This window comes from Bartonella clarridgeiae ATCC 51734 (genome assembly GCF_000518185.1).
Classification (GTDB): domain Bacteria; phylum Pseudomonadota; class Alphaproteobacteria; order Rhizobiales; family Rhizobiaceae; genus Bartonella; species Bartonella clarridgeiae.
This window is the reverse complement of sequence record NZ_JADC01000009.1, coordinates 230,687-346,029: the sequence shown is the minus strand read 5'-3', so window position 1 is coordinate 346,029 and position 115,343 is coordinate 230,687. Positions and strand designations below refer to the sequence as shown.

General features: G+C 34.9%; 85 protein-coding genes, 2 tRNA genes and 4 pseudogenes (2 of these 91 running past the window's edge). 45 read left to right on the top strand and 46 right to left on the bottom strand.

Translation table 11 applies throughout. The features are described from left to right. Positions 1–1,850, top strand: the 3' portion of a protein-coding gene (locus tag T420_RS0101925; protein ID WP_013544745.1) for a PAS domain-containing sensor histidine kinase. 460 nt of this gene lie to the left of the window's left edge; only the last 1,850 of its 2,310 coding nucleotides appear in the window; its start codon lies beyond the left edge, outside the window; it ends in the stop codon at positions 1,848–1,850. Between the two features lie 4 nt (positions 1,851–1,854). On the opposite strand, the gene T420_RS0101920 is transcribed toward T420_RS0101925, so the two are convergent. The 12 genes from T420_RS0101920 to T420_RS0101855 form a co-directional block, all read right to left on the bottom strand. Beyond that, positions 1,855–2,385, bottom strand: a complete 531-nt coding sequence (locus T420_RS0101920) for a methylated-DNA--[protein]-cysteine S-methyltransferase (protein ID WP_049785201.1) — start codon at positions 2,383–2,385, stop codon at positions 1,855–1,857. A 960-nt stretch (positions 2,386–3,345) separates the two neighbouring features. After that, positions 3,346–6,273 carry a bifunctional [glutamine synthetase] adenylyltransferase/[glutamine synthetase]-adenylyl-L-tyrosine phosphorylase gene (locus tag T420_RS0101915; RefSeq protein ID WP_013544742.1) on the bottom strand — a complete coding sequence of 976 codons (2,928 nt, stop codon included), beginning with the start codon at positions 6,271–6,273 and terminating at the stop codon, positions 3,346–3,348. A gap of 101 nt (positions 6,274–6,374) precedes the next feature. Beyond that, positions 6,375–7,766 (bottom strand): sensor histidine kinase, encoded by a 1,392-nt coding sequence (locus tag T420_RS0101910; protein WP_013544741.1) that lies wholly within the window; start codon positions 7,764–7,766, stop codon positions 6,375–6,377. Beyond that, positions 7,763–8,449, bottom strand: coding sequence for a response regulator transcription factor (locus T420_RS0101905; RefSeq protein ID WP_013544740.1), 687 nt, complete (start codon positions 8,447–8,449; stop codon positions 7,763–7,765). Before T420_RS0101905 ends, T420_RS0101910 begins: the two co-directional genes overlap by 4 nt. Positions 8,450–8,527: 78 nt before the next feature. Then, positions 8,528–10,009 carry a Do family serine endopeptidase gene (locus tag T420_RS0101900; protein WP_423775981.1) on the bottom strand — a complete coding sequence of 494 codons (1,482 nt, stop codon included), beginning with the start codon at positions 10,007–10,009 and terminating at the stop codon, positions 8,528–8,530. A gap of 237 nt (positions 10,010–10,246) precedes the next feature. After that, a complete protein-coding gene (locus T420_RS0101895; protein ID WP_013544737.1) occupies positions 10,247–10,678 on the bottom strand; it encodes a cytochrome c-type biogenesis protein in 432 nt (143 codons plus the stop codon). Further along, positions 10,675–12,660, bottom strand: coding sequence for a heme lyase CcmF/NrfE family subunit (locus T420_RS0101890; RefSeq protein WP_026501092.1), 1,986 nt, complete (start codon positions 12,658–12,660; stop codon positions 10,675–10,677). The genes T420_RS0101895 and T420_RS0101890 overlap by 4 nt, the downstream gene beginning before the upstream one ends. Beyond that, positions 12,650–13,147 (bottom strand): cytochrome c maturation protein CcmE, encoded by a 498-nt coding sequence (gene ccmE / locus T420_RS0101885; RefSeq protein WP_013544735.1) that lies wholly within the window; start codon positions 13,145–13,147, stop codon positions 12,650–12,652. Before ccmE ends, T420_RS0101890 begins: the two co-directional genes overlap by 11 nt. 143 nt (positions 13,148–13,290) lie before the next feature. After that, positions 13,291–14,070, bottom strand: coding sequence for a cytochrome C biogenesis protein CycH (locus T420_RS0101880; RefSeq protein ID WP_026501091.1), 780 nt, complete (start codon positions 14,068–14,070; stop codon positions 13,291–13,293). A gap of 708 nt (positions 14,071–14,778) precedes the next feature. After that, positions 14,779–16,188 (bottom strand): sensor histidine kinase, encoded by a 1,410-nt coding sequence (locus tag T420_RS0101865; RefSeq protein WP_013544732.1) that lies wholly within the window; start codon positions 16,186–16,188, stop codon positions 14,779–14,781. After that, on the bottom strand, positions 16,185–16,853 hold the full coding sequence (locus T420_RS0101860; RefSeq protein WP_013544731.1) for a response regulator transcription factor: 669 nt from the start codon (positions 16,851–16,853) through the stop codon (positions 16,185–16,187). Before T420_RS0101860 ends, T420_RS0101865 begins: the two co-directional genes overlap by 4 nt. Positions 16,854–16,871: 18 nt before the next feature. Further along, positions 16,872–17,108 (bottom strand): hypothetical protein, encoded by a 237-nt coding sequence (locus T420_RS0101855; RefSeq protein ID WP_026501090.1) that lies wholly within the window; start codon positions 17,106–17,108, stop codon positions 16,872–16,874. 331 nt (positions 17,109–17,439) lie between these two features. Here T420_RS0101855 and T420_RS06850 point away from each other — a divergent pair, with 331 nt between their 5' ends. Genes T420_RS06850 through T420_RS0101840 form a run of 3 tightly spaced genes read left to right on the top strand, consistent with a single transcriptional unit; the run spans position 17,440 to position 20,735 of the window. Beyond that, complete coding sequence (locus T420_RS06850) at positions 17,440–19,599, top strand: transglycosylase domain-containing protein (RefSeq protein WP_013544729.1); 2,160 nt, start codon at positions 17,440–17,442, stop codon at positions 19,597–19,599. Positions 19,600–19,609: 10 nt separating this feature from the next. Beyond that, positions 19,610–20,203 (top strand): DUF1214 domain-containing protein, encoded by a 594-nt coding sequence (locus tag T420_RS0101845; protein WP_026501089.1) that lies wholly within the window; start codon positions 19,610–19,612, stop codon positions 20,201–20,203. Beyond that, on the top strand, positions 20,196–20,735 hold the full coding sequence (locus T420_RS0101840; RefSeq protein ID WP_026501088.1) for a DUF1254 domain-containing protein: 540 nt from the start codon (positions 20,196–20,198) through the stop codon (positions 20,733–20,735). The genes T420_RS0101845 and T420_RS0101840 overlap by 8 nt, the downstream gene beginning before the upstream one ends. 373 nt (positions 20,736–21,108) lie before the next feature. Here the strand turns inward: T420_RS0101840 and T420_RS0101835 are convergent, their stop codons facing one another. Then, positions 21,109–21,594, bottom strand: coding sequence for a hypothetical protein (locus T420_RS0101835; protein ID WP_035450868.1), 486 nt, complete (start codon positions 21,592–21,594; stop codon positions 21,109–21,111). 883 nt (positions 21,595–22,477) lie between these two features. On the opposite strand from T420_RS0101835, the gene T420_RS0101830 reads away from it, so the two are divergent. Both T420_RS0101830 and T420_RS0101825 read left to right on the top strand, forming a co-directional pair. Then, the gene (locus tag T420_RS0101830) at positions 22,478–22,834 is read left to right on the top strand and encodes a DUF5330 domain-containing protein (protein ID WP_013544725.1); all 357 of its coding nucleotides are present in this window, start codon (positions 22,478–22,480) and stop codon (positions 22,832–22,834) included. A gap of 134 nt (positions 22,835–22,968) precedes the next feature. Next, entirely contained in the window at positions 22,969–23,379 is a 411-nt protein-coding gene (locus T420_RS0101825; protein WP_013544724.1) for a SufE family protein, read from the top strand. Between the two features lie 107 nt (positions 23,380–23,486). On the opposite strand, the gene T420_RS0101820 is transcribed toward T420_RS0101825, so the two are convergent. Further along, on the bottom strand, positions 23,487–23,924 hold the full coding sequence (locus tag T420_RS0101820) for a Ros/MucR family transcriptional regulator (RefSeq protein WP_013544723.1): 438 nt from the start codon (positions 23,922–23,924) through the stop codon (positions 23,487–23,489). Between the two features lie 527 nt (positions 23,925–24,451). Between T420_RS0101820 and T420_RS0101815 the strand changes: the two genes are divergently transcribed. After that, positions 24,452–26,545 carry a S9 family peptidase gene (locus tag T420_RS0101815; RefSeq protein ID WP_013544722.1) on the top strand — a complete coding sequence of 698 codons (2,094 nt, stop codon included), beginning with the start codon at positions 24,452–24,454 and terminating at the stop codon, positions 26,543–26,545. Between the two features lie 85 nt (positions 26,546–26,630). On the opposite strand, the gene T420_RS0101810 is transcribed toward T420_RS0101815, so the two are convergent. The 3 genes from T420_RS0101810 to T420_RS0101800 form a co-directional block, all read right to left on the bottom strand. Continuing rightward, positions 26,631–27,233: a superoxide dismutase gene (locus T420_RS0101810; RefSeq protein ID WP_013544721.1), complete on the bottom strand. Its 603-nt coding sequence runs from the start codon at positions 27,231–27,233 to the stop codon at positions 26,631–26,633. 248 nt (positions 27,234–27,481) lie between these two features. Next, a complete protein-coding gene (locus T420_RS0101805; RefSeq protein WP_013544720.1) occupies positions 27,482–28,960 on the bottom strand; it encodes a helicase HerA-like domain-containing protein in 1,479 nt (492 codons plus the stop codon). 668 nt (positions 28,961–29,628) lie between these two features. After that, the gene (locus tag T420_RS0101800; protein ID WP_013544719.1) at positions 29,629–31,458 is read right to left on the bottom strand and encodes an outer membrane protein; all 1,830 of its coding nucleotides are present in this window, start codon (positions 31,456–31,458) and stop codon (positions 29,629–29,631) included. A gap of 409 nt (positions 31,459–31,867) precedes the next feature. Here T420_RS0101800 and T420_RS0101795 point away from each other — a divergent pair, with 409 nt between their 5' ends. Both T420_RS0101795 and T420_RS0101790 read left to right on the top strand, forming a co-directional pair. Then, entirely contained in the window at positions 31,868–32,647 is a 780-nt protein-coding gene (locus T420_RS0101795; protein WP_013544718.1) for a DUF1499 domain-containing protein, read from the top strand. Between the two features lie 546 nt (positions 32,648–33,193). Continuing rightward, positions 33,194–33,268 (top strand) — tRNA-Gln (locus T420_RS0101790). A gap of 582 nt (positions 33,269–33,850) precedes the next feature. Here T420_RS0101790 and ppdK read toward each other — a convergent pair. The 3 genes from ppdK to T420_RS0101775 form a co-directional block, all read right to left on the bottom strand. Beyond that, complete coding sequence (gene ppdK / locus T420_RS0101785) at positions 33,851–36,523, bottom strand: pyruvate, phosphate dikinase (protein ID WP_026501087.1); 2,673 nt, start codon at positions 36,521–36,523, stop codon at positions 33,851–33,853. Between the two features lie 193 nt (positions 36,524–36,716). Continuing rightward, positions 36,717–37,367: a DsbA family protein gene (locus T420_RS0101780; protein ID WP_013544715.1), complete on the bottom strand. Its 651-nt coding sequence runs from the start codon at positions 37,365–37,367 to the stop codon at positions 36,717–36,719. A gap of 113 nt (positions 37,368–37,480) precedes the next feature. Then, the gene (locus tag T420_RS0101775; protein ID WP_026501086.1) at positions 37,481–37,978 is read right to left on the bottom strand and encodes a DUF721 domain-containing protein; all 498 of its coding nucleotides are present in this window, start codon (positions 37,976–37,978) and stop codon (positions 37,481–37,483) included. 204 nt (positions 37,979–38,182) lie between these two features. On the opposite strand from T420_RS0101775, the gene mutY reads away from it, so the two are divergent. Then, the gene (mutY, locus tag T420_RS0101770) at positions 38,183–39,241 is read left to right on the top strand and encodes an A/G-specific adenine glycosylase (protein ID WP_013544713.1); all 1,059 of its coding nucleotides are present in this window, start codon (positions 38,183–38,185) and stop codon (positions 39,239–39,241) included. A gap of 67 nt (positions 39,242–39,308) precedes the next feature. Here mutY and T420_RS0101765 read toward each other — a convergent pair whose 3' ends face one another. Continuing rightward, the gene (locus tag T420_RS0101765) at positions 39,309–40,445 is read right to left on the bottom strand and encodes a site-specific DNA-methyltransferase (protein WP_026501085.1); all 1,137 of its coding nucleotides are present in this window, start codon (positions 40,443–40,445) and stop codon (positions 39,309–39,311) included. Between the two features lie 307 nt (positions 40,446–40,752). Here T420_RS0101765 and T420_RS0101760 point away from each other — a divergent pair, with 307 nt between their 5' ends. The 3 genes from T420_RS0101760 to T420_RS0101750 all read left to right on the top strand — a co-directional run bounded on the left by T420_RS0101760 (position 40,753) and on the right by T420_RS0101750 (position 46,942). Continuing rightward, positions 40,753–41,448 (top strand): HAD family hydrolase, encoded by a 696-nt coding sequence (locus T420_RS0101760; RefSeq protein ID WP_013544711.1) that lies wholly within the window; start codon positions 40,753–40,755, stop codon positions 41,446–41,448. 870 nt (positions 41,449–42,318) lie between these two features. Beyond that, positions 42,319–43,602 carry a M16 family metallopeptidase gene (locus tag T420_RS0101755; protein ID WP_013544710.1) on the top strand — a complete coding sequence of 428 codons (1,284 nt, stop codon included), beginning with the start codon at positions 42,319–42,321 and terminating at the stop codon, positions 43,600–43,602. 454 nt (positions 43,603–44,056) lie between these two features. Continuing rightward, entirely contained in the window at positions 44,057–46,942 is a 2,886-nt protein-coding gene (locus tag T420_RS0101750; RefSeq protein WP_013544709.1) for an EAL domain-containing protein, read from the top strand. Between the two features lie 33 nt (positions 46,943–46,975). On the opposite strand, the gene T420_RS0101745 is transcribed toward T420_RS0101750, so the two are convergent. Further along, a complete protein-coding gene (locus T420_RS0101745; RefSeq protein ID WP_013544708.1) occupies positions 46,976–47,560 on the bottom strand; it encodes a YqgE/AlgH family protein in 585 nt (194 codons plus the stop codon). A gap of 70 nt (positions 47,561–47,630) precedes the next feature. Here T420_RS0101745 and T420_RS0101740 point away from each other — a divergent pair, with 70 nt between their 5' ends. Continuing rightward, positions 47,631–48,509, top strand: a complete 879-nt coding sequence (locus tag T420_RS0101740) for a protein-disulfide reductase DsbD domain-containing protein (protein WP_026501084.1) — start codon at positions 47,631–47,633, stop codon at positions 48,507–48,509. Between the two features lie 8 nt (positions 48,510–48,517). Here the strand turns inward: T420_RS0101740 and rnhA are convergent, their stop codons facing one another. From rnhA to T420_RS0101725, 3 genes are all read right to left on the bottom strand, one after another. After that, the gene (gene rnhA / locus T420_RS0101735) at positions 48,518–48,985 is read right to left on the bottom strand and encodes a ribonuclease HI (protein WP_013544706.1); all 468 of its coding nucleotides are present in this window, start codon (positions 48,983–48,985) and stop codon (positions 48,518–48,520) included. Positions 48,986–49,444: 459 nt separating this feature from the next. Beyond that, on the bottom strand, positions 49,445–50,500 hold the full coding sequence (gene ispH, locus T420_RS0101730; RefSeq protein WP_013544705.1) for a 4-hydroxy-3-methylbut-2-enyl diphosphate reductase: 1,056 nt from the start codon (positions 50,498–50,500) through the stop codon (positions 49,445–49,447). Positions 50,501–51,826: 1,326 nt separating this feature from the next. Next, a tRNA-Ile gene (locus tag T420_RS0101725) sits at positions 51,827–51,900 on the bottom strand. Between the two features lie 172 nt (positions 51,901–52,072). On the opposite strand from T420_RS0101725, the gene T420_RS0101720 reads away from it, so the two are divergent. Beyond that, complete coding sequence (locus T420_RS0101720) at positions 52,073–52,819, top strand: SIMPL domain-containing protein (RefSeq protein ID WP_013544702.1); 747 nt, start codon at positions 52,073–52,075, stop codon at positions 52,817–52,819. A gap of 605 nt (positions 52,820–53,424) precedes the next feature. Here T420_RS0101720 and rpoD read toward each other — a convergent pair. Together rpoD and dnaG are read right to left on the bottom strand one after the other, a co-directional pair. Continuing rightward, complete coding sequence (gene rpoD / locus T420_RS0101710; protein ID WP_013544701.1) at positions 53,425–55,434, bottom strand: RNA polymerase sigma factor RpoD; 2,010 nt, start codon at positions 55,432–55,434, stop codon at positions 53,425–53,427. 356 nt (positions 55,435–55,790) lie between these two features. Beyond that, positions 55,791–57,719: a DNA primase gene (gene dnaG / locus T420_RS0101705; protein ID WP_013544700.1), complete on the bottom strand. Its 1,929-nt coding sequence runs from the start codon at positions 57,717–57,719 to the stop codon at positions 55,791–55,793. Between the two features lie 135 nt (positions 57,720–57,854). On the opposite strand from dnaG, the gene T420_RS0101700 reads away from it, so the two are divergent. From T420_RS0101700 to T420_RS0101665, 7 genes are all read left to right on the top strand, one after another. Continuing rightward, positions 57,855–59,102 carry a mechanosensitive ion channel family protein gene (locus tag T420_RS0101700; protein WP_013544699.1) on the top strand — a complete coding sequence of 416 codons (1,248 nt, stop codon included), beginning with the start codon at positions 57,855–57,857 and terminating at the stop codon, positions 59,100–59,102. A 330-nt stretch (positions 59,103–59,432) separates the two neighbouring features. Beyond that, complete coding sequence (locus T420_RS0101695) at positions 59,433–59,684, top strand: GlsB/YeaQ/YmgE family stress response membrane protein (protein ID WP_013544698.1); 252 nt, start codon at positions 59,433–59,435, stop codon at positions 59,682–59,684. 292 nt (positions 59,685–59,976) lie between these two features. Beyond that, positions 59,977–60,453: a chorismate lyase gene (gene ubiC, locus T420_RS0101690; protein ID WP_013544696.1), complete on the top strand. Its 477-nt coding sequence runs from the start codon at positions 59,977–59,979 to the stop codon at positions 60,451–60,453. Positions 60,454–61,321: 868 nt separating this feature from the next. Next, the gene (carA, locus tag T420_RS0101680) at positions 61,322–62,518 is read left to right on the top strand and encodes a glutamine-hydrolyzing carbamoyl-phosphate synthase small subunit (protein ID WP_013544694.1); all 1,197 of its coding nucleotides are present in this window, start codon (positions 61,322–61,324) and stop codon (positions 62,516–62,518) included. Positions 62,519–63,149: 631 nt separating this feature from the next. After that, a complete protein-coding gene (carB, locus tag T420_RS0101675; RefSeq protein WP_013544693.1) occupies positions 63,150–66,632 on the top strand; it encodes a carbamoyl-phosphate synthase large subunit in 3,483 nt (1,160 codons plus the stop codon). A 259-nt stretch (positions 66,633–66,891) separates the two neighbouring features. After that, the gene (locus T420_RS0101670) at positions 66,892–67,101 is read left to right on the top strand and encodes a cold-shock protein (RefSeq protein WP_013544692.1); all 210 of its coding nucleotides are present in this window, start codon (positions 66,892–66,894) and stop codon (positions 67,099–67,101) included. A 590-nt stretch (positions 67,102–67,691) separates the two neighbouring features. Next, positions 67,692–68,894, top strand: coding sequence for a pyridoxal phosphate-dependent aminotransferase (locus T420_RS0101665; protein ID WP_026501082.1), 1,203 nt, complete (start codon positions 67,692–67,694; stop codon positions 68,892–68,894). 900 nt (positions 68,895–69,794) lie between these two features. Here T420_RS0101665 and T420_RS0101660 read toward each other — a convergent pair. Next, positions 69,795–70,700 carry a LysR family transcriptional regulator gene (locus T420_RS0101660; RefSeq protein ID WP_013544689.1) on the bottom strand — a complete coding sequence of 302 codons (906 nt, stop codon included), beginning with the start codon at positions 70,698–70,700 and terminating at the stop codon, positions 69,795–69,797. 56 nt (positions 70,701–70,756) lie between these two features. Then, positions 70,757–71,704 carry a thioredoxin-disulfide reductase gene (gene trxB, locus T420_RS0101655; RefSeq protein ID WP_013544688.1) on the bottom strand — a complete coding sequence of 316 codons (948 nt, stop codon included), beginning with the start codon at positions 71,702–71,704 and terminating at the stop codon, positions 70,757–70,759. A gap of 282 nt (positions 71,705–71,986) precedes the next feature. Here trxB and T420_RS0101650 point away from each other — a divergent pair, with 282 nt between their 5' ends. After that, positions 71,987–73,381, top strand: a complete 1,395-nt coding sequence (locus tag T420_RS0101650) for a TrkH family potassium uptake protein (RefSeq protein WP_013544687.1) — start codon at positions 71,987–71,989, stop codon at positions 73,379–73,381. A 241-nt stretch (positions 73,382–73,622) separates the two neighbouring features. Here T420_RS0101650 and T420_RS0101645 read toward each other — a convergent pair whose 3' ends face one another. After that, on the bottom strand, positions 73,623–74,681 hold the full coding sequence (locus T420_RS0101645) for a glycosyltransferase family 4 protein (protein ID WP_013544686.1): 1,059 nt from the start codon (positions 74,679–74,681) through the stop codon (positions 73,623–73,625). Between the two features lie 5 nt (positions 74,682–74,686). Beyond that, a complete protein-coding gene (gene greA, locus T420_RS0101640) occupies positions 74,687–75,160 on the bottom strand; it encodes a transcription elongation factor GreA (protein WP_013544685.1) in 474 nt (157 codons plus the stop codon). 327 nt (positions 75,161–75,487) lie between these two features. Between greA and T420_RS0101630 the strand changes: the two genes are divergently transcribed. The 4 genes and pseudogenes from T420_RS0101630 (at position 75,488) to T420_RS0101615 (ending at position 79,890) form a co-directional block, all read left to right on the top strand. After that, positions 75,488–75,853: an SH3 domain-containing protein gene (locus tag T420_RS0101630; protein ID WP_013544683.1), complete on the top strand. Its 366-nt coding sequence runs from the start codon at positions 75,488–75,490 to the stop codon at positions 75,851–75,853. Positions 75,854–76,261: 408 nt separating this feature from the next. Then, a pseudogene (gene uvrB / locus T420_RS06840) lies at positions 76,262–78,608 on the top strand (excinuclease ABC subunit UvrB). Positions 78,609–78,914: 306 nt separating this feature from the next. Further along, positions 78,915–79,034, top strand: a pseudogene (locus T420_RS07180) (cold-shock protein); the annotation flags it as partial. Between the two features lie 271 nt (positions 79,035–79,305). Next, positions 79,306–79,890, top strand: coding sequence for a BA14K family protein (locus tag T420_RS0101615; RefSeq protein ID WP_026501081.1), 585 nt, complete (start codon positions 79,306–79,308; stop codon positions 79,888–79,890). A gap of 58 nt (positions 79,891–79,948) precedes the next feature. Here the strand turns inward: T420_RS0101615 and T420_RS0101610 are convergent, their stop codons facing one another. After that, on the bottom strand, positions 79,949–80,593 hold the full coding sequence (locus T420_RS0101610; protein WP_013544678.1) for an MBL fold metallo-hydrolase: 645 nt from the start codon (positions 80,591–80,593) through the stop codon (positions 79,949–79,951). A 158-nt stretch (positions 80,594–80,751) separates the two neighbouring features. Here T420_RS0101610 and T420_RS0101605 point away from each other — a divergent pair, with 158 nt between their 5' ends. Both T420_RS0101605 and T420_RS0101600 read left to right on the top strand, forming a co-directional pair. Next, a complete protein-coding gene (locus tag T420_RS0101605) occupies positions 80,752–81,453 on the top strand; it encodes a response regulator (protein WP_013544677.1) in 702 nt (233 codons plus the stop codon). Between the two features lie 7 nt (positions 81,454–81,460). Further along, on the top strand, positions 81,461–82,801 hold the full coding sequence (locus T420_RS0101600; RefSeq protein ID WP_013544676.1) for an ATP-binding protein: 1,341 nt from the start codon (positions 81,461–81,463) through the stop codon (positions 82,799–82,801). 39 nt (positions 82,802–82,840) lie between these two features. On the opposite strand, the gene T420_RS0101595 is transcribed toward T420_RS0101600, so the two are convergent. Continuing rightward, positions 82,841–83,341: a type III secretion system chaperone family protein gene (locus T420_RS0101595; RefSeq protein ID WP_013544675.1), complete on the bottom strand. Its 501-nt coding sequence runs from the start codon at positions 83,339–83,341 to the stop codon at positions 82,841–82,843. A gap of 382 nt (positions 83,342–83,723) precedes the next feature. Next, entirely contained in the window at positions 83,724–83,996 is a 273-nt protein-coding gene (locus T420_RS0101590; RefSeq protein WP_013544674.1) for an accessory factor UbiK family protein, read from the bottom strand. Positions 83,997–84,212: 216 nt separating this feature from the next. Here T420_RS0101590 and lgt point away from each other — a divergent pair, with 216 nt between their 5' ends. From lgt to pgeF, 3 genes are read left to right on the top strand one after another with little or no spacing between them, the layout of a single operon-like run. Continuing rightward, a complete protein-coding gene (gene lgt, locus T420_RS0101585) occupies positions 84,213–85,070 on the top strand; it encodes a prolipoprotein diacylglyceryl transferase (protein ID WP_013544673.1) in 858 nt (285 codons plus the stop codon). Beyond that, positions 85,070–86,155 carry a class I SAM-dependent methyltransferase gene (locus tag T420_RS0101580; RefSeq protein ID WP_013544672.1) on the top strand — a complete coding sequence of 362 codons (1,086 nt, stop codon included), beginning with the start codon at positions 85,070–85,072 and terminating at the stop codon, positions 86,153–86,155. The genes lgt and T420_RS0101580 overlap by 1 nt, the downstream gene beginning before the upstream one ends. Positions 86,156–86,214: 59 nt before the next feature. Next, positions 86,215–86,991 carry a peptidoglycan editing factor PgeF gene (gene pgeF / locus T420_RS0101575; protein WP_013544671.1) on the top strand — a complete coding sequence of 259 codons (777 nt, stop codon included), beginning with the start codon at positions 86,215–86,217 and terminating at the stop codon, positions 86,989–86,991. Between the two features lie 293 nt (positions 86,992–87,284). On the opposite strand, the gene T420_RS06830 is transcribed toward pgeF, so the two are convergent. After that, positions 87,285–87,806 (bottom strand): hypothetical protein, encoded by a 522-nt coding sequence (locus T420_RS06830; RefSeq protein WP_013544670.1) that lies wholly within the window; start codon positions 87,804–87,806, stop codon positions 87,285–87,287. 717 nt (positions 87,807–88,523) lie between these two features. Here T420_RS06830 and T420_RS0101565 point away from each other — a divergent pair. Then, entirely contained in the window at positions 88,524–89,456 is a 933-nt protein-coding gene (locus T420_RS0101565) for a ribose-phosphate pyrophosphokinase (protein WP_013544669.1), read from the top strand. On the opposite strand, the pseudogene T420_RS07480 reads toward T420_RS0101565, so the two are convergent. Then, positions 89,453–90,892, bottom strand: a pseudogene (locus tag T420_RS07480) (ATP-binding protein). The gene T420_RS0101565 and the pseudogene T420_RS07480 sit on opposite strands and share 4 nt — an antisense overlap. 322 nt (positions 90,893–91,214) lie before the next feature. Here T420_RS07480 and T420_RS0101545 point away from each other — a divergent pair. Further along, on the top strand, positions 91,215–91,841 hold the full coding sequence (locus T420_RS0101545; RefSeq protein WP_013544665.1) for a 50S ribosomal protein L25/general stress protein Ctc: 627 nt from the start codon (positions 91,215–91,217) through the stop codon (positions 91,839–91,841). Between the two features lie 74 nt (positions 91,842–91,915). After that, on the top strand, positions 91,916–92,494 hold the full coding sequence (pth, locus tag T420_RS0101540; RefSeq protein ID WP_013544664.1) for an aminoacyl-tRNA hydrolase: 579 nt from the start codon (positions 91,916–91,918) through the stop codon (positions 92,492–92,494). 124 nt (positions 92,495–92,618) lie between these two features. On the opposite strand, the gene T420_RS0101535 is transcribed toward pth, so the two are convergent. Next, on the bottom strand, positions 92,619–93,308 hold the full coding sequence (locus tag T420_RS0101535) for a L,D-transpeptidase (protein ID WP_013544663.1): 690 nt from the start codon (positions 93,306–93,308) through the stop codon (positions 92,619–92,621). A 274-nt stretch (positions 93,309–93,582) separates the two neighbouring features. On the opposite strand from T420_RS0101535, the gene ychF reads away from it, so the two are divergent. After that, positions 93,583–94,686, top strand: coding sequence for a redox-regulated ATPase YchF (ychF, locus tag T420_RS0101530; RefSeq protein WP_013544662.1), 1,104 nt, complete (start codon positions 93,583–93,585; stop codon positions 94,684–94,686). A 138-nt stretch (positions 94,687–94,824) separates the two neighbouring features. Here ychF and T420_RS0101525 read toward each other — a convergent pair whose 3' ends face one another. The 4 genes and pseudogenes from T420_RS0101525 to T420_RS07600 all read right to left on the bottom strand — a co-directional run. Beyond that, complete coding sequence (locus tag T420_RS0101525; protein WP_013544661.1) at positions 94,825–95,271, bottom strand: PRC-barrel domain-containing protein; 447 nt, start codon at positions 95,269–95,271, stop codon at positions 94,825–94,827. A 355-nt stretch (positions 95,272–95,626) separates the two neighbouring features. Beyond that, a complete protein-coding gene (locus T420_RS07570; RefSeq protein WP_275039073.1) occupies positions 95,627–95,830 on the bottom strand; it encodes a hypothetical protein in 204 nt (67 codons plus the stop codon). 113 nt (positions 95,831–95,943) lie between these two features. Then, positions 95,944–96,060, bottom strand: a complete 117-nt coding sequence (locus tag T420_RS07565) for a cytochrome c1 (RefSeq protein WP_275039072.1) — start codon at positions 96,058–96,060, stop codon at positions 95,944–95,946. A 163-nt stretch (positions 96,061–96,223) separates the two neighbouring features. After that, positions 96,224–96,909 (bottom strand): annotated as a pseudogene (locus T420_RS07600) (cytochrome b N-terminal domain-containing protein); the annotation flags it as partial. A gap of 25 nt (positions 96,910–96,934) precedes the next feature. On the opposite strand from T420_RS07600, the gene T420_RS0101510 reads away from it, so the two are divergent. Further along, positions 96,935–97,411: a tRNA (cytidine(34)-2'-O)-methyltransferase gene (locus T420_RS0101510; RefSeq protein WP_013544658.1), complete on the top strand. Its 477-nt coding sequence runs from the start codon at positions 96,935–96,937 to the stop codon at positions 97,409–97,411. Positions 97,412–98,221: 810 nt separating this feature from the next. Here T420_RS0101510 and T420_RS0101505 read toward each other — a convergent pair. Further along, the gene (locus T420_RS0101505) at positions 98,222–99,475 is read right to left on the bottom strand and encodes a CCA tRNA nucleotidyltransferase (protein WP_013544656.1); all 1,254 of its coding nucleotides are present in this window, start codon (positions 99,473–99,475) and stop codon (positions 98,222–98,224) included. A 248-nt stretch (positions 99,476–99,723) separates the two neighbouring features. Here T420_RS0101505 and T420_RS0101500 point away from each other — a divergent pair, with 248 nt between their 5' ends. The 5 genes from T420_RS0101500 (at position 99,724) to T420_RS0101480 (ending at position 108,314) form a co-directional block, all read left to right on the top strand. Next, a complete protein-coding gene (locus T420_RS0101500) occupies positions 99,724–100,755 on the top strand; it encodes an AAA family ATPase (RefSeq protein ID WP_013544655.1) in 1,032 nt (343 codons plus the stop codon). Next, entirely contained in the window at positions 100,755–101,666 is a 912-nt protein-coding gene (locus T420_RS0101495) for a DUF58 domain-containing protein (RefSeq protein ID WP_013544654.1), read from the top strand. Before T420_RS0101500 ends, T420_RS0101495 begins: the two co-directional genes overlap by 1 nt. After that, the gene (locus tag T420_RS0101490; protein ID WP_013544653.1) at positions 101,663–104,461 is read left to right on the top strand and encodes a DUF4159 domain-containing protein; all 2,799 of its coding nucleotides are present in this window, start codon (positions 101,663–101,665) and stop codon (positions 104,459–104,461) included. The genes T420_RS0101495 and T420_RS0101490 overlap by 4 nt, the downstream gene beginning before the upstream one ends. Further along, a complete protein-coding gene (locus T420_RS0101485; RefSeq protein ID WP_013544652.1) occupies positions 104,458–106,554 on the top strand; it encodes a membrane protein in 2,097 nt (698 codons plus the stop codon). Before T420_RS0101490 ends, T420_RS0101485 begins: the two co-directional genes overlap by 4 nt. 863 nt (positions 106,555–107,417) lie before the next feature. Beyond that, positions 107,418–108,314, top strand: a complete 897-nt coding sequence (locus T420_RS0101480; protein ID WP_013544651.1) for a metallophosphoesterase family protein — start codon at positions 107,418–107,420, stop codon at positions 108,312–108,314. 657 nt (positions 108,315–108,971) lie between these two features. Here the strand turns inward: T420_RS0101480 and T420_RS0101475 are convergent. Further along, the gene (locus T420_RS0101475) at positions 108,972–109,880 is read right to left on the bottom strand and encodes a cation diffusion facilitator family transporter (RefSeq protein WP_013544650.1); all 909 of its coding nucleotides are present in this window, start codon (positions 109,878–109,880) and stop codon (positions 108,972–108,974) included. Between the two features lie 736 nt (positions 109,881–110,616). Here T420_RS0101475 and T420_RS0101465 point away from each other — a divergent pair. Then, positions 110,617–111,432 carry a TrmH family RNA methyltransferase gene (locus tag T420_RS0101465; RefSeq protein ID WP_013544648.1) on the top strand — a complete coding sequence of 272 codons (816 nt, stop codon included), beginning with the start codon at positions 110,617–110,619 and terminating at the stop codon, positions 111,430–111,432. A gap of 47 nt (positions 111,433–111,479) precedes the next feature. Here T420_RS0101465 and mnmA read toward each other — a convergent pair whose 3' ends face one another. Beyond that, on the bottom strand, positions 111,480–112,709 hold the full coding sequence (mnmA, locus tag T420_RS0101460; protein ID WP_013544647.1) for a tRNA 2-thiouridine(34) synthase MnmA: 1,230 nt from the start codon (positions 112,707–112,709) through the stop codon (positions 111,480–111,482). 260 nt (positions 112,710–112,969) lie between these two features. Here mnmA and sciP point away from each other — a divergent pair, with 260 nt between their 5' ends. Next, on the top strand, positions 112,970–113,245 hold the full coding sequence (sciP, locus tag T420_RS0101455) for a CtrA inhibitor SciP (RefSeq protein WP_013544646.1): 276 nt from the start codon (positions 112,970–112,972) through the stop codon (positions 113,243–113,245). A gap of 128 nt (positions 113,246–113,373) precedes the next feature. Here the strand turns inward: sciP and T420_RS0101450 are convergent, their stop codons facing one another. Further along, positions 113,374–113,760 (bottom strand): hypothetical protein, encoded by a 387-nt coding sequence (locus tag T420_RS0101450; protein WP_013544645.1) that lies wholly within the window; start codon positions 113,758–113,760, stop codon positions 113,374–113,376. A gap of 542 nt (positions 113,761–114,302) precedes the next feature. Here T420_RS0101450 and ctrA point away from each other — a divergent pair. Further along, positions 114,303–115,004: a response regulator transcription factor CtrA gene (ctrA, locus tag T420_RS0101445; RefSeq protein ID WP_013544644.1), complete on the top strand. Its 702-nt coding sequence runs from the start codon at positions 114,303–114,305 to the stop codon at positions 115,002–115,004. Between the two features lie 149 nt (positions 115,005–115,153). On the opposite strand, the gene chpT is transcribed toward ctrA, so the two are convergent. Further along, on the bottom strand, positions 115,154–115,343 hold the 3' end of the coding sequence (chpT, locus tag T420_RS0101440; RefSeq protein WP_013544643.1) for a histidine phosphotransferase ChpT. 449 nt of this gene lie beyond the right edge of the window; 190 of the gene's 639 nt are visible here — the last part of the coding sequence; its start codon lies beyond the right edge, outside the window; the stop codon is at positions 115,154–115,156.

Below are 115,343 nucleotides of genomic sequence, written 5' to 3'. Positions count from 1 at the left end.
TAGAAAAACCTTTACAAGATTTTATTGCTGAAAATATCGATTTATGGTCTCTCAAAAAAAATACTGGAATTATAAAAATTACAATAGGAAAAGAGCCTGCTCTTGCTTCATTCAGCCAAATAGACAATAGTCAATACAGAGTATTCATTAGTGCAACTAAAAAAAATATCTATATGGAATGGCAAAAAAAATTTTCATTAAATATAACTTTATTGATAGGAACAGCCAGTATTATTCTAGTTCTTCTCTATGCTTATTATAATCAAATCATACGAGCACGTAACACAGATCTGACTTCAGAAAAAATCCAAAATCGCACTGATATGGCAATGATGCGCGGACGTTGTGGACTATGGGATTGGAATATGGCAAATGGACGCGTCTATTGGTCACGAGCAATGTACGAAATGCTTGGCTATGCACCTCAAAATGCACTCTTATCAATTTCTCAAATTACTGCTATCATTGACCCAAAAGATGCCAATTTTTTTGAGATCGCTCAAGAATTAATGAGTGGCGCAAAAAAACATATTGACATTAATGTCCCTATGCGTCACGCTGAAGGTTATTATGTATGGATGCGCATTCGTGCCGAAGTGACTGATGAAGAAGAGCCTCATTTGGTTGGTATTTCTTTTGATATTAGTGAACAACGTCAATTTGCTGAACAAACTGCACAAGCTGATCTTCGTATCCGTGATGCGATTGAAAATATTTCTGAATCTTTTGTATTGTGGGATTCAGCAGGCCGTCTGGTTATGTCTAACAGCAAATTTTGTGAATATGCTGCTATCCCTAAACAGATGCTACAATCAGGAATCGAACGTGCAACTGTTGAAGCCATGTCACGTCCTGCTATCAGTGAATATCCCCTCAAAGTGGATGAAGCTGGTAACTTAACTAGTATTCGCCAAACTGCAGATGGCTACTGGCTTAAAATTAACGAGCGACGCACACAAGATGGAGGACTTGTTTGTATTGGTACTGACATCTCTGAGCTTAAACAACAACAAGAAAAATTTGAAGATAGCGAAAGGCGTCTTTTTTCATTCATTCAAGAACTGAAACGTGCCCGAGGCAATGCTCAACAACGTGCTACAGAAGTTGAAAAACTTAACAAAAGCCTGCAAGAAGAAAAAGAGAAAGCTGAAAGTGCTAACAAAGCTAAATCAGAATTTTTAGCCAATATGTCCCATGAATTGCGTACCCCTCTTAATGCTATTCTTGGTTTTTCAGAAATCATGTTGCAATCTACCTTTGGTCCTCTCGGTTCGCAACGCTACAAAGAATATATGCATGATATTCATAATTCAGGAACTCATCTTCTAACTCTTATCAATGATATCCTTGATATGTCAAAAATCGAAGCTGGCAGATTTACTCTTGACTGTAAAAATATCAACCTTGAGCCAATTATCAGCGAAACAATTCGTACACTAACGCCACAAGCACAAGCAAAAAAGATTTCTCTTACAACAAATATTGAACCAAAACTTCATGCTGATGTTGATTGTCGTGCTATGAAACAAATTTTTCTTAATCTCATCTCTAATGCTGTTAAATTTACACCTTCTGGCGGCAGCATTGATATCCGCGCTTTTCAGAAAAATAATAACCTTATTTTTAGTATTAAAGACACAGGTGTTGGTATTCCCAAAGAAGCAATCAAAAAACTTGGAAAGCCTTTTGAACAAGTTGAAAATCAATTTACCAAAACCCATCCTGGCTCAGGCCTTGGATTAGCTATATCTCGCTCTTTATTAGAATTACATAAAGGGAAGCTTGAAATCACTTCTAAAGAAGCCAAAGGCACAATTGTAACGATTACAATGCCAATTCAACAAAATTAAATCTTTAATATTGTTCACGTTGTAGCAAAATTTGTTTGCGTTGAGTGCCCCAACGATAACCAGAAAGAGTACTATTCTTCCGTATTACACGATGGCAAGGGATTACTAACGCTAATTCATTACTTGCGCATGCATTAGCAACCGCACGATATGCTTTTGGCATATCGATCCTTTTTGCTAACTCTTCATAAGAAACTGTTTCGCCACATTGTATTTCACATAATACAGCCCAAATTTTTTTTTGAAAAGCTGTACCATTTATATCTAATGGCAAATTGTGATGTTTCATCAACTTAGGAGTTTCAACCATTGCTATGATACATGCCATTTCTTGATTCAACACACTGTTATTAATATTTTGTTTTATATTGGTAAAGCGCATCCTCAATTCCTGTAACAATTGCCCAATTTCATCGCCTAAAGCAATATAACAAATACCCTTATGAGATTTCGCTACCAAAAGACTTCCTATAGATGTCTCTCTTACCGTCACAACAACTGCATCCTGCCTGCTCTTATTTTTAGGTCTTTTCATTATGTCTACATCTTGTAACATCGTTAAATCCAAAGAAATTCCCTAAAAAACTAAATCTGGACCTATAAAAAAATGATCTTTATTTCAATATTTCAATGAAACCAACCTTTCTCACATGAAAATCTGATATAGTCTATAGAATATTCTAATCCTAGAAATGAAGCTTATAATAACATCTTGTAAACATTAAACTCTCTCTACCTTAGTAAGGTGCGTCAAACCTCACCTCAGTCTTATCGAATACAGATATGGATGTAAGATGTAATAATTGAAAAGAAAGCACTGAAAATAATGATACTACTTAATTACATATAATAAGCGTTGTATGTTAAAATAATAAATGTACCTAATATACTGAACATACATCATCAAAGATGTAAATGCTGGGATAGCATATAATGTGGTAACATTCACTTTTTCTATCTTACCTCCTATAATAAATTTATTTTCTTTTGAAAAAATTTGAATGCACATAACACATACATCCATAGTCTTAACAATTTCAGTTTTTCTTGTGCCATGATAGAGACAGAAGAGCTACCTAGAAATTTGCTTCTTTCAGCATTTGCATGGACTTTTATAATTTATGAAATAAATAACATAGTTATTGTAAAATATATAATTATTACATAGCTTACTTATATCTTATATTGTATAAATTTTTATCATACGTGAAGTATTATTTCTCTTTGAAATACAATTTTTACATATAAAATGCAAAACGCGCATATTGGAGAATTGAACATAGAAATAAATTATAAGCAGTTTTATTAATAATTACCTTTAGTCAGTAGAAAAGGGAATAATTGCTTAAGAGGAAGATTATATATCCGATGAGTCTATCTGATTTATTAATCAAAGAAAAGAATAAATAGTATTATAATATTCACGATTTATTTTAACATACATTAAATTTTTTTATACTCAAAAATTAATTTATAACTACTAAGAGTATTACATCTAAATTTCCATTACTTTTGTAAAAATTGTACGTACTGATTGTCCTATTTCTTCAATTAATTTTTCGACACGTGGTAAATCAGGCTCACCAATACTGCGCAACAAAAGATCGCTCAGTCCAGGTGGCATATCATCAGAATTAAGGGAATCATTTAAACAAAGACGTATAATTTGACTCAAATTCGTATAAATACAATAAGCGTAATGTAAATCAGAAATGAATGATTGTCTTAGAAATTTTGGTGGTAGATGGGAAAGAATATCAGCTGTAGTCGTTCCAATTTGAAAATCAATGACATGAGTTATAAGGGCAAATTGAGCAATAAATTCAATATCCATAATACCACCAGGTACAGTTTTCAAATCCCATCGATTTGCCGGTGGCTTTTCTTTTTCAATTAAAGCACGCATTTCACGCACTTCTTTTGCAACCCTCTTTTTATCACAAGGAAGTGCAATAATTGCCCGTATTTCATTTTCTAACTTTTGCAAAAAATCAGTATCTCCGGCTACACCCCTCGCACGGGTTAAGGCAAGATGTTCCCATATCCAAGCTTCCTGGCGCTGATATTTTGTAAAAACCTGGAAGGGAACAGCTATAGGCCCCTTATTGCCTAATGGCCGTAATCTTAAATCAACAGTATAAAGAACTCCTTGATTTGTAGAAGCAGATAAAGCAGAAACAAAACGCTGTGTTAGACGCGTATAATATTGAGAAACATGGAGCGGCTTTTCTCCATCAGACATTTCTATATCTTCATCATACTCATAAAGTAAAATAAGATCGACATCCGATCCTGCAGTTAATTCATAGCTTCCAAGCTTACCCATACCCAATATGCCAATACGTCCCCCTTTAATATGGCCATGGTGGCGAAAAAATTCTTCTTGAACAGCAGTAAGCGTTTTTGCAATCATGAGATCAGCAAGCGCAGTAAAAGCAAAACCTGCTCTATCTCCCTTAATTGTACCATTCAAAAGTCGAATACCAATCAAAAAACGCTGTTCACCAGCAAAAATCCTTAAATGATCAAGAATTTCTTCATAAGTAGTTACATCTTCAAGAAAATATTTCAGACGATTTTCTAAGTAATTCTTTGTTGGCAATTCTGAAAAAATTGCTGGATCCAGCATCCCATCAAAAACATGCGGTGTACGTGTAATAATCTCCGCAAGCCGCGGTGCAGCACCCATAATACAAACCAACATATCTAAAAGGGGTGGATTAGATTGTAATAAACTAAAAAGCTGTATCCCCGAAGGCAAACCTTGCAAAAAACTATCAAAACGCAACATTGCCTCATCTGCTCTTTTGGTAGCACCAAAAGCTTTTAAAAGTGCTGGTGTAAGCTCTGTTAATCTTTCACGCGCCTCAGCAGATTGAGTAGCCCTATAACGCCCACAATGCAACGTCCGCATAATACGACAAATATCGCTTGCCCTTTCAAAGCCTAAACGATTTAATGTAATAAGTGTTTCAGGATCATCTTCCTCACCTGTAAAAACCAAATTGCCAATTTCCAAGCCAAGTTCTTGCTCATGCTCAAACAGTGCAGCATAATGCTCTTCAACTATCAGAAGTGTTTCTAATAAATCGCGAATAAAACAGCTACTCTCTTGATATCCCATCAAATATGCAACGCTCGTAAATCGAGAAACTTCCTCTGGCAAAATATGCGTTTGTTCATCTGCAAGCATTTGAATACGATGTTCAACATTACGTAAAAAAGCATAGCTTTTTAAAAGACTATCTTTAATTTCCTCTCCGATCCAACCAAGATTGCAAAGCTCTGCCAACATCTTAACTGTTTCACGCCCACGTAATTGAGGTAAGCGTCCTCCAGCAATTAACTGTTGTGTTTGCACAAAAAACTCAATCTCACGAATACCACCTCGTCCTAACTTGATATTATGACCATAAGCAGCAATTTGCCCATAATTTTTACAGGCATGAATTTGGCGTTTAATAGAATGAATATCAGCAATAGCTGCATAGTCTAAATATTTTCGCCATATATAAGGAGAAAGTTCTTTCAGAAAGCTAAAGCCTGCATTAATATCACCTGCCACTGGACGTGCTTTAATCATAGCTGCACGTTCCCAATTTTGACCACGCCCTTCATAATAACGCAGAGCAGTCCTAACGGGTAATGCCAAAGGTGTTGAACCTGGATCCGGTCGGAGTCGCAAATCGAGCCGAAAAACATATCCTTCAGCAGTACGTTCTTGAATGATACGGATTAATCGGCGCACCATCTTTGAAAATATATCAATACTTTTTTCATACAGATTACCAATATAAGGTGACATTTCATCAATTAAAATAATAAGATCAATATCAGAAGAGTAATTAAGTTCTTCAGCACCAAACTTTCCCATACCTAAAACAATTAAACCACAATCTTTCTCTGGTGTATCACGGCTAGATAAACCTATTTTTCCGCAATCATGTGCCTCTCTCAAAAGAAAACGTAAAGCCGCACCTAATGCTGCTTCACCAAGACGTGTTAGCCACGCACAAGAAACCTTGTAATTAAAAACACGACCTAAATCAGCTAAAGCAATAAGAGTATGTGCTTCTCTTTTTTTGCGCCTTAAAGCCGCCATTAATGAAGTTTCATGAATCATTTCAATTCTATCAGTGGCAGCAATATCTTCTATAATTTCACTCAATCTTGTTTCTATATCAACAGTCAATAAAGGACTGAGATAAGAGGGATTTGCGATCAAAACTCCACGCAAAAAAGGAGATAAAGTCATGACCGCACTGATAAAATCAACTTGCTCTCCTCCATTTACAATATAGGAAACCAATGGTTCTAAATTTTCTTTCCTTGCTTGTTCTTCAATATCTTTCAGCCATTGTGAACCACTCTCATCAAGAGGACGTAAAGGGACAAGCCGTGTTTTTAAAAAAGCTGTTTTCATCTGCATTCCATCAAGAAAGCATTTTAATTTTCATTTTATTGCATTACAAAATTAGAAAAAAAACAATATTCATTTTAAAAAATGATAAGGTAACAACAATATTAAGGAAACAACAAAACAGCTCTCAATCCTGGATTTGCGTTTTCAAGTAACAATTCGCCTCCATGAAGTTTCATAACAGCTTTTGCTATACTCAAACCAATACCAAAACCAGGTTGTGTGCGACTTTCTTCAAGACGGACAAACCGTTCTGTTACTTTTTCACGTTTATCTTCTGCAATTCCTGGACCATTATCACTAACCACAACTAACAAACGTTCGCCATCACATTCCATTGACAAAAAAACCTCTGCCTTCTTTTCACCTATAGATGCATATTTGATTGCATTATCAATAAGATTAAAAATTGATTGTGTGATAAGTTCACGATTCAGCTTGAGCTTTTTATCAAAAATATGTCCCAATCGAAGCAAAACACTAGCTTCTTCAGCAAAGGGCTCATAAAATTCAACAGCATCTTCAAGAATCAATTTTATATTTATTATCTCAAGATTCTCAATTAAACTACCTGCTTCAATACGTGAAATCATTAAAATAGCACTAAAAGTACGAATGAGATAATCCGATTCAGCAATAACATCATCGAGAACCTGTCGATATTCAAACTCTGTTTTCTTCCCCAAAAGTGCTTCTTCAGCACGATTTCTGAGACGTGTTAGCGGCGTCTTAAGATCATGAGCAATATTATCTGATACCTGGCGCAAACCAGTGTTTAATTCTTCAATACGATCTAACATAACATTAAGATTAGCTGACAATCGATCGAACTCATCACCCGCACCAGAGACAGGTAAACGTCCACTAAAATCACCATTCATCAAACGCTGTGATGCAGCTGTTACATGATCAATCCTTTGCAAAGCCCGCCTACCAATAAAAAACCATATTAATAAAGCACCTCCAACCATCGCTGCAAGAGCAATCATAACAGCTTTACGAATAACTGTCACAAAACGTTCTGGCTCATCCAAATCTCGTCCAACAAGAAGCTTCATAGCATTGGGCAAATCGATAATAACCGCTAAAGCACGGTGTTTATTTAGTTCATTTATTTGACCATTTTCTCCAAAACGTGAATATAAAAAAGAATGAGAAAGAAAGCCATCATGCTGAAGGAGACCAGGTTCAATATGAGCAACATTGCCTGTTAAAACACGACCCGTTGGATCAGTGACAAGATAAAGAAAAGCACCTGGTTGTCGTGAACGATAATCAATAGTACGCATTAATAAAGGTAGCCCACCATAATTATAAGCGCTTTCAATGTTCCTTAATTCTTCACGTAAAGCCTGTTCCGTTTGGTCTGTCAGTAATGAAATAGCGAATGCTGTCATATAAAGAGAAAGTCCCGCTGCAACCAGCCCAAAAAGCAAAATATAGAGTGCAGAAAGCCTCAGCGCAGTCGTGCGCATCATGTTAATTAAACGGTTCATATTTTTTTGTCTGGTGCCTTCAGCATATACCCCGCCCCACGCACTGTATGCAAAAGTGGAACATCAAAATCTTTTTCAATTTTTGCTCTTAAACGAGATATATGAACATCAATAACATTTGTTTGTGGATCAAAATGGTAATCCCAAACATTTTCCAAAAGCATTGTACGAGTGACAACCTGACCAGAATATCGCATTAAATATTCAAGCAAACGAAATTCACGTGGTTGCAATACAATATTTTTTTCACCACGTTTTACTATATGCGCTAACCGATCAAGCTCAAGGTCGCCAACACAATAAACAGTTTCTGCTTCTTTAGGATTTTTTCGTCGTTGCAAAACTTCAACACGCGCAAGAAGTTCAGAAAAAGCATAAGGTTTCGTTAGATAATCATCTCCCCCTGCACGTAAACCGGTTATACGATCGTCAACCTGACTTAAAGCAGAAAGAATAAGAACTGGTGTTTCGTTGCCTTTTGCGCGTAGCCCAGCAACAATGGAAAGACCATCACGATGCGGAAGCATGCGATCAACAACCATCACGTCATAATCTATTGTTTCGGCCAAAGTATAACCAGTATCTCCATCATAAGCAATATCAGCTGCATGTCCTGCTTCCAAAAACGCTTTCTCGAGATAACGCCCTGTCTCACGATCATCTTCGATAATGAGTATTTTCATAAAACGCACCTCCATTATTTATTAAATGATTAATGGAACAGAAACCTTAGCAAGTTTCTGTTCTACTTTTCATAAACGTTATTTTTTTAGAATTGGAAGAGCAATAAAACGATTTTGATCATTTGTACGCACTTGCAATAATATTGCATTTCGTCCTAGTTTTTTTGCATCCTTGATTGCATCAATAATATCAGACGCCTTTTTGACAGATCTATTATTAACCGTTACGATAACATCGCCAGAGCGTATACCTCTATCAGCTGCATCTGCATCCGAATCCACGTCAGTTACAACCAATCCCACACCATCATCAGAAGGAGCTACAATCAAACCGTAATCTTCCAATGTTTCATCCAAATTACCGTGCTCGCTTGAATATTTTGATGTCTCTCTCTTCCCTTCATCTGCTGGCATTGTATCAAGCTTAACCTTGATACTTTCCTCTTTACCAGATCTCCAGATTCCTAAAGTAACAGTTTCTCCAGGTGTAGTGTTTGCAATACGCTTTGCTAGATCACGTGCATCATTAATTTTTTCGCCATTGACCGCAATAATTACATCACCTGCTTTAATACCGGCCTTTGCTGCTGGCCCTTTGAGCGGATCAGTAATTAAAGCACCTTTAGCTTCTTTTAAACCAATTGAATCAGAAATTTCTTTCGTCACAGGCTGAATTTGAACACCTATCCAACCCCGCCGAACGGAACCTTTTTCCATAAGTTGTTTCACAACCTGTTTCGCTGTTGCCGAAGGAATAGCAAAAGCAATTCCCACATTCCCGCCAGAAGGGGAAAAAATTGCTGTATTAATTCCAACAACCTGTCCATTAAGATTAAAAGTCGGACCACCAGAATTACCACGATTAACAGCAGCATCAATCTGAATAAAATCATCATAAACACCAGCACCAATATCACGTCCACGCGCAGAAACAATACCTGCTGTTACAGTCCCACCAAGGCCAAATGGATTCCCAACAGCAACAACCCAATCACCAACATGAATTGTTGAATCATCTGCAAAATCAACATATGGAAACTTTCGTTTATCATTTACTTTTAATACCGCAAGATCAGTTCGGGGATCTGCTCCAATAAGTTTTGCCTCAAGTTCTGCACCGTCATCAAGAATAATAGAATAGCTCGTTCCATCGGCAATTACATGATGATTGGTAACAATATAACCATCAGAGGAGATAAAAAAACCAGATCCAAAGGCTATAGGACGAAATTTACGGGAACGATTTAAAGGCTTATTATTAGGGAGAGTATGATTATAAAAATCTTTAAAAAATCTTTTCAAAGGATGTTGATCTGGCAACTGATCAATCCCTGGACTACTAAAAAAATTACTAAAGAACCGTTCTTCTTTCTTAGCATTACTCTTCACTTGCACTGAAACAACAGCTGGCTTTACTTTAGATACAACATCTGCAAACCCTTGTTGCTGTACTGAAGGAACAAATACAGGATTTGCATTGGTAGTTGTCACCCAAAAATTTGATCCACTAAAAAACATCGTACTTGCTAAAAATACAGAACAGCTTACTGTCGTTAACATCGTACGAAAATTTGATTTGACCATTTTTTATGCTCCTATTCAGTAATATTTTCTCATATTGAAATTGACAATAAAACAGTAAATCTTACCGTTTTCTGTCTAAATTATTAAAGTTTTGTAAAGTCGATGATAAATAACATTCAGATGATGATAAATCTAAACTATTAGTTTAAATTCCTTGCTCTTCTTTTCTCCACACAATATTCATTTTAATTTCAAAAACATTATGAACAGCTTCTATTCATTAGCATCAAAAGTAATGAATGTCTTTCTGCTTATCCACCTTATTCGAAATAAAATGAAACCTAGACCAATAATAATTATTATCAGAGGAGATAACCATAAAAGCCACGTCATTTTATTAAATGGCGGCGTTAGTAAAATAAATTCACCATATCGCTCAACAAGAAAATTAATAACCTGCTGGTCATTATCACCTGCTTTCAAGCGTTCACGAACCAAAAGACGTAAATCACGTGCTGATGAAGTATCTGAATCATCAATTGATTGATTTTGACAAACTGGACAACGCAAATATGATGAAATATCACGAGCACGCGCTTCGAGTACTGAATCCATTAAAATCTCATCTGGCTCTACTCCTCTCACCAATTGCATAGAAAAAATAAGAACAAAGAATGTAAAAGTCCAAAAGAAAAGCCTCCTCATCTTGATCCCTTTACAATATTTTTAAAGCCAAAAGTTATCCATCGCAACCGACCCACACGCACCCAATGACTTAAAAGAGAAAAGCCACCCCCTACTGCCATCATGAACGCACCAAACCAAATACATATCACGTAAGGTTTCCACCATATATGCACAACAAGCCCTTGATCATTTATACGACCAGGAGCAATATAAAATTGGGAAAAACCATGACTTTGAATACCAACTTCCGTCGTTGATATATTTTGACTTGAATAAAAACGCTTCGATGCTATTATATTACTTATCAAATTTTTGTCCTCATATATTTTAAAACCAAATTGTATTGCGGAGTAATTCGAACCTGCAATATTACGAACTTCATCAAAACAAATAGTCTTACCAGCTATCGTAACCGTATCTCTTATTTGCATAATTAAAATACGTTCTTGCCCAAAAGTTGCAACACAGATAATGCCAAATAACGTAACTCCTAATCCCATATGTGCCAACGCAGCACCAAAAACAGACAATGGTAACCTAAAAAATCTCTTAGCCCGCACCAAAAAAGGAACCTTGTGATAACCACTCTTGCCCCAAAGATCAGCTAAACCACCCAAAAAAACAAAAACTGCAAGTCCAACGCCTAAAGCTGCAAAAATATCACGTAAAGAATCTAGATAAAATGTTATAAAACAGGCTATACAAGCCAATGCAAATACACACCACAATCGTTCGAAAACTGCAAAAAAATCACCACGTTTCCAAGCTATCATCGGACCGAATGGAACAAATAACAAGAGTATCATCATTAAAGGTCCAAATGTAAGATTAAAAAAAACAGGACCTACAGAGATTTTTTGTCCCGTTAATGCCTCAAAAAAATAAGGATAAAGTGTACCAATTAAAACTGTTGCTGTTGCTGTTGTGAGAAACAAATTATTTAAAATAATAAAACCCTCACGCGAAATTGGATGAAAAAATCCCCTTTTTTTCAAAATAGGCATACGTATAGCAAAAAGAAGAAGAGCTCCTCCCGTGAAAAAAAACAAAATAGCAAGAATTGCCTTCCCACGTGCTGGATCAACAGCAAAACTATGAATAGACATTAAAATACCGGAACGAACGAGAAAAGTTCCCATAAGAGAAAGAGAAAAAGTAATAATAGCTAAAAATAAGGTCCAGCTTTTCAATAAATTTCGTTTTTCAAAAATAATCACTGAATGTAAAAGGGCAGTTCCTGAAAGCCAAGGCATTAATGAAACATTTTCAACCGGATCCCAAAACCAATAACCACCCCAACCTAATTCATAATAAGCCCAATAAGACCCAACCATGATACCAACTGTCAAAAAAATCCATGCAAGCAAAACCCATGGCCGTATCCAATACGCCCAAACCTTGTCAACATATCCTATAATCAATGCAGCTATTGAAAAAGAAAAACAGACCGCAAAACCAACATAGCCCAAATAAAGAAGTGGGGGATGAATTACTAAAGAAATATCCTGTAAAACAGGATTAAGATCTTTTCCCTGCAATACCGGTGGATTAACACGTATAAATGGATTAGATATAAAAAGAATAAACAAAAGAAAAGCACTTGTGATCCAACTTTGGCAACCTAAAACTAATGCTTTAAACTGTTCTGGTAATTGTTGAGAAAACAATGCAATCAATATACTAAAAAAACCTAAAAGCAAAACCCATAATAACATTGATCCTTCATGGTTACCCCACACACCAACGATTTTATAAAGCATTGGCTTTTCTGAATGAGAATTCTCAACAACATTAAGAACAGAAAAATCAGATACAATATAAGCGTAAACAATAATCAAAAAAGATAAGAGCAATAATATAAAAATGACATATGCTAGCGGCACAGCCAATTGCATCAATAAACGCTTTTGCTGTAAAACACCAAATGTTGGTAAGAATGCCTGCAACAAACTAACTGCAAATGCTGCAGCTAAAAAAAGATGACCCAATTCAACTAGCACAATCGAATTGCCTCTTCATATTCTGACACTTGTTCACACGATCAGCCATTTCTCTAGACATATAAATCTCATCATGTTTTGCCAAAATACGCGTCCCTATAAAAAGTCTTTGTTTGTTGAAATATCCCTCCACAATAACACCTTGTCCTTCACGAAAAAGATCAGGTAATATGCCAGTAAAAACAACCTTTTCATGTTTTAAACCATCAGTCACAAAAAATGTAACTTGCATCTTCCCACTGTATTCAACAGTTCCTTTTTTAACAAAACCACCTAAACGTAAAGGACGACCTGTTAAAATATCTTCCCTTGTAATTTCAGATGGCATTCGAAAAAAATTCACTGTATTACGGATCGCATACAATACAAAACCCGTCGCAATTGCAATAACAAAAAGACATAATAAAATCGTGATCAGTCGGTTTTTTTTTCGCTTCCTTAAAACAAGCTCAAGTGAAGAAAAATCCTTTAAAGGTGGACTGCTCATAGCCTACTCATGAAAAATATTTTCATCAATCCGTGTTGTATACATGCCCTATCTTCTAATGAAATAGCTTTATATATAAGTAAAACTTATTATACATATTTTTACCATCCCTGAATAAACTCATCTGATTATGTAACTGTAAATTAGTCCAAATCTTGCTCTTCAGAGACACCACGTAACTGAATAATCATTTCTTCAACACGCGATCTTCCTTTAACAACCTTAGGCATTTTATTAAGGAAATTTTGTAAAAGCTGAATCGCTTGAGAAGATCGGCCTGCCTGATGAAAAGCATTCGCTAAAAGTAAATGAGGATAAAAATCATTTGGTGCTAAATTGACTGCCTTTTGAAAAACATCCTGTGCTTCTTGCGTAATTATTCCTCCTTCGTAACCAACCAATGCTAGACCATACCCCACCAACCTTGGAGCTGTTTCTCCATTTAAGTGAAGTGCATCTAAATAGGTATTCACAGCCTCCTGAAAAAGACCTTCTTCAAGATACCCTACTGCCAATGCATCTGCTATATTCCCATCATAAGGCATACGAAAAAAAAGAACCTGTAAACGGACAAGCCTTTCATACCGATTTAATGTCTTGGGATCCTTCCCCATCAATTCACTAAAAAAATAACTTTTCACTCCTGGATTACCCGTCAGACTATAAACACTGCATGTTACAAAGAAAATAAATAAAAGACTCAACACTGTAAGTGCACAAAAAATTTTGGAATTTTTACAAAGCTTTCGTATATTTTTTTTGTCAAAATTATTATGTTTAAAATTAGCTTCATTTTCACAGTTTTGGCTTTGATTAATACTCAAAGAAAAAACTTTCTCTTGCTTTGTCCCACAATTAAAAAAAAGAAAAACAATAATTATCAAAAAAGTAACAAAAAATCCACCCAGAATTAATAATAGCATATTACTTTAACACCAGGAAATTAAAAAACTAAAACCAATTTCTTTCAGATTCTTATTAACTGTAGCACTTATATATAGAGGCATCGAACTTCCATCAGCATTGCAGCATCACGCTATTATAAACTGTTTTCGATATATCACCAAATGTAAAAGAATGGCTATACTAATGACAATTTTGCGAATCAACCTAGAAAAATTGTCCTGCAATTACTTCACCAAAAACACCCTTTTTTAGATACCCAGCGCACCTTTTTCCAGCATAGCACATATTTAATGCATTCATTATATTCTGCCTGCAAAACCTTATAACGATCTCTCAATATAATAGCGTAAAAGAAGATCTAAAAAGGCCCTTCCCCATCCCATTAATCTTATTACCGAAATTAACCTTTTTTAAACTAAGTTTCCTTGTATCTAACTTCAACTATGACTACAATATGATAAACTCACAATCAATATATCAACAATATACCAAATAATGATAAAAAATCATTTTCTAAATCATGACATCATAAAACCTATTATAAATTTTTCTGATATATATAAAACCATAAAAACAAAATTTTCATTTACATCCTCATCACATACAGATGCGACTCTTAGCCTATAAAATGCTTTGTCCTTCTGCCCTAAATTGTACGTAATATCATTTTCGTTATCACAGGATATCATCTTTGATATATCCACCAAGAAAGAAAATATAATTTATCATCTTGGTAATACAACTTTTGTATATAATCCACCTAGTTCGGAACGTGACAAAGAAAAACTGCCATCATATTCACTAACCATATCTGAAACAATTGCTAATCCTAATCCTGTTCCTGGTTTACTTTCATCAAACCGTCGACCTCTTTTTAAAGCTTCATCAATTTGCTCTTCTGTTAAACCAGGGCCATCATCTTCAATAACAATACTAAAGAACGCTGTTTCTTCAAAACTTTCTTCTAAAAAACAATGGATTAAAATTTTAGTGCGTGACCACTGAGCAGCATTCTCAATCAAATTACCTACAATTTCCTCTAGATCTTCCCTTTCACCGGAAAAAATAATATCATCAACATCCATGGTAAATTGAATATGCTTATCAGGATTGAGCTTTTTCATAACCCGCACCAAACGATCAAGTGTTTCCCTAACAGGTGTGTGATAAACAACGCTATCGCGTTGTGCTGCTATTCGAGCACGCTGCAAATAATGATTTATTTGGGAATGCATTATTTTAGTTTGCTCGCGCAATAAGAGAGCTTGTTCTCCTGTCATATTATCGACTTCATTAATGATAACTGATAAAGGCGTCTTCAATGAATGAGCAAGATTACCAACCTGAGTTCGAAATCGTTCAATAATACGCTGATTATTATTAATAAGAGCATTCATTTCTTCTGCCAACGGCATGACTTCACTCAATAAATCAGTACTCACATAATCAGTCCTTCCTGCACGAATATCATTCAATGTTTGTCGAATTCGTTTTAATGGCTGAAAACTAAAAAAAATAATAGTTAAATTGATAAGAACACTGCCGATACCAAAACTCCATAAAAAAAACTGTAAAGTTTGTTCGAATTCTTTTACCTGTAAATATACTTCATCAATATTTCCAATAAGGCGAAAACGAGCAACACGATTTTGATTATCAAGAACAACATCACTTTCAATAACTTTTAGGTTTTGGCCATCTATTCCCTTTATTCGATAAGAACGAAAAAATTGGCTATTAAAAGGAATATCAGCATCACTCGGTGAAAAAATTTCTTTAGTTCCTAATGACCGTGATACCAATCTTCCATGTAAATTAGGTGATACAGAAAACACCTCCCAATACCATCCAGATGTTGGATCTGAATAACGAATATCACCAAATTCAGGCTTTCCTCTCAAATATCCCTCAGATGTAACAGTCACAGCTGCAATGAGACTATAAAGCTGAGAAGAAAGAATACGTTCTAAGCTTTGTTCACTTGAACGCTGATAGAATAAAATACTGACTGCTGAAATAGATGAAAGTGAAATAATAGCCCACAATGTTGATAAAATCATAACACGTAAACTAAGAGATTTTCCAATGAAAAAAAATAACCGTTTCAACCGGTTACTATTCTTCAAAACTCTCATTTGTCACCTGACACTTTTATTCTATATCCTAACCCACGAACAGTCTCAATCGAATCGACACCAAGTTTTTTACGTAACCGCCTTATAAAAACTTCAATCGTATTCGAATCTTTATTAAAATCCTGATCATAAAGGTGCTCAATAAGCTCTGTCCTTGAAACTACTTTATCACAATGATGCATGAGATAAGCAAGAAGCCGAAACTCATATGATGTCAGTTTAATTAACTGTCCATCAACAAAAACACGAGAAGTTTTAGTATCTAATAAAACCTCCCCACAAGATAACGTGTTTGTTGCATGCCCCGCCGAACGGCGAATTAAAGCACGCAACCGCGCCATTACTTCCTCCAAGTGGAATGGCTTAACAACATAATCATCAGCACCTGCATCAATACCACGTACCTTATCAGACCAACGATCACGTGCTGTTAACATTAAAATAGGCATAGAATATCCCTCTTTACGCCATCTTTCAACAACTTGAATCCCATCCATGCGTGACAAACCAATATCAAGAATTACAGCATCATAAGGCTCGGTACTTCCTAAAAAATAGCCATCTTCACCATTAAAAGCGCTATCAGAAACATATCCCGCATCTTTTACCGCTTTTGCTAACTGGTGATTAAGATCACGATCATCTTCAACAATCAAAATACGCATCATTACACCTGTAAAAAGTTAATCGGCAGCAACAACAACCTCAACACGGCGCAATTTATTTCCATTATGTGCAGGAATAACAATCACAACTACACACATATTTTTGTCATCTCGAATACTTGGCGTTGAACGTGTCAGCGTTCCTCCCTGTTGGACAGCGATTTTTTTTCCTACCTCAACACAATCAGCTGCTAAAACAGAGTCGAAACCTATGAGACTTATGAACATCGCAAAAAAGAAAACTTTTTTCATCATAAATTTCTTATAAGCTATTTTAGCTGAATAGAAAATGAACAAAGGAATTAGTTTATTTCTCAAATCAAAATTATATAAAGAAAAATATAATTTTAATATATGTATCACAATATTAAAATTTTAGTAATTGTAAGTTCATTTTTTTAAGACCTTTGAAATTCAAATAAACAATCTTTAAAAAAATATAAAAACTGAATACAAATTTCAGATACATTAAGTATCACAATCCAAAATACATTCTCTTTATACCATGCCTATAGCAAAAAAGTTCTTATACTCCATATAATTATTATCAGATTTTTTAGTTATATTACTTTATCATAGGCTTCTTATGTTTGATTTTTTGAAAAAAAAGAAAATCCAACAAAATAAATCATTCCATAGTCCTGAACTTATTGAATTAGACGCATGGCTAGATACGACATTTTACAATATCCGTGTTTCTCACAATTGTTTCTGGAATAAAACAGCTCTTATTTCGCAACGTTTTCGTGTACGAGGATGGAAACGATATATCGTTGAAATCCTCGATGAAACACTAACATTGGGGTTGATTGGTTTTATTTTATTCACCATCGTTGGTATTTCTGTTTTTGAATTAACAAAAAAAGATTGGTATTCATCCAAGAATTTTTCTGTTCTTTTTCTAGATCGCTACGGAAATTCTATTGGACATCGTGGAGCTTTACCAGCTCTATCTGTGCCTGTTGAAGAAATGCCTGATCATCTTATCAAAGCAGTTCTTGCGACAGAAGACCGTCGTTTTTTCCATCATTGGGGCATTGATTTTTATGGTCTTATACGAGCAATTACACAAAATATACAAGCTAAAATTATCGTTCAAGGCGGTTCAACTCTCACACAACAACTCGCTAAAAATTTATTTTTAACACATGAAAGAACCATAACACGTAAAATTAAAGAAGCTTATCTTGCTCTATGGCTGGAAGCAAACCTCAAAAAAAAACAAATTTTGCAACTTTATCTTGAACGGGTATACATGGGAGGGAATAATTTCGGTATTACAGCAGCATCAAAATTTTATTTTGATAAAAATATACGCAATATATCATTAGCGGAATCTGCTATATTAGCTGGTCTTTTCAAAGCACCAACAAAATATGCTCCTCATAGTAATTTACTTGCTGCACGAGCACGTGCAAATGTGGTCCTATCTAATCTTGTTGACAGTGGTTTTATGACCGATAGCCAAATTATCAAGGCATACCGCCACCCTGCTAAAATTATTACAAAAGTTAAAAACAGTCAGCCTAATTATTTTCTTGATTGGGCATTTGATGAAATACGTCAAATCAGCAGTCAACTACCAAGTCATACCTTAATTGTTCAAACCACCCTTGATCCAAATATTCAACGAGCAGCAGAAGAAGCAATCGAATATTATCTATACCAATATGGTCCACAATATCATGCAACACAAGCAGCTACTGTTATTCTTGATAATAACGGAGCTGTACGTGCAATCGTTGGAGGAGTTGATTACGAAAAAAGTCAGTTTAATAGAGCAACACAAGGTGGTCGACAACCTGGTTCTTCATTCAAACCATACGTTTATGCAACTGCAATGGAACGTGGTTTATCCCCCAGTACTATAGTATCTGATAAGCCTATTAACTGGGGTGGTTGGTCACCCAGAAATAATTCTGGCCGTTATATTGGCAATGTCGATTTAGCAACTGCTTTAGCCTTTTCTATTAACACAGTACCTGTCCATATTACTTACCAGTATCTTAATCGTGATACTCAACCAATCAGAAATTTGATTAAAAATATGGGTATTAATTCTCATATTTTATCACACAAAACCATGATTTTAGGCACATCTAATATGACACCAATGGATCAAGCAATTGGTTTCAATGTCTTCGCGAATGGAGGCGTAGCTGGAAACCACCATGGTTTTACGCGAATCAGCACAATAGATGGTCATGTAATATGGGATTGGACACGCAATGGTAAAAAACCATATCAAGTTATCAGTGAACAATCAGCTGCATATATGAATCAAATGCTGGTTGGCGTTACAACACGAGGATCTGGTAAACGCGCAGCCCTACCTATGTCGCTTGTTGCTGGGAAAACTGGAACATCACAAGCCTATCGTGATGCTTGGTTTGTCGGCTTCACTGGTAATTATACCGGTGCTGTATGGATGGGGAATGATGATTTCTCATCTATGAATCGGGCTTTCGGTGGCGTTATTCCGGCCATGATATGGCATCGCATTATGCTCTACGCACATCAAAATACAATTCTTCAACCACTTTATGGTGTCAAAAATTCCATTTTACCTTATCAATTACCAATTAATCCTTCTAATGATAATTCGTATATCATTCCTAAATCGCCCCAAATACTCTCACCTGCAACATTAAACGCTATACGTTCTATCAACAAAGACTTACAAAAGCTCCCAAATATGACCTTATCAAATACAAAAACTATTTTTCCTTCAACAGATGCAATTTGAATATTTTACAATGCTTTTTAATATCCTTTTTCCTTTTGTAATCTTTTTTTTCTCAATTTTATGTGGAACATTCAGCGTTAATTATATGCTCAATAACGACATAAATTTTGAATGTTTAAAGATTGGAGAATGGACAACCTATCTACACGTAGGAACAACTAAAGCCAATCCTTACACCCGTGCACGCACTGCAAAACACGGTGATATTTCCCTTGGACATCCAGAAAATCTCATTTTCCAACTTTGGACAGATAATCAGGGACGTCCGCTACGCCCCGACTGCCATTATTTACTTAAAGGACACATTCCTGAAACACGTCTCTTTACTCTGTATGCAGCTGATAAATTTCTTAAACCCTATACTTCAAGGAATAATATTCCTTTTGCACTCCATACCTACAATGTAATTTATGAAAATGACGGCTCATTACGAATAAACATCTCACCAGCACCACAAACAGGCAATTGGCTTGCATCAACGAGTCAAAAACAATTCGGACTTATCCTGACTTTATATGACACTTCAATTATCTCTACAACAGCATTACGGAAACCTATGATGCCATCTATAGAACGAATTCCATCAGGAGAAAAATGTGCTTAAATTCATCTATGCGTTTCTTCTTATAGGCATCAGTACGGTCATTGTGCATATTTGTATTTTACTGTTACTTCCTCATTACACACGAAATAATATATGGACAAGGCTTGAAAAAATAGGACCGACCTATCAATTCGTTGATCTGGATTCGTATGATCCTATTCGCCAATCTGCAGATCCTTTATTTCTTCTTAAAGTATGTAAATTTGATCTAGATAATGGTCCTGTTCACTTAACCACTCCACAAACAACACAATTTTGGTCACTGTCAGCCTACACACGCGAAGGAATTATTTTCTACAACCTCAATGACAAAACAACTCCCAATGCTAAACTCAATCTTATTATAGGAAACCCTCTACAAATAACAGAACTCAAACAATCAAAAATTGAACATACTCCTAATTCAGTTTTAGTCGCTCACAAACTAAATGAGGGTTTTACTATTTTACGTGTATTCGCTCCATCTCCACTTGAAAAAAAAGAAAGCGAAGACTTTCTTGCAAAAGCAACTTGTCGTATATTTAATAAATAAATAAAAATTGTCGTGATTTTTAATTTAATAAACCAACGTTAGTTATTTAAATCAAAACTTTATGATCAATTTTTCTGTTATAGATAAAGTTTAAGTAGTTTTGATTATTTTAAATTATTTTCAGCTTTTTTGATTTTCTATATCAATGATTACTTCCCGACAACCAAAAATACATAAAGCTCCCTATTCACAAATAATATCCGCAATACAGAATTTAAAATAATTTCTTTGAGTAAATCATAATCAATGTCACTATTGTAGCATTTGCATCTTTAATGCGCTCTTAATGGAAAGAAAAATCAATTTTCCTGATTATTTATAATAATTTACCTTTTTATTTCGATAAATTCTCATGAATTATTTTCTGTTCCTACTATACTCTTGTATAATGTATATTAGCGTTACTTACTTCATCTAGAAAGCCACTATTCAATCTCATTTTTACTAATTTCTCCTGCGTTTCTAATAAATTTCCCGGCATAGCACTTTGTAGAAAGCACAAAGGTAAATCTTGATGTAAACTACTTGAAATAGAAACGATATGAGAATTCGATTGGATTCTTGTTTGTTGTTCAGATAAAATGGAAGCTTCTATTACAGCTGATACCAATGTTAAATTTATATTAATCAATACCTCTTGTTGTGTTTTCATTTGTGAAAACAGTGCATTAACAACAAAAAATCCAAAACTTATAATAAAAATAAATAACCCTATAACCAAACAAGCATTTGTACATGTATGTCGATAAATCTGTTTTATTAACCAAAGAATAAAGCGGCAAATTAATGCCAAAAACGCTATAGTAATACTCCATTGTTTTACAGATTTATTTTTTCGTTTCTTTCGTTTATTTGTCATAATAGAAACTAACACATATTATTTTTAGTTAGTAAAATATATTTACACTACCGTTCTATATACCTTAGCTTTACATTCAACAGAGCTTTCACAAGAATTTAAAAATGCTATACAGTGTTTCATTTCACCCTAAGTATAACTCGTATAATTACTTTTCTATCGCTATCTCAATAGCATTGTATATATACTCTTTTCGTACATATAATTGATAGCGTTTATAATTAAATCACGCTTTATCATAAAACACAGCAGAAACTTTATAACATAGGCTTTTTCGAGATATTGTAATAATAAACTTACAGCTTTACATAACAGTGAGTTAGTATAATTATTTCAGATTAATATCATATGCAAATGCCAATCCATGCTATTGGTATTTAATTAATTTCATAGAATTAACTTATAGCTGTATTTGAAATTTACAAGATGATAAAAAAATCTACTTAATCTTTTTAACACAAATTGGTTATTTTTTTCTTTTGCCATGAAAATAAAAAATCAGAAAAATATATACAAAGGTTGCACAACACTTTGCACATTAGATATTAATCTAACTAAATATCATTATAGCCCACTGATCATACCTGTTATTTCATAGCTCGTATAATGTGTGATTCTTAATTTATATTTGAGTAGAATAGAAATGGTATGCATTCTCAACACTTTCGTCTACAGACAAATTTAATGTTAATCTTTTAATGAAAAAATGATAAAATACCACTTAATACAATATCAGAATATATATTGTTAAATATCATTCACGAAATAAATCATTCAAAATGAATGCTCAATTTCATAAAATATTAAGCATTATGAATATCGCATCAAAAAATATTATAAATTATCCTTCTATTCATTTATAATACTAGTATGTTGGTTTACTATGATACGTTTTTTAATAAAATCAGTATTTCTTCTATTTTTTATTTTTGTAATCGTCTCGTTTTTTGCAACGAAGCAAAACAATAATAATCTTTCCTTCCCTAAAGAAACAGATGCAACAACAAGAGATGCGATTATTGCTCTTAAGGAAACTATAAATGATTTAGGAATGTTTTGTGAACGCAATATAGAAGCTTGTAAAATCGGAAAATCCCTTTTAAGCTCAATGGGTGAACGCGCACGTAATGGTTCAAAAATTATCTATGAATATCTTAATCATACATTTAGTAATAAAAACACGAGTGCCTCTCAAGAAGATAACTCCAATACAGGTACGGCAAATCCAAAAGAAAAATAAATAAAACAAAATAATATAAAATTACCTTGTAAAAAATACTCTTAGTGCTTCTCATTTAACTTCATACAATGAGATAATTATCTGTCAAAAAGACGCATCATACAATCACCCAAAAAACAAGGACGAAAGTTACTATGACAGAGACGATCGATGATATTATAAAAAACTTTTCCCAACTTGATAACTGGGAAGATCGTTATCACTATGTAATTGAACTCGGCCATGCATTACCCCCTTTTCCGGAAAGTGCGCGAAACGATGCCAATAAAGTTCGTGGTTGTGTTAGCCAAGTATGGCTTTTATCCTCACGCGATAACTCAGAAAATCCGATATTAACATTCCAAGGTGACTCCGATGCTCACATTGTACGTGGTCTGATCTATATTCTCCTTGCCTTTTATTCAGGCAAAAAAGCTTCTGAAATCCGTACAGCTGATGCTGAAGGACTTCTTGCAATACTTGGCCTCAATGAAAATTTAACACCACAACGATCCAATGGTCTTAGAGCAATGATTAAACGAATTCGTGCAGAAAGCTCGTTATAAACATAAAGCGCTTTTCCAAATAATCAAACTCGACCCCTATAATCAACACGCTTTCTAAAAAACACTTTATATACGTCGAATCAAGACAATGTTTTGAAATAATGTGATCACTTAATCCTCTTTTTTTCGCTTTTACGTCCAAGTCCCATTTCTTTAGCCAAAGCTGAACGCGCTTTTGCATAATTAGGTGCCACCATAGGATAGGAGCTGTCTAATTGCCATTTTTCACGATATTCTTCAGGCAACATCCCGTAATGCGTCATGAGATGACGCTTTAAAGACTTAAACTTCTTTCCATCTTCAAGGCAGATAAGATAATCAGGAAAGATTGAACGTTTTGGATTAACAGCAGGCCTTTGTTTTTCGACTTCAACTTCCGCTAATGTCATATTCCCCGCTTTTAGAAAAGCAGCATGAACATCAGCAATCAAATTTGGCACTTCCGCCGGCCGGATCGAATTATTACTCACATAAGCAGCAACAATATCGGCAACCAACGTAATAACTAAATTGCTTTCAGTCTCCAGGACTGGAGGATGTTCCATTCTTATTTCCTTTAATTTTAACCGAGACATCATTATTGTATTTATACTCGTGATACCCAAATTATATACATATAAGCCTCATATTGTACAAAAATTTTTTTTGTCAATTCAATTATTTTATAATAATTACGTTAACACAAAAAAATCAAATAAACTTCTCTTTGTTGTCATATTATATAAAAAAACAGCATAAAATTGGGATTGAAGATATCGAATGCAAATTTATAATATAAAAACAGTTTTTTATTTTAAATAATAACATCATAGTCTCATATTGGTTCCATAAACTTTAATTCCGATATCAAAAGTTAGTCTTTTTTCAATAAATAAAGTAACTTAAGGAATTATTTTAAATTTCAATAATAAAGAGTATCATGAACAAAAATGTAGAACATAAATTGTAAAATTTATCTAACTCATATTTTGCAAATAAGCTAAATCTTATTCGTTATCAGGTTTAAATTAATCTATCAATAATGTTGATTTAAAACACAGAAAATACTTACATCTTTTATAGAGGATTATGCATGGCTTGTTCGTCTGTACTCCCCCCAAAAGCATCTAAAATTATTCATAAAGAAATTCATCACGGTATTCATCGCGAAGACTACTATCATTGGCTGCGTGCCTCAAACTGGCAAGATGTCTTAAAAAAACCCAGCTGTCTTGACAAAAATATTCGACACCATCTCGAAATAGAAAATGCCTATCAGGCTGATCAAATGGCTGATACAAAATCATTACAAGACTTACTTTTTTTAGAAATGAAAAGTCGTATTCAAGAAAATGACAGTTCCGTTCCTATAAAACATGGTCCTTTTGCCTATGGATTTTCTTATGTGATTAGAGGTCAACAACCACATTATTTTCGTACACCAAGAAATGGCGGAGAAAAAGACGTTTACCTTAATGGTGATGTTTTGGCTAACGGTAAAGATTATTTCAAACTCGGTTCAGTCCAAATATCTCCTAATCATACATATGCTGCATGGACTTACGATGATAAAGGCTCTGAATATTATACAGCTAAAATTCATAATTTTGAAGTATTGCCTCACTATACTGACACAATCACTAACATATCCGGAAAAATCGTATGGGATGCCAATTCTGAAGGCTTTTTTTATACTAAAATGGATGAGAATCACCGCCCTTCAGAGCTTTATTATCATCGATTAAATACTGATCAAACCCAAGATAAGCTTATTTTTTGTGAAAATGATCCAGGATTTTTTTTACATGTAAGTAGTTCTAAGCTGAATGACTTTATTTATATCAATATTCATGATCATGAAACATCAGAAATCTGGCTTATCCCTGCCGATGCTCCCTTCAATTCTCCCCAATGTGTGCGAAAAAGAGAAAAAGGCATTGAATACTCACTGACAGAAGGGGGTGATATCTTTTACATTCTCACCAATCGAGATAACGCAAAAGACTTTAAAATTATGGTAGCACCATGTACATCACCGCAATCAGAACACTGGTCTGAGATTGTGCCACATCAACTTGGCCGTCTCATCCTATTCCATGACGCCTATCAAGAATTTCTTATTTGGCTTGAACAATTTGAGGGACTTCCTCGTATACAAATCATGGAGCGTGATACTAAACAAACTCACTCCATTGCCTTTACAGAGGAAGCTTATTCGTTAGATTTGCAAGGTGCAGCCGAATACAACAGCCAAACTATTCGATTTTCTTATTCATCCATGACTACCCCTAATCAAATTTTTGATTATGAAATAAAAAGTCGCAAAAAAATACTCTTAAAAACCCAAAAAATTCCCTCTGGACATAATCAAGATGATTATATAACACAACGTATTATGGCAACTGCAAATGATGGAGAAAAAATCCCTATCTCCCTTTTTTATCATAAAACAACCGATCTTAATGGTAACGCGCCCTGCCTCCTTTACGGCTATGGTGCATACGGAAGCTCCATTTCCGCAAATTTCAATAGTAATATACTTTCGTTAGTCAATAGAGGCTTTATTTATGCAATCGCCCATATTCGCGGAGGAAAAGAAAAAGGGATGGAATGGTATGAAAAAGGAAAACACCTCTTCAAAAAAAATACGTTTACAGACTTTATTGCCTGTGGACGTCATCTTGTCAATAATAAATTCACTGCTCATGATCGATTAATTGCCTATGGTGGCTCAGCAGGGGGAATGTTAATGGGTACTATAGCAAATATAGCCCCACAGGATTTTGCTGGTATTATAGCAAATGTTCCTTTTGTAGATGTCCTAACAACCATGCTCGACGCTTCATTGCCCCTAACACCCCTAGAATGGCCAGAATGGGGTAACCCCCTCGAATCTGAAGAAGATTATAAGCTTATTTCCTCCTATTCTCCCTATGATAATATCAAAGCTCAGCAATATCCCCCTATTCTCGCCATTGCGGGATTAACAGACCCTCGTGTAACTTACTGGGAACCTGCAAAATGGGTAGCAAAACTACGTGATTTAAAAACAGATGATAATGCAGTTTTATTACGTATCAATATGGATTCAGGCCATGGAGGCGCACCTGGACGTTTTTCGAAATTAAAAGAGATCGCATATATATACGCATACATTCTAAAAATAGTAGGAAAAAACACCTGCTAACTTAAATATATTATCTTTTACAAGGCTTCATAAACTATAAATTATGAAGCCTTTAATATCAGTTATGATAAACTATACAACCCTCTTATAATCCATAGCTTTCATAAAGTTCTAAAACATAATCCCAATTAATTAAATGGTCTACAAATACCTCTAAATATTTTGGACGTGCATTACGATAATCAATATAATAGGAATGCTCCCACACATCAACACCTAGAATAGGTTGTGCATCATGAATTAAAGGATTCTCACCATTGGGTGTTTTCATAATTTCTAATTTGCCATCTTTAAGAGCAACCCATGCCCAACCAGAACCAAACTGAGCAACACCTGCTGCTATAAAATCTGCACGAAACTTATCATAACCACCAAGATCAGATTCAATAGCTTTGGCTAATTTTGCAGGAAGTTTTTTACCACCACCACCTTTTTTCATCCAATTCCAAAAATGATTATGATTATAATACTGAGCTGCATTATTAAACAAACCAGGATTTTTTCCAAAGGTTTCTTTAATAATATCTGTAAGACTCTTATTTTCTAAGCCTAAATCTTTTATAAAATTATTAGTATTTGTAAGATAAGCAAGATGATGCTTATCATGATGATATTCAAGTGTTTCGCGTGACATATAAGGCGAAAGGGCATCATAATCATAAGGCAACTCGACTAATTTAAAAGTCATGTAAAAATCTCCTCGATTCCAATTATTAATCTCACTCCCAAATCTCATTTGACACTTACAATATTTAAGAGCAAATATCGAATAATATTCAGTATCAATATAACAGCTTTATAACAGCTTTTTTTGAAGATATCCGATTCATTAATCAATGATACTGTCTTAATACAATCACATTCTGAAAAATATTTCTAATCCAATTACCTATCAAAATATTAAATCATTTTTAAATAATGAAAGGAAGAATAATACTATCGGTCTTTGCGTTTTCCACCTAAAATATTGCCCAACACACCACGCAAAATATTCTTACCTTCCTTTACCAAAACTCTTCCTAGCGTATTCGTCATTGAACGCGTTGCTGCTTTTATCACAGCATCCAAAATAGACTGCTGGCGATTATTTTTTGTAGAAACTGAAGTTTTTTCCTTTCTAGATCGTGATAACATCTCATCAGCTGAATCACGATTAATATCCTGTTCATAATGCCCAAAAACAGGACTAGAAGCAATCAATTTCTCCCGTTCATTCTGCATTATTGGCCCAATTTGTGAATGTGGAGGACGAATTAATATACGTTGCACAACCGATGGAACTGCTTTCCTTTCTAAAGTTGAAATAAGTGCTTCTCCTATAGCAAGTTGCCCTATTGCCTCCATTGTATCAAACTGCGGATTAGCGCGAAAAGTTGAAGCAGCACTCTTAACTGCCTTAACTTCGCGTGGAGTATAAGCACGTAATGCATGTTGAATACGATTCCCAAGCTGAGTTAAAATAGTTTCTGGAATATCAAGTGGATTCTGTGAAATAAAATAAATCCCAACACCTTTTGAACGAATTAAGCGAACAATCTGTTCAATCTTCTCAATTAAAGCCTTAGAAGCATTATTAAAAAGTAAATGTGCTTCATCAAAGAAAAAAATCAAACGCAATTTTTCTGGATCACCAATTTCAGGAAGTTGCTCGAAAAGTTTTGACATCAACCATAAAAGAAATGTTGAATAAAGTCTGGGATGAGAAATCAATTTATCTGCAGCTAAAATATTTATAAACCCTTGTCCATCAATTTGCGTACGCATAATATCAGGAAGTTCCAAAATAGGTTCACCTAAAAAATGATTCCCGCCCTGCGCTTCTAAAACCAAAAGCTGCCGTTGAATGGCTCCAACAGATGACTTGGATATATTTCCATAGCGAGCTGACAACTCAGAAGCACGATCTGCACTATAAATAAGCATAGCTTGCAGATCTTTCAGGTCAATAAGCAAAAAACCCTCATCAGCAGCAATACGAAAGACAATATTCAGTACACCTTCCTGTACTGGCGTTAAATCCAGCATACGTGATAGAAGAAGTGGCCCCATATCTGCTAATGTCGTACGAATTGGATGCCCTTGTACCCCAAATAAATCCCAAAAAATAACTGGATTATCCCGCATTTCTATCGTTTTTAACCCAGTTGCAACCAGTCTATCTTTTATTTTGTCATTCATCACTCCAGCTTTTGCTATGCCAGATAAATCACCTTTGATATCAGCACAAAAAACTGGAACACCTTCCGCTGAAAAAGACTCCGCCAAAACCTGTAAGGTTATCGTTTTTCCCGTACCTGTTGCCCCCGTAATTAAACCATGACGATTTGCATACTGAAACCAAATATATGCAGACTGAAATTCATTGCTCTCTTTTTGATAGTGAGCACCAAGAAAAATACCTCGATTGTTTTCCATATCAATATATTCTTATCCCCTGCCTCTTGATAACTCTTTAAATAATTACTGCAGGAATAGACCAAATCAAGAAAAATATAGAAACAAAAACACAGCTGCTAAATTCTCTATCTGCTTTCCTTATTCAATAAACTTATATTTTTATACATCAAAATATAGATACATTTTTTATAAATACGATGAAATTTAATAAAAACTTATATTTTTTAAATCATTCTTGTATTTTTCTTATCTACAATGACTGAAATACAAAAATTTTATTTCTTAAATTTATGAAAATTATAAGATAATCATTAACTTAAAATACTCATATCAATGTTCAATTTAAAATCGCAAATTTTATATAATTGCATATTTTAATCTAAAAATATAATCATGAAAGTATAACGTAATATCAAACAATCATCTTATTTATAAATTTATTGCTAACTTCAAAACAAACTGATTTAAAACAGCAAATTCATACATTTATTGTACTATATTTTTTAAGAGACCTTATAATGAAATCTTACAATAGGATTTTCTCATTTCACTCTGCAAAACTTACCCCTATAGTCACCTTAAAATTGACCTCCAACTATCTAAAGAATGTTTTTTCCAGAAAAAATTGATAAAAAACTAAAATCCAAAAAAGCATAAACTGCTAAGCAATTTTATACTGCAACAAATTAAAATTTATATGCTAAACCGATACGAACATCATTGATCTTATAGTATTTTGAGTTTATTTTTTTGAATTTCTTTTCACCAAAATCGGAGTAACGATACTCTGAGCGTATCAAAACACGATCAGTCATCGCAAAATCAAAACCACCACTAAGAGTATAACCAATCATTGTCTCTACACTATCGAACAAATTCGAAGAAGTATTTTCCTTACCTATTTCCTTAATTAATTTCGAAAAGGTACCTTGAATCTTCGTATAAGCAACACCACCAGCAATATAAGGCATAAAACGACCAGCTGCCAAGCCTAAACGTATCCGAGTGGCACCACTCCATTTCTGTTTTAAATTATGAGTATATGTTTCAACAAGATCATGCTTTCTTGACATTGGTTTTGCTAAACTTGCACCTCTCTCAGCATTCATCCGAGGTTTTGCGGAATTTTCCCCTCTCTCAGCATTCATCCGAACATTCTCAGGAATACCAGATCCCATCACTGCAGGAGACGATGGAGACGATAAAGAAAATGAGCGGGTACTGCTTCTTTGCGGTAGAGGAGGAATTTTTGTTTCCGTTTTTGTAATAGTTACACTTTTGGTCTCATGAGAAGAGGAAGAGGAAGAGGAAGAGGAAGAGGAAGAGGAAGACTGAATTACCAACTGTTTGTCTTTTGAACTTGCATCTGTAGATCTTTTAGATCTTCGCACTTTAGATACTGTATCCGAACTAGATTTTTCAGTAATACTATTAGTATCATCAGATTGGTAAGAATCCAACACGATTACGGTTTCTTGAGATTTTTGCTGTATTATAGGTTGTGGTTGCAATATTGTTGTAACAACAGATTGTTGCTGCGGCTTTATAACAGAAGGTTGTTGCACTACTGTAATAGTAACCACTGGGACAGAGGAAATTTCACTCTGCCCTGCCATCGTACTACTTTCTTGTGTTACTTCAGCAGCTTGTGTTACTTTACCAGAATCTTGTACTTTAGCTTTAACTGTTTCAGCAACTTCAACTGTTTCAGCACTAGTTTCTGGTACAAAAATTTCTATTTTTTCTCCTTGCTTTAGAGAAGGAATTATTGTTTCCGTTTTTTCAACAATTATTACTTTTGGTTCAGAGCTGGAGGATGAAGGAGATTGAGTTACCATCACTGCCTCTTTAGATGTATCTGTAGATCCTTCTCTTTTATCTTGTTCAGAAGGTGAAGACAAAGAACGTGCTAAAAGGGGACCTGGAGATGTTACCATCTCTTTTTGAGACGCTGGCTCTCCGATTGAAGATGCAGGTGGATGTAAAGAATCAGCAGGTTTTTGGAGACTTTTATCTTCTCCGCTTCTACTTATTATTTTTTCACCTGATGGTGTAATAACTAACATCTCTTTATATGGAGGTGGAGATGAAGGTTTTGTAACGCGAGCTAAATCTTTTGGTCTTTTTGGTTGTACTAAATCTTTAAATTTGTTCTTAACAAAAACTTTTGTATCCTTTTTATTAGAAAAAACGATATCTGTATCAACACCTAGAATAAAACCATTGCCGAAATCAAAATTAGAACCCGCGTAAAAACCACCTGTAAATCCAAAAATCTCAGATGATAAATCTTCATCAATCGAATTCCATTTTTCAATATTATCATATTTATGATAATTAAAAGTAGTTAGGCCAGAAAATCCCCCAATTTGTCCACCAAGATAAAAACCCTTCCAAGAGTAAACAGGTGCAACAATTGATCTCGAATCTTGATGATTTATAATATCTGCTCCCTGTACTCTAGAAGCTAAAATGAAAGAAAAAACAGATATAGTAACCAAATATTTTGTAATCATTTTAAATACCCAAGTCTAAAAAAACACAGAGTGATATATTATTTTATTAATAAAAAATCCATAATAAAAATAACACTACTACAACAAATAATATTCTTTCTCTAAAGAATCTTGATTGCAAATAAACTCTCTATTAAGCTTGAAGTACTTTCATTGCTCTTTATTTATGGAATTTTAATATTCATCTACCTGATAATTGATAAATAGGAGATGACTATATTTGGAAAAAGAGAAAAACTTATAATTATCAATATGAATTAATCAATTAGATTGAGAGTTTATATCGCTTAAAGTACTCTTGATTTTTAAAATAAGCGCTTTATTTTTTTATATTATTGAAAGAATGTCATTAGACATAAAATCTGAAGAAGATTCTGTTTAGAGCACTTTGTTAGGGAAAAAACGTTTCATGAAAAAGGAATATGTTTGGTTCACCTCAAGGGCAGCAATATGGTCTCCTCGTTTTAGTGGATTGGCATTTCTTATTTTATTATTCTCAACATTTTTACAGCGCTATTCTATGATTCGTGTAAGCGACTTTATTGTTTTGGTAATCTTTTCTGCTTGCTGTATTTTTTTATCTCTTTTTCTTGCTATCAAAGCGCTTTACAATTTATGGACATATGGTACTCGAGGTGGAATGAAAGCACTGAAAGGTATCATTTATTCGTTAATAACTGCCACACCATTGATACTATCCATTGGACGGGGAATTGCCTTACCGGCTATTTATGATGTTTCTACTGATACGCAGAAACCACCAGTTTTTTTTCGTACTCTACGCCCTAGTGATTCTTTACCTCTTAAAAATGACTTGATCAAACAAGCGGCAGTGCAAATGTTACAATGGCCAGAAATGTCAGGGCGTCGTTACGATGGTTCACCTGATTATATTCGTAAATCAATTTTTAATGTTTTAGCAGCTTATGGTTGGCCTATACTCGCTCAACAAATTATTAAAAATGAAGATAATGAATTTTATATTGAAACAATAGCAAAAACTGTTTGCCTGGGTTTTGTTTCCGATATTGTAATTCGCTTAACAGATGAGGGAAATACAACCTTTGTTGATATGCGCGCTACTTCACGTCATTTGCTAAGAGATTTTGGTACAAATGCTTCTTTTATTATCGCTTTTATGGATGCACTTGATACAGAAATAGCTTCTATTCCTTTTTCTTCAAGCTAATGAATAAAAATTATAAGATATGGTTTTGTTTGCACAGTAAATAATTATTTTTTATTTTACTTTGATATAAAGAAAAAATAAATTATTTGATTATTTTCTGCAATTTTAAATTAATGTCGCGATAAATTTTTTAAAACCTTTTCAATTGCATAATTCCTGTGATTATATGTGCTAAAATAGTTGCTTTATAGATTTTGATGATATTGCAACTCTTGAATAAAATTACATAACAAAGAAATGGTAATTATTATGATTTACATACGCTTGAAGATGTAAATATTTATGAATATTACACTACTAAATGATAGATATTAAACGCTAGAGCAATTGCAATGCTGTAGGTAGAATGCAACACTTGATAAACACGCTGAATATATAGCAGATTAATTTTAGTGCAATTTTTTTTAGTTAGTGATGTATTTTTTATAACATCATATAGGAATAAGCTTTTATAAGAAGAAAAAATGAACACTTCTGTTTTCACGTATTGCGTACAGTTGTAAAAATCGGTATAAGGCGCGAATATTAGCTATAACTATATTGTTTTGGGGTATAGCCAAGCGGTAAGGCACCGGTTTTTGGTACCGGCATTCCCTGGTTCGAATCCAGGTACCCCAGCCAGGCTTTTCTAATAGTTTTATATTCAAAAATTCAGATTTTGATTCTTTTAAATCTATTCCTAATTCCTGTTGAATTGTTTTGATATACTTGATTGTATTGTTGCGTACTGTGAAATATGATTACAACATAATTAATCAAAATATGTTTCACTTTAAATGAATATGCACTTAATAACATTAAAATTAATACCTTAAAATTTTGTACTTATATTTTATATATAAGAGAAAGAAGTTTATGAATTCAGTAAAAAACCTGTAATAAAATTTGTTCTGGTTAATTTCCCAAAAATTAATGTTTATCCTAGATAAAAATATTGAAGGTAAGAACGCGATTACTAAAGGAAAGATCGAAGGAGTAGAGTTTGTTTGTATAATAACTATCCTTAGTAGATCTTTAATAGTGCAGTTTATAATTATTTATTAATTATTTATAAAAAAAATCTGTTAACTCTTAGAACTAACTCACTGCTTTAAATCCATAAAGATCATATCAATATCGAAAACATTGTAAAGCATGCAAAATCAAATAAAAAACTTTATATAACTTAGATAGCAGCTTCACTCTATTATAGATTGCATTACCTCAATCAAAAGTTTTTTTGGCAATTGCTGATTGTGCTGCTGCTAAACGTGCAACTGGCACACGGAAAGGCGAACACGAAACATAATCTAGATCATTTTCTTCACATAAAGCGATAGAATAAGGATCACCCCCATGTTCACCACAAATGCCTAGTTTAATTTTCGCACGCTGAGAACGTCCACGTTGTGCAGCAATAGCGATAAGTTCTCCTACCCCATTGCGATCAATCGATACAAAAGGATCTTTCTCCAAGAGTTCTTTTTGCAAATAGGTTGTCAAAAATGATGCTGCATCATCACGTGAAATACCAAAAGTAGTTTGCGTCAAATCATTTGTTCCAAAAGAAAAAAATTCTGCGGTTTCTGCAATTTCATCTGCCCGAAGAGCAGCTCTTGGTAACTCAATCATTGTCCCAACTATATATTGAATATTAACCTTCTTTTCATTCATCACTTCACCAGCAACATAATCAATACGGGCTTTAACAAAATCTAATTCAGATTTAAGAGCAACAAGCGGTACCATAATCTCAGGTATGACTGGAGATCCGGTCTTCTTAGCGGATTCTACCACCGCTTCAAAAACTGCTCGCGCTTGCATTTCAGCAATTTCAGGATAAGTAATGATTAGACGGCATCCGCGTAATCCAAGCATAGGATTAAATTCATGCAATTGCTGCACACGTTCTACAAGTAATTCAGAAGGAATTCCCATAGCTATTGCAACATCAAGAATTTCTGAATCTGTTTTTGGCAAAAACTCATGTAAAGGTGGATCTAAAAAACGGATAGTCACAGGTAAACCGGACATAATTTCAAACAATTGAGTAAAATCTGATCGCTGCATTGGCAAAAGCTTATCCAGTGCTTTGCGACGTCCGTCTTCATCATTACTTAAAATCATTTCACGCATAGCAACAATACGTTCGTCAGTAAAGAACATATGCTCAGTACGACAAAGACCAATACCTTCAGCTCCAAAGGAACGTCCCATTTGTGCATCAATCACCGTTTCAGCGTTAGCGCGAACTTTCATGCGCCGCATTCCATCTGCCCATTCCATCAATTGAGCAAAATCTCCACAAAGTTCAGGTTGCAACATTGCAACTTTTCCCTTTAAAACTTCCCCTGTCCCACCATCTAGTGTAATAATATCACCTTTTTGAAAAATCTGACCTGAAGCAATCATTTTGTTTGTCTTATAATCAATCCGCAAACTGCTCGCACCAGAAACACAGGGCTTACCCATACCACGAGCTATAACAGCGGCATGACTCGTCATCCCACCACGTGTCGTTAAAATTCCTTCTGCAGCATGCATACCGTGAAGATCTTCTGGACTTGTTTCTACACGTACTAAAATAACTTTCCGTCCTTCTATTGACGCTCTTTCTGCTTCTTCAGAGGTAAAAACAATTTCACCAGTCGCAGCTCCTGGAGAGGCAGGCAAACCACATGCTATAACACATCGCGTTGCCTTGGGATCAAGCATGGGATGCAAAAGTTGATCAAGCGATTTTGGTTCAATCCGCATTACCGCTTCTTCACGACTTATCAGTCCCTCCTCTACCATCTCGACTGCCGTCTTTAAAGCTGCACGCGCTGTTCGCTTTCCTGAACGAGTCTGCAATATCCACAATTTACCTTTTTCAATTGTAAACTCTAGATCCTGCATATCTCGATAATGCTGTTCAAGCTTATGCGCAATCTGACATAATTTTGAAAAAGCCTCTGGCATAATTTTTTCCAATGATGGCTTATTTGAACCAGCAGCGATGCGTGCAACTTCTGTAATATTCTGAGGTGTACGAATACCCGCTACAACATCTTCACCCTGTGCATTAACTAAAAATTCACCATAGAGCTCTTTTTTCCCTGTCGATGGATTACGTGTAAAAGCAACACCTGTTGCTGAGTCTTCACCCATATTACCGAACACCATAGCTTGCACATTAACTGCTGTTCCCCAACTTTCAGGAATATTATGTAAACGACGATAAGTGATTGCACGCGCTGTCATCCAACTTGAAAAAACTGCTCCAATTGCACCCCATAATTGTTTTTCAGGATCTTTTGGAAAAGGTTCTCCCAATTTTTCTTCAATACATGCCTTGTAAAGAACAATAATACTTTTCCAATCAGCTGCTGTCATTTCTGTATCAACATCGTAACCATTGCGTGCTTTTACTTCATCGAGGATTTCTTCAAAATACGAATGTTCCATTCCCAAAACAACATTGGAATACATTTGGATAAAACGACGATAACTGTCATAAGCAAAGCACTCATTATTAGTTTGTATAGCAATTGCTTCTACAGTCTCGTCATTCATACCAAGATTAAGAACTGTGTCCATCATTCCTGGCATAGAAGACCGAGCTCCTGAACGAACAGAGAGCAAAAGCGGCCTTTGTTTATGAGCAAATTCCCGTTGCGTCTGTTCTCCGACACGTTGGAGTGCTTGCCTAACAGCTTTCTGCAAATCTTCTGGATATACACCATCATGAGTATAATAAAAGTTACAAACTTCTGTCGTAAGAGTAAATCCAGGAGGGACAGGTAAGCCAAGATTGCTCATTTCTGCCAAATTAGCTCCCTTACCACCAAGAAGATTACGTTCACTCGCACTTCCCTCTGCTTGACCATTACCAAAACTATAAACCCATTTTGTCATCGCATAAATCCGCTCAGTTACCAGCATTAAAACATTATTCGACCAAGCTAATCATGAAAAATAATCTTTCGATTCAAAAATTAGTGAAACCAAATAAAATACTGCCTTATTAAGGTATGAAAACATGCTTCTCCAACAAGAAGATCAAAAACCATAATTACTAGCCCCCATCTTCGGAGAAAAATTTATCTTGTTAAAGAAAATTATCAATTGCTGTAAATAAAGCTTCCATAGACATGGCACCTTCATACTTTTTACCATTAATAAAAAAGGTTGGTGTTGCTGTAACTCCAAGCTCTTTTCCACGTTCAAAAGATGCATTTACTTCGTCCAAAATGGATTGATTTTTCAGGCAAGCACTAAAGCTTTCATCCGTAAAGCCTGCCATAAAGGCAATTTTTTTCAATGGTTCTAAAGCATCTTTTGCCCCAGCCCACTCGTATTGTTTTTGAAACAAAACTTCTATCAAAGGAAAATAACGATCTTCTGGAGCGCACCTTGCCAACATAAAGCCAGCTGTTGCTCGAGGATCATAAGCAAAATCCCGGAAGATAAGTTTTACTTTACCTGTTTTGATATACTTTTTACGGAGCTCAGGAAGTATAACATTGTAAAAATCAGCACAAAAAGTGCATGTAAGTGAAGCATATTCAATAATGGTTACTGGTGCATTTTCTTCACCTTCAACTCTATCCTTAACTTTACCTGATTTAAGGAGTTCAGCCATATCAACGGTTGCTACTGGCTCAGTTTTACTTATCAAAGTTGTCGTTGCACGGGCCTGTGCAGTTATACTCCAAATAAAAATTACTACGAAAGATACGATGAAACGATAATTAATCATAAATAACACTTTTCTGTTCTACTTAAACAAATCTTTTCTGTTCTACTTAAACAAATAAAAATTTAATACCTCTTCATCAAGTGAAAGAAATACAAAATACCTTCCCATCTTTATTATTTTTTTTCAACAAAAATGCAATATCCAAGTTTGTAAAGCGATTGGTACAAGCTTTCATCTTCAATCCCTTCAAGCATTTTTTCCAAGCGTTGTTTCTTTTTTTCATCCGGAAACAATTTGATTTTCGGACGATCAGTGAAAACCGGTACCTGTTTTTGCTCAATTTTGATTCGGCCAATAGCGATATACCCAAAAAAACCATTAATTCTCTGAATCAATTCATCTGTTTCGTGCATTAATTTTAACGCAGCAAACCCTCCTTTACACGCTACCACAAGTGTTGCAGGATAAAATGTTTCACTTTGATCTGTTCGGCACTTCCAAATAATTTTAATTGGCATTGTATGTTCGCCAATATCTTGTCCTACAATCTGTGACCAATGTTCTATGAGTGATATATTAAGTCCTGTCCTTTTGCGTAAAATCGGATCAAGCATTTCGGATACCATTTCAGAAATAGAATAAAAATGGTATGTTTGTAATTTTTTGCTCATTCGATCCCAGACCATCTATCAAATCATTGACTAAATCATAACTGTTTTCTTTTCGAGATTAAAAGCTATTATTTTAAAAACTCAACATAAATACAGCTTAAGAAACCGCGTTTACTCAACTAAAGTTTCTATAATTAATTAACGAATTATGAATTATAAAATATATGCTTTGTTTGTATTTTAGATTTTTTATGCTTAATAACGATGTACGAAATTTCTTCGCTTCTTCTTTCTTGGTATGATAAAAATTATCGCCATTTACCATGGCGTATGTCCCCTCAAAAACAAATAAAAGGCATTTACCCTGATCCTTACCAAATTTGGTTATCAGAAGTCATGCTTCAACAAACAACAGTTGAAACTGTTAAACCTTATTTTAAAAAATTTCTAAAGCTTTGGCCTAATCTCTTCTCTTTATCACAAGCATCACAAGAGGATATCATGAAAGCATGGGCTGGTCTTGGCTATTATTCACGTGCACGCAATCTTAAAAATTGCGCTACTCAACTTGTTAAAAACCATGGAGGTAAATTTCCGCAGTCAGTAAAAATATTACGGACTTTACCCGGCATTGGAGACTATACCGCAGCAGCTATTGCTGCAATTGCCTTTGGTTATCCCGTAGCTGTTGTTGATGGCAATGTCGAACGTGTTATAACGCGCTTATTTGCTATTACTTCAGTATTACCTAAAGCAAAATCTGAAATCAAAGAAAAAACACAAGAAATCACTGATGTGCAACGCCCTGGTGACTTTGCTCAAGCTATGATGGATCTAGGAGCAACAATTTGTACACCCCGTAAACCATCTTGCTTACTCTGCCCTCTTCAAAGTGTGTGCAAAGCAATAAAAATGCAGACAGTAGAAGCTTTTCCAGTCAAAGCCCCTAAAAAAGAGCGTCCTTTTAAAATTGGCGCTGCTTTTGTAGCCCTTAATGAAAATAAACAAATTTACTTAGAAAAACGACAAAATACAAAACTACTCAATGGCATGACCCAAATTCCCAATAATATTGGGATAAATGAAGAAAATGGACTGCAAAATGCTCCCTTTTCTGCCAATTGGGAACTCAAGGGACAAATTACACATATTTTTACCCACTTTTCTTTAAAACTTAATGTCTATTGTGCTGATAATATTCGCGGAATAAAGCTTGAAAATGGTTGGTGGTGCGATATTCATCATCTTACCCAAGAAGCACTCCCTACTGTTATGAAAAAAGCCATTGCTATAGCTATTTCTTCTCCTTTTAAATTTAAATAACTTTATCCCTGTACAAAATAAGAATTTACTATAGTAATACTTAATCCGCGATTGACATCAATGCAACTTATATAACATTAGCCTTCAACATCTGTGAACGTATCATCATCCTTAAATCATCTATTGATTTCAATAGGCCATTTTCTTCATAGTACCAAAATGTCCAACCATTACAACTTTGCGAAGCTTGAGCCTTTCTTCCTATCATATGAATAGAGCCCGCTTCACCACCATACATAATAGTCCCATCAGCTCTCACAATAGCAGATATTTCCTTCTTCTTATCATAAAGAACACTTCCAGGATAAAGCAATCCTAAATCAAGCAAACTAGAAAATGCCACACGCGGTTCTGTCTTTTTTGTTTTTAAAATTTCTAATTCTGATTCAGCTAAAGGTTTAATCGCAGCAATTCTCTCACAGGCTGCATCAATGTAGTGTTGCTCTCTTTCAATCCCTACAAAATCACGGCCGAAAAGTTTAGCAACAGCACCTGTTGTTCCCGAACCAAAAAATGGATCAAGAATAACATCGCCAGGTTTGCTAGAAGCAATAATAATACGTGCTAGTAAAGATTGAGGCTTTTGTGTTGGATGTAATTTACGTCCTACTTTATCTTTTAAACGTTCAGCACCTGTACAAAGAGGGAAAAGCCAATCTGAACGCATTTGTCTATCTTCATTGGCAGCTTTTAAAGCATTATAATTAAATGTATATTTTTTGTCTTTTTGATCTCGAACAGCCCAAATAAGCGTTTCATGAGCATTTTGAAAGCGCCGTCCTCGAAAATTCGGCATAGGATTATTTTTACGCCAAATGATATCATTAAGCATCCAAAAACCTAAATCCTGTAATGCTGTGCCAACTCGAAAAATATTATGGTAAGATCCAATAACCCAAATTGTTCCATTAGGTTTTAACACACGACGACACGCAAGCAACCAGGCACGCGTAAAAGCATCATAAGCAGAAAAACTTTCAAACTGATCCCACGCGTCATCAACTGCATTAACACGCGAGTGATCTGGACGGTACAATACACCTTCTAACTGTAAGTTATAAGGAGGATCTGCAAAAATCATATCAACCGAATGTTTAGGAAGTTTTTCTAGTACTGCAACACAATCTCCTTTGAAAATTTTATTACGCCACTGCGTCTGTGAAGAAGTACAAACCTGATTTTTTTGTAGCTGAACAATTGTCATAAAACACTCAACAACACTAACCAAAATTACTCTATAATCAAAATGATTTATCGATCTAATTGTTCACTATCTTCACAAAATAGAGTAAATGTATCGTTAAGGTAATTTAAATTTATTTTATTCAATGCATGAAAAATAATTTCATATTGATAAATTTTTATTTTACTCCTTTATAGAATATTGTTCACATATCTCTTATCTTATTAATTTAATAAAACCAATCTTTCAAAATGTATCTTCATGAAACGAAAGTCTTCCAATATTATTTTATAAAACTCTTGAACTACCTTATAATAAGGAATATCTTATGCCGCAAATTGATCTCATTATTTTTGATTGTGATGGAGTTTTGGTAGACTCTGAATATCTTGTAGCAAAAATTGGATCGCAATTGCTAAAAAAAATAGGATATAAAATATCACCCGAAGAATTAAGCGAGCGTTATTCAGGACTTGTTTTTCAAGATACTCTGAAAAAAATTGAACAAGAAATAAAAAAACCAATTTCTGCTAATTTCATAGATCAAATGGCACATCTGTTTCGTGCACAAATGAAAACTGAATTACGTGTTATTAATGGTATAAAAGAAGCAATAGAAATTATTAAATCCTATTATTCCTATTGTATTTGCTCTAATGCAATGAGTATAGATATAAAAGATATGCTTAAAACTGTTAATCTCTATCATCTCTTTGAAAATAAAATATTCTCGGCACCTGAAGTTGGAACTAAAAAACCAAAACCTGCGCCTGATGTTTTTCTTTTTGCAGCACAAGAATTACGTGTACAACCAGAAAATACTATTGTTATAGAAGACTCTATTCATGGTGTATATGCTGCTGCAACAGCAAGAATGCGTGTCATCGGCTTTACTGGAGGATCCCACAGTTATCTTGGTCACTCTAATGCTCTTATAGAAGCCGGTGCAGAAACAGTTATTACGAAACACGCCCATTTGCTCGAAACCTTAGAAGCAATGAAAATATGGAGAGATTCACAATAAAAAGATACTTCCAACATATATCAGCTAATATATTCTCTCAGTAGTTTTTTACTAAAAGATTCAAGCATTATTCCTAAAAACTGGAACATATTCATACAGTTTAATAGTATACTACTATCAGCAAAGAGTAAAAGATAAAATTTATACACCTGCTAAAAAATAAATAAAAAAAATCGTGAAATACATAGAAATTAAGATATACACTTATACAAATTATTCATTGGGGAATTAATTATTGCAACGAATGATAACAATATCCTTGTATGAATAACAATCGATGGCGCTTACGCAATACACTTATAATCAATATAACATCACTCTTTTATAGAAATTTAACTTTTTCTAATTTGAATACCTGTTAGTTTAGTTAGTTTAAGAGCAATAATTATGATCAATTCGAATTTGCAATGCTATCGAAGCCTTAAAACAAGCCATTTAAAAACTGATATAAAATGACTTAAAAATATTTTCCCCTATTCTCCAACGGAACAAATCATATTCGTGAAACAATCCCAACAATTGATAGCACTATTTACCAAGAAAGCGATTGTCTGACTAATCTAAATAAAAGAAATTGCAGTAAAAGCCATCCGCAAAATAAAATCATATATCTTCCATGATTATTCTTTTTACCGTTTACCTTACCCAATTCTAATGCTAGCATTAATCTACCATGACCATTATGTCTAGAAAATCTTATAGATTATGGAGAGGGCTTTACAAATCTTGCTAATGATGAAAAAAATAGTAAAAGACTATATTTTTAAAATCGTGTACATCTTATTATAGTTAGCTACACTTGTTTAAGTTAGAAATATTCCAATGCTTTTATAATCGCGCATTTGGTTGATTGAATGGAGTAATAAATACATGGGTGTAGATATCAGCCGCCTCAGTAATGGTTTGTCTATCGCCACACATAAAATGCCACAAATTGAAAGTGTAGCACTTGGAATATGGGTTAAAGTTGGCTCACGTAACGAAACCTTTAAACAACATGGCATTGCCCATCTACTTGAACATATGGCTTTCAAAGGAACAGAAAACCGTACAGCATTTAAAATTGCAACTGATATTGAAGATGTCGGGGGAGAAATCAATGCTACCACGAGTATTGAAACAACCGCCTATTTTGCCCGTGTCCTCAAAGAAGATATCCCTCTTGCTATCGATATTTTAGCCGATATTATGACATGTTCAAAATTTGACGAAGATGAATTAGAACGTGAAAAACAAGTTATTTTTCAAGAAATTGGCGCTACTTGTGATGTTCCTGATGATATCGTTTTTGACCATTTTACTGAAACAGCCTTTCGCCATCAATCTCTTGGTCGTTCTATTTTGGGAACACAACAAACAGTTCAATCGTTCACATCTGCCGATCTTCACAATTTTATGAATCAACAATATAGTGCAGATCGCATGGTCGTAGTTGCTACAGGAGCTGTAGAACACGAAGATTTTTTGCGCCAAGTGGAAAGTTGTCTTGGCACCTTTCGTTCCCATTCAACAGCTCCTTTAATCAATCTTGCTAATTATATTGGTGGTGATTTTCGCGAATATCGTGATCTAATGGATACACAAGTTGTACTTGGTTTTGAAGGACGCCCATATCATGCGCATGATTTTTATGCTGCTCAGATTCTTTCAATCATTCTCGGAGGAGGCATGTCATCACGTTTATTCCAAGAAGTTAGAGAAAAGCGTGGCTTATGTTATTCTATTTACGCTTTTCATTGGGGATTTTCAGATACTGGGCTCTTCGGCCTTCATGCTGCTACCGGACAAGAAGGACTAGAAACACTTTTACCTGTTATTCTTGATGAACTCTGTAAAATAAGTAAAAATATTCATACAAATGAACTTCAACGAGCACAAGCACAGTATCGTGCTAATCTTACAATGTCACAAGAAAATCCGTCTAGTCAAGCACATCTCATTGCTCGCCAAATGCTTCTTTATGGTAGACCAATTCCAATCTCTGAAATGACTGAATGTTTAGAACTTATTACCTTAGAACAGCTAACTGATCTAGCTAAACGTCTTTTTATTAACTCTAACCCAACGTTTGCAGCTGTTGGTCCTACTGGACCACTCATGAATTTTGACGATTTAGTATCAACTCTTTCGCCTAATATAAACTGTCTTCTCTAAAGAAAAGTATTTCTTAAAAACTTTAATTAGAAAAAAATTTGATACGCATAAATTATTCTAAAGCCTAATAAACCCCAAAATACGCACATATTTTTAATGCAAATCATCATAAAAATTTTTCTTATTAAATAAGTTTGGGAAACTTTCATCAAAAAAGCGAGCAAAGCTATCCAATTAATATTTCATATGATAAATAATTTAATAAACAAGAGTATATTGCGTGAAATCTGACAACGAATGGTTGAATTTTTCCTTTTACAAAGAACAAAATTCCGTTAGTTTTAAGACTCATTGGTGCGAGCAGATATCTGATTTATTTTTGTATAAAATCATATGATTTTTTCAAAAGAAAATAACAACCGCTTTTTATAAAAATAACAACTAAAAAGTGGAAGTATTTTCTCGAAAATCTCATTTAAAATTAAATAGCTTCAAATACTGAGAGTAATGCAGCGTGAAGAGTTTGAGTAAAATAATCAATATCATTCTTGTTATAATAATTAGTCTTTTTGTACACCTTGCATCAGCACAAGCAATCGAGCCAATCAAAATTTCTCCTCAGGATATAGCTATTGATCTGTCAAAAGCTATCGAAATTCATCATACCAATAACTCTATCTTCCAAACAAGTACAGCACCAGGACCAGATGGTATTATATGGCGCATTGAAGTACAGGCAAAAAGTGAAAATTTTTCTGGAAACTGGGCAGTATTTGCCCTTGCAAATCCAACAGATGAACAAATTGACCGTCTTATTGTTATCCCCCATTATAGGATGGCCCATTCAGGTTTTCTTTGGCCAAATCTTGGATCAGTACGTATCCAATCCATTACGCCAAGTGCAGGTTTTTCTCTTGATCGTCAAACTAATGCAAATTCAGATATTTTTCGTATTACTCTCAACCCTGGCACTGTGATTACATTTGTTGCAGAATTAAGCTCTAAAAATCTACCACAAATCTACCTATGGCAACCCGAGGCTTATAAAGATACAATTAATTCATATACGCTTTATCATGGTATCCTTCTTGGTATATCAGGACTTTTGGCACTCCTATTAACTATTTTATTTGTCGTTCGTGGAACGAGTCTTTTCCCTGCAACAGCTGCTGTTGCTTGGGCTGTTCTTTTCTACATTGGTATTGATTTCAACTTTTGGAATAAAATCTTTGCAATTACACCAATAACAGAGCCAATTTGGCGTGCTGGTACAGAAGTTGCACTTGCTGCAACACTCTTTATTTTTCTGTTTACTTATCTTTGTCTCAACCGTTGGCATTACCACTTTAGCTATGGTGCGATTATATGGATTATATCTCTCTGCGGACTAGGAGCATTTGCTATTTATGATCCCAGTAGAGCAGCTGGAATCGCTCGCCTATCATTTGGTCTCACAACTATACTTGGTATTATCTTGATCGGCTATTTTTCAATCCGTAGATATGACCGTGCAATCATGCTTATTCCAACATGGTTGTTAATTAGCTTCTGGTCTCTTGAAGCTTATGCCTGCATAATAGGATATTTAGACAATGATATTGTTCAACCAGCTCTAGCAGGAGGATTGGTCCTCATTGTTCTTCTTATCAGCTTTCTTGTCATGCAACAAACGTTTTCTAATGATGCATTCCATGAGGGAATTTTTTCCGATCTTGAACGACAAGTTCTGGCCGCAAGAGGAGCTGGAAGTATTATTTGGGACTGGAATGTCGAGCGTGACCGCATTGTTGTTCACCCAGATATGACAACCCTTTTTGGTCCTGAAACCTGCAAACTCAACGGTACTATGAGCGACTGGATCTCAGCCTTGCATTATGATGATCGTGAGCGTTTTCAGGCTGTTTTAAATATTATTCTTGAACATAAAAAGGGACGCATTGATCAGATTTTTCGGCTCTCCTCCGGTGGTGGTCATTATCATTGGTTTTCCCTCCGTGCACGCCCAGCTATCCAAAAAGATGGAAAGATTACCCGTGTTATCGGGAGTATTGTCAATATTACCAATCATAAAAAAGCCGAAGAACGTTTACTATACGATGCAATTCATGATAGCTTAACCGGTCTTCCTAACCAACAAATTTTTCTCGATAGATTACAGAATTATGCCTCTTTAGCCAAAGCAAATATAAAAATTAGGCCAACCATCTTTATGATTGATTTTGATAATTTTCGTCAAATTAATCGCAAATTAGGCATAGCTGTTGGGGACACTGTCCTCTTGATAATTGCACGTCGTTTAAGCCGCCTTATTAACCTGCAAGACACCTTATCACGCCTTTCTGCAGATCGTTTTGCAATTATTTTACTCAGTGAAACAGAACCAAAAAAAATTGCAATGTTCGCAAATCATCTGCATAAAACAATCTCAGCACCTATTACTCTTGAAAAGAAAACTATAATGCTTTCAGCATCGATTGGTTTGGTTACATGGAGCGACAACAGATTAACTGCTCAAAATATTTTCAATGACAGTGAACTGGCAATGATCCACGCGAAACAAATGGGTGGTAATCATATTGAACCTTTCCGTCCCAATTTCCGTACTTTAGACCTCGAGCATAATAATATAAATAAAGATATTCATCATGCTATCAAGCGTAATGAAATAAAAATCCTCTACCATCCTATTCTTAATTTATCAGATGGACAAATTATTGGTTTTGAAACAATCGTTGAATGGCACCATCCAAATCATGGAAATTTAAATGTCCATGATTTTATCAAAATCGTAGAAAGCGAACAACTCGTTATGGATTTGGTACAATTCATCATTGATCATGCTATTGTAGATCTTATAAATATACAAGAAAAATGTACTAAACATCCTTTCTTTATTTCTATCAACTTACCAAGCGCAGAAATGATTCACCCTGACTTTATAAGTCAATTACGCTCTACCCTTCTTCGCAATCCGGTCAATAAAGGACGATTAATGATAGAAATATCTGAGCTTGTTTTAAGAAAAAATCCTGAACAATCAGCTCATTTTTTTGAACAGATTAAATCATTAGGAATGAATCTAGCATTGGATAATTTTGGAACAGGATATTCATCACTTACATACCTTGTCCGTTATCCATTCGACATGGTTAAATTAGACCGTTCACTTATCTCTATCGATTCACCTAAGAAAAAACTTGTGCTTAAATCAATTATCAGAATGGCCACTGATCTTAATTTACAGATAATAGCAGAAGGGGTAGAAAATGAAAAAGAAGCTATCTTTTTACGACAAGAAGGCTGTAAATATGTTCAAAGTACAATCGTCACTAAACCAATCGCCATCGAAGAATTAGTTGCTCTTGTTCAAAACCACTTCTCTCATACCTATAATAAGTAACATTATAAAAAGCTTCAAGAAATAAGAAATAATCTATGCATGACCTACTTCAGAAATAAGAGAGGTTGGACTAATCCCCATGCGAATGAAGCTTTCATCATACTTACTACTGATATTACTTTCAAAGAGAAAACTAGGAGATGTAGGACTAATTAACCAACCATTTGTATAAATCTCCGTTTCAAGCTGTCCTGCTTTCCATCCAGCATAGCCCAAAGCTATAAGGGCATGTTGCGGCCCCTGCCCACAACTCATGGCTTTTAACACATCAAGGGTTGTAGTAAGACAGATTTTGTCTGTAATAGATATGGTTGCTTCACAAGCATAATCATCTGAATGTAGTACGAAACCACGAGATGTATCAATAGGCCCACCACAACGTATTGGAAACTTTTTTATTGGCTCAGAAAGATATTTTTTTTGATTTTGATTAATCACTCCAAGCTGAAGCAAAAGCTCAGGAAAATTAATATTGTGCAACTGATTGAGAATAATTCCCATAGCACCAGCATTAGAATGGGCACAAATGTAGATAACAGAACGAACAAAGCGCTTGTCATTCATTCCGGGCATTGCTATGAGCAACTGTCCATTCAAAAATCCCTCACGCTGTTTCATAATTTGATAATCTCCATAATCCAATTTTTCAACTTCAATTCAGTCAGTACTAACAAAGAATAAAGCTCAAATGAAAAAATTGCAAATATTTCCAAATATACAAAGAATTTCAAATACTTTTCAGAAAAATCTCTTAGTAATTTTGAAAATAATATTCGTATTTTTAGGATTTTTCTACTTCCTTATTAATTCTCAAGCAGAACAAAATCCATATCTTATTGCAACACCTTGGCATGAATCAGAAGGTGGTCGTGCCAGATTAGCTATAACTTCATCTTCTCTTTCTAGAATAAAAAACGGCATTATTGAAATTACTTTAAAACCAAAATGGAAAACCTATTGGAGAAATCCAGGAAATTCCGGTATGGCACCATTTTTTAAATTTAACCAACAGGTGTCTTATGAAATTCTTTATCCTACACCACAACTTTATAAAACACAAAATGATTGGTCATTAGGCTATAAAAATAAAGTCGTACTGCCCTTTAATGTTTCTGGTTCAAACGAAAATCTAAGCGGTTCTTTAACTCTTGGAATGTGTGATGAAATTTGTATCCCTTTTACTATTGATTTTAATTTTTCCTCATCTAATCCAGATAATACTTCTCTTTCCCCATCCTTATTAAAAAAAGCTCAAGATATTTTACCTCGTACAGCACATAATGCATTAAAAATACATGCTGAAAAAGATGGAAATACCCTCTTAATAAAAATAAAAAATAATCAAATAATCACAACTTCTGCTCTCTTTTTAGATGGAGGAACAATGCAAATTGGGCCAGCAAAAAAGATAAGTGATTATGAAGGATATGCAGTTTTTAGTGCACCTATATATTTCGATTCAGATGAATTAAAGAAAACAGTTTTTTATACAGTTTCTTATAAAGACTATGCTTTAAGTGGAACATTCACAATAAACACACAATCAAGCCATACTGTTATTCCATAAGATAAAAATTATGCTGAAAAACGTCCATTTTCACGATATTCAGTAATTGCTTTACGTGCAAGTGCGTCTGCACGCTCATTATCTGGATGGCCAGCATGACCTTTTATCCAGTGCCATTTGATATCATGGCGAGAACAGACATCATCAAGGGCTTGCCATAACTTCATATTTTTAACAGGATTTTTTGATGCGGTGCGCCAATTATTTTTTTTCCACCCCTCAAGCCATGTAGAAATCCCATTGCGCACATAAGCTGAATCGGTATAAAGTTCAACTGAACATGATTCCTTTAGAACATTTAATGCACGAATTGCCGCCATAAGTTCCATTTGATTGTTGGTCGTATATACTTCTCCACCGTAAAGTTCACGTTCATAACCATTCCATCGTAAAATTGCCCCCCATCCTCCCAGACCAGGATTTCCTGAGCAAGCACCATCTGTATAAATTTCAATGACTTTCTTTCGATCTAACATAACATGAAACTCCACCTCAGCTAAAAAGTTCACATTACTCCCAAAATAAGGCTCATGCCAACATTTGAACGAATTTTTTGAACAACAAGACTATCCAGAAGCTCATTACATTACTTCTAGGAATGTGTGAGTCAAAAAATGTAAAGTCACATTAAACCAGAAACTATCCTGGCAACAATAACGCGCATTAAAATTGCTAATCTATATGCCTTTTCCAATTAACTTATCGTGTTATCATTTCTGAAGCACTAATCATAACAAGAAAGTTGGATATAAACGCTGCAGAGAAATACATAAAAATAAATTATCTTTTGAAAAATTTTCATAAGCGTTAAAATGAGTATTATTTCTATCTGTATAAAATTCGAGATTTTCATTATCCTCTCTTTTTCTTTGATGAGAGAGGTAGTTTATCGAGTAACATGTAAAAATTCTTAGAACTAGTTTATATAACCGCTATTATTTCATTTTTTCACGCATGCTTTTATTATCATCATTTTTATTTCTAAATGTCTCTGCTCTTCCCTTAATAAAAGCTACATCTTGAGGGGATAAATTGATATCACGCAATTCACGATTTACTAGAAACGTTTCCGTTTCCACTATAGTTTCAGCTAATTCTATTTTGACATCATAACGCGCACGAAAAGCTGTAATAATTTCATCAACAATAATTTCAGGAGCTGATGCCCCCGCTGAAAGGCCAATAACTGAAAGAATACCTAGATTATCAAAATCAATTTCATTAGCACGCTGAATTAAAATAGATTGACGCGCACCAAATCTTTCAGCAACCTCTACCAAACGTCTAGAATTAGATGAGTTCGGTGAACCAACAATTAAAAATAAATCACTCTCCAATGCCGCTGCCTTAACAGCATCTTGTCGATTAGTAGTAGCATAACAAATTGATTCAGCCGCTGGGGCTGCTAACGCAGGGAAACGTCGTTGTAATACATTGATAATCTCTGCTGTATCTTCAACGGAGAGTGTTGTTTGTGTTACAAATCCTAATTCATTCGGATTATCCGGTTGATAATGTAAAGCATCTTCTACCGTTTCAATCAATGTCATAGCCCCTTCTTTAAGCTGCCCCATGGTTCCAATTACTTCAGGATGACCAGCATGACCAATCAATATAACATGACGACCATGACGTTGATGACGAATTGCTTGTTTATGAACCTTAGAAACTAATGGACATGTCGCATCAAGATAAAACAGATTATAACGAACAGCCTCTTCTGATACAGACTTTGGCACACCATGAGCAGAAAATACAACAGGTTGACTACGATGTGCCTCAGGTATTTCATGAAGTTCTTCAATAAAAATAGCTCCCCGCTTCTGCAAGCCTTCAACAACATAACGGTTGTGTACAATTTCATGACGAACGTATACCGGAGAACCATATTTTTTTAATGCCAGAATAACAATCTGGATGGCACGATCAACACCAGCACAAAACCCGCGCGGACCACAGAGGCGAATTGTTAAAGGGGGAAGTATAGACATAATTTATCCTTAATATCCATAAACTTTTACCCAAACTTATATTTTTTACATTATATACAAACAGTGTAAAGAAACTGAAAGCATTCCCCTTAAGCTTATTAATCATCGCTTATCCAAATGCATCAAATCATTCGATACAACTTCTCTTTTCATATCAAAAAGTTCTCTTTTCATATCAAAAAGTAATGACAAATCACCACTCTTGCTAACATCATGAAAAAATTGTATAAATCACTGTATATATTATACAAGTTCTTGATCAATAATATCTAATTAAGCATTTTTATATAATTATCTTCTCATACCAGAATTTGTTTTAACTCTTCAATAATAGCTATCTCCTATCATTACGCCTTTTTCTCACTAGTCAAATCCATATTTTCTCAGCATTTTTAGTAGGGAGCCCATATCATGCATGAACTCTCACTCCTCATGATATCTAAGGCTTAGAAGCGTATGAACTGAAAGTTTAATCATTGCTACACACTAATATTAGAATGTCATCAGCTTCACTAAGCGTCCCTGTTTCAGCAATTTAAAATAGCATCTTGTTTAAAGCCATATCTACTACCAATTCCTCGCGCTCAGCTTTGATCATATAATTTTTAAATTTTTTTCTATAGAGCCTTCCTACGGAGTATATACTGTTTAATAGTAGCACATTAATACTGTTATAACCTGTTTTTTCAACTCAATCATTGCTGCAAACCGCAATATCATTATAAATCCTAATTATCATAAACCCAACAATCGTTCTCATGTAAAAAATTCTTTTCAGCTTTAATTTTAATAAGCTACCGAAATCACCTACCTTAATTTACGATTATAGAATGTTATTTCCCCATCCGTACATTCATATTTTTGGATATAGAAAGAGATCCTCTCATTTAACACCTAATAATACCTAACCAAAAAAATTAATGAAATATTTTAAAAAGGAGCATCTCTACAACCCCTATATGTATACTATCTAAAGCATTATCATAATTGTAATACGTTCATATTTAAAAAATTTTAGTATTCCAAATATAAGCTCTATGATCTCTTATAACTCTTTTATCTCTTGATAAACAGCTTTTGCCTTCAAACACTCATAACCTTTAACCTGAGAATTGGGGTTTATATTAATTAATGAAACTTCTCCTCCCCTTACAAGTCTGCTTTTTGTAAACCCAATCATGGCTATAAACCGTAGATTCACAAAAACTAGTTTTCAAACTGAGAAAAAAACTAAAAATAAAGTATAGGCTTTAAAGAAATTAATAGAATCACTAACTATAACATCCCTCATATTTTAATGAAGATATCAATTTGGTTAGGGAAACGTGGGCCCGGAGGGACTCGAACCCCCAACCAAGCGGTTATGAGCCGCTGGCTCTAACCAATTGAGCTACAGGCCCCACAAATAGGTTTTCTCTAAACTAAAATATCCTATTATACAAGAGCTTGCTTTAAATTATACTTCGTCTTTTTTCTCTTTCCTCTCGTTTTTTTTCTCTCAGCACCCTAACTCCTTTACAATGAGTGCCAGAAATGGGAAAGTAATAGAATACATAATTATAAGGAATGAACATGACTAAAATAATTTTCCAACTGTTGAACACCTACCGAATAAAATTGTCGATATTGACTGTATTATCTCTATTCGCTACTTCACTCTTCATAAATGCTGAAGAAACGATCAAAGATGCACCAACGATTACAGTTACAGCAACTGGTGAAAACCAAGCAACACCAGATATGGCAATTATCAATCTAGCCGTTGTTACTCATGACACAACTGCCCAAAAAGCATTAGCAGCAAATAATAAATTTATGAATGACATTGTGAATACTTTTAAAAATAATGGCATTCAAGCAAATGACTTGCAAACATCAGGCTTATCTATATACCAGACTAATTCAGATAAAAAACGAGAAAAAAAGAATAATGAAATAATTTACCATGTTTCAAATTCTTTAACAGTAAATATCCGTGATCTTGCCAATGCTGGTAAAATATTTGATCAAGCAATGGCACTTGGTGTTAATTCTGTTAATGGCATTACCTTTACCAATGCCGATACAAAGCCATTATACAAAGAAGCACGTAAAAAAGCTATTGCTGAAGCTATTGAAAAAGCAGAGACTTTAGCTCAAGCAGCCAATGTAAAATTGGGAAAAATTATTACAATTAGTGAAAATAATAATGGACATTATCCAACACCACGTCTCATGAGTAGAGCGCAGCATGCAAGAAGCTACACAGATACAAATTTTTCAGGAGGTGAATTGAATTATAATGTCAGTGTAACCATAACATTTGCTATCGACGAATAGTCATCAATCACTTAATAAAAATAATTACATCATCGGTTTTTATAGAAAATTCCGGTGGTATATTGGCAATAAGATTCTCTTGATGATAATTCATCGTCATGAATTTTAATCTGTTCACGTTCAAAAATTGAGTTTGATGTACTGTCTGAAAATCTTTCGATACTAACGGGTGCGACCATAGAAGATCTTTACTTTCATTACCCAACCTACAAACACAACTCTCTGACAATCAATTAACTATTTTAACCGTAGCAATATCCAATAATACAAAATCTGTAAATAATTGATTTACGATGAGCATAATTTTTACACTGATAAATATTTATCCAAAAGACAACACGCAACATTAGTTGCATAGATATCACCCATATCGTCATCTTATAATTTATTCAAGCAAAAACATTCACAACCATCATAAAGACTTTCCCACTCAGTATTAGACATTTCCTATAATTTTTTACTTTTCCAAAAGTGAATCTCTTCACTCATAAACAGTATAATCCCTTCCATAAAACAATTCGCTTAAAGAATAAAATAAATAAAATTTGATCTATTATTCATATTATATTTTTTTACCTATCTTTAAAATGTATTATTATTTTTAATTAAGAATCAAGAAAACTGCGTAATTTGCGTGAACGGCTAGGATGCTTCAACTTACGAAGCGCCTTTGCTTCGATTTGACGAATACGCTCGCGGGTAACTGAAAATTGTTGACCAACTTCTTCTAATGTATGATCAGTGTTCATTCCAATACCAAAACGCATTCGTAAAACACGCTCTTCACGCGGCGTTAATGAAGCAAGAACACGGGTTGTTGTATCTCGCAAATTAGCCTGAATAGCCGCATCAATTGGTAATAACGCGTTTCTATCCTCAATAAAATCACCTAAATGAGAAGCATCTTCATCACCAACAGGAGTTTCAAGTGAAATAGGTTCCTTTGCAATCTTAAGCACTTTTCGCACTTTTTCTAATGGCATAGAAAGTTTGCTAGAGAGTTCCTCTGGTGTAGGTTCACGTCCAATTTCATGTAAAATTTGGCGCGATGTACGAACGATTTTATTAATTGTCTCAATCATATGAACAGGAATACGGATAGTCCGTGCCTGATCAGCAATAGAACGTGTAATTGCTTGACGAATCCACCATGTCGCATAAGTTGAAAATTTATATCCACGCCGATATTCAAATTTATCAACAGCCTTCATCAGACCGATATTACCTTCTTGAATAAGATCAAGAAATTGTAAACCACGATTAGTGTATTTTTTGGCAATTGAAATTACAAGGCGCAAATTAGCTTCCACCATTTCCTTTTTAGCAATGGCCGCTTCACGCTCTCCTTTCTGTACTTGTGTAACAATTCGACGAAATTCACCAATTGAAATAGCAGTTTCTTGCGCAAGATTTTGTATTTCACTACGCAAATTTTGAATAACTTTGGCTTCACAAGTTGAAAACTCTTTCCAACCACGCCCTGATAAAGCTGCAATATAATTAACCCAATCTGCATCTAACTCACGACCTTGATATTCTCTTAAAAAATCTTCATGCCCAATCCCATAGTTACTAGCAAGCCGCTTCAACTTACCTTCGCTATGTATCAACCGCTTATTGATATCATAAAGTTGCTCAACCAATGCCTCAATACGGTTTTGATTCAAAGAAAGAGATTTTACTGCTTGAATTAAATCATCTTTCAATTGGTTATATTGTTTCCTTTGAGCAGATGAAAGAGGTTCTTCTTTGCGATATGATAAACTGCTTTCAACTTGTTGATCTTGTAACTTACGTAACTTTACATAAGTATCAGCAATAAAGTCTAAAGTTTCCACAACTTGAGGGCATAACTCATTTTCCATTGCTGCAAGCGATAAGTTGACTTCATCATCATCTTCGTCATCATCTTCCCCTCCTATATCTTCTTCAATATCATCCATATCACGCATGCTAGAAGATAGTGTTTCCTCTTTTATCTTTTTTACTTCACTCTCCTCAATAATCGGTGCCTGCTTCGCTTCTGGACCAGCATAAGTCATCTCAAGATCAATAATTTCACGAAGAAGAATACGTTGTTCTTTTAACTCTTCACGCCAAATAATTAAAGCCTGAAATGTTAAAGGACTCTCACAAAGCCCAGAAATCATTGTTTCACGTCCGGCCTCAATACGTTTAGCAATAGCAATCTCACCTTCACGCGAAAGTAGTTCAACAGCCCCCATTTCACGTAAATACATACGCACTGGATCATCAGTTCGATCAGCTACCTCACGCTTAGATGTTGTTGCAACTGCATAGTTCGTGGCTTCTACTAAATCGCCACCTTCTATTGCGATTTCTTCCTCATATTGTTCAGACTCAATTTCATCTTCATCGTCTATAACATTAATGCCCATTTCAGAAAACATCGCCAATGTATCTTCAATTTGTTCAGACGTGAATTCATCAGCAGAAAGAGCTGCATTCAATTCATCCATTATCACGTAGCCATTTTTTTTGGCGAGTTTAATCATTTTTTTGATAGCATCATCGGAAAAATCAAGAAGAGGACCATCCGAGCTCACTTTGCCCATTTCTTCCACACTATCTTTTTGTTTAACCTTTGTTGCCATACTGTTAACTCCACTTGATCACTATGCAAACTTCATGTGATCAACTTATTGTATTCTTACTTAGCGCACCAAAATTTCTTATTATGCACTGTTGATGGGATTAATCTTCTATTCAAAAAGACACACTTTTGTATACACCTTTTCACACAAAAATACGGGAACACTATAGAAGTCTTCCCGATATCTCTCAGTCTTTCTGAGAAAATATCTGTACCACATAGTAAGAATCAATTTCCCGCTTTTCCTAAAATTTAGCCATCATTCTTCACAAAAACGTCATTTCTTATAATAGACTTTATATATCAATATATCAGACTTGGTGACTGATTCGCTTTTAAAAAGCGAATCATTTTATTCTATTTTGGTTTACTCTCATATATTTTTTCGCAAAACCAAGATCCGAATCCCTCAATTAAAGCCTCTGTTGCTTGAGTTTGTTCTAACTCGGCCTTCGTCTCACGAAGTAGATCAAAAACCTCATCTCTAGGATTTTTTATGAGTTGCTCTTCAATATCTTGTAATCTCTTATGTAGGTGGTGTTCTTGAAGATGCAAGTAGATGGCTTGTTTTAATACAGTACGAGCATCTTCTATAGGAGCTCCCCCAAAAGTAATCCGCATACCAACTTTTTGCACAAGGCTATCTATATACTCTAAAATAGCTTTTTGCCCTTTTTTTTCTAAAAATACAGCCATTGTCTCTTTATCACACAACTCTTGATTTCCAAGAATTTCCAACATAGACTGATGTAAACTTATTAATTGATCATTTTTTAATTCTAATTTTGCAAGAACTTCGAAATTCTCATACCACAACTCAGGGTAGTACGCTAAAATAAGCAAAATAACTGCTTCGCGTAAAGGAATAAAATTTTTTGAACTGCGGACTATATTAGAATTTGCCAATGCAGAAAAAGATTGATCTTTAAACATTCCATCTTTTTGATCTTGGACATATTTTTCTTCATTCTTTTGCTTCAAAAAAGATGAACGAAAAAAATCAAAAAGCCGTCTTTTTATATCTTGAAAATAATAGCGGCGTATATCTTGATCCTTAATTGTCGATATTTGCTGTTTTAGTTCTCGCTCCAATGCGGCACGCGCTTCTGGAGTTGTAAAATGTTTTCCAAAAGTAGCACGCCACCATAAAAGCTCAATCAACGGAATTGACTTTTGAACAAAAGAAGAAAAAAGATGCGCACCCCCTGCACGAATAATTTCATCTGGATCTTTGCCATTTGGCAATAAAACAAAACGCACAGACATTCCTGCTTTTAAAAGAGGAAGCACACGATCAGCAACACGGAAAGCAGCTTTTAAACCGGCATCATCTCCATCAAAACACAAAATCGGATTAGGCTCCATTTGCCATAAAAGTCCAATTTGCGTTTCCGTCAATGCTGTTCCTAAAGGAGCAACTACTTTTTCAAAACCAACCTTAGTTAAGGCAATTACATCCATATAGCCTTCAACAACAAGAATAGAATGTGCTTCTCCCTTTACTGAGGAACGACTATTTTTGCGAGCAGATGCTGCATTATAAAGCGTATTACCCTTATGGAAAAGCACCGTTTCAGGACTGTTTAGGTATTTTGCTTGTGCATTTTTATCTAACGAACGACCTCCAAAAGCAACCACACGGCCACGTAAATCTTTAATAGGAAATATAATACGATTTCTAAACCGATCATAGGGAATAGCAATATCTTCACCAGATATAAGAAGACCACAATCCTCCATCTGCTTTAGCGAAATACCACGTGCACTCAATGCATCTTTCAAAGCTGTACGCCCTACCGGAGCAAACCCAATCTGAAAGCGCTTTGCGAGTTCTAATGTCACACCACGTGCACCAAGATAATGACGTGCTTGAGTCCCAATTTGATGGTGTAAGTTATTTTGAAAAAAATCCGCGGCTATTTTCATAATATCATAAAGATCATTTTTTTTTATTTCACCCTTATGATTTTGTAAATCAAAAACAGGTAATTTCATACCTGCAAAACCAGCCAAACGCTCTACAGATTCGGAAAAGCGCAATCCATCAAGTTCGCAAAGAAAAGTAAAAATGTCACCGCTTGTATTACAACCAAAACAATAATAACGACCTTGACGATCATCACAATGGAAACTTGGAGTTTTTTCACCGTGAAATGGGCAGCAACACCAAAAATCACCACGCGAAGGTTTGCTTTTTTTTGGATCAAATGTCACCCTTTGGCCAATAACCGTTGAAATCGGTAACCTGGCGCGAATCTCATCAAGAAAATCAGGTGGAATACGCATTATCTCTCACAGAGTTTGAAAATTCTTTATTTGTATTTTAATTACTTTAAAGCATAATTCCAACACTTCATCTTAAGTAATAAACGAATTTCTAAATGAATAATCGCATATGGCTCAGAAATGGAGACAGAAAAAGTGCCCAAATTTTTTGTTCAATATCCATCGCTAGAAATGATCTCTTGGTTGGTTGTTCTCATTCTTATTGCGCTTTTAACTAATTTTTTAGCACGCATTTTACTTATTCACGGAAAAAAACAACTTTCTGCTTTTCTGCACAAAAATACAACGACAGACATTGAACATATCACTAAGTACATAGCTTATATTGCGTCGGCTTTTATTCTTTCAACCGGTATCAATTTTATACCGACATTGCCCAATATATTCAGTACGATTATCCGGAATGTTTCTAATGCCTTTATCATTTTTATCGTTGCTTTAACAATTTCTACTCTTTTTAATATCATTAATACCTTTTACGAACAAAGGCCTGCAGCAAGGTTAAAGCCAATAAAAGGGTACATTCAAATAACTAAAATTGCACTTTTTACTCTTACTGCTATTTTTATATTGGCCACATTAATAGACCGCTCACCGCTGATCCTTTTCTCTGGTCTTGGTGCAATGGCAGCTGTTTTGATTTTGATCTTTCAAGATACGTTGCTTTCTCTTGTTGCAGGAATTCAAATTTCATCTACTGATATGGTACGCGTCGGAGATTGGATTGAAATTCCTAATCTCGGTGCAGATGGTGATGTCATTGAAATTGCGCTTCATACTGTAAAAGTTCAAAATTTTGATAAAACAATTACCACAGTTCCTATCCGTAAACTTGTAACCGATCCTTTCAAAAATTGGCGCGGTATGGAAGAATCAGGTGGAAGACGTATCAAACGATCCTTACTTATTGATCAAGCAAGTATCCGCTTTCACACGAAAGAAGAAGAAGAATATTTGGCAAGATTTAATCTACTAGAAAACTATTTTGCACAAAAAATACCCGAAATTAATGAATGGAATGCTCGCTTAGAAAAAAATCATGATGTAATGGCTAATACTCGCCGTTTAACTAATATCGGTACCTTCCGTGCTTATGTTTTATCTTATTTAAAAGAGCATCTAAATATCAAAAAAAATGCGACTTTAATAACACGGCAATTACCTCCTACCCCGAATGGTTTACCCTTAGAGATTTATTGCTTTACGAATACTACCATTTGGGAAGAATATGAACAAATTCAAGCTGATATTTTTGATCATCTTTATTCTATTCTCCCTGATTTTGGTCTCAAACTTTTTCAAAATCCATGCGGTTATGACTTAACACGTGCAGGTTATAATCTAAAACATACATTGGAAACAAAACAAAATAATAAACTTTAATCACTTTGATTCTTTGAAGAAACCCTTAGTCATAAAATAATAATCTATTCCATTTTAGAAAAACAAAGAATACTCTGAAATTCTTACTTAAGAGATCCTTTCGCATAAACAAACAGCCAATCCTTACCTCTTTGAAACAACTATTATCTTTACTGTATGGATTGGATTTAGTCATTACTTAAAAAAAAATCTAAACAAAACTATAATAAATTTTTAAACAACAAGCTTTCTTTAAAAACTCAACAGATAAGTCTTGACCTTGAAACGACTTACTCTAGTTTTTACTTTAATTTAAAGATAATAGTTTAAGTTTAAACATAGGAGAGTAGAATGGAAAATACATATATTGGCTGGATTTTAGCTATTATTATTGGTGGACTCTCAGGTTGGATTGCACAATATTTTATGAATAGTCGAACAGGAATATTTTTAAATATTATCTTGGGTATTGTTGGTTCTGCATTAGCCAGTTTCCTTCTAAGTTTTTTAGAAATCAATCTTGCTGGTTGGCTTGGTTATCTGATTTCAGGTTTTATTGGAGCCTGCATCCTTATATGGATTGGCCGAAAAATTCGATCATAAAATACTTACTTATTTTTTTAAACGGTGTTCTTTATCACCTTTTAAAGAAAACAAAACGCTATTTTTATTGTGGAACTGTAGATATCACAAACCGAGTGCATAATCATCTTGTTTACAACTTTTCTACAACACTACCCAGTACAAAAACATGAGCTAAAAAATAAAAATATAAAAAACGAAGAACTTGCCATTTTTAAAATCTTCTGTTTAAATTTTTTTGTGTATCTCCGTGTTATAATTATATATTAACATTGTGTATTCTCTAACATCAGTTTGAGATGTGTAATAAGCAGTGACAGATATAAGAACTTTTGCTTTTCCAAAATTAAAGTGGCTACCTGATCAAGACCATTCAATACCTACTGCTGTCAGCGATTGGCTGATAGAATCAGGCTCTATGACTCGTCGTTTTGAACGTTATTGTTCTTCAGTACATGCTGAACCGCAACGTGAGTGCTTTATAACGCGTAATGAATTAGAAGAGGAAGCTGATCACCTCTCAAATAGTTCACGTTACTGGCTACGCGAAATTGTGCTTATAGGAGATAACAAGCCTTGGTTACTGGGACGTACAGTTATTCCACAAGAAACCCTTGATCATAATCAAACTCTAATGCATTTAGGAAACGTACTGTTAGGACGTTATTTGTTCAGCAGTAATGAATTAACTCGCGATTATATTCACATTGGCCAACAAGGTAGATTGTGGGCACGCCGTTCTCGTCTGCACCTAGAAGGTAAACCGTTGCTTATAACTGAAATTTTTTAAAAAGATTCACCGTTATATAAGTCATAGACTTTCCATAAATAAAACAGGAATGTTTTGTTTGTATATCAGCAAACAATCATAGTTTTTCTATTTAAAAATCTTTCCACAACATAACTTGTGCCGAGTTGATATTGTTTTATCAATATTACAGAGATATTACCTGTCTCAGAAAATCTAACAATTTTAAAACATCCTAGTATGTATTTTGCTTTTAGTATTTCACAAAGGTTACTATTCACTTTAGAAAAAATGATACCTTACATAGTGTTTCTTTACCATATCGCGATTTTCCCATATTTTGTATTTCGTTTTCTTTAAAGCTTAACAAAATCCCATGCAACTTCTTTCCCATCATGCTGATGAGACAAAGTTCACAACTAATAACTCCTTTATTGGTTCTTTTGATTCATTCTAAGTAGCTGATTTTTCGATAAATACTGCTTTCTTACGTTGTCGAATTATTTTAACTAAAATAAATTGCATCCAACTATCATTTATTTTCAACTTTCCTCATTATGAGAAAAATATTATAATCCTTAGTTGTAGCATGATACGAAACATCTTTCATTCTATTTTTTCAAAGAATTTTTGCGTGCCATATTAACTCTAGTTATAATACATAAATTTATTTAAGTGAAAGCATAAACCCTCATCAATTTTTAAATACGCTGTAATGCAGAATAAAAAATAATTCATAATACAGTTTTAGAAAACTCAAAAATTGATCTTTACCTCCTCGTAGAATGTACCTATACTTTAATCCTAAGCAGAAAATTACAACAACAATATACAGCATTTATTATAGTTGTGCGGTTTTTTCTCGACTTTGATTATTATGTCTTCAGATAGTAAATTGTGAGCACAAACGATGATACAAGCCACCTCGTTTCCCAGTCCTTGGAACACAAATAAACCTACAGCTCTTTTGATTTTAGCCAATGGAACAGTAATTGAAGGTAAAGGTGCAGGTGCTACAGGTATTGTTGAAGCTGAAGTATGTTTTAATACCGCTATAACAGGCTATGAAGAAATCCTCACAGATCCATCATATACAGGGCAAATTGTTAATTTTACTTTTCCTCACATCGGTAATGTAGGAGCTAATCGAGAAGACATTGAAGACCTTACATCCCCCAATTACCACGGTGCAGTTGGTGCTATTTTCAAAGCAGATATTACTGGTCCTTCTAACTACCGCGCACATGAGAATCTAAATCAATGGCTTAAAGAACGCAAAATTATTGCACTTTACGATATTGATACACGAGCACTAACTGCTCTTATCCGTGAAAAAGGTGTACCAAATGCAATCATTGCTCATGACCCAAATGGAAATTTTGATGTCAATGCTTTAAAAAAGCGTGTAAAAAAATGGTCTGGTCTTATTAATCTTGATCTCGCAAAAGAAGTAACATCAAAAAAATTGATAGAATGGAATGAAAAACCATGGATATGGAATAAAGGTTATAGTGTAAATAGCAAACGTAATTTTCACATTGTCGCAATTGACTATGGCATTAAACGCAATATTCTTCGTCTTATATCAGCTCTGGGTGCACGCGTAACTATTGTGCCAGCATCTACAAATGCAGATGAAATTCTATCTATGAATCCTGACGGTATTTTTCTTTCTAATGGCCCAGGAGATCCAAGTGCTACGGCTAAATACGCTGTTCCAACTATCAAAACATTCATTGATTGCAACATACCAATTTTTGGCATCTGCCTTGGTCACCAGCTTCTTTCTCTTGCTGTAGGAGCAAAAACTATAAAAATGCATCAAGGGCATCATGGTGCTAATCATCCTGTTAAAGACTTTACTACTGGCAAAGTAGAAATTGTATCAATGAATCATGGTTTTACTGTAGATAAAACATCGCTCCCACAACATGTTGAGGAGACACATATTTCTCTCTTTGATGGTTCAAATTGCGGCATTCGAATTCTTGAAAAGCCGATTTTTTCTGTTCAATATCATCCAGAAGCTTCGCCTGGACCTCAAGACAGCCATTATCTCTTTCAACGTTTTCGCAATTTGATTGTAGATTATAAAAAAACAGCCTAATCACATAGTTTTTGTTTCTAGACTCTCCTTAAAATTCTTATAAAACCTTTATCTTCTGCAAACTAGTATAAGTAATTCCTGATCATTTATCAAAGATACCCTTGTGACGATGTTTCGAATTATGGGAATAGAAAGAAATTTACCATACACTCCCATAACTCATAAAAATATTACTATGGTCACTCTCAAACCTGTCTCACGCAAAACCTGACTCAACAGCATTATAGCCAAAACTAACTCCATGATCATATTAAGACATAAATTAAATTTGAAATATAATGGTGATTATCATCATAACCATAAACAAAAAACATATTTACTAACATGCAATGTAATAATGTAATATTGAATAAAAATATTCTAAAATGTATTTTTATAATTGTGTTATATTAGCAGAAGAATAAAGCTTTAAGTATCTTCTATTTCAGATAACATTGCTGCAATCAACTAACCACTTTCACCATTTGATTTCGAAAGCATTATATTTGAAAGCACTATTCCCAAAGAAAAAGTATAAAAAAGGCATTTTAGGGATTACTTTCTTTGTCTATTAACCTATAAAGCAAGTTTAGCCAAATTTAATATTCTGCCTACCGCGACTGCGCACGAGTGTTTATCATAGGAAAAAGCCATGCCAAAACGCACAGATATAAAATCTATCCTTATCATTGGAGCAGGGCCTATTATTATTGGTCAAGCATGTGAATTTGACTATTCAGGCACACAAGCCTGTAAGGCTTTAAAAGAAGAAGGCTACCGAATTATTCTTGTGAACTCTAATCCTGCCACCATTATGACCGATCCGGATTTGGCAGATGCAACCTACATTGAACCTATTACTCCAGAAATAGTTGCCAAAATTATCGCTCATGAACGCCCAGATGCGCTTTTGCCAACCATGGGAGGACAAACAGCACTTAATACTGCTTTATCTTTAAAGCGAATGGGAATTTTAAACCGCTATAATGTTGAAATGATCGGCGCCAATGCTGATGCTATTGATAAGGCAGAAGATCGTGCTCTATTTCGCAAAGCAATGGCAAAAATTGGTTTAGAAACACCACGTTCCATGTTAGCTAATGCAACTGAGCTCAAAGAAGAAAACCGTCGATTATATGAAAAAGCATACAATAAACTTAAAAACGAACTTTCTGGTGATACATTTGATCAAGCGTTAGAAAAGCTTGAACAGGATTGGTGTAATGCAGAAGCCAATCGCAAACAGCATTATATAGCACATGCCACCGCAAAAGCGGTTCAAGCTCTTGATATAATTGGACTTCCAGCCATTATCCGTCCCTCATTTACACTTGGTGGTACAGGTGGTGGCATTGCTTACAACCGCTCTGAATTTTATGAAATTATCGAACGTGGACTTGAAGCTTCACCAACAACGGAAGTTTTGATTGAAGAAAGTATTTTGGGATGGAAAGAATACGAAATGGAAGTTGTTCGTGATCAAAAGGATAACTGTATCATTATCTGTTCCATTGAAAACATTGATCCTATGGGTGTTCATACCGGTGATTCTATCACTGTTGCTCCTGCTCTTACCTTAACCGATAAAGAATACCAAATTATGCGTAATGCCTCAATTGCTGTGCTTCGTGAAATTGGTGTTGAAACCGGTGGATCTAACGTACAGTTTGCCGTTAATCCTGAAAATGGTCGCTTAATTGTTATTGAAATGAATCCACGTGTTTCTCGCTCTTCAGCGCTTGCTTCAAAAGCAACCGGTTTTCCCATTGCAAAGGTAGCAGCTAAATTAGCAGTTGGTTATACACTTGACGAATTAAAAAATGACATTACGGGCGGTGCAACACCAGCATCATTTGAACCTTCTATTGACTATATTGTCACCAAGATCCCTCGTTTTGCCTTTGAAAAATTTCCTGGTTCATCTTCTGTCTTAACCACTGCGATGAAATCTGTGGGAGAAGTTATGGCAATCGGTCGTACTTTCCAAGAATCTCTACAAAAAGCACTCCGTGGACTCGAAACAGGTCTTACGGGTCTTGATGAAATCATACTCCCCGAACATGCTGAAGGTGATGAAAAAAATTCTATCCGTTCAGCTATTGCCATCCCAAGTCCCGATCGTTTACGTTATGTAGCGCAAGCAATGCGTATAGGCTTACCCTTGAGCGAAATTCACCAAATAAGCAAAATTGACCCATGGTTTTTAGAACAAATAGCATCCATCATCGAAACAGAACAGCGTATCCGTACCCATGGACTTCCGCATGATGCAGATAATTTACGCATGTTAAAAGCTATGGGTTTTTCAGATGCGCGCTTAGCAAATCTAGCTGGAAAAACACCAGATGATATTTTTGCCTTACGCCAATCACTTAATATTAAACATGTTTTCAAACGGATTGATACCTGTGCAGCTGAGTTTTCTTCACCTACAGCTTATATGTACTCAACATATGAAAGACCTTTTGCAGGTGTGGAATGCTCAGAAGCAAACATTTCTGAACGCAAAAAAGTTGCTATTTTAGGTGGTGGTCCAAACCGAATTGGTCAAGGCATTGAATTTGACTATTGTTGTTGCCATGCAGCCTTTGCTTTGCGTGATGCAGGCTTCGAGGCTATTATGATTAATTGCAATCCTGAAACTGTCTCAACTGACTATGATACCTCTGATCGTCTTTATTTTGAACCTTTAACAAATGAAGACGTTTTAGCAATTTTAAAAACAGAGCAGGAAAAAGGTGAATTAGTCGGAGTTATTGTTCAATTTGGCGGACAAACACCTTTGAAATTAGCAAGCACACTTGAAAAAAATAACATTCCTATTTTAGGCACCTCACCTGACGCTATTGATCTTGCAGAGGATAGAAATCGTTTTCAAAAATTGTTGTTCAAACTTAATTTAACACAACCCAAAAATGGTATTGCTTATTCAGTTGAACAAGCACAACTCATAGCTCATGAGCTAGATTTCCCACTGGTTGTACGTCCCTCTTATGTTTTAGGTGGACGTGCTATGCAAATTATTCGAGACAAACGTGATTTGCAGAATTATTTATTCGAAATAGTCCCTGAATTAGTACCAGAAGATATCAAAGCTTGTTATCCTCACAAAAAAACAGACCAAGTCAATACATTGCTTTATAAAAATCCACTTTTATTTGATACCTATCTAACAGAAGCTATAGAAATTGATGTTGATTGTTTGTGCGATGGAGAAGAAACACTCGTTGTTGGTATTATGGAACACATTGAAGAAGCAGGTATCCATTCCGGTGATTCAGCTTGTTCTTTACCAATCCGCACACTTTCATATAAACTGGTTAATGAATTAGAAAATCAAACCAAAGCTTTAGCAAAAGCACTGCACGTTTGTGGCTTGATGAATGTACAATATGCTATCAAAAATGAAACAATTTACGTCTTAGAAGTTAATCCTCGTGCTTCGCGTACTGTTCCATTTGTTGCAAAAACCATTGGTCGACCAATTGCTAAAATCGCCACACGTATCATGATTGGAGAAAGCCTCCACAGTGCACTTAAAGCTTATGGTGGAATACTGTCTACGCGACAAAAACATATTGCTGTTAAAGAAGCAGTCTTTCCTTTCTCCCGTTTTTCAGGTGTAGATACACTCCTTGGTCCTGAAATGCGTTCAACTGGTGAAGTAATGGGACTTGATCGTGATTTTGCGCTTGCTTTTGCTAAAGCGCAACTTGGAGCTGGTGTCGATCTTCCCAAAGAAGGTACCTTATTTGTTTCTGTTAGAGATGAAGATAAAGAACGTATCTTAAAACCTGTCAAATGCTTAATCGAGCTTGGTTTCTCTGTTTTAGCAACAAATGGAACACAAAAATTTCTTGCTGAAAACGGCATTAAAGCAGAAAAAATTAATAAAGTTCTAGAGGGTCACCCTCATATTGAAGATGCTATTCGTAATCTAAAAGTTCAACTAATTTTCAATACAACTAATACTGCTAGTGCCATCTCAGATTCTAAATCATTGCGCCACGCAGCACTTATGCAAAAAGTTCCTTATTATACAACAGTAGCTGGAGCTGAATCCGTAGCACAAGCTATTGAAGCATTCAAAACCAAGAGTCTTGAAGTATGCTCTTTGCAAACCTATTTTACTTAAAATTTTTTTTATGCACTACAAAGTGTGACATCCTTCATTTTCTTTATCAACCTTTGATGAGTAAAAAAAGGGATGAATGGGACTTGCTTTATATAGAAAAATCTTGTATAGTGCTTTCTATCGTATTTTTGGTTACGCGATCTTTCTTTTCTGTGCAATTGCACTTCTGATGAAATTTATCCTGCCCAATCTCGATTTAAACTTGTAGTGAGAATTCTAAATCTCAGTGCGTAATATTATATATACTAAGGAGTTTCCTATGTCTACAGGAACAGTTAAATGGTTCAATACAACCAAAGGTTTTGGTTTCATTCAACCTAATGATGGAAGTGCAGATGTGTTTGTACATATTTCTGCTGTTGAGCGCTCTGGTTTAAATGACCTTAATGAAGGGCAAAAAATCTCTTATGATGTTCTTCAAGATCGCCGTTCAGGAAAATTTGCTGCTGGAAATCTTTCTGCTCTTTAAAACCTGCTATTCCATAAAACTCTCGCCTTCATAGGCGAGTTTTTCACTTGTTATAGAATGATGAAACATCAACCAGTAACTGTAAAAAATTTCATTATTGAAAATAATAAAACAACTACGAAAATAAGAAACTTAATAAAATCATAATGATCTACAAATCAAAAAAAATTACCATTATTAGAGGCTGTAAAATATAAATATTAATATTATTGTGTACATTGTGTAGACATACAAAAATTTTTACTATATTTTTCTATTCAATTAATCAATCAACTTGATCTTTTTAGACTTATATACCAATTATACACTCTCAATCAGGTTATCTTTATAATTTGATATGCCTTGAAAAAAAATCAAAGTAGATGCTTCATCATCAAAATAAAAGAAGATCTATTTTTGAACTGATTTTTCAAAATTTCTTCAGTGTAAAAGATTAAAATTATTAAATCTGAGTCTAAAATAAAATTTTCTAACAGTTTTCTTGTAGTTTTTTGTTTTTTTACGACATAATCTTTATCTTTTATGTATTTTATAATTTTTATAATTATAATAAAGAGTTACCTGCCTATATTATATAAGGAATTGAAATGATGGGTTTCATTGCCGATAAGCTTTCTTACATCAAACCGTCTGCAACAATTGCTGTAGCCCAAAAGGCGCGTGCTCTAAAAGCTTCAGGCCGTAATATCATCTCTCTGAGTGCTGGAGAACCAGATTTTGATACACCAGCCAATATCAAAAATGCTGCTATTGAAGCTATTCGACGTGGAGAAACAAAATATACACCCATATCCGGTATTCCAGAATTGCGTCAAGCTATTTCTGCAAAGTTTAAAAGAGAAAATAATCTTACTTATATACCAGAACAAATCATTGTTGGTACTGGTGGCAAACAAATTCTCTTTAATGCATTAATGGCAACTTTAAATAAAGATGATGAAGTTATCATTCCGTCTCCTTATTGGGTCAGTTATCCTGAAATGGTTGCTCTTAACAGTGGTAAATCTGTTTTTGTAGAAACAAAAGCTGAATTTTTTTATAAACTTCAACCACAAGATCTAGAAACCGCCATTACCCAAAAAACTAAATGGTTTATTTTTAACTCCCCCTCAAATCCATCAGGTGCTGCTTACACGCACGATGAATTAAAAAAATTAACCGATGTTTTAATAAAATATCCACATATTTATATTCTTACTGATGATATATATGAGCATTTAACATATGGAGATTTTTCCTTTGTCACTCCAGCTCAGGTAGAACCGCAACTATATGGCCGTACACTGACAATGAATGGTCTTTCAAAAGCCTATTCCATGACGGGGTGGAGAATTGGCTATGCAGGTGGTCCGTATGAATTAATTAAAGCTATGGACATCATTCAAGGTCAACAAACATCTGGCACAAGTTCCATTTCACAATGGGCAGGTGTAGAAGCACTTAATGGCCCGCAAGACTTTATAGCAAAAAATAAAAATATTTTTCAAAAACGTCGGGATCTTGTCGTTTCCATGCTCAATCAAGCTCCTGGTATTGACTGCCCAACACCTGAAGGTGCATTTTATGTCTATCCTTCCTGTGCAAAGCTTATTGGTAAAAAAATGCCTCAAGGTCAAATTATTGCCAATGATGAAGATTTCGTAACAGCTCTTTTGGAAACAGAATCTGTTGCTGTTGTTCATGGATCTGCTTTTGGACTCGGGCCAGCATTTCGTGTTTCCTATGCAACGTCAGATGAAATACTCGAAGAAGCTTGTTTTCGTATTCAGCGCTTTTGTAACAGTTTGCGCTAAAATTCTCAAATCATCATCTGTCGAGACAATTATATGATTGTAAGGAGAATGCCATCAACCTTGTCCAGCACATCTTTTATATTGTAACTAAAAATACTCAGAATTACTATTATAGTAAGGTGTTTTTTATCTCCTAAGTTAAGGCTAACATCATAGACGTTAAATATCTTCGTGATATTAATGAATTAAAAATAAATGACGGCTCTGTTTATAGAATTTATTTTTTAAAAGAGATAAAAGATTATTTTATTATTCAATATAAATGATAAATTAGTTCAATAAAAAGATATAGAAGTTAAATAATATAAGTTCATGATAGAGAATACCTTTTGATACTCTTGAAATTTCTCACACTACTGAAATTTTTAAAGAGCGTTTATAAGATGCATTAAAAAGATAGTGGCTAAATTTCACACATATATATTTATATTAGGTATTATTGCATATAAAAAGGGATTATAGAAATTTCCAATAAGGTAAAATTTCGTGTGTCTCTTGATTACTTTACTCCCTAAGCAAAAAAAGGGATCTGTAAATTTTCTACTCTCTTTAGTGTTTTACATTCTTGAGGTTTTGCAAATAAGTATACAATTAAGCCTTAATAATTGTAAAAATAAAAGTAGCTATAGAAAAAGTTTAAAGAAATATTTTTCAGAAATAAAAAAAAGCCGGACATTTGTCCGGCAAATCTAGAAGATCCTGATAGATATAATCAATCCCGTAGATCTTCATAGGGAAAACTCAAGAAAACGTAATAGGAGGAAACATAATCAAGAGGTAATATTTTTTCGCATTTTACAAAAATAAATACAATAAATACTTAAGCACATCTGCTATGCAGTAAAGACATAGCTCTTTAGATTTTTCATCTCTACCATTCAATAGTCTATAAAATATTATTTAAAAGGACCATTTTCGCGCTTTTAAAAAGATATAATCTCTAAAAGCATTTAACTTTGCTGAATTCTTCAAAGCAATAGAATAACAAAAAAAAGTATCAAAAGAAGGAATATCACTCATATCAGGAAAAAGACGTATAAGTTTCTCATCGTTATTCACAATATAATCAGGAAGTACAGCAATACCAAGGTCGCGCATAAGCGCATTTTTGATTGAAATAATGTTATTAATTTGCAACATTGAAACACGAACAGAGTCATCGCTTCTCCCGGCTTTTTGCAACCAATTCAAACCAACCAAATAAGGTGGAACAGGTTCGCCAAATGAAATAATACGATGTTCATCTAGTTCAGATAATTTTTCCGGCTTACCGTAATTTGCAATATAATTTTCTGAAGCATAAACATGCATATGGACTGTAAATAACTTTCTTTGTATAAGATCAGGCTGCTGGGGTTGACGTAAACGAATAGCACAATCTGCATAACGCATTGTCAAATCAAGTTCTTCATCATCAAACAAGAGCTGAATCTGCATATCAGGATACAGACTCAGAAATTCAGGCATACGCTCTGCAAGCCACCCTGCTCCCATTCCAAAAGTTGATGTTACGCGCAAACATCCTTTTGGTTTTTGGCAGCTCTCACTCAATTGTAAACGTGCATTTTCAAGCTTCATCAAAATATCATGAGCTGTACAATAAAGTATTTCTCCCTGCTCTGTTAAAATTAAACCACGCGCATGACGCTGAAATAAAGGCACTCCAACATCTTGTTCTAAGGCTGAAACCTGTCTCGAGATTGCTGATTGAGATAAATGAAGCCTTTGAGCTGCATGCGTAAAAGAACCTGCTTCTGCCGCAGCATGAAAAACTCTTAATTTATCCCAATCTAATGGCAATGACACAATTTACCTCTTATTTTTTGATTTTATTTATAAAAACTACTTTTTGAAACGTATATCTATGAATCCAAAAACCGCTCCACCTCTAACGCTGCCATACATCCTCTCCCTGCTGCAGTTACAGCTTGACGAAATACATCATCAGCAACATCCCCCGCAGCAAAAACACCAGCAATACTCGTTGCAGTTGAATCAGGTGCCGTCCATAAATATCCTCCTGGTTTTTGTTTCAATTGCCCTTCAAACAAAGAAACAGCAGGATTATGGCCAATGGCAATAAATATTCCATCTGTATCCACCTGCATTTCTTGACCTGTTTTTGTATTTTTTAGACGTGCACCTGTCACAACAGCTCCCATTGGAGAGTGAGCAGGCAAACCAACAATTTCTTCCACTGTGTGGTCCCAAATAATGCGAACATTATCACAAGAAAACAACCTGTCTTGTAAGATTTTTTCCGCCCGAAAATGATCTCGCCGATGAACCACACTTACACTTTTAGCCAAATGAGATAAATAAAGAGCTTCTTCAACAGCTGTGTTTCCACCACCTACCACAATTACATCTTTACCACGATAAAAAAAACCATCACAGGTGGCACAAGCAGAAACACCACCACCCATAAAGGTTTTTTCACTTTCCAAACCAAGCCAACGCGCTTGTGCTCCTGTTGCAATAATTAATGCATCACAACAATATTGCGTTCCTGAATCCCCAAATAAAATAAAAGGACGCTTTGATAAATCAGCCTTTACAATATTATCATAGATAATTTTTGTACCCATATTTTCTGCTTGCTTTGCCATTTGTTCCATCAACCATGGCCCCTGAATTGGACCGACAAAACCTGGATAATTTTCAACATCGGTTGTAATTGTCAGCTGCCCTCCTTGCTGCATTCCAGTAATCAATACTGGTTTAAGCATTGCTCTAGCAGCATAGACTGCCGCTGTGTAACCAGCAGGCCCAGAACCAATAATAAGAACACGAACATACAATTGCACCATAAAACTCCTGTTTTTTTTCTCAGCCTTTTATTAAACTATACTGTCTTTAAAAACACATTTTTTAAGAACTCGAATTATGATAAAGTTATATTTTTCAAAGTTTATTAAAAAGTGCATTGCTAATTTATAATAGTTTGCTTAGTATAAACATTAAATTTATATTATATAAGCGTATAAATTCTAATTAGGTAAAATCATAATAAAAATAAAAAACAAGGAGCGGCTATTTTTCAATTTATTATTAATATTTGCGCACGGTTTGCATTAATCATGGGAGGAACCATGCTTTTGCCAGCCCTTGCTGATTTGCGCGATGGCAATTACAATTGGACAATTTTTCTCTACCCTTGTGCTATTACGACTGTATTAGCAACTCTTATTCTTTTAGCAACTAGAGGTGCCACCTGCCATTTCTCAGCGCGGCTCAGTTTTACACTGACTCTTTGCTTGTGGCTAACAGGAAGTATAGTAGGTGCTCTTCCTTTTTATCTTTCTTCACTCCCAATTTCCTTAGCAGGAGCAATTTTTGAATCTATCTCTGGAATTACAACGACAGGCTCTACAGTTATTACTGGCCTTGATCATTTATCACGAAGCATTTTATTATGGCGCTCCATCATATGCTGGATTGGAGGTATTGGCTTTATCGGTCTAGCTTTATTACTTTTACCCTCATTACGAGTTGGAGGTATACAGCTTTTCCACATGGAATCATCTGATAAATCCGAAAAAATATTACCCCGTATCCACCAAATCGCTAATGGAATTATTACTGCCTATATTGGGTTAACACTAGCTTGCATGCTGTCCTATTTTGCTGCTGGTATGACCTTATTTGATGCTATCAACCACGCAATGACAACAATAGCAACGGCTGGTTTCTCAACCCATGATGTCTCCTTTGGTTATTTTTCTGATAAACCAGCTATTCTAATTGTTGCTACAATCTTCATGTTGCTCTCTGCGTTACCTTTTGTTCTTTATATTAAACTATTACTTCCTGGATACTCCAAACGTTCCATAGATCCACAAGTTATCGTTTTTCTCAGTATTGTTTTTCTCTTTAGTTTTTCTCTAGCAACATGGTTGCGATTTCATAATCATCTGCCCTTCCACAAAATTTTTCTTGATGTCATTTTTCATCTTACATCTGTCATCAGTACCACCGGTTATAGCGCTGAAGACTACCAACTTTGGGGACCTTTTGCGCTTGGTATTTTCTTTATTGTTTCTTTTACGGGTGGTTGCGCCGGTTCTACTTCTGGCGGCATAAAAATTAACCGTTTAATTATCTTATGGCGTATTGCACAAACAAATATGACACAACTGCTTTCCCCTAATGCAATTGTAAAAGTGCGCTATGATCGCTCAAATATCTCTAGTGATATTACTAAAGCAGTTTTACTTTTTCTATGCCTTTATATGTTCTGTCTTCTTATTGGTACTGCACTTTTGCTCACTACTGGGCTTGATTTTACTTCTGCTTATACAGGTGCCTTAACAGCACTTTCCAATATTGGTCCAGGTCTTGGAAGCATTATTGGTCCTGTTGGAAATTTCTCAACCATCAATGATCATGCGTTATGGATTTTGAGTGCTCTAATGCTTGCTGGCCGTCTTGAAATTATAACTATCTTTGTACTTTTTACCCGTTCTTTTTGGAACGAACAATTTTAATTATAGTTTTTTATATTTATAATTTTAAAATTCATAAAATAAGAATTATAAATGATATGCGCCTTAAATCCAATCTTAATGTAATTGATATAAGATGCTAAAAGAGCTCTTAATAAATCAGCACATTAAGAATGTTGAGTGAGCATCAAAATTGGAATCTCAGCATAAAGTATATAATATTGCTTTTAAAATACTATTTTTCTTTACCTAAAAAGTAGATTTATGAAAATTTATGATATATTTAAAATGTTTCCCCTGCAAACATTTCCTTATAAACGTGCCCAATTGCTACTGCTTCCTTTTCTAAAGGAAAATGAGTACGGACATGGGTTAACGCTTTTTTCCCTGCTATTATTGTTTTTTTTAAATCAGAAAAATACAATTCAATCGCTTCTATTAAAGCTACTCGATCTCCTGCAGAAACAACTTTTCCTGTTCCTTCCGTTACTAATTCTTCATACATCCCTGCATTACTAGCCACTACAGCAGTCTGAGATGCCATTGCCTCCAATGGTGTTAAACCAAATCCTTCTATACGAGAGGGAGCAACATAAAGTGAAAGACGACGATACCACAAAGGTATATCCTGTATTTCACCAAGAAAAATAATACGATCACTTAAACCAGCAGTGGCAATTTTTTGACGTAATTGTTTTTCAAAGTGATAATATTTTACTGTAGTACGACCAGCAATAATTGCTGTCCAATCTGGATAGTTTGGCAATAATTCTAACATTGCATCCACAAACAAATCAGTGCCCTTCAAATAGCGTAAACGCCCAAAGCACCCTACTGCATATTTCCCAGGTAATCCAGAAGCTGAAAAACAATCATTAACGGTTTTCGGTGGTGAAAAACGCTCAAGATCTACACCATGCATAATAACTTGATGAGGAACCTCGAGATAGCCCCCAGTACGTTTACTTGTAGCAATCACTTTATCCATGCGGCGAATTAACCATTTTGTAAAAGGTTTATGATGGCGTTGAGATGCCGATGTAAAAATGAGTTTAAGTTTCATTTTTAAAACATCACGCAGAAAAACCCCACAAAGCATCTCAATATTGCGTCGAGCATGCCAAATCCGAAATGATTTTCCTATTGGACTTTTCCATAGACCGAAAAGATCTTTAAAAGAAAGAGCAGGTAAATTTTTCGGTAATCCTACACCTAAAGTGGATATATAGATACCCTGTTTTCGTTGCAATGGAACAAGATGAATGACTGTCGTTGTTACCCCTGATAAACGTTTTTTAAAGTGTGGAACAATAATATCAGTTTTTTTCAAAGACACACGCATAAAAACTAAATATATTGAATTTTAATAATTTCATAATTACGCGCACCACCTGGTGCATTTACTTCAATTACATCACCCTCTTGCTTACCAATCAGTGCCCGTGCAATAGGAGAAGAAATAGAAATCTTACCAGTTTTCACGTCAGCTTCTTGATCACCAACGATCTGGTAAACTTTTCTTTCTTCAGTTTCTTCATCCAAAAGATTAATAGTAGCTCCAAATTTAATTCTATCACCTGAAAGACGTGAAACATTAATAACTTCTGCTCGTGCAATATAATCTTCAAGCTCGTTTATACGCCCTTCATTATGACTTTGTGCTTCTTTAGCAGCGTGATACTCTGCATTTTCTGATAGATCACCATGTGCGCGTGCCTCAGAAATTGCTTCAATAATCCGTGGACGCTCTTGTTGTTGGCGCCACCGTAATTCTTCTTTGAGACTCTCAAAACCGGCTGTAGTCATCGGAACTTTTTCCATGATCCGTCCCTTTCTTGTACATGAAAGACCTTATAAAGATATAAAAATCGGTCTCCAAGATGAATTTTGGAACCCGAAAATTACAGTTGCTTTTATTATATAGTACAGAAATCCTGTTTTCCATATAAAAAATAAAAAGAGCACCGAGCACTCTTTAGTTAATTTTAAACTGAATTTATATTTAGACTTAAAATTTTTAGCTGTATCTCTGTTATTATCAACATAAAGGATGCAATTGCCTTTTTTTTTTATTTTATCATATTTATAAACTGTGTAAAAATAGAAATACGAGAATATATTATATAGAGAAGCTATGTTAGAAGAAAAATGAATAATTTGATTAATTTCTTTGTAGCTGGAACTCTTATTTTAGTGGTAACAACAGGCCACGCTACAGATGCTATCGTAATAAAAAACTTGAATTTCAGAACAGGACCAAGCACACAATATGCAATTCTCAGCTGGATTCCTATAAACCAATCAGTCTCGATTCAAACATGCAAAGGCAATTGGTGCCAAATTAATTATAATTCACGAACAGGTTGGATATCATCTCGTTACCTTTCATTTAAAAATGGAAATGACCTTTACCAAACATATACAAAATCATTGATTACAGCACACACTTTTAATATCGACAATAACCCTCGGGAACATTATGAAGATTGTTCTCCTGAAGGTTATCAGCACTAATCCCAATCTCGCCCTTGTCAAAAAAATAATTTCGCCCTTATCTATTTCCTATTTTTTTAAAGAATAATAGTTATCTAGGATCAGTATCACCAAATAGCCATCGTCACTTTACCATAACACAAAAAAAAACACGTTACCTAATTGTCAAATGAAAAGACAACAATTCTCTCAAAAACAAACGCAATCAAAAGCTTTTTATTTTTTCTTAATTATATCTGAATAACGATATAAAATGTTTTTATCATGTCACACAAAAAGTCAAAAATAACTCAAAAACAATTCAATCAAAAATTAATAGATCAATCTGAAATTTCAGAGCAATGCTCTAATACAAAGATTCATACAGTTAAAAAACATGATGTTTCAGATGTTTCATTTGAAACTACAAATACTATACCCCCTAAAAACATAACAACGACAAATGGTGTTACAGCAACAGTTGAAGCTCTTTCTGCACTGATTGCTTCAGGTAATCCCCTTTTTAAAAATGGTGCATTATGGACACCTCATCGCCCTATTCGTCCTGAAAAATCTGAAGGTGGAATTCCATTTCAAATTAAAACATCCTTTCAGCCTGCCGGTGATCAACCAAATGCAATTAAATCTTTGGTTGAAGGAATTGAAAAAAATGAACGCACTCAAGTGCTTCTAGGCGTTACCGGCTCAGGTAAAACATATACAATGGCCAAAATCATTGAAAAAACCCAACGCCCTGCTCTCATTTTAGCACCAAACAAAACTCTAGCTGCGCAACTCTATGGAGAATTCAAAAACTTTTTTCCCAATAATGCTGTCGAATATTTTGTTTCTTATTATGACTATTATCAGCCAGAAGCTTATGTAGCACGATCTGACACTTATATTGAAAAAGAATCCTCTATTAATGAACAAATTGATCGCATGCGCCATGCTGCAACACGCGCTGTACTGGAACGTGATGATGTAATTATCATCGCATCTGTATCCTGCATCTATGGAATTGGTTCAGTAGAAACTTATACAGCAATGACTTTGCAAATGCAAAAAGGCGATAAACTCAATAAGCAGAAATTATTGACTGATTTAGTTGCTCAACAATATCAGCGACAAAATATTAACTTTGTCCGCGGCTCTTTTCGTGTTCGAGGTGATACAATCGAAATTTTCCCAGCTCATCTTGAAAATCGTGCTTGGCGCATTTCACTGTTTGATGATGAAATTGAAACACTTACTGAGTTTGATCCTTTAACGGGGCAAAAAACAGGTGACCTTCAATCGATTAAAATTTATGCTAATTCGCATTATGTAACACCACGACCAACATTAAACCAGGCGATAAAATCGATCAAAATGGAATTAGTTCAACGTCTCGATGAATTAAATGCAGCTGGTCGTCTTTTAGAAGCGCAACGTTTAGAACAACGTACAATATTCGATTTGGAAATGCTAGAAACTACCGGATCCTGCCCCGGAATTGAAAACTACTCGCGCTATTTAACCGGTAGAAAACCAGGTGAACCACCTCCAACTATGTTCGAATATATTCCTAACCATGCTCTTGTTTTCATTGACGAGAGTCATGTAACAATTCCTCAAATTGGTGGTATGTATCGAGGTGATTTCCGACGGAAAGCTACTCTAGTTGAATATGGATTTCGCTTGCCCTCTTGTATGGATAACCGCCCCTTGAGCTTTGAGGAATGGGATGCAATGCGCTCGCAAACTATCGCCGTTTCAGCAACACCCGGACGCTGGGAAATAGAACAATCACGTAATATTTTTGTAGAACAAATCATTCGTCCTACAGGGCTGATTGATCCACCAACAGAAATACGTCCCGCGAAAACACAGGTTGATGACGTTGTCAATGAAATCCGCCAGACAATCAAAAAAGGTTATCGTACATTAATAACTGTTCTCACCAAACACATGGCTGAAGATTTGACCGAATATCTCCATGAACAAAATATTCGTGTACGTTACATGCATTCTGATATTAATACACTAGAGCGTATTGAAATTCTTCGTGACCTACGTCTAGGCACGTTTGATGTTTTAGTCGGTATCAACTTACTTCGAGAAGGTTTGGATATTCCAGAATGTGGTTTTGTTGCTATCTTCGATGCTGATAAAGAGGGTTTTTTACGCTCAGAAACTTCACTTATTCAGACAATTGGAAGAGCTGCACGTAATGTAGATAGTCGAGTTATCCTTTATGCTGATATAATTACTGGTTCTATAGAGCGAGCTTTGCAAGAAACAAAACGACGTCGACAAAAACAAATAGCCTATAATGAAGAGCATCAAATTACACCGACTAGTATTAAAAAGAATATTGATGATACTCTTAGTTCGGTTTACGAAAACGACTATAATATCAATATTTCTCATTTTATCACGCAAAATAATAGAGTTGGCGACAATCTATCCAACCATATTCAACATCTCGAAAAATTAATGCGTAAAGCAGCTGATGATCTCAACTTTGAAGAAGCTGCTCGACTTCGTGATGAAATCAAACTACTACAAGAAATAGAATTAGCCATCACTAGTAATTCTTCAGTATGTAATAATAAATATTCCATTGATGAAGCCATAAAACACTCAAGTCTTTTCACTAAACCAAATCTTGATCAAATGGGTCCTAATACCATAGATGTTGGTTTATTAGCAAAATGCAAAAAAGAAAGAAAATAATCAAAAAAATACTTTAAATGAGATGTTAAAAAGAGGTTCTGAAACGAACAGTCTAAAATCAATAAACTGCTACAAATAAGTCTTAACTCTTATAAAATCCTGTCAATGCAACAAAGAAATAGCAGTGTTCCATAAAAAAATCTGCGCTCAAAATATCAATAAAATATTTCTTTTTCAAGCAATTTTTCTTTTTAGGTGAATTGCCAGAATTGGAAAATCGTATGAAAAGTCTTCTAAAAACGATTCTAGGTTCCGAGTTGACAAAAAACAATAAAAAGAACGTTTTCCAGATATCGTAAATTGACCAAATATATCGTTTATGTGAAGTACGTGATGTGGTTTTTGACTATCTGCCTTACAAAGCAATCAAATAAAGAAATATTCTATGGTTCAGACGGGCGAAGTAAAATTTTTTAACAATAACAAAGACTTTGATTTTATTAAACCTAATAATGGGAATACTGACATCTTTGTTCATATTTCTGATGTCCAGGTTTCGGGCCTCACTGAATAAATGATGCGAAAAAGTAATTGATAGAGCCTGACCGTTTAAGGGACCACAAGTTATAAATATTAATATTATGGTTTAATCTGAGTAGAGTCCGTTTTGTAAAATCGAGTCTCCAGCTCGATTTCATTTTATGATGTTAAATTTATATTAAACGAAATCCTTCTTTATTCGTTCTATCAGAATAAAATTGAGCACTGTTCAGGCTACATTCAGCTTAAAACATTTAAAGTGCGAATTAATGTAAATTTGTATAAGGAGTATTGCTATGACAAAATTGACTAAATTAGCAGTATTATCGGCAATATCAGCGACAACCATTTCAGCACCGTTAGCGACAGCATTTGCCCAACGCACACTATACGAGGAGACAATTACTACGAAACGAATAAAGACTAATCCTTCTCTTCATCGTGACCGGATTCATTCATCAATAGAATACTATAAACATCACCCCTCGCCACATACACATGTTCATCATGAACATCGGACGTATCATCATCATCACGTTGAACATAAAAATCGGCACTACCATGTTCATGAACACCATGTAACTCGTAGTGAAAATAATAAAGGTGATACTCTGGCTGCAGGTGTTCTCGGCCTTGCAGTAGGTACAATTCTTGGCAATGTTTTTAAACAACCTGAACAACGACAAGTTATTTATCAAGCCCCACCCCCAAATCAAGTGATCTATCAAGTGCAACCAACAGTAACGTATCAGCCTCCCCAACCATCAAAAATAAGTTGGTATCAATATTGTAAACAAACATATCGTTCCTTTAATCCAAACACAGGAACTTTTCGAGGCTACGATGGTTTAGATCACATTTGTTATGCCCCATTACAATAACTTTAAATAATAACTGAGAAAAACCCGCTTTAAAGCGGGTTTTTATTACAGTAGTCTGTTAAATTTCTTGAAGAAAAAAATTATGCTGACGTTCATAACCTATTTGACTTCCAGGCCCATGCCCACAAATAAAGTTGACATCATCGCCTAATGGTAAAACTTTTTCCTTAATCGATTTCATTAATTCTTCATAAGAACATAATGGAAAATCAGTGCGCCCAATAGAACCACGAAACAGCACATCACCCAATAAAGCAAAACGCTTTTTTTCGTTAAAATAAATAACATGACCAGGAGAATGACCAGGTGTATGAAAGACAGTGAATACATGTCCAGCGCAATCAACACTATCGCCGTCTTCTAACCATTGATCAGGAATACAAACACGCGCATCAGGCATGTGATAGATTTTTGCTCTTTCACTCACATCATCCATTACTGATGTGTCATTACGGTGTGAACCAATAATTTGAATATCCAATGCCTCTTTAGCTTGCATGGCTGCTCCAACATGATCAATATGACCATGTGTTATCCAAATGGATTCAACAATAACCCCTTTATCTTGAATTGTTTGTTGTATCTTAGGCCAATCACCACCCGGATCAACTAAAACACCTCTTTTATTTTCATTATCAAAAAGTAAAGTGCAATTTTGTTGAAAAGGCGTAACGGGAATAATATATGCACTGAGATCGTTCATTAGAATCCTTTTCAAAAATTCAATATTTTAAAATCTTTTAGTTTATAGATAACATTTCTTATGTCTTTATAAAGCAAAAAATTGTCTGCTCGACAGCTTTATGTAACTTATGTAAAGTACAATTTATGTAAACTGAATTTTTATTAAGGGTTTGAATCATGACTGATCACATTCAGACTTTATGTGATAATGCACCCCACCTTCTCGTGATTGATGATGATACCCGCATTCGCAATCTTTTATCTCAATTTCTCATTAAAAATGGATTTCGTGTTTCAGTCTCTGCCAATGCTGATGAAGCTAAACGTCAGCTTAAAAGCTTAGATTTTGATCTTCTTATTGTTGACGTCATGATGCCTGGCGAAAACGGCATTGATCTAACCCATTCACTTCGTCAAACAAAAAATGTTTCTATTTTAATGTTAACAGCTTTATCAGAAATAGATAATCGTATTCATGGATTAGAAGCAGGAGCGGATGATTATCTCGCCAAACCTTTTGATCCTCGTGAACTTTTACTTCGCATTAATGCTATTTTACGACGTGGTTTATCTTCGACCCAACCAAAAATTGAACAGATTGTTTTTGGACCTTATATCTTTTCAATTTCACGACGTGAACTCAAAAAAGAAGGAGAACTCATCAAACTGACAGATAAAGAACAGGAGATGATGGTTATTTTTTCTGAACATGCAGGAGATACTATTCCACGTCATAAGTTTGCAATGGGTGATAATAATAGCGAACGTTCTATTGATGTACAAATCAACCGTCTTCGTCGTAAAATCGAAAACAACCCAACAACTCCTATATGGATCCAAACCGTGAGAGGGATTGGTTATAAACTTTCAATTGAATAGGCCTGAGATGATCCAACCTGCAAAAAAAATTGCGCGATGGTTATCCAAGAAAATGCCTAAACGGCTTTATGCACGTTCTTTGATCATCATTATCGCTCCTATGGTACTCTTGCAAACAGTAATTGGCTATGTTTTTATGGAACGTCATTGGCAAATGGTAACAGAACGTCTTTCAACCACTGTTGTCCATGATATTGCAGCTATTATCGATATAATTGAAACATACCCGCAACAACATAATTATGAAGACATTAAACGTATTGCACAACAACGCATGGGATTAAACATCTCTATACTTCCACCTGATTCTCTTCCTCCTCCAGGACCCAAACCATTTTTTGCCATTCTTGATTACTTTTTAAGCGAAGAAATCACTCGTCAAATTAACCGACCCTTTTGGATTGATACAGTTGGCGATTCTAATCTTGTCGAAATTCGTATCCGTCTTGATCATAATATTTTGCGTGTTTTTGCCATGCGCAGCCAAGCCTATGCTTCTAATACCAGTATTTTCTTAAGCTGGATGGTAGGAACAGCTCTCGTTTTACTGTTGATAGCTATTTATTTTTTACGCCATCAAATCAAACCAATTCAACAATTAGCCAAAGCCGCAGAAAGTTTTGGACGCGGACATCCTTTACCAGAAGGATTTCAACCACAAGGAGCTGATGAAATACGCCGTGCCGGTATTGCTTTTTTACGTATGCGTGAACGTATTGAACGCCAAATCGAACAGCGTACTATGATGCTCTCAGGTGTAAGCCATGATCTAAGAACTATCCTCACACGTTTTAAGCTCCAACTTGCCTTAGTAAGCAATGATTTTGATATTAATCCACTTGAACAAGATGTCAGCGACATGCAAAATATGTTAGAAGGCTATCTCGCTTTTGCACGCGGTGAAGGCAGCGAAAATATCAGCACCATCGATTTAAATGTCTTGATGCAAAAGTTCTCTACTAACGCTCATCTCCATCAACGTAACTTCTCCTACACGATTGAAGGTTCGGCACAAATACAAGTACGCCCACATGCTTTTACCCGCTTGATCGGTAATCTTTTGTCAAATGCGTTTTATTATGCAAATACTATCCAACTCACAGCTACATCCCAAAAAGAATCTTTTATCATTACTATTGATGATGATGGGCCAGGCATTCAAAAAGACATGCATACAGAAGTTTTTAAACCATTCTTTCGGCTTGATAAATCACGAAATCAAGATGCAAGTGGAACAGGCCTTGGTCTTTCTATTGCCCAAGACATCGCACGTAGTCACGGAGGCAATATTCAATTAGATGATAGCCCATTAGGAGGTTTGCGCGCTATTGTAGATATCCCTCTATAACACAAACTCAAAAACTTTCTTAAGGGTAACAAGTAGATATTAAGCATTTCCTACAGTCTCGAATAAAGCATATTGTAGTGCTTTATGAGCACTTTCACCAGCCCAAGCAACCATCTGAAAAGCAGCATAATGACTTTCGCAAATTTTAAGCGCATAGATCAATAATGTTTCTACTTGTATATGGGATGGGTGTACACCACCTGCTAGAAGAAGACCCTGTCGATAAATAACCGAATTGTCTCCTTGCCAATAATCAAAATGCCCCAGTAACAATTTTTCATTAATTGCTAACAACAAACGCTGAATTTCCGCTGTTCGAGTATTCTCAATAAAAAGATCAAACGCGCAAGCTAAATGAAGAGCCTCTTGCTCTTCCATCCATGAAAAAGAAAGACGATAATAAGCTCGTTTTCCTTCTATGGAAACGTTAATTTCATCTTGTGCATTTCGCTCAAAAGACCAGTCATACTTACAGGCAATTTGTTCGATAAAATCAACCGGATGCTCTTCTCTTTCTGTGGCGCCAATGGCAAGCCTCATCACGAACCCTCAATAATTAAGAATGTTATCAATACAATGCAAAAAAACCTCTTATTGTAACAACACTCGCTACAATCAAAGCCTTCACACCAAACAAAAACACAAACTAAACGTATACAAGTACACAATACCGGGAAATAAAATGATAATATTTCCTATGGTAATATGGCTTGATAAAGAAAAAACGAATCACCAAGCAACCCCAGTGTATTGATACAATTTCATGGGGCTAGTCCCTTAATGCAAAAAAAATAATTTTTTGTAAAAAATGAACTAAAAATAAATTGCTAATCTGCTCTAACAGATTCAGGACTAAGCATTTTTCGGTTTCATACACAGTACGGAAAAATTGGGGATTATTTTTTCTAAGACTATTTATTGCTTAAACTGAATCCGTTTTAACTTTTTTGCTGTTTTGTTTTTCTAAACCATCAAGACGTTTTTTCAAATCAGCATTTTCGGCATATAGTTTAAGAACCATTTCCTTAACCGCTTCAAATTCTTCGCGTGAAACAAGGTCAAGTTTATTGAGCATCCTTTCAGCCTGTAAACGAAAAGCAGTTTCAGCTTCACGCCCTACACCTTGTGCAATACCTACTGCATCTGTTGCTAATTTTGCCAGCTCATCAAGAATACGATTTGATCCATTATACATAGGCTTTTTCCTTTAATTTTCGTTATTTATAAACACACTATTTATAATATTGAGAGATTATATTTGTTTTTCATCTAATAGATATCAGTTCAATCTATCAGTATTCCTTCACCTCCACAAAAAACAGCAACTAACCTCTGACCTAACTTGACCATTTTGTATCCATCTGTCATGGTTTGATAATCACATAACTTCGTAAATGTAAAGCACTCTCTAATGAATGATTTCCCTTTTTGTCCTGCTATTGCTTTTCCTCTCTTTCTTGATCCAGTTATCATCCATTTAGGACCGATAGCATTCCATTGGTACGGACTTGGTTATGTTGTAGGCATTCTGTTTGCCTGGTGGTATGCACAAGAATTACTGAAAAAAAAGTCCTTGTGGTCTAAAAACCAAGCGCCTATGACTCCACAACAAATTAGTGATTTTGTTACCTTAGGTACTATTGGGATTGTAGTTGGTGGCCGCTTAGGACAAGTTCTTGTATGGGATCCCGTTTATTACTTCAATCATCCAAGCGATATCATAGCATTATGGGATGGGGGTATGTCGTTTCATGGAGGGCTTATAGGTATAATTACCGCTATGCTTTGGTTTTCTTACAAAAACAATATCAACGTATGGGGAATGTTTGATACAATTGCCGCAGGTGCTCCCATTGGCATTGGTATTGTAAGGATATGCAATTTCATTAATCAAGAATTATGGGGGCATGTAACTACTGTTCCTTGGGCAGTTTGTTTCTACAACGATCCTCAATATCTCCCCCGTCATCCCAGTCAACTTTATGAAGCCTTGATGGAAGGATTTCTTCTTTTTATCATTTTAGCTATTGTCATCTTTTCTTTTAAAGCATTAAAACGACCTGGAACAATAACCGGAATATTTAATATAAGCTATGGAATAGCACGCAGTATTTCAGAAATTTTCCGTGTTCCTCAAGAAGATCCAGAATGGTTTGCGGTTCTCTTCTATTCTACTGGATTTACCTATGGCATGGCTTTATCTTTGCCAATGATTCTTTTTGGTTGTTATGCACTTCTCCAAACCTTTAAATATAAGTTTACAAAATAATGTCTAATCTAAAAGAGAGAATTAAAGAAATTATTATTCTCGATGGACCAATCTCCGTTAGTCAATATATGGCATTAGCACTTACTGATCCTCAATCTGGCTATTATCAAAAACAAAAACCGTTTGGACATACTGGTGACTTTATCACAGCACCCGAAATAAGCCAATTATTCGGAGAGATGATTGGCATTTGGACGATTATGAGCTGGCAAGCCCAAGGCTGCCCAAATCCTTTCATCCTAGCTGAAATAGGTCCAGGACGTGGAACTCTTATGGATGATGTTTTACGCACCATTCGCAAAATTTGTATGGCAGCATACAACGCTGCAGATATCTTTCTTATTGAAATAAGCCAACGCCTTGCAACAGAACAAAAAAAACGTCTTTCCTCTCACAAAAAACAAATTCATAATATTGAAAATTTTGAACAAATTCCTTGTAAACCTCTTATTTTAATCGCAAATGAGCTCTTCGACGCACTCCCCATCGATCAATATATAAAAGTTAATGAAGAATGGAGAGAGCGTCGTATTACACTTAATCAAGAGGGTAATTTTACATTTATCGTTGATGCACATAAATTTCCTTCTACTGACTTACCAGCCCACTGTGCTCAAATGCCCAATGGAACAATTTTAGAATACGCCCCTTCACGAAACCAATTGATACAAAAAATTAGTAGCCACTTAATACACACAAAAGGATCTGCTTTACTTATTGATTATGGTACATCCGATTTTGCATTTGGAGATACATTGCAAGCCATATCAAAACATAAATTCTGCGATATTTTTTCTGCTCCTGGTAAACATGATTTAACATCACATGTTAATTTTTTTTCTTTAAAAACAATCGCCATTCAACAAGGCTGTTTTGCTGAAATTCTAGAACAGGGAGATTTTCTTTTCAAAATGGGCCTGCTTGAACGTGCAAAACAGCTTAGTATCAACAAAAGCATTGTCATCAAAGAAAAAATTTACCAAGATATCGAACGGTTAGCTGGTCCAAAGCAAATGGGTAAGCTTTTTAAAGTTCTTCACGTTAGTGATAAAAATATACAAATACCTCATTTTGACCACAAATAATTACAAACACAATCGCCTCGCATACCATTCTCTTTTCAAATAATCATAAGGGAGCTTTTATGGAGCCTATTCTTGCACAAGATTTTTGCAATTTACACTCACGCGAAATCAAATATGGCTTTTTTACACGTCAAGGAGGTGTATCAAAAAGCTTTTATCAAAGCCTCAATGTTGGACAAAGCTCAAATGATTATCCTGAACATATTATGCAAAATCGTACCTTAATAGCTCATTATTTTGATATTGAAGTACAAAATTTAATTACTGTTCACCAAATACACTCTTGTGAAGTTGTCGTCGTTGATAAAGCTTTTATCGGTGAACGTCCAAAAGCTGATGCTCTGGTTACAACCAAAAAAGGATTAGCTATTGGTGTTCTTACAGCAGACTGTGGACCAGTTCTTTTTGCTGATCCGCAAGCTGGTGTCATTGGCGCTGCACATGCTGGTTGGAGAGGAAGTTTGAATGGAGTTTTAGAAAAAACAATCTCAGTAATGGAAGAACAAGGAGCCAAACGGCAATCAATAATAGCGGTACTTGGGCCATGCATTGGGCCATGCCACTATGAAGTGACAAGCGAATTCTATAACCAATTTATCGAACGCGATAATCAATTCGAAAAGTATTTTTTAAAAACAGATAAAGCAGACCATTTTAGTTTTAATTTATGGACATTCATTATAAACCAACTAAAAAAAGAAGGAGTCCACGCTTCTTGTCTAAAACTTTGTACTTACCAAAATGAGAAGCGTTTTTTTTCTTACCGCCGCACAATTCACCGTAATGAGCCCGATTATGGACGACAAATTTCTGTTATTATGTTAGGAAATAAATAAGGAACTTCTTTTTTACCTCTTTAACTCAAAAAAATATTCAAAACATAAGCCAAAAATTCTCATTCAGATGATTGATAGAGAACTGATTATGTTTTTTCCTTATAGGACAAGCTATTAGCTCACAAATTATATCTATTGTTCAGATAACTTTATTAAATATTCAAGCTTTTCACTTTATAATAATTATAAATTTATTTACATAAAATCTCCTAATCTAATACAGCGTATTTTCTCATTTCAACCTCTCTTAATACATAGTTTTTAACCTCAAATGCCGTGTAATATCAGTTTCATCAAATCTTGATATTATTATCAGTCTTCTTTTTATAAAATTGACGTTTATTACAAATCTTGGTTCTATTATAAACATTGGCACTGCCCCAAATCGCCATATTATCGGCAACAGTAGTTTCACCACAAACTTTGACGTTGCTGAAAACTCTGGCTCTTTCATAAATTTTAGCATTTTCAGCAACCATAGCATTTTCATAAACTAGAGCATCACCAAAAATCTTGGCATTACCGAAAACTTTAGCGTTATCGAAAACTTTAGCGTTTCTAAAAACTCTTGCTTTACCATAAACTTCAGCATTTTCAGTAACCATAGCATTGCCATAAACCCGAGCATCATCGAAGACCTTAGCATTATTATAAACCCAACAATTGCTTTCATGTGACAAATTCTTTTCATCCTCAATAAAACCACCAAGATCACCTACCTTAACATCTCCAAAATCTTTAAGAGCTCTAATACGATAAAGTGTATGAGCACCAATTATTATTTTTTCATCTGTCAATTCATATTTCTTAAGCATAGCGATACCATCTGATATCTAAAAGTTTTTTCAAAACATCTTATAAAAGATCATCTTCCTAATATCTGTAATTTAGGCCCTCTGAGAATAAGTTTATCTTAACTGTAATACGTTTTAATATCTCAAATGTAGGCTCATAGTCTTTCATAAGTTTTTATTGTGCCTCATACAGCGGTCTCTTGTACAAAAGATTAAGATTTATGCAAACACTTTATAATAAACAATTATATCCACACAATCTGCTGGACAAATAATTACATAAATATTTATATAAATTTTTTCAATTCACTAAGACAATTGTTTATATTTAAAAAATAAATAATTAAAATTCTTCAAAATAGCGTTTTTGAAATTTTTAAAACGCTTATTGAAACTATTTTATTGATTCATGAGACTTTATCTAACAAAAAAGTCTAAAAGCAAAGAGAAAGCTCATTCTTGCAATCTTTATAAAACGCACAAAACAGTTTTTACTGCTCTATTTTTGCTTATAATACTGATTATTTTTAAAAAATTTGTTTTTTTTTAGCTATTTTTTCTCATAATTAAAAAAATATTCTAGAAACAACAAGTATTTGACATAAATCAACAAACCGCATTTATTATTTAAATAATAATAGGTAATTTATCATTCTTTTTTAATTGTTAACTTGCAATCTGATAGTAAAAAGTTAAAAACTGTCACATATTCAATCGTGATTACTCAGGGGTTCTATTATGAAACTTTTTTGCGGCAACTCTAATCCACGCCTTGCTGAAGATGTTGCAAACTATTTAAGTATTCCTCTAGGCAAAGCAACTGTAAAACGCTTTGCTGATCAAGAAATTTTTGTAGAATTGCATGAAAATGTGCGTGGACAAGATGTATTTGTTTTGCAATCTTCATCCTATCCAGCAAATGATCATTTGATGGAATTACTTATTATGATTGACGCACTTCGTCGTTCTTCAGCACGTCGCATTACAGCTGTTTTGCCTTATTTTGGTTATGCTCGCCAAGATCGTAAACCTGGACCACGTACTCCTATTTCTGCAAAACTCGTCGCTAATCTCATCACTCAAGCCGGTGCTCATCGCGTTTTGACATTAGATCTTCATGCAGGACAAATCCAAGGCTTCTTTGATATTCCAACAGATAATCTTTACGCTGTTCCTGTTATTGCTCGCGATATTAAGATGCATTATTCTCTTGAAAATGTAATTGTTGTTTCACCTGATGTTGGTGGTGTGGTGCGTGCACGCTCTTTAGCTAAGCGCTTAAATAGTCTGCTTGCCATTGTCGACAAACGTCGTGAACGTCCAGGTGAATCAGAAGTAATGAACATCATCGGTGATGTCACTGGAAAAGATTGTCTCTTACTGGATGATATTGTTGATTCAGGTGGTACCCTGTGCAATGCAGCAAGCGCCCTTTTGCAACACGGTGCAAAAAGCGTCACCTCTTATATTACACATGGTGTCCTTTCTGGAAATGCTATAGAACGTATTACCAATTCAGAAATGAAGGAATTAGTTATTACTGACTCAATTATGCCAACAAAAGCAATTGAACAAGCTCATAATATGCGTATTTTGCCAATTGCTGACTTAATCGGAGAAGCTATTGCAAGAACAGCAGCAGAACAATCTGTTTCAAGTTTATTTGGCTAAATTGGTGCCTTTGGATATCCTGGTGTCTGTTTCTTAAAATAAAACCAGAAAAAGCTAATGCGCACTTACCATTAAATCAGTATGAATAACAATAAGCCCACGTTCTTCAAAATAAATTAAAAGGCAGCGTAAATTTAAAGAATGAGTTTTATAAAGATGCTCCAAAACTACATCTGATGGTCAGGATTTCGACGTTAAAGCTGCCTGCACAACATGTAAAATACACCTGAACATCATCTTCATCTTCCAAACTTTTTGATAGATGTAAAGCACATTTCCACTCTTCACTTACAAGCACCTTCTTCATCAATAGAAGCCTGAACAATAGTCAATTTACCTCGAAATTGCGAAATATGAGGAAGGAACTCTGATACATCATGAATACGACAATGTATCAAAAAAATCTTGATAAAATAATGCTGTCGAACGATAAACAACTTCAGGATCATCCATTATTTCACGGATGATACGTTCTACCTGTACTTCACAATCAATTGCCAAAACCTTTTGACAGAAGTTTTTATCTTCCTTTATTAATTTTTGTTTTTTGTGCACAAACTCTTCTAATATTTCATGAATTTGTTGTTCTTTTACAGGTTCTAGTGAAATGAAAATGACATGACGTCGTTTTTTTTCAAATGATGCAGTAAAAACGAGTTTTTTGCATCAGTTCTTTTTGTTGGAAGCAGCATTAAGTTTCGGACAAGAAGAACGTGCTGTTTGAACAAGACCAATAATAATCGGTAAAAAACGCTATGATAAAAAGAGTCTTAAAACAATGAAGTGACCACACTCAAGATCTCGAAACATTTCTGCCTGACAACGCTCCATTCCTAAAAGATCAGCAGCACGTATAAAGTGTGTGCTATTAAAAATTTGATACTTCAGCAGCAACGTTTTTTGCAAGCTTAGCTAAACGTTATGTAGCAATAACACCAGCAAAAACACGTTTACGTCCTATACACATTAAATTGGTCATAGCACTAAGCGAAATCTTACGCACTTCATCAGAAAACTCTCCTGCTGCAGTTGGAGTAAATAATGCGCTTCATCAATCACAATTAACATAAGATACCAATAATCACCCTCAATATTTAAAAGTGCTCCAAGAAAACAACAACAGCACGCATCTGTTGTTCAGTATCTAAAAGCCTTCAAGATTGAAAACAACCGAAACTCGATGTCAGCGAATACGATGAGCAATTTGTACCCATTCTTTTCATTCCATTGAGCTTCAACAACAATATGGCCAAATTTATCAGCCAAAATCATAAAATCACCTTCTGGATCAATAACACACTGTTGTATTCATGAGAAACTCTGTTAAAGAAGATATCGAAGAAGATGCGATTTTCCTGAACCAGAACTACCCTGTAAGAAAACGTGTTGCCAATAAATTCCTCAAGATTAACGAATGCTGAATCTGGGTTATGCAATGCACCATATTCTGATGCTTCACCTCAGGCAATCTCAACCTTCATAAGGTCTCTATTATTTGATTTTTGCAAATCAATATTGATTCTGTGCTTTTCAGGATATTTGTAACATTTCCTCTTCCATAAGGTTAGAAACTAAGGATTTTTACCACAACTCTTGCATCTCCAAATGGTTTGAACTATAGAACAAACTTCTGTGTAGACACCCTTGGAGGCAACACAGAATGGGGTAGTCGCCGTTTCACAGCGTATATCTTCATATTCATGCAAAAACCACTACTGGTTTTCATGATTCTCCAATTATATAAAAAGGACTTTAGTTATGAGCAAAAGCTATACTTTTAAAGCCGAAATACGCGAGCGGGTTGGTAAGGGGTCCTCCCGCAAACTTCGTCGTAATGGTCTCATTCCAGCTGTTATTTATGGTAATAAACAGCCTCCTTTGGCAATTTCAGTCCCCTATAAAGAGATTTTCTATAAAATTCACGCTGGTGGATTTCGTACCACTGTTGCAACTATTGAAATTGATAAACAGAAAATTCAAGTTTTACCAAAAGATTATCAACTTGATCCTATCCGTGACTTTCCTATACATGTAGATTTCTTACGCATTTCAGCAACATCTGTCGTGCATGTACACATTCCTGTACACTTTCTTAATGAAGATATGGCACCAGGAATTAAACGAGGTGGTGTTTTAAACATTGTGCGCCATGAAATTGAGTGTACCGCATTAGCACATGCTATCCCTGAAGCAATTGAGATTGATCTTTCCAGTTATTCCATTGGTGATTCTATCCATATTTCCGCAGTGCAATTGCCAAAAGGTGTCACACCGGTCATTCAAGAACGAGACTTTACCATTGCTACCATTGCTGCCCCTGCTAGTATAAGTGCGAGCGATGATTCTTCAGAAAAAGAGAGCAGTGAAAATAACGCAAAAACCTGAAAAACTTAATTAGTTGGAATCCACTTTTTAACACTTTTATTCTTTCTTATACTTTTACTTTACCGGAGGTGCACATGTTGCTCATTGCTGGTCTTGGCAACCCCGGTTCGCAATACCAAAATAACCGGCACAATATTGGTTTCATGGCTGTTAATACCATTCATCAGATCTTGTCTTTTTCTCCGTGGTCAAAAAAATTTCAGGCTGAAATCTCTAATGGTCTTATAAATAGCGAAAAAATTATTCTTATAAAACCGCAAACTTTTATGAATTTATCTGGTCAATCAATTGGCGAAGCGTTGCGGTTTTATAAATTAGACTTGAATAATCTTATTGTCATTTATGATGAACTAGATTTACCGCCCGGTAAAATAAGGATAAAAATTGGAGGGGGAAGTAACGGACATAATGGTATAAAGTCTATTGACAGTCATTGTGGCACTAACTACCACCGTATACGATTAGGCATTGGACATCCTGGTGCAAAAGAACTGGTTAATCAGTATGTTTTGGGAAATTTTACAAAATCTGATCAAGAATGGTTATCTCCTTTACTAGACGCAATTGCACATAATATAGCACTGTTAATAAAAAGAAATAATAATTGTTTTATGAATAAAATTACATTGGCAATGGAAAGCAAAAACCTATAATAAGGAATCATTTCTCTTGAAGACTAAAATACAATTACTCCCTTTGATATATTTCCCTTAAAGGGAGATACCAAAGTTTAATGAGATATGAAGCTCAGTTAATAAACCCTATAATCTATTACACTTAAATAAACCCCCTTGGTGTATTTCCATCATTCTGTAATACCACTACACGTGAACCATCAGGAACACGATTATAAAGGTCAATAATGTCTTGATTGAGTAAACGGATACATCCACTAGAAATAGCGCGACCAATTGACCAAGCTTCATGTGAACCGTGAATACGGAAAAGCGTGTCTTTTCCATCTTTGAAAAGATAAAATGCCCGTGCTCCTAACGGATTCTCAGGACCGGGTGGCATACCCTGTGCTAAATGACCATAACGCTCCGGTTCACGCTCCATCATTTTTTTAGTAGGAGCCCAACTGGGCCATCGGCGTTTATATTGTATAATCCCAACGCCTGTAAATGCCAAACCTTCTTTGCCAACACCAATACCATAACGTAAAGCTTTGCCATTTTCACCAACAAGATAAAGCAAACATGCTTGGGTATCTACAATTAATGTACCAGGAGGATAATTTGTATGATAATTGACTTGTTTACGCCAAAACTTTGGATCAATTGTTGAAAGATTAACTGCAGGTAAAAAATAAGGCTCATTTGTTACAGGCCCATATAAAGCCTGTATTTCCGGTGGAACATATTGAACTTTTTGAGAAAAAATAGACACATTTGATTGACGTGTAAGACATCCAGCCAAAGCCAGAGGCGCTGCAATTAAAAAAGTTCGACGAGATAATAACCCCATATTTTCTCCGATTATTTATTTTCGAAAACTTTGCATACTACGAAAAACTTAGCGCACTGTTAATATTTATTAGTAAAACCATTATTAAAATAAAGAATGTTTAAAATTTAATAATAAAAAAAATTATAGCAATTATCTCAGTATATTTTTTCACACTATCACACTACCACAACAATTGCAGACTAGAACTCTTTTCAAACATGCTATAGAAATACCAACAAAATTTTATCTTAACCAAAATAAATAAATCACAATTAACAAAGAAAGAGAAGCTATGGGCTTTAAATGCGGTATTGTCGGATTACCCAATGTTGGCAAATCAACTCTCTTTAATGCATTAACAAAAACAGCTGCAGCACAAGCTGCCAATTATCCTTTTTGCACAATCGAACCTAATACCGGTGAAGTTGCTGTCCCAGATCTACGGATGAAAAAAATCGCCTCTATCGCTGGATCAAAAGAAATAATTCCTACACGTATTAGTTTTGTTGATATTGCAGGACTTGTACGTGGTGCTTCAAAAGGTGAAGGTTTAGGAAATAAATTTTTAGCGAATATTCGTGAAGTTGATGCCATCATCCACGTATTACGGTGTTTTCAAGATGAAAATATTACACATGTAGAAGGACGAATTGATCCTATTTCTGATGCCACAACCGTTGAAACGGAACTCATGCTCTCAGATCTTGAAAGCCTTGAACGGCGAATCACACAAATTCGCAAACGTGCAACCGCAAAAGATAAAGAAGCTCTCGCTATTCTCCCTATCATGGAAGCTGGATTAAAATTGCTGCAAAAAGGATACCCTGTAAGGTTGATGCTCAAAGATATTTCTGCCGATGAACAGTACATTCTTAATAGTTTGAATCTTTTAACATCAAAACCCGTTCTCTATGTTTGCAATGTCAGTGAAAACGAAGCTGCTCACGGTAATGACTTTACCCAAGCAGTCGAGAAAATGGCAACAGCACAGAATGCACACACTATTGTCATTGCAGCTTCCATCGAAGCTGAAATTGCCCAACTTACTGAGGAAGAGGCTTTAGAATATCTTAATGCTTTAGGGCTCTCTGAACCTGGTCTCAATCGACTCATTCGCGCTGGCTATGATCTACTTGACCTAATTACTTACTTTACTTGTGGTCCTAAAGAAACACGAGCATGGACAATTGTGCGCGGAGTAAAAGCACCCCAAGCTGCCGGTGTCATTCATTCAGATTTTGAACGTGGCTTTATTCGTGCCCAAACTATTAGCTATGAAGATTATATTGCTTTGGGTGGAGAAAACGCAGCAAAAGAAGCAGGAAAAGTTCGTGATGAAGGTAAAGAATATATTGTGCAAGACGGTGATATCATATTGTTTAAGCATAATACCTAATGCACTTTTTTGAAGTTTTAGATTTCTTAACTCTTTAAAATTCTTCTCTGTATCAACTGTTTCTACTCCCTTAAGGAAACTTTTCAAAAAAATAGCCGCATTATAAGCGGCTATTTTAGCTCTGATAAAATAAAAAAATTAACGAGTCCAACGACCTTCATATTTAAATTCTGGAGCACCTTTTAAGGAATCCTTTGTCGCATTGATAATAAACTTCCATTTACCATAATCGTTTGTTTTCTGAATTGTATCAGGAGAAACAACTACATAACGTTCTCCTATACCAAGAAAACCACCAATACCAATAACAATTCCTTCGACACTGTTTTCACGCAAAATAATATCTTTCACTTCACCAATATTTTCATCTTCCATATTGTATACATCAGTACCAATAAGACTTGAAGCAACAAAATCAGCTGCTGAAGGCGTAATATAACGTGCAACCATATCTGAACCAATCTTTACAATACCTGTTGATGAAATTACCTCAGTTTCAAAAGGTTTTGTAGTTGTAAAAGACTGAGCATACGCACCAGAAACCATAAAAATTGACACGAAAGCAGTGCAAACAATTTTCTTCATTTTATAATTCTCCGTTTTTACTTTATGAGCTCTCAATGCATCATTATAAAATTTGTTCCCTACACGCTTTGAGATAACTTATTTTGTGTGCTTGTTTTTTTCATTTCTTGTTTCTCTTTAAATCCTTATCTAAATCATGACAAATTCTTCTTTTCATACTATAAATAAACACTCCCGAAATAATTAAATAAGATAACACGAAAACCGGTTTTCTTACGAAGTTCGATATAAGGATAAGCTACCTACATTAAAAAAGCAGACACATTACATGCATAATGCTCAACCATTTCTTGTGTTCCATCCTCATAAGGAGACAAGGCTATCATTCAAAGGAAACACCATAATCAAAACACACCTACAATAAAATAAAGATTATACAGTAACCTTTAGCGATTTTTTTTATCTTTGGAGCCTCCTGATATCCTGTTAAAAGAGCTCTAATATAATCAGGACCAGCAGTATTATAATTGGTAACATCAGTAATTAAAGCAGGAAATGGTAAAGAAACAGAACGCGTAAATGTCACCAATAAATCAGGAGTCTTAGCATCATTATGTATAAATTTCGCTTCTTCAATATTCGTAAAAGGAGAAGAAAAGTAATCTGATACAATCCAGATTACTTTTCTTCTCTATTGAGCTATCGCCTACTTCATATTGCATAGCAAAAGCTTTAATCTGTGTCCTGATCATAACCCAGTGCTTTTAAATTACAAAAAAATACATATTTTATCCCATAGCAATCAGCGCATATTTCTTTATAAACCTTCAACCCACGTCGCAATTGCATTTTCATACCGAATGGTCCCGAAAAATTCTAATCTTGTTGTTAAGATACATACAAAGGAAAGAAAGCATATTCTCCCTTATCAAAAATATTATCGGCAATACTTTAAGAAAAAAGGCCTTAACTTTTATTAAAATAAATCCAATAAAAGCGAAGAAAAAAGTCAGAAAACAGTAATAGAAAAAATATCTTTGATAGCGCATAAGGAGAACAAAGGAATACTTTCCTCATCTGATTGCACTTCAATTCTTGTTGGATTGCTCTGTCCAACTGGATGAATGAACCAAATATGAAGACATATAAGAAAAAGTAAAAAAAATGATAAAAATAATGGAAAACATAAAAACGATTAAATGCCGGCTGTCCCACACTATAATCAGCAAGGAGTATCTCATATAACCATATTCCAAAGAAAGGAATAAGCTTTAACAAAACCAGTAACTACCAAAAAACTGCAGAAATGAACATCATCTCCCAAGCCAATACATAAAAAACCCAAAAAAGGAGCTGCTATCATGATGATATAGACAAAATACCCATCACCCAAACCATTTCTCACATATTTTTATAATAACTATCATAAAATCCTCGTACCAAATGGATGTGAACAGTATAAACAAAGAACGAAGATCCCACAGAATGGCAGGGAGGAAAAAGCTAACCAAACTGTCCTTCAAGCCTAAATCATTCACCTGTTTCAAAAGCTAAGTGAACATCTGATACATAGTGCATAGCTAATACAATACCTGTCAAAAGATGCGATAAAAGCATAATGGTTAAAATACCACCAAATGTTATAAAAATATTAAGGTTACATGGAACAGAAAAAGCTATAAATAACTTCTTTATAAATCAGTCTACAAATATTGTGTAATATATGACACTTCACATTGCTCTTTTTCAACCAGATATCGCTGGTAACACAGGAACAATCTTACGCCTTAGCGCTTGTTTTGGGCTGCATGTACACATTATTGAGCCTGCAGGATTTGATTTATCCGATCGCAATCTTAAACGAGCAGGTATGGATTACCTTGAACGAGCTTCATTAGAGCGCCACCTTGATTGGCAGAATTTTATTGATACCATGCAGCGCTTTAACCATCGTCTTTTGCTCTTAAGTACAAAAGCAAAAACGTGTTATACAGAAATACGTTATCAAAAAAACGATGTTTTACTTTTTGGCCGTGAATCAGCAGGTGTTCCTGATTATGTTTATAAAGCAGCCGATTATGCATTAACAATTCCTATGCTACCACACGCACGCTCTTTGAATCTTGCAATGAGTGTTGCTATAACAACAGGGGAAGCACTTCGTCAAATTGGTTATAATGAAGTAAGACAAACCTTATGATAAAAAACTAAATTTTATAACCATATCAATCTTCATAATAGAAGCTATTTTATCAGACAATAAAATTTTTAACAGGTAATAGAAATTAAATTGGAAAAATGAAAAGTTGTTAAGTTTGACTGTCATATTTTTAAGAAACAACTTTACAAAACGGTACTAATAACAGATAGCGAGAGAGAAAGAATCATATTTCTTTTTTATATTTTTAATGCGAATACACTTTGCACTATACTTGAGTTTTTACTCAATTATTGCTTCAGGGTGGCTTATCAAATTAAACTATGAGCATAAACTACATAATAAAGTGATTTATCGAAAAGATTACCCAAGAGTTATATAACCTAAGCTGAACATGAAAAATTTCTAGCAAGCAGTTTTGATCAAAATGATATTTATATTTCAAAACACAATTTTGCAACTTTACCTTCTCATTAGCTTTCTTAAATAGTAAAGTTATTTTTAAAATGTCATATAACGGTATTCTCTACAACAACTTTCATAGGAACAAAAACTAAAAGAATTGTAAAACGGATTTTAATTACTGTAAAATGATTTTTCCTCATCATTCATGCTTCTATGAAACGGAAAAATAGATTGAATTTAATCACTCTTGGACTGATTTATAAATAAAGCACAGTATTTTCTGTGAACTAAAGAAATGATATTAGCAGGGACATATTTTTTATAAAGCAAATAATTACATAACGACAAAATCGCATAATCACAAACAAAATAACAAAGAAAATCTATAAAAAGATTAAGATAATATTTAAAAGAAAAGCTCAAAGAATTCCTAACAAAAATATAATATTACTGCTCAATTTTTTCTAATAGTTTATTACGGTCAATCAAAAAGCCGCTTTCAATCCACATTGTTTCCAATTCTTTGAGTTTTTTTCCTAAAAACATTCCTTTTACCAACCCTCTTTCTAATAAATCCTTGCCACTAATAGGAAAAGTTGGAATTTGCCATTTTTGAGCAAGCTGATAAAGCCTGATATAACATTCTTCTTTTTGAGCAGCTTTACTGTCTTTTAAGGCTTGGTCGCGTGCAGCTGCCAAAGACAACGCTAATTGATCTAAAACTGGTGGCCGACCATAAAAATAAATCAGTTTTTGCACAAAAGTATCTGAACAGTTGTGATTAATCAGTTCCAACTCTGACCATTGCTTTAATCGTATTTTCTCTTTATTAGATAAACGTAAACGACCAGCCATATCATGAAAACGCACGATATGAGGTGGAATAAGACTTTCTAACCGCAAAAATGGATCTACCTTCCAACCAAAAGCCTGCTCTGTTTTGATAAGTGAATGGATTGCATCAATACCCCATCTTTCTGTCTCAGGTAGAATGAGCGTCAAAATTCCACTTTGACGCATCCATAAAAGAGCACGCGTTGGATCTGAAGCAGCCAAAAGTTTTTTCATTTCTTCCCAAATACGCTCTGGTGAAAGCTTTTGCAAACCGTGTTTTAAACGAACACATGCTTTTAACCCTTCTGCATCAGGACGCCCCTTTCCATACCAAGCAAAAAAGCGAAAAAAACGCAAAATACGTAAATAATCTTCACAAATACGCTGCTCTGAAACACCGATAAAACGAATCGTTCGAGTTGCAATATCGTTCATACCTCCCACTTCATCATAAATTTTGCCAGCTGCATTGCAATAGAGTGCATTGATAGTAAAATCTCGCCGTTCAGCATCTTTTTTCCAATCGCGACTGAAAATAACTTTCGCGTGACGGCCATCTGTTTCAATATCAGAACGAAGTGTTGTAACCTCATAAGAGCACGACTCGCCAACTACTGTCACTGTACCAAAATTAATCCCCGTAGGAATTGCTTTAAATCCTACTTCTTCTACACGCTTTATAACCTGTTGTGGCAAACAGGTCGTTGCAATATCAATATCGCTAATAGGCTGTTGCAAAAGCTGATTACGTACAGCACCACCAACAACACGTGCTTCCTCCCCATCCTGTGATAAAACACGGAGAAGTGTTTGAATATTGCTACACTGCAACCATCGAACCTGTTTGAAATTTTGTGTTATACTCACCTTTTAACCTTTCAAACAAATTTTCATTATTCACCTCCAATCTGGTAAATTTCAATGTACGTAACGCATAATAAATATCTTATAAACCACAATCTTTCTCCATAAAAATATTCCTATTTGTGCGAAGAATACAAAAAAACAGCTTATCAAGCTTCTTTTCTTTTTATTTTCTGTTACAAATTATAAAAAGATTTATAATAATATAGAAGAAATTATTATTTTACGACACATGGCTTTAAGGAAAAAATATGAGTCAATATGATACATTATCCCATTCTAATGAAAAGGCGAGTATCAACGATGATGCCTCATTAATTGTTAAAGATATTGATGAAGCACACAAAGAACTAGATATTCTACAAAAAGCAATTGACAAAGTTATTTTTGGACAAAGCCATGTGATTGAATACACCTTAACAGCTATTTTAGCAGGCGGACACGCTCTCCTTATTGGTGTTCCAGGACTTGCTAAAACACGTCTTGTTGAAACACTTGGAATCGTCTTGGGACTTGATGCAAAACGCATCCAATTTACACCAGATTTAATGCCATCAGATATTATTGGTTCCGAGATTATGGATTCAGATAAAAATGGTCGACGTTCTTTCCGTTATATTCAAGGTCCTATCTTTACTCAACTTCTCATGGCCGATGAAATTAACCGTGCTTCTCCTCGCACTCAATCAGCTCTTTTGCAAGCTATGCAGGAATACCATGTCACTATTGCTGGAACGCGTTATGATCTACCACAACCATTTCATGTACTTGCAACTCAAAATCCTGTTGAACAAGAAGGAACTTACTGTCTTCCTGAAGCACAACTAGATCGCTTTTTGATGCAAATTGACATTGACTATCCTGATCTAACTACAGAACGGCGTATTATCTTAGAAACGACAAGTAAAAAAAGCCAAATTGCAAAACCTGTTTTATCAATCAAAAAATTACAAAAAATCCAAAAAATTGTCCGCCAAATGCCAATTTCTGAAAGTGTTGTCGAAGCCATTTTGAAGCTAGTGCGCTCCGCTCGCCCTCATAAAGACAATTCCCTTGCAAATACTTATATTTCTTGGGGCCCTGGTCCTCGAGCATCACAAGCACTTTCACTTTGCGTTCGCGCTCGTGCCCTTTACTATGGACGTCTAGCCCCTTCACTTGATGATCTTCAAGCACTCGCACAACCTGTATTACAACATCGTATGGCACTTAATTTTTCTGCACATGCTGAAAATATAACTATAAAAGATATTATTGCTAATCTCATGAAAGACTCCCTCTAATGGCTATTGGCAAAAAAATTTTTAAAGAAACCCGACAATCACTTGCTGCAACACTACAAAAAGATGCAGCTAATATGCCCTATTTCCTTTTACAAGCAAGCCGTCTTGCAAATACACTAATAACTGGAAGGCATGGTCAACATAAACGTGGCAATGGAGAAAATTTCTGGCAATTTCGTCCTTATGTGCAAGGAGAATCCATTACACATATTGACTGGCGTCGTTCAGCACGTGATGAACATACCTACCTACGTGAACGTGAATGGGAGATGACGCAAACAGTTTGGATTTGGCCCGATCAAAGTGCCTCTATGCAATATTGTTCATGCTTTTCAAAAATCTCTAAAGGCAATCATGCTATCATTCTTTCCCTTGCATTGGCAAAACTTCTTGCAAAAAGTGGCGAACATATTGCCATTCCTGGTTTAATGGCTCCAACTATCAGCTCTAATGTAATGGAGCGTATGGCTCTAGCTTTAACGAATCACCAAGTTGAAAATTCATTTCCAAATTTCTCAATTGTTACTCGTTTTTCACAAGTCATAATAATGAGTGACTTCCTTGACCATCCTGAAAAAATTATCGATCACCTAACAGTTTTAGCTACAAAACAGGTCAATGCACATCTCATTGAAGTTACCGATCCAGCAGAAGAACATTTCCCTTACACAGGCCATATAGAATTTTTTGATCCTGAAACAAAAGAAAAACTCCTTGTGAGAAAAGCAGAAAACTTGCGTAAGAATTACCACAAGCTCTACCAAGAAAGACGACAAAAACTAACAGAATTTTGCTCGCATCAAGGATGGACTTACCAGGTTAGCTTAACTAATCGCCCTTTAACAGAAATCATTGTGCACCTTGCAAACAAAATGAAAGCCTCTAAATCTTACCTAAGGAGATCACTTTGAGTTTTGATGCTCCTTTACTTTTGCTTGGACTTTTGGCCTTACCGATTATTTGGTGGTTGTTGAGAACAACGCCTTCAAGTCCTAATAAAGAACTTTTTCCTCCTTTACACCTTCTGCTTAAAAAAACCAATCAACAGAAAACTGTCAATCACACGCCTTGGTGGTTATTATTGTTACGGCTAACTATAGCAACACTGATCATCATCGCATTAGCACGTCCTACTTGGATTCAAAAACCGATTGTATTTTCTGGTTCTCATCCTCTTGCACTCATCATTGATAATGGATGGGCATCCGCTGAAGAATGGAAAAAACGCATTGCCGTTGCCAAATCCTTACTCGCACAAGCAGAAAAACACCAAAAAAATATTTATTTGCTTGCAACAGCTGAAAACAATACTCAAGATATTGGTCCTTTTTCTGTAGAAGTTATCAAACAGCATTTACTGCATTTACGTCCTCGTCCTTGGCCTGTCAACCGCGTCCAAGCTTTTCAAAAACTCACGGAACAGACTGGTGAAAAACCTCTTGATATTGCTTACTTAAGTGATGGTTTGCAAACAAATGAAGATGAGCAGGCTTTTGCTCTTATCAAGCAGTTAAAACCAAAAAAATTCTTATGGTATGCAGATGATATTTCTACTCTTGCAGGCATAACAAACATAGAAAATAATAATGGAAATATGTCAGCACGTGTCATCCGTGCAACCACTTATGGTGAACCTCCGATAACACTCAACCTTTATGATTTTAAAAATCAATTCCTTGCTCGTTTTACGACAAACTTTCATGAAGGAGAAACAACAGCTCTTGTTCCTTTTAATCTACCACTTGAATTACGTAATCATATCGCATGGATTAAAATTGATAACCAGGCTCAAGCTGCTGCAACCTTTTTAGTCGACAGCCGTAGCCGAATAAATCGCGTTGCTCTTTTATCACCAAACATCAATGAAATGGTACAGCCCTTACTTTCTCCAATGTACTATATTATTAAAGCATTACAAGATCATACACAACTTATAACAATGGGAGGAGGAGAACTTTCAATTGATATTGATCGTTTACTTAAACAAAATCCATCTGTTTTCATTATAGGTGATATAATTAACATTGCAAAAGAAACAGAAAAAAAGCTATCTGATTTTGTCAATCAAGGGGGAATACTTATCCGTTTTGCTGGAGAGAATCTGAGTACCGCAAAACATTATGATAGCTTATTACCTGTCTCATTGCGTTCTGGTGAACGCTTACTTGGTAGTGTTATGTCGTGGGCAAAACCACAAAAGTTAGCACCTTTTACAAAAAACAGTTTCTTTTTTGATCTTTCCTTTCCAGAAAACGTCACTGTTTCACGTCAAATTCTTGCGGAACCAAGCTCAGACCTTTTTGAAAAGACATGGCTTAGTCTTGCAGATGGTACTCCTCTTATTACAGCTGCCAACCATGGTAAGGGTATGTTGATTTTTATTCATGTAGCACCTGATCCGACATGGTCGAATCTTCCTCTGTCCGGTTTTTTTGCACAAATGTTACACAAACTTATTACGCTTAATACACATGTAAAAGAAACTCCAACGCAAATAAAAACAATACATAATCCTTGGCAAACACTCAGTGCTGATGGTCAATTACAAACAGCTCCTTCTCATGTTATCCCACTTATTACCGATACACAGAATCCTCCCCTTCCATCCTACCACACCCCACCTGGACTTTATGGCGTCAAAAACAATCTCTATGCTTTCAATCTACTCAACCATACATCACGCTTAACGAAACAATCATTATTACCCACCTTTTTAAATAAGAAACCTCTATCCTACAATATACAAGAAAAACATTTTACTGGAATCCTGTTAGGAATAACCAGCTTATTATTAGCCCTTGATAGTTTTTTAGCCCTATGGATAGGCAGATCTTTTCCTTTTAATCGACGACGCAATATGGCACTTTTTCTGCCTTTTATAGTAGTTTTCATCGCTTTACTTCCATATTCACCAATTGTGCAGGCACAAATTATAGACGACCATGATGAAACTATTGTACAAGCAGCAGGTTCTACCCATCTCGCTTATGTTATAACCAATAATCATGAAATTGATACAACGAGTAAAAGTGGATTAGAAGCGCTTAGTCAATTTATAGCAGAACGTACAATGCTTTCACCTGGTCCTGTTGTAGCACTTGATCTTGATAAAGATGAACTCACTTTCTATCCTCTTATTTACTGGCCAATTGATGCGAATAGTCCTATGCCAACACAAAAAAGCCTTCAGAAAATCAAGGTCTTTATGAAACATGGTGGTACAGTTTTATTTGACACTCGTGATCAAATAAATACAAATTTTAACCTTGAAGAAACAGCTACCCCAGCCACACAAAGATTACGTACTATATTAAGTGAATTAAATATTCCAACGATTGAACCAGCATCAACTGAGCATGTTATTGCCCGTTCTTTTTATATTATGCCTGATTTTCCCGGGCTTTATCGTGGTTCCCCTTTATGGGTTGAATCATCCTCGATAAACAAAAAAAACAAAAACTCTATCACTACCGGTGATAATGTTAGTTCTCTTCTTATCACTGCAAATAACTTTACTGCTGCTTGGGCATTAAACGAAAAAGGCATGTGGAAATATCCACTTATTCCTAATGATCCTATGCAACGGCTGTGGGCATTTCGTGCAGGATTGAATATTGTCATCTATACGCTTACAGGAAACTATAAAGCTGACCAGATTCATGTCCCCGCATTATTAGAACGTTTTAATAGAGAAAGAAGGCAATGATACAATCTCTCATCTTTCAGCCTTTTTTGTCTATTTCTTGGCTTCTTTTTTTAGGAGGACTCCCTGCTTTTTTTATAATCATTGGCTTTATTACACAACGTCGCGGAGCCTTTTTACGCCTTGTAGCATTAATCTCACTCATCCTTGCACTACTTAATCCAATGATCACAAAAGAACAGCGTGAACCTGTTAAAAGTACCGTAGGTATTGTTATTGATCATAGCGAAAGCCAAACATTTGGCACACGTGAAGAAGATAGCAATAAAGCACGTACACAACTAACAAATGCGCTGGCGCGTTATCCACAATTCGAACCACGCTTTATTGAAGCTGGAAAACTTTCTGATGATCGTTATGCACCATCAACAAATTTGTTTCACGCTCTAACACAAGCTATATCTGATATACCACCCTCTCGCTATGCAGGAACGATTTTGATCACGGATGGACAAGTACATGATATCCCACAGCTATCAGAATTTAACCATGATGCACCAATTAATGCTTTGATAACAGGTAAAACGGATGAATTTGACCGTCAAATTAAATTTATTGCTCCTCCCCGCTTTGCTCTTGTCAATAAACCACTCATGCTTTCCATTTTGGTAGAAGATAAAGGCCAGCCTAAAGAGCCCATACCAGCAAAAGCAAATATTATTGTAAGCATCAACGGTCAAAAAGTCGGTTATTATTCCGTAACCCCTGGTGTCATCTTTCAAACTGAAATCATCCTACCTCATGCCGAAAAAAATATCATTCAAGTTACAACTGATACACATGAAGGTGAATTAAGCCTTGATAACAACCGTGCCATAACTGTTATTGAAGGTATTAGAGAAAATTTGCGAGTTCTTTTGATTTCAGGTGCGCCCTATAATGGCGAACGTACATGGCGTGATCTTTTAAAAAGTGATTCTAATATCGATCTTGTTCATTTCACTATTTTGCGTCCCCCTGAAAAAGCCGATAATACCCCCCTGAATCAATTATCACTTGTAGTCTTTCCTACCACAAAATTATTTGTTGAAGACATCAATAATTTTGATCTTGTTATTCTTGATGGCTACCAACATTCCACTGCCCTTCCATTGATTTACTATGATTATATTGCCCAATATGTACAAAAAGGTGGAGCATTACTGATAGTAACAGGACCTGAATTTACTACAGAATTTTCACTAGCTAAAACGCCTTTAATACGTGTTCTACCAGCACTGCCAAATGGTGCTATCATTCAAAAGCCTTTTCGCCCTACCCTAACTAAAGAAGGTAAGCGTCATCCGGTTACGCGAGGTCTTGCAACACCTACCCATCCTGCTCATCAATGGGGACGATGGTTGCGACAAATTGCAATTCAAAATATAGGAAAAAACATTGCTATTATGAAAGGAGCTAATGAACAACCACTTTTGCTTCTTTCCCACGTTGATAAAGGTCGTTTAGGAATGTTACTTTCTGATGAAAGTTGGCTTTGGGCACGAGGTTTTGAAGGTGGAGGTCCTTATGCAGCTCTCTATCGTCGAATTGCTCACTGGCTGATGAAAGAACCAGAGCTTGAAGAAGAAAAATTAAGTGCTTTAAGTCACCATTATTATTTAACAATTCGTCGACAAACGCTCCAAGATCATCCAGAACCAGCTGAAATAATCTTTCCCTCTGGCAAAAAAAAGAACATCACCCTTACAAAAGAACAGGAAGGTGTATTTACAGGAAGTATTCAGACCGATGAAACAGGGATCTTTACCATTAATAATGGCGATCAAACAGTATTTTCTACTGTAGGAGCAATCAATAGTCCCGAATTATCTGATTTAATTTCGACAGAAGAAAAACTTGCTCCTATCAGTAAACACACTGGTGGTCATGTTGTGCGTTTATGGAATAAAGAAAAAAATGGCATTCATCTTCCTCCCATCAAATTGATTCAATCACAAACAGAAAAAATCTCATCTTTTTCTCATTCAATCGTTTTGAAAGAAGCAACAGAAACCCGTTTGGTTAATATTTCTCACTTTCCTATTTTTTCTGGATTTTTGGCGTTACTTATCTGTCTTTTATTATTGAGTAGCGTATGGTATTGTGAAAATCATTAAAAAATTCTAGCCAACTTTATAGCTACTTATAAAGTAACTTATGCATATTTAAAACGAACAATAATATACTTTATCCTCTAACATTTCTAATAAATCTCTTTGTAGTTCCAAAGCTAACAATCACTGTGGTTTTACGGGTGCAAACATTTGTATTCGCGATGTTTTATATTTTTAAACCCAAAACGACTATAATATTTTTCATCTCCAATCAAAATTACCAAAGCAACGTTGTAATTCTCTGTTGTTTTTAACGTTAAAACGCATTAAGCTGCTTCCCATGCTAATATTTGTATAATCAGAGCGTACAACAAGAAGTCCTAAAATAAGCAGTTTGTAGAAAGTATTTTTATAGGCGTCATCTTCAACTGAACCAATAACATAATCTCCAATGCAAGATACAAAAGAAAGTCGGTGATTATGCTTTCCACTTTCTCTTAAGCAAATAACTTGCGCGCGTAAAACGACCAGGGCAAAAAATTATTTGATTAATTTTTTCAATCTGAACCTCATATTCAATTTTTTAGATCAATAACTGATTGTATCACCAGTTGCAGAAAAAGAAGAGAAAGATTGAGAAACAAATGATGTATCTGTCATGAATAGTTAGAAAGACTCATATGTAATCAAAAATACCAAACATTTTCATTTTAAACGCTTTGATTCGCTATCGCTTATTTTTTCATAGAACATCTTCATCCTCTTGCAAAAGTTTATTTTGAGTGTTCTGTTCTATCAAAATCAATATCCCAAAAACCTGTTTAATATCTTTAGCAAACTGTTTTTCATTTTACAATTTTCCATTGCCTATAACAATAAACTGCTTGCCTTTCCCATTTTTTATTGCCTAAATTATTTTCAACGCTATGCTAGCATCTATGTTTTATCTTGCTCATATATCCGATGTACATCTTTCACCCTTACCGCAACCTTCCTTACTTGAACTTTGTGGGAAGCGTCTGACTGGATATCTTAATTGGACAAAAAAACGTAACAATCAAATGAAAACAGATGCTTTAGAAACTTTAATGCACGCATTGAAACAGAAAAAGCCTGATCATATTGTGATTTCGGGTGACCTCATTAATCTTGCCTTAGATAAAGAATTTACGCAAGCTCGCAGCTGGTTACTTGCCCAAAATAATCCTCAAAATATTTCCCTAACATTTGGAAATCACGATGCTTATGTTCGCGGAGCATTTCAAAAAGCCTGTACTTGCTTCCAACCTTGGATCAAAAGTGATTTCCCACAAAAAAACCCTTTTCCCTATATGCGTATTCGCAATAATATAGCAATTATAGGTGCTTCTTCAGCTATTGCAACACCACCTTTTCAAGCTGCAGGCTATTTTGATAAGAAACAAGCAAAAATTTTGTCCCAATTCTTAAGTGAAGCTGCAACACGTAATCTCTTCCGTATTGTAACGATCCATCATCCTCCTTTTCACCATGCTACTTCTTGGCATAAAAAGTTATGGGGTGTAGAACGTTTTCTAAAAATTATTAAACACCACGGTTGCGAACTTATTCTCCATGGTCATACTCATTTACCTACGTTGAACATCATTGAAGGAAAAATGGGCAAGACTCCTATTGTTGGTGTTGCTTCAGCATCACAATCTTTTGGAAGCAAAAAGCCCCCTGCAAATTTTAACTTATTCACTATTGAATATTTGCATCATCAATGGCACTGCCAATTAGAACGTTATGGTATTATTAATCACAATAATGAAATAGCATGCATTGAAAAAATTGATTTTTAATATTTCGAGAAAACGGAACGTTCTTTACTAATCTTTACTAAGATGTGCTATTGTTGCTATTATACATAATAGCTAGCCATTGTATCAAAATCCCTATTGAGTAAATTATGAAAAAGAGAATGTCGAAAAATATCACTAAATACAATTAAGTAACAGAAACATATGAATATGTGTGGTTTGATTTATTAATTTATATAGGATTGTGATGCACAATTATACTGTCTGCTTGAGCGAAAAGACATCACACACAAAAAAAGCTAATTTAAAATCGATGCCTTTCTTCCTATCATTACCGGAAATGAGCCAGTAACATTTGAAGTAGTTTCTTTCAAAGAAGAAAAAATTCATTTGTAGTAAAAATGATCAGAAAATCGTAAAAGAAAGATTTCTAATCTCTTTGGTGAAGGCTTTTATTACCGAACACAATAATAAATTTGAAGTTTAGTTTATTCTATATCAATATCAATAATTTTTTCTGTTTTGATATATTCATCATTATTGATGAAGTATCAGTCATAATTTTCTTTTATGCCTTTTAAAAAGATTACGTGTTTCCACAACTCATTCTTAACTCTTAAAAATATAAAAATAATAAACCTAGCATACACTCCTGCTCCTTTAAGAGTTTTCTATGTTTATAATAAAAAAATAAAATCTTTACACAAAAGGAACAACCGCTGTACCGAGAGGCAATTTAGCCTCATTTTCAGGTTCTATATGAATAATAACACGTGCATTCTCAAATTCGGCTTCAAGCACACTCTCAATATTATTGCAAATCTGGTGCGCCTCTCCTACTTGCATTACAGTTGGTACAACTAAATGAAACTCTATAAAAGTAACCCTACCAGCAACACGTGTTTTTAAATCATGGACTTCAATTGCGCCATGTGCACTACCTGAAATAAGATCACGGATCCAAAAAGTTTCATTTAATTCAACTCCAACATCCATAAGACCCTGAATCGCATTATAAATTACCTTTCCTCCCTGTAAAAGAATATTAATAGCAACAATTACTGCCAAAATCGGATCCAAAATAGCCGATTCAGTTATAAAAGCAGAAACCAATCCAATTAAAATGCCAAATGAAGTTAAAACATCTGTCATTAAATGCACTCCATCTGCTTTAAGGGCAGGAGAACGATGAATTTTTCCCTGTCGAATAAGAAGCCATCCCCAAAAAAAATTTATAATACATGCCACAAAATAAGGAGCAAGCCATATCCCAGGTTTTTTGGGTAATTCAACCGTTATGAATGCTAACCATGCTTCTCTTAAAATCATAATTGCTGCAATAATAATCAACACACCTTCAAGAAGAGCAGAAAAATACTCTGCCTTATAATGTCCAAAAGGATGATCTTGATCAGCTGGCTTCATACTTATCTTAACTGCCCACCACGCTGCTAAAGCTGCAAGAATATTTACAATCGACTCCAATGTATCAGAATAAAGAGCAACTGAACTAGTGATGTAGTAAGCCCAGCACTTCAAAGAAAAAACAATACAAGCCACCAAAATAGACAATATAGTCAATCTTTGTATCTGTATTTTTGTATCCATAATTCAATGATCTTTTTTGATTATAATGAGCGACAATATTTTCAGGGCTACATCTTATAATACTTTCAATATATCTTCTAACACTCTCTCAAAATAATAAGAAATACAAGACAAAAAAACTAATTTTTACAATTAATATCAATTTTTACAGCTATTCTAGTAAAAAACGACTCAGATATTACTTATAAAAAAGTAATTTCCCACAGTCACCAATTACAATCAGTCTAACTATTAATAGCTTTATTTTTATTATCTTTGATTGAAACTAAAATTTTATACTCAAATATGCTATCTTAGCATATTGTATACCACTCTTATGGCATGAATAGATGTAAAGCTTCTAAGAGTTATGATATGGTGTTTTCCTTATATTTTCAAAGTGTAACGATCACTATAGAAAACCTCACAAAAAATAATCGCAAAAATCATCTGGCAATAGAAGAAAATAAATTTTGTAAAACATCTCTTTATATAAAAATACAAAAAAGAATCTGGGCATTGGGAACCCAGATTCTTTTCCCTTTAAATAAGGGCCTACAGGCTTAGGAAATAGCGGGGACCTAAACCCTGTACCCGATATGAAAACAATACATTTGCCGCACTCGGTGTGCATTATATATACCTATGATTGTATATTGTCAATAAATTTTCTACTTTAAATTTAAAAAATAATGTTTTTTTTTATCTCTTTATTGAATATCTAGTGATTTAAAAAAAATAATGTTAAAGACCCTATATGACTTTAAATATCACCACAATCCATGAAGCCAATGATCCACGTTTGGAAGCTTATCGCAACATTCGTGAAAAAGATCTTGTTGGGCGACAACATCAATTTATTGCTGAAGGAAAAGTGATATTATCAGCATTGCTGCATTCAAAAGAATTTTCTGCCGTATCATTACTTGTTGTTGCAGCACGCCTTCTAGGAATTATGCCTATTTTAAAAGAAACAAAACCAACATGCCCTATTTATTGTGTTCCGCAAAAAATCATGGATGACATTGCTGGTTTTCATGTTCATCGTGGTATGCTTGGCATTGGAGAACGTAAAAAACTACCATCATTAAAAGAATTTCTACAAAATCTTCCGGAAAAAGCTTTAATTCCAGTTTTATGTGGCATTTCTAATCATGACAATATGGGAGCGATTTTCCGTAATGCAGCTGCTTTTGCCAGTACCGGTATTATCGTTGATAAAACTTCATGTGATCCTCTTTACCGAAAATCAATCAGAGTTTCTGCTGGCGCAGCTCTAAATGTGCCTTATACACAAGGCGATGATATTGATAGCATTATCACAGCTTTAAGCAACGCGGATTTTCACCTTTATGCACTTTCTCCTTCTGCTCCCCGCTATCTGAAAGATACAAAAGCAATAAAACACACTGCACTTATTTTTGGAACAGAAGGTAATGGTTTACCAGCACACGTGCTACAAAAATCAGAGACTTTGCGGATTCCTATGGCTTATGGTTTTGATAGCATCAACGTTGCTACAGCATCAGGTCTTGCTCTGGCACATTTTGCTGATTTTGATAAACTGAATTAAAGCATTAACGCTTAAAATTACCAGATGATATTTTTTATCTCATATATTTATTTACATGCAATAGTTGTTTTACCTTTGAAAAAGGTAGAAGATTTTGTTTCTAAATTGCATAAAACTTGCTTTAACATTTTTTCAGTATCGGCTGCATGCTCTGAACGTGTAATAAATCCGCCTCCAAGAATACGCGCTTCATAACTATTTTCATTATAAAGAACGCAAGCTTGACCAGGCGCTATACCACTTTCACTTTCCAACAAATCAACAGAAAATAATCCTTGTTTATAATGTAAACGTGCCGGACGTGGAGGACGCGTTGAACGAACCTTTACTGCCACATCAATACCATCAAGAGGAAAATTATCTAACCGCTCATCACCAAGCCAATTCACATCACGTAAAAAAAGCCTGCGTGTTTCCAACATTTCACGCGGGCCAACAATAACACGCGCATTTTCTACATCAAGATAAATTACATAAAGTGCTTCACCCGTTGCAACACCAATCCCACGACGTTGACCAACAGTATAATTAACAATTCCTGAGTGTTCTCCCAAAATCTGTCCATCAATATGCACAATAACTCCGGGATTTGCGACTTCTGGTCTTAATTTTGTAATAACATCAGAGTATCTTCCCTGTGGCACGAAGCAAATATCCTGGCTATCATGTTTATTAGCAACAACTAAACCCATTTCGGTTGCTATTTCACGCACACGATCTTTTGAAAGATCACCTAATGGAAAACGTAAATAGTCAATTTGCTCTTGCGTCGTAGCAAACAAAAAATAACTCTGATCACGATCAGCATCCAGAGGACGAAATAATGCCCGATGTGCACCATGGACACGACTGCGAATATAATGACCTGTTGCTAAGGCATCTGCACCTAACTCATAGGCAGTTGCTAACAAATCAGCAAATTTAACAGTCTGATTACAAGAAACACATGGAACAGGTGTTTCTCCATGTGCATAGCTTTCTGCAAAAGGATTAATGACAGCTTCACGAAACCGTTCTTCATAATCAAGAATATAATGAGGTACACCCAAAGTTTCTGCTACACGGCGCGCATCTTCGATATCTTGTCCTGCACAACATGCACCTACACGATGTGTTGCAGCACCGTGATCATACAACTGCAACGTAATCCCCACTACATCATAACCTTCTTTTTTTAAGAGGCCTGCAACAACCGATGAATCAACTCCCCCAGACATTGCAACAACAATACGAGAATTTTCAGGGTGCCCTGGCAAATCAAGACTATTTAAAAACATATATTTACTCTCTACTTTTTAAATGCCTACTCAATATAATATAATATTCTTATACGCATTATGGGCTATTTATATTATTTTTTTGTCTTTCCTACAACTAACGAGTGATATCAGATTATCAAAGAATATTATTTTATTTATTTTTTTATAATATCTGCAACTGATTTTATTAATTTTTTCTTTAAACGAGCTTAGTTCTTTTTTAAAACTCATGCTTTATAAGTGCATCTGGTTCTTGAATATTACAAGTAGAAAATACAATGACCGATTTGATAAAACTACAAATGAAATATGTTATTGGCCCGGATGGAAGTCCACTCACAATCACCGACTTACCGCCTACAACGACAAAGCGTTGGGTTATCCGTCGCAAAGCTGAAGTTGTTGCGGCTGTGAGAGGTGGATTATTAAGTCTTGATGAAGCGTGTCAACGTTATACTTTAACCGTAGAAGAATTTCTTTCATGGCAAAGTTCGATTGATGAACACGGTTTAGCTGGACTACGGACGACTAAGACCCAACAATATAGGCATTAATTGCTATAAATAATTAATAATGATACCGGTTCAAAATTTTATTTCAAAATAAGCCAGGCCTGATAAGCCTGGCTTATTTTTCCTTTAACACATAAAATTTAAGGATATACATATATCTTCAGCTTTAACTATCCAATCATCGAATGAAGTTGAGTAAAAATACGATGATCATCTGTTACTGTCCCAGCCCCATTCTTTTCAAGGATTTGCGCACGTTGAAACTCTGTATTAATTTCTTTTAAAGTAATTTCAGCATTTGTTTTCTGTAATTTTAGATCGCGAATTGAAGCCGTAAGATTATCCCGCCTCTGTCGTGCTGCACGAGCAAAAGCTGAATAAGCAAAATGATGAATATCACTGTTTCCAGATTTACGCTCTTCATTAACAATTTGTTCTTCCAGGTCTAATACCATTCGTTCAAATTCTGTAATCATCATCTCAAGCTGTGTAATTTCACGGCGCTTCTCTCGCACTTGAAACATCTTTAATCGTACCATATTCTGCCGTGGCTTCATACCTAACTACTCCTTAACTATAAACTATACCAAAACTCACATTAGCGCTCATACTCACTATTCTTAGTGAAAACAAAAAGTATTTTTTAATTTAAACTCCTGTAGCATTTTTAAAACACCTGCAAATGCAGTCTTATTTTAAAAGCACTAATTATTTCTTCATGTTATGTTTCTACTAAATCAAAGAAACTTAAATCTCGGTAAATAAATATAAAAATTTTAAAATAGCTAATTATAAAACTTTTTAAGTTACAAATTAATAAAACATAATGCTGATTCCTCTACAGAATTTAAGAAAATACAAAGTTTTCTAAAATAATTTTATTAACCCCTTTTAAAAATAAAAATATTTTGTTAACCACTATCTAAGATAGTGGGGGGAACAGCGGCAATTGTTGCGCGTACTGCTGAGTTATTCATAAGCACTTCAATGTTAAGTGTTTGATTTTATGAATTATTTTTTTATAAACAGTAATTTTACTAACTGTTATGAAATAAAAAAAGCTCCGCTTGATTCGGGAGGAGCAAAATGAGGGAATGAAATGCGCGTATTATTAATTGAAGATGATAAAACAACCACTAAAAGCATCGAATTGATGCTAAAATCAGAAAACTTTAATGTCTACATTACTGATCTGGGTGAAGAAGGTATCGATTTAGGTAAACTCTATGATTATGATATCATTTTGCTTGATCTGAATCTTCCTGATATATCAGGCTATGATGTCTTACGGACATTACGGCTGGAAAAAATAAAAACTCCTGTGCTCATTCTTTCTGGTATGGGAGGTATTGAAGATAAAGTTCGTGGCTTTGGTTTTGGTGCTGATGATTACATGACTAAACCTTTCCATAAAGATGAATTAATTGCACGTATTCATGCTGTCGTACGCCGCTCTAAAGGTCATGCACAATCAGTTATTATCACCGGTGATCTCACTGTTAATCTCGATGCTAAAACAGTTGAAGTTGCAGGCCATCCTGTTCATTTAACAGGGAAAGAATATCAGATGCTAGAGCTGCTATCTCTACGCAAAGGCACCACGCTCACTAAAGAAATGTTTCTCAATCATCTCTATGGGGGCATGGATGAACCTGAACTCAAAATTATTGATGTCTTTATCTGTAAACTGCGGAAAAAATTGGATGCAGTATCTTCTGGCATAAATTATATTGACACAGTTTGGGGACGTGGCTATGTATTACGTGATCCGGTTGAAGAAAACATACGAAAAACTGCTTAAGCAAAAAAGAAATATAACTATTGAAATCTCAGATATTATACGCTGAGATTTCCTTTTTATCTATCGATAAAAATCCTATAATTATCATCCATCCATAGAAATCGTGTGAATTTTATCTAATATTAATATGATGAGAGATTTCATCTTATTCAAAGTTTCTTTACACTTTCTAAAATAATGCAGTCACTGGTTTCGTGTATGCTTATTTTCATAGTTGTTATCTCAGCAAGCAATATCGTATAATATAATTGGACAACATGTGCATCGATTAACTCTTCCGACATTTGCCCGTTATATAATTCAATAAAACGAGAAGGGGTGCGTAATATTTTACCACAA

What these genes read in the sequence shown, in the direction of transcription:
- dnaG (WP_013544700.1), bottom strand. Translation starts at nt 57,719, where the DNA reads ATGCGTATTCCACCTGATTTTCTTGATGAGATTCGCGCCAGGTTACCG.
- T420_RS0101545 (WP_013544665.1), top strand. Translation starts at nt 91,215, where the DNA reads ATGAGCAAAAGCTATACTTTTAAAGCCGAAATACGCGAGCGGGTTGGT.
- T420_RS0101805 (WP_013544720.1), bottom strand. Translation starts at nt 28,960, where the DNA reads ATGGAAAACAATCGAGGTATTTTTCTTGGTGCTCACTATCAAAAAGAG.
- T420_RS0101615 (WP_026501081.1), top strand. Translation starts at nt 79,306, where the DNA reads ATGACAAAATTGACTAAATTAGCAGTATTATCGGCAATATCAGCGACA.
- T420_RS0101860 (WP_013544731.1), bottom strand. Translation starts at nt 16,853, where the DNA reads ATGCGTATTTTGATTGTTGAAGATGATCGTGATCTTAATCACCAGTTA.
- T420_RS0101695 (WP_013544698.1), top strand. Translation starts at nt 59,433, where the DNA reads ATGGAAAATACATATATTGGCTGGATTTTAGCTATTATTATTGGTGGA.
- T420_RS0101665 (WP_026501082.1), top strand. Translation starts at nt 67,692, where the DNA reads ATGGGTTTCATTGCCGATAAGCTTTCTTACATCAAACCGTCTGCAACA.
- T420_RS0101510 (WP_013544658.1), top strand. Translation starts at nt 96,935, where the DNA reads ATGACACTTCACATTGCTCTTTTTCAACCAGATATCGCTGGTAACACA.
- T420_RS0101835 (WP_035450868.1), bottom strand. Translation starts at nt 21,594, where the DNA reads ATGACAAATAAACGAAAGAAACGAAAAAATAAATCTGTAAAACAATGG.
- T420_RS0101760 (WP_013544711.1), top strand. Translation starts at nt 40,753, where the DNA reads ATGCCGCAAATTGATCTCATTATTTTTGATTGTGATGGAGTTTTGGTA.
- mnmA (WP_013544647.1), bottom strand. Translation starts at nt 112,709, where the DNA reads ATGTTTTTAAATAGTCTTGATTTGCCAGGGCACCCTGAAAATTCTCGT.
- T420_RS0101500 (WP_013544655.1), top strand. Translation starts at nt 99,724, where the DNA reads ATGAGTCAATATGATACATTATCCCATTCTAATGAAAAGGCGAGTATC.
- carA (WP_013544694.1), top strand. Translation starts at nt 61,322, where the DNA reads ATGATACAAGCCACCTCGTTTCCCAGTCCTTGGAACACAAATAAACCT.
- rpoD (WP_013544701.1), bottom strand. Translation starts at nt 55,434, where the DNA reads ATGGCAACAAAGGTTAAACAAAAAGATAGTGTGGAAGAAATGGGCAAA.
- ccmE (WP_013544735.1), bottom strand. Translation starts at nt 13,147, where the DNA reads ATGAGCAGTCCACCTTTAAAGGATTTTTCTTCACTTGAGCTTGTTTTA.
- T420_RS07565 (WP_275039072.1), bottom strand. Translation starts at nt 96,060, where the DNA reads ATGCAATTGCGACGTGGGTTGAAGGTTTATAAAGAAATATGCGCTGAT.
- pth (WP_013544664.1), top strand. Translation starts at nt 91,916, where the DNA reads ATGTTGCTCATTGCTGGTCTTGGCAACCCCGGTTCGCAATACCAAAAT.
- T420_RS0101590 (WP_013544674.1), bottom strand. Translation starts at nt 83,996, where the DNA reads ATGTATAATGGATCAAATCGTATTCTTGATGAGCTGGCAAAATTAGCA.
- T420_RS0101830 (WP_013544725.1), top strand. Translation starts at nt 22,478, where the DNA reads ATGATACGTTTTTTAATAAAATCAGTATTTCTTCTATTTTTTATTTTT.
- T420_RS0101610 (WP_013544678.1), bottom strand. Translation starts at nt 80,593, where the DNA reads ATGAACGATCTCAGTGCATATATTATTCCCGTTACGCCTTTTCAACAA.
- T420_RS0101880 (WP_026501091.1), bottom strand. Translation starts at nt 14,070, where the DNA reads ATGCTATTATTAATTCTGGGTGGATTTTTTGTTACTTTTTTGATAATT.
- carB (WP_013544693.1), top strand. Translation starts at nt 63,150, where the DNA reads ATGCCAAAACGCACAGATATAAAATCTATCCTTATCATTGGAGCAGGG.
- T420_RS0101495 (WP_013544654.1), top strand. Translation starts at nt 100,755, where the DNA reads ATGGCTATTGGCAAAAAAATTTTTAAAGAAACCCGACAATCACTTGCT.
- sciP (WP_013544646.1), top strand. Translation starts at nt 112,970, where the DNA reads ATGACCGATTTGATAAAACTACAAATGAAATATGTTATTGGCCCGGAT.
- T420_RS0101480 (WP_013544651.1), top strand. Translation starts at nt 107,418, where the DNA reads ATGCTAGCATCTATGTTTTATCTTGCTCATATATCCGATGTACATCTT.
- T420_RS0101895 (WP_013544737.1), bottom strand. Translation starts at nt 10,678, where the DNA reads ATGAGGAGGCTTTTCTTTTGGACTTTTACATTCTTTGTTCTTATTTTT.
- T420_RS0101900 (WP_423775981.1), bottom strand. Translation starts at nt 10,009, where the DNA reads ATGTTAACGACAGTAAGCTGTTCTGTATTTTTAGCAAGTACGATGTTT.
- T420_RS0101795 (WP_013544718.1), top strand. Translation starts at nt 31,868, where the DNA reads ATGAAAAAGGAATATGTTTGGTTCACCTCAAGGGCAGCAATATGGTCT.
- T420_RS0101525 (WP_013544661.1), bottom strand. Translation starts at nt 95,271, where the DNA reads ATGAAGAAAATTGTTTGCACTGCTTTCGTGTCAATTTTTATGGTTTCT.
- pgeF (WP_013544671.1), top strand. Translation starts at nt 86,215, where the DNA reads ATGGAGCCTATTCTTGCACAAGATTTTTGCAATTTACACTCACGCGAA.
- T420_RS0101475 (WP_013544650.1), bottom strand. Translation starts at nt 109,880, where the DNA reads ATGGATACAAAAATACAGATACAAAGATTGACTATATTGTCTATTTTG.
- T420_RS0101800 (WP_013544719.1), bottom strand. Translation starts at nt 31,458, where the DNA reads ATGATTACAAAATATTTGGTTACTATATCTGTTTTTTCTTTCATTTTA.
- mutY (WP_013544713.1), top strand. Translation starts at nt 38,183, where the DNA reads ATGTACGAAATTTCTTCGCTTCTTCTTTCTTGGTATGATAAAAATTAT.
- T420_RS0101915 (WP_013544742.1), bottom strand. Translation starts at nt 6,273, where the DNA reads ATGAAAACAGCTTTTTTAAAAACACGGCTTGTCCCTTTACGTCCTCTT.
- T420_RS0101720 (WP_013544702.1), top strand. Translation starts at nt 52,073, where the DNA reads ATGACTAAAATAATTTTCCAACTGTTGAACACCTACCGAATAAAATTG.
- ctrA (WP_013544644.1), top strand. Translation starts at nt 114,303, where the DNA reads ATGCGCGTATTATTAATTGAAGATGATAAAACAACCACTAAAAGCATC.
- ppdK (WP_026501087.1), bottom strand. Translation starts at nt 36,523, where the DNA reads ATGACAAAATGGGTTTATAGTTTTGGTAATGGTCAAGCAGAGGGAAGT.
- T420_RS06830 (WP_013544670.1), bottom strand. Translation starts at nt 87,806, where the DNA reads ATGCTTAAGAAATATGAATTGACAGATGAAAAAATAATAATTGGTGCT.
- T420_RS0101650 (WP_013544687.1), top strand. Translation starts at nt 71,987, where the DNA reads ATGCTTTTGCCAGCCCTTGCTGATTTGCGCGATGGCAATTACAATTGG.
- T420_RS0101810 (WP_013544721.1), bottom strand. Translation starts at nt 27,233, where the DNA reads ATGACTTTTAAATTAGTCGAGTTGCCTTATGATTATGATGCCCTTTCG.
- T420_RS06850 (WP_013544729.1), top strand. Translation starts at nt 17,440, where the DNA reads ATGTTTGATTTTTTGAAAAAAAAGAAAATCCAACAAAATAAATCATTC.
- T420_RS0101775 (WP_026501086.1), bottom strand. Translation starts at nt 37,978, where the DNA reads ATGAGCAAAAAATTACAAACATACCATTTTTATTCTATTTCTGAAATG.
- T420_RS0101605 (WP_013544677.1), top strand. Translation starts at nt 80,752, where the DNA reads ATGACTGATCACATTCAGACTTTATGTGATAATGCACCCCACCTTCTC.
- T420_RS0101630 (WP_013544683.1), top strand. Translation starts at nt 75,488, where the DNA reads ATGAATAATTTGATTAATTTCTTTGTAGCTGGAACTCTTATTTTAGTG.
- rnhA (WP_013544706.1), bottom strand. Translation starts at nt 48,985, where the DNA reads ATGTTAGATCGAAAGAAAGTCATTGAAATTTATACAGATGGTGCTTGC.
- T420_RS0101595 (WP_013544675.1), bottom strand. Translation starts at nt 83,341, where the DNA reads ATGAGGCTTGCCATTGGCGCCACAGAAAGAGAAGAGCATCCGGTTGAT.
- T420_RS0101565 (WP_013544669.1), top strand. Translation starts at nt 88,524, where the DNA reads ATGAAACTTTTTTGCGGCAACTCTAATCCACGCCTTGCTGAAGATGTT.
- T420_RS0101535 (WP_013544663.1), bottom strand. Translation starts at nt 93,308, where the DNA reads ATGGGGTTATTATCTCGTCGAACTTTTTTAATTGCAGCGCCTCTGGCT.
- T420_RS0101645 (WP_013544686.1), bottom strand. Translation starts at nt 74,681, where the DNA reads ATGCGTGTGTCTTTGAAAAAAACTGATATTATTGTTCCACACTTTAAA.
- T420_RS0101815 (WP_013544722.1), top strand. Translation starts at nt 24,452, where the DNA reads ATGGCTTGTTCGTCTGTACTCCCCCCAAAAGCATCTAAAATTATTCAT.
- T420_RS0101765 (WP_026501085.1), bottom strand. Translation starts at nt 40,445, where the DNA reads ATGACAATTGTTCAGCTACAAAAAAATCAGGTTTGTACTTCTTCACAG.
- ychF (WP_013544662.1), top strand. Translation starts at nt 93,583, where the DNA reads ATGGGCTTTAAATGCGGTATTGTCGGATTACCCAATGTTGGCAAATCA.
- T420_RS0101905 (WP_013544740.1), bottom strand. Translation starts at nt 8,449, where the DNA reads ATGAAAATACTCATTATCGAAGATGATCGTGAGACAGGGCGTTATCTC.
- T420_RS0101485 (WP_013544652.1), top strand. Translation starts at nt 104,458, where the DNA reads ATGATACAATCTCTCATCTTTCAGCCTTTTTTGTCTATTTCTTGGCTT.
- greA (WP_013544685.1), bottom strand. Translation starts at nt 75,160, where the DNA reads ATGGAAAAAGTTCCGATGACTACAGCCGGTTTTGAGAGTCTCAAAGAA.
- T420_RS0101755 (WP_013544710.1), top strand. Translation starts at nt 42,319, where the DNA reads ATGGGTGTAGATATCAGCCGCCTCAGTAATGGTTTGTCTATCGCCACA.
- lgt (WP_013544673.1), top strand. Translation starts at nt 84,213, where the DNA reads ATGAATGATTTCCCTTTTTGTCCTGCTATTGCTTTTCCTCTCTTTCTT.
- T420_RS0101670 (WP_013544692.1), top strand. Translation starts at nt 66,892, where the DNA reads ATGTCTACAGGAACAGTTAAATGGTTCAATACAACCAAAGGTTTTGGT.
- T420_RS0101780 (WP_013544715.1), bottom strand. Translation starts at nt 37,367, where the DNA reads ATGATTAATTATCGTTTCATCGTATCTTTCGTAGTAATTTTTATTTGG.
- T420_RS0101465 (WP_013544648.1), top strand. Translation starts at nt 110,617, where the DNA reads ATGACTTTAAATATCACCACAATCCATGAAGCCAATGATCCACGTTTG.
- T420_RS0101865 (WP_013544732.1), bottom strand. Translation starts at nt 16,188, where the DNA reads ATGAGAGTTTTGAAGAATAGTAACCGGTTGAAACGGTTATTTTTTTTC.
- T420_RS0101450 (WP_013544645.1), bottom strand. Translation starts at nt 113,760, where the DNA reads ATGAAGCCACGGCAGAATATGGTACGATTAAAGATGTTTCAAGTGCGA.
- T420_RS0101820 (WP_013544723.1), bottom strand. Translation starts at nt 23,924, where the DNA reads ATGGAACATCCTCCAGTCCTGGAGACTGAAAGCAATTTAGTTATTACG.
- T420_RS0101600 (WP_013544676.1), top strand. Translation starts at nt 81,461, where the DNA reads ATGATCCAACCTGCAAAAAAAATTGCGCGATGGTTATCCAAGAAAATG.
- trxB (WP_013544688.1), bottom strand. Translation starts at nt 71,704, where the DNA reads ATGGTGCAATTGTATGTTCGTGTTCTTATTATTGGTTCTGGGCCTGCT.
- T420_RS0101580 (WP_013544672.1), top strand. Translation starts at nt 85,070, where the DNA reads ATGTCTAATCTAAAAGAGAGAATTAAAGAAATTATTATTCTCGATGGA.
- T420_RS0101740 (WP_026501084.1), top strand. Translation starts at nt 47,631, where the DNA reads ATGAAAAAATTGCAAATATTTCCAAATATACAAAGAATTTCAAATACT.
- T420_RS0101920 (WP_049785201.1), bottom strand. Translation starts at nt 2,385, where the DNA reads ATGAAAAGACCTAAAAATAAGAGCAGGCAGGATGCAGTTGTTGTGACG.
- ispH (WP_013544705.1), bottom strand. Translation starts at nt 50,500, where the DNA reads ATGTCTATACTTCCCCCTTTAACAATTCGCCTCTGTGGTCCGCGCGGG.
- T420_RS0101825 (WP_013544724.1), top strand. Translation starts at nt 22,969, where the DNA reads ATGACAGAGACGATCGATGATATTATAAAAAACTTTTCCCAACTTGAT.
- T420_RS0101855 (WP_026501090.1), bottom strand. Translation starts at nt 17,108, where the DNA reads ATGATGAAAAAAGTTTTCTTTTTTGCGATGTTCATAAGTCTCATAGGT.
- T420_RS0101910 (WP_013544741.1), bottom strand. Translation starts at nt 7,766, where the DNA reads ATGAACCGTTTAATTAACATGATGCGCACGACTGCGCTGAGGCTTTCT.
- T420_RS0101845 (WP_026501089.1), top strand. Translation starts at nt 19,610, where the DNA reads ATGCTTTTTAATATCCTTTTTCCTTTTGTAATCTTTTTTTTCTCAATT.
- T420_RS0101745 (WP_013544708.1), bottom strand. Translation starts at nt 47,560, where the DNA reads ATGAAACAGCGTGAGGGATTTTTGAATGGACAGTTGCTCATAGCAATG.